This is a genomic window from Flagellimonas yonaguniensis (genome assembly GCF_029193885.1).
Lineage (GTDB): Bacteria > Bacteroidota > Bacteroidia > Flavobacteriales > Flavobacteriaceae > Flagellimonas > Flagellimonas yonaguniensis.
In genome coordinates this window covers 1-115343 of sequence record NZ_JARFVB010000008.1, presented here as the reverse complement: position 1 = coordinate 115343, position 115343 = coordinate 1, and the positions used below count along the sequence as shown (strand labels likewise).

Annotated in this window: 82 protein-coding genes (1 of these 82 running past the window's edge); 45 read left to right on the top strand and 37 right to left on the bottom strand. The window is 42.2% G+C overall.

Annotated elements, in window-relative coordinates:
* The 23 genes from PY092_RS13370 to PY092_RS13260 all read left to right on the top strand — a co-directional run.
* On the top strand, positions 1 to 54 hold the 3' portion of the coding sequence (locus tag PY092_RS13370) for a Crp/Fnr family transcriptional regulator (protein WP_275616303.1). The gene continues 564 nt to the left of window position 1, outside the view; the window shows 54 of its 618 coding nt (coding positions 565-618); the start codon falls outside the window, past its left edge; its stop codon occupies positions 52 to 54.
* 68 nt (positions 55 to 122) lie between these two features.
* The gene (locus tag PY092_RS13365; protein ID WP_275616302.1) at positions 123 to 509 is read left to right on the top strand and encodes a hypothetical protein; all 387 of its coding nucleotides are present in this window, start codon (positions 123 to 125) and stop codon (positions 507 to 509) included.
* A 151-nt stretch (positions 510 to 660) separates the two neighbouring features.
* Positions 661 to 1167 carry a hypothetical protein gene (locus PY092_RS13360; protein WP_275616301.1) on the top strand — a complete coding sequence of 169 codons (507 nt, stop codon included), beginning with the start codon at positions 661 to 663 and terminating at the stop codon, positions 1165 to 1167.
* Positions 1168 to 2047: 880 nt separating this feature from the next.
* On the top strand, positions 2048 to 2974 hold the full coding sequence (locus PY092_RS13355; protein ID WP_275616300.1) for a glutaminase: 927 nt from the start codon (positions 2048 to 2050) through the stop codon (positions 2972 to 2974).
* Positions 2975 to 3129: 155 nt separating this feature from the next.
* Positions 3130 to 3711, top strand: coding sequence for an RNA polymerase sigma factor (locus PY092_RS13350; RefSeq protein WP_275616299.1), 582 nt, complete (start codon positions 3130 to 3132; stop codon positions 3709 to 3711).
* 129 nt (positions 3712 to 3840) lie between these two features.
* On the top strand, positions 3841 to 6420 hold the full coding sequence (locus PY092_RS13345) for a M14 family zinc carboxypeptidase (protein WP_313790224.1): 2580 nt from the start codon (positions 3841 to 3843) through the stop codon (positions 6418 to 6420).
* A gap of 104 nt (positions 6421 to 6524) precedes the next feature.
* Positions 6525 to 7745 (top strand): FecR family protein, encoded by a 1221-nt coding sequence (locus PY092_RS13340; protein WP_275616298.1) that lies wholly within the window; start codon positions 6525 to 6527, stop codon positions 7743 to 7745.
* A gap of 90 nt (positions 7746 to 7835) precedes the next feature.
* Positions 7836 to 11249, top strand: coding sequence for a SusC/RagA family TonB-linked outer membrane protein (locus PY092_RS13335; RefSeq protein ID WP_275616297.1), 3414 nt, complete (start codon positions 7836 to 7838; stop codon positions 11247 to 11249).
* Between the two features lie 5 nt (positions 11250 to 11254).
* Positions 11255 to 12760, top strand: coding sequence for a RagB/SusD family nutrient uptake outer membrane protein (locus PY092_RS13330; RefSeq protein WP_275616296.1), 1506 nt, complete (start codon positions 11255 to 11257; stop codon positions 12758 to 12760).
* A gap of 31 nt (positions 12761 to 12791) precedes the next feature.
* The gene (locus PY092_RS13325; RefSeq protein ID WP_275616295.1) at positions 12792 to 13694 is read left to right on the top strand and encodes a LamG-like jellyroll fold domain-containing protein; all 903 of its coding nucleotides are present in this window, start codon (positions 12792 to 12794) and stop codon (positions 13692 to 13694) included.
* An 86-nt stretch (positions 13695 to 13780) separates the two neighbouring features.
* Positions 13781 to 16633 carry a C10 family peptidase gene (locus PY092_RS13320; RefSeq protein WP_275616294.1) on the top strand — a complete coding sequence of 951 codons (2853 nt, stop codon included), beginning with the start codon at positions 13781 to 13783 and terminating at the stop codon, positions 16631 to 16633.
* 5 nt (positions 16634 to 16638) lie between these two features.
* Positions 16639 to 17349 carry a hypothetical protein gene (locus PY092_RS13315; RefSeq protein ID WP_275616293.1) on the top strand — a complete coding sequence of 237 codons (711 nt, stop codon included), beginning with the start codon at positions 16639 to 16641 and terminating at the stop codon, positions 17347 to 17349.
* A gap of 63 nt (positions 17350 to 17412) precedes the next feature.
* Positions 17413 to 19872, top strand: a complete 2460-nt coding sequence (locus tag PY092_RS13310; protein ID WP_275616292.1) for a C10 family peptidase — start codon at positions 17413 to 17415, stop codon at positions 19870 to 19872.
* Between the two features lie 336 nt (positions 19873 to 20208).
* Positions 20209 to 21660 (top strand): calcineurin-like phosphoesterase family protein, encoded by a 1452-nt coding sequence (locus PY092_RS13305; RefSeq protein WP_275616291.1) that lies wholly within the window; start codon positions 20209 to 20211, stop codon positions 21658 to 21660.
* 146 nt (positions 21661 to 21806) lie between these two features.
* On the top strand, positions 21807 to 22757 hold the full coding sequence (locus PY092_RS13300) for a FecR family protein (protein WP_275616290.1): 951 nt from the start codon (positions 21807 to 21809) through the stop codon (positions 22755 to 22757).
* 131 nt (positions 22758 to 22888) lie between these two features.
* Positions 22889 to 26368 carry a TonB-dependent receptor gene (locus tag PY092_RS13295; protein WP_275616289.1) on the top strand — a complete coding sequence of 1160 codons (3480 nt, stop codon included), beginning with the start codon at positions 22889 to 22891 and terminating at the stop codon, positions 26366 to 26368.
* Positions 26369 to 26381: 13 nt separating this feature from the next.
* The gene (locus PY092_RS13290; RefSeq protein ID WP_275616288.1) at positions 26382 to 28127 is read left to right on the top strand and encodes a RagB/SusD family nutrient uptake outer membrane protein; all 1746 of its coding nucleotides are present in this window, start codon (positions 26382 to 26384) and stop codon (positions 28125 to 28127) included.
* A gap of 147 nt (positions 28128 to 28274) precedes the next feature.
* A complete protein-coding gene (locus PY092_RS13285; RefSeq protein WP_275616287.1) occupies positions 28275 to 28805 on the top strand; it encodes an RNA polymerase sigma-70 factor in 531 nt (176 codons plus the stop codon).
* Between the two features lie 431 nt (positions 28806 to 29236).
* Positions 29237 to 30721 (top strand): xylulokinase, encoded by a 1485-nt coding sequence (locus tag PY092_RS13280; protein WP_275616286.1) that lies wholly within the window; start codon positions 29237 to 29239, stop codon positions 30719 to 30721.
* A gap of 10 nt (positions 30722 to 30731) precedes the next feature.
* Positions 30732 to 32057, top strand: a complete 1326-nt coding sequence (gene xylA / locus PY092_RS13275; RefSeq protein ID WP_275616285.1) for a xylose isomerase — start codon at positions 30732 to 30734, stop codon at positions 32055 to 32057.
* A gap of 25 nt (positions 32058 to 32082) precedes the next feature.
* On the top strand, positions 32083 to 33735 hold the full coding sequence (locus PY092_RS13270; protein WP_275616284.1) for a sodium:solute symporter: 1653 nt from the start codon (positions 32083 to 32085) through the stop codon (positions 33733 to 33735).
* A gap of 248 nt (positions 33736 to 33983) precedes the next feature.
* Complete coding sequence (locus tag PY092_RS13265) at positions 33984 to 35528, top strand: M28 family metallopeptidase (RefSeq protein ID WP_275616283.1); 1545 nt, start codon at positions 33984 to 33986, stop codon at positions 35526 to 35528.
* A gap of 160 nt (positions 35529 to 35688) precedes the next feature.
* Complete coding sequence (locus PY092_RS13260) at positions 35689 to 35826, top strand: adenine nucleotide alpha hydrolase family protein (RefSeq protein ID WP_275616282.1); 138 nt, start codon at positions 35689 to 35691, stop codon at positions 35824 to 35826.
* A gap of 5 nt (positions 35827 to 35831) precedes the next feature.
* Here the strand turns inward: PY092_RS13260 and PY092_RS13255 are convergent, their stop codons facing one another.
* A complete protein-coding gene (locus PY092_RS13255) occupies positions 35832 to 36596 on the bottom strand; it encodes a 3-keto-disaccharide hydrolase (RefSeq protein ID WP_275616281.1) in 765 nt (254 codons plus the stop codon).
* Between the two features lie 161 nt (positions 36597 to 36757).
* Here PY092_RS13255 and trxA point away from each other — a divergent pair, with 161 nt between their 5' ends.
* Positions 36758 to 37057 (top strand): thioredoxin, encoded by a 300-nt coding sequence (trxA, locus tag PY092_RS13250; protein ID WP_275616280.1) that lies wholly within the window; start codon positions 36758 to 36760, stop codon positions 37055 to 37057.
* Between the two features lie 13 nt (positions 37058 to 37070).
* On the opposite strand, the gene PY092_RS13245 is transcribed toward trxA, so the two are convergent.
* Together PY092_RS13245 and PY092_RS13240 are read right to left on the bottom strand one after the other, a co-directional pair.
* The gene (locus tag PY092_RS13245) at positions 37071 to 37934 is read right to left on the bottom strand and encodes a universal stress protein (RefSeq protein ID WP_275616279.1); all 864 of its coding nucleotides are present in this window, start codon (positions 37932 to 37934) and stop codon (positions 37071 to 37073) included.
* A 1-nt stretch (position 37935) separates the two neighbouring features.
* A complete protein-coding gene (locus tag PY092_RS13240) occupies positions 37936 to 38781 on the bottom strand; it encodes a universal stress protein (protein WP_275616278.1) in 846 nt (281 codons plus the stop codon).
* Positions 38782 to 39038: 257 nt separating this feature from the next.
* Here PY092_RS13240 and PY092_RS13235 point away from each other — a divergent pair, with 257 nt between their 5' ends.
* From PY092_RS13235 to PY092_RS13225, 3 genes are read left to right on the top strand one after another with little or no spacing between them, the layout of a single operon-like run.
* Entirely contained in the window at positions 39039 to 40112 is a 1074-nt protein-coding gene (locus PY092_RS13235; RefSeq protein ID WP_275616277.1) for an efflux RND transporter periplasmic adaptor subunit, read from the top strand.
* The gene (locus PY092_RS13230; protein WP_275616276.1) at positions 40112 to 43198 is read left to right on the top strand and encodes an efflux RND transporter permease subunit; all 3087 of its coding nucleotides are present in this window, start codon (positions 40112 to 40114) and stop codon (positions 43196 to 43198) included. Before PY092_RS13235 ends, PY092_RS13230 begins: the two co-directional genes overlap by 1 nt.
* A 1-nt stretch (position 43199) precedes the next feature.
* On the top strand, positions 43200 to 44510 hold the full coding sequence (locus PY092_RS13225; protein WP_275616275.1) for a TolC family protein: 1311 nt from the start codon (positions 43200 to 43202) through the stop codon (positions 44508 to 44510).
* A gap of 48 nt (positions 44511 to 44558) precedes the next feature.
* Here the strand turns inward: PY092_RS13225 and PY092_RS13220 are convergent, their stop codons facing one another.
* From PY092_RS13220 to PY092_RS13185, 8 genes are all read right to left on the bottom strand, one after another.
* Positions 44559 to 46178 carry a sodium:solute symporter gene (locus PY092_RS13220; RefSeq protein WP_275616274.1) on the bottom strand — a complete coding sequence of 540 codons (1620 nt, stop codon included), beginning with the start codon at positions 46176 to 46178 and terminating at the stop codon, positions 44559 to 44561.
* Between the two features lie 9 nt (positions 46179 to 46187).
* A complete protein-coding gene (locus PY092_RS13215; RefSeq protein ID WP_275616327.1) occupies positions 46188 to 47372 on the bottom strand; it encodes an aldose epimerase family protein in 1185 nt (394 codons plus the stop codon).
* A gap of 19 nt (positions 47373 to 47391) precedes the next feature.
* Complete coding sequence (gene araA, locus PY092_RS13210) at positions 47392 to 48897, bottom strand: L-arabinose isomerase (RefSeq protein WP_275616273.1); 1506 nt, start codon at positions 48895 to 48897, stop codon at positions 47392 to 47394.
* Between the two features lie 14 nt (positions 48898 to 48911).
* The gene (locus tag PY092_RS13205; RefSeq protein WP_275616272.1) at positions 48912 to 49613 is read right to left on the bottom strand and encodes an L-ribulose-5-phosphate 4-epimerase; all 702 of its coding nucleotides are present in this window, start codon (positions 49611 to 49613) and stop codon (positions 48912 to 48914) included.
* 3 nt (positions 49614 to 49616) lie between these two features.
* On the bottom strand, positions 49617 to 51293 hold the full coding sequence (locus PY092_RS13200; RefSeq protein ID WP_275616271.1) for a ribulokinase: 1677 nt from the start codon (positions 51291 to 51293) through the stop codon (positions 49617 to 49619).
* Positions 51294 to 51350: 57 nt separating this feature from the next.
* On the bottom strand, positions 51351 to 53360 hold the full coding sequence (locus tag PY092_RS13195) for an alpha-L-arabinofuranosidase C-terminal domain-containing protein (RefSeq protein WP_275616270.1): 2010 nt from the start codon (positions 53358 to 53360) through the stop codon (positions 51351 to 51353).
* A gap of 29 nt (positions 53361 to 53389) precedes the next feature.
* Entirely contained in the window at positions 53390 to 55363 is a 1974-nt protein-coding gene (locus PY092_RS13190) for a glycoside hydrolase family 127 protein (RefSeq protein WP_275616269.1), read from the bottom strand.
* A 114-nt stretch (positions 55364 to 55477) separates the two neighbouring features.
* On the bottom strand, positions 55478 to 57025 hold the full coding sequence (locus PY092_RS13185; protein WP_275616268.1) for an alpha-N-arabinofuranosidase: 1548 nt from the start codon (positions 57023 to 57025) through the stop codon (positions 55478 to 55480).
* A gap of 356 nt (positions 57026 to 57381) precedes the next feature.
* Between PY092_RS13185 and PY092_RS13180 the strand changes: the two genes are divergently transcribed.
* The gene (locus tag PY092_RS13180; RefSeq protein WP_275616267.1) at positions 57382 to 58119 is read left to right on the top strand and encodes an NUDIX hydrolase; all 738 of its coding nucleotides are present in this window, start codon (positions 57382 to 57384) and stop codon (positions 58117 to 58119) included.
* 30 nt (positions 58120 to 58149) lie between these two features.
* Here PY092_RS13180 and PY092_RS13175 read toward each other — a convergent pair whose 3' ends face one another.
* From PY092_RS13175 to PY092_RS13135, 9 genes are all read right to left on the bottom strand, one after another.
* The gene (locus PY092_RS13175) at positions 58150 to 60306 is read right to left on the bottom strand and encodes a family 43 glycosylhydrolase (RefSeq protein ID WP_275616266.1); all 2157 of its coding nucleotides are present in this window, start codon (positions 60304 to 60306) and stop codon (positions 58150 to 58152) included.
* Between the two features lie 15 nt (positions 60307 to 60321).
* Complete coding sequence (locus PY092_RS13170) at positions 60322 to 63024, bottom strand: DUF5695 domain-containing protein (RefSeq protein ID WP_275616265.1); 2703 nt, start codon at positions 63022 to 63024, stop codon at positions 60322 to 60324.
* Between the two features lie 69 nt (positions 63025 to 63093).
* Complete coding sequence (locus PY092_RS13165) at positions 63094 to 64791, bottom strand: DUF885 family protein (protein ID WP_275616264.1); 1698 nt, start codon at positions 64789 to 64791, stop codon at positions 63094 to 63096.
* 70 nt (positions 64792 to 64861) lie between these two features.
* Positions 64862 to 67909, bottom strand: a complete 3048-nt coding sequence (locus PY092_RS13160; RefSeq protein WP_275616263.1) for a beta-L-arabinofuranosidase domain-containing protein — start codon at positions 67907 to 67909, stop codon at positions 64862 to 64864.
* A gap of 29 nt (positions 67910 to 67938) precedes the next feature.
* Positions 67939 to 70212: a S9 family peptidase gene (locus PY092_RS13155; protein ID WP_275616262.1), complete on the bottom strand. Its 2274-nt coding sequence runs from the start codon at positions 70210 to 70212 to the stop codon at positions 67939 to 67941.
* 168 nt (positions 70213 to 70380) lie between these two features.
* A complete protein-coding gene (locus tag PY092_RS13150; protein WP_275616261.1) occupies positions 70381 to 71625 on the bottom strand; it encodes an NAD(P)/FAD-dependent oxidoreductase in 1245 nt (414 codons plus the stop codon).
* A 14-nt stretch (positions 71626 to 71639) separates the two neighbouring features.
* Entirely contained in the window at positions 71640 to 72647 is a 1008-nt protein-coding gene (locus PY092_RS13145) for a 4-hydroxyproline epimerase (RefSeq protein WP_275616260.1), read from the bottom strand.
* A 46-nt stretch (positions 72648 to 72693) separates the two neighbouring features.
* Complete coding sequence (locus PY092_RS13140; protein WP_275616259.1) at positions 72694 to 74217, bottom strand: aldehyde dehydrogenase (NADP(+)); 1524 nt, start codon at positions 74215 to 74217, stop codon at positions 72694 to 72696.
* Positions 74214 to 75137 carry a dihydrodipicolinate synthase family protein gene (locus tag PY092_RS13135; protein WP_275616258.1) on the bottom strand — a complete coding sequence of 308 codons (924 nt, stop codon included), beginning with the start codon at positions 75135 to 75137 and terminating at the stop codon, positions 74214 to 74216. The genes PY092_RS13140 and PY092_RS13135 overlap by 4 nt, the downstream gene beginning before the upstream one ends.
* A gap of 132 nt (positions 75138 to 75269) precedes the next feature.
* Between PY092_RS13135 and PY092_RS13130 the strand changes: the two genes are divergently transcribed.
* On the top strand, positions 75270 to 76112 hold the full coding sequence (locus tag PY092_RS13130; RefSeq protein ID WP_275616257.1) for an AraC family transcriptional regulator: 843 nt from the start codon (positions 75270 to 75272) through the stop codon (positions 76110 to 76112).
* Positions 76113 to 76214: 102 nt separating this feature from the next.
* On the opposite strand, the gene PY092_RS13125 is transcribed toward PY092_RS13130, so the two are convergent.
* The gene (locus tag PY092_RS13125) at positions 76215 to 77813 is read right to left on the bottom strand and encodes a RagB/SusD family nutrient uptake outer membrane protein (protein ID WP_275616256.1); all 1599 of its coding nucleotides are present in this window, start codon (positions 77811 to 77813) and stop codon (positions 76215 to 76217) included.
* A gap of 10 nt (positions 77814 to 77823) precedes the next feature.
* Complete coding sequence (locus PY092_RS13120) at positions 77824 to 80757, bottom strand: SusC/RagA family TonB-linked outer membrane protein (protein WP_275616255.1); 2934 nt, start codon at positions 80755 to 80757, stop codon at positions 77824 to 77826.
* 425 nt (positions 80758 to 81182) lie between these two features.
* On the opposite strand from PY092_RS13120, the gene PY092_RS13115 reads away from it, so the two are divergent.
* Positions 81183 to 82553: an exonuclease domain-containing protein gene (locus PY092_RS13115; protein ID WP_275616254.1), complete on the top strand. Its 1371-nt coding sequence runs from the start codon at positions 81183 to 81185 to the stop codon at positions 82551 to 82553.
* A gap of 59 nt (positions 82554 to 82612) precedes the next feature.
* On the opposite strand, the gene aceA is transcribed toward PY092_RS13115, so the two are convergent.
* Together aceA and aceB are read right to left on the bottom strand one after the other, a co-directional pair.
* Entirely contained in the window at positions 82613 to 83893 is a 1281-nt protein-coding gene (gene aceA, locus PY092_RS13110) for an isocitrate lyase (RefSeq protein WP_289623250.1), read from the bottom strand.
* An 82-nt stretch (positions 83894 to 83975) separates the two neighbouring features.
* Positions 83976 to 85574: a malate synthase A gene (gene aceB / locus PY092_RS13105; RefSeq protein WP_275616253.1), complete on the bottom strand. Its 1599-nt coding sequence runs from the start codon at positions 85572 to 85574 to the stop codon at positions 83976 to 83978.
* A gap of 127 nt (positions 85575 to 85701) precedes the next feature.
* Here aceB and PY092_RS13100 point away from each other — a divergent pair, with 127 nt between their 5' ends.
* Positions 85702 to 87177, top strand: a complete 1476-nt coding sequence (locus tag PY092_RS13100; RefSeq protein WP_275616252.1) for a helix-turn-helix domain-containing protein — start codon at positions 85702 to 85704, stop codon at positions 87175 to 87177.
* Here the strand turns inward: PY092_RS13100 and PY092_RS13095 are convergent.
* Together PY092_RS13095 and PY092_RS13090 are read right to left on the bottom strand one after the other, a co-directional pair.
* Positions 87174 to 87950, bottom strand: a complete 777-nt coding sequence (locus PY092_RS13095) for an aldose epimerase family protein (RefSeq protein WP_275616251.1) — start codon at positions 87948 to 87950, stop codon at positions 87174 to 87176. The two genes, PY092_RS13100 and PY092_RS13095, sit on opposite strands and share 4 nt — an antisense overlap.
* A gap of 23 nt (positions 87951 to 87973) precedes the next feature.
* Positions 87974 to 89215 carry an ABC transporter permease gene (locus tag PY092_RS13090; RefSeq protein ID WP_275616250.1) on the bottom strand — a complete coding sequence of 414 codons (1242 nt, stop codon included), beginning with the start codon at positions 89213 to 89215 and terminating at the stop codon, positions 87974 to 87976.
* Between the two features lie 3 nt (positions 89216 to 89218).
* Between PY092_RS13090 and PY092_RS13085 the strand changes: the two genes are divergently transcribed.
* Positions 89219 to 90442, top strand: coding sequence for an exo-beta-N-acetylmuramidase NamZ family protein (locus PY092_RS13085; protein ID WP_275616249.1), 1224 nt, complete (start codon positions 89219 to 89221; stop codon positions 90440 to 90442).
* Here PY092_RS13085 and PY092_RS13080 read toward each other — a convergent pair.
* Both PY092_RS13080 and PY092_RS13075 read right to left on the bottom strand, forming a co-directional pair.
* Entirely contained in the window at positions 90439 to 91269 is an 831-nt protein-coding gene (locus PY092_RS13080; RefSeq protein ID WP_275616248.1) for a sterol desaturase family protein, read from the bottom strand. The genes PY092_RS13085 and PY092_RS13080 overlap by 4 nt on opposite strands.
* 21 nt (positions 91270 to 91290) lie before the next feature.
* Entirely contained in the window at positions 91291 to 91785 is a 495-nt protein-coding gene (locus tag PY092_RS13075) for a YkgJ family cysteine cluster protein (RefSeq protein WP_275616247.1), read from the bottom strand.
* Positions 91786 to 92002: 217 nt separating this feature from the next.
* On the opposite strand from PY092_RS13075, the gene PY092_RS13070 reads away from it, so the two are divergent.
* Positions 92003 to 92713 (top strand): class I SAM-dependent methyltransferase, encoded by a 711-nt coding sequence (locus tag PY092_RS13070; RefSeq protein WP_275616246.1) that lies wholly within the window; start codon positions 92003 to 92005, stop codon positions 92711 to 92713.
* A 41-nt stretch (positions 92714 to 92754) separates the two neighbouring features.
* Positions 92755 to 93549 (top strand): hypothetical protein, encoded by a 795-nt coding sequence (locus PY092_RS13065; RefSeq protein WP_275616245.1) that lies wholly within the window; start codon positions 92755 to 92757, stop codon positions 93547 to 93549.
* A 10-nt stretch (positions 93550 to 93559) separates the two neighbouring features.
* Here PY092_RS13065 and PY092_RS13060 read toward each other — a convergent pair whose 3' ends face one another.
* Genes PY092_RS13060 through PY092_RS13050 form a run of 3 tightly spaced genes read right to left on the bottom strand, consistent with a single transcriptional unit; the run spans position 93560 to position 97325 of the window.
* On the bottom strand, positions 93560 to 94192 hold the full coding sequence (locus PY092_RS13060) for a 7-carboxy-7-deazaguanine synthase QueE (protein WP_275616244.1): 633 nt from the start codon (positions 94190 to 94192) through the stop codon (positions 93560 to 93562).
* A gap of 47 nt (positions 94193 to 94239) precedes the next feature.
* Complete coding sequence (locus PY092_RS13055) at positions 94240 to 96825, bottom strand: T9SS type B sorting domain-containing protein (RefSeq protein WP_275616243.1); 2586 nt, start codon at positions 96823 to 96825, stop codon at positions 94240 to 94242.
* Between the two features lie 47 nt (positions 96826 to 96872).
* Positions 96873 to 97325, bottom strand: coding sequence for a Rid family detoxifying hydrolase (locus tag PY092_RS13050; RefSeq protein ID WP_275616242.1), 453 nt, complete (start codon positions 97323 to 97325; stop codon positions 96873 to 96875).
* Between the two features lie 56 nt (positions 97326 to 97381).
* On the opposite strand from PY092_RS13050, the gene PY092_RS13045 reads away from it, so the two are divergent.
* Positions 97382 to 98893, top strand: coding sequence for a helicase HerA-like domain-containing protein (locus tag PY092_RS13045; RefSeq protein ID WP_275616241.1), 1512 nt, complete (start codon positions 97382 to 97384; stop codon positions 98891 to 98893).
* A gap of 7 nt (positions 98894 to 98900) precedes the next feature.
* Entirely contained in the window at positions 98901 to 99449 is a 549-nt protein-coding gene (locus PY092_RS13040) for a hypothetical protein (protein WP_275616240.1), read from the top strand.
* A gap of 11 nt (positions 99450 to 99460) precedes the next feature.
* Here PY092_RS13040 and PY092_RS13035 read toward each other — a convergent pair whose 3' ends face one another.
* On the bottom strand, positions 99461 to 99883 hold the full coding sequence (locus PY092_RS13035) for a winged helix-turn-helix transcriptional regulator (RefSeq protein WP_275616239.1): 423 nt from the start codon (positions 99881 to 99883) through the stop codon (positions 99461 to 99463).
* 97 nt (positions 99884 to 99980) lie between these two features.
* On the opposite strand from PY092_RS13035, the gene PY092_RS13030 reads away from it, so the two are divergent.
* Positions 99981 to 100820, top strand: a complete 840-nt coding sequence (locus PY092_RS13030; RefSeq protein WP_275616238.1) for an alpha/beta hydrolase — start codon at positions 99981 to 99983, stop codon at positions 100818 to 100820.
* Positions 100821 to 100853: 33 nt separating this feature from the next.
* The gene (locus PY092_RS13025) at positions 100854 to 101276 is read left to right on the top strand and encodes a VOC family protein (RefSeq protein WP_275616237.1); all 423 of its coding nucleotides are present in this window, start codon (positions 100854 to 100856) and stop codon (positions 101274 to 101276) included.
* 1 nt (position 101277) lies between these two features.
* On the opposite strand, the gene PY092_RS13020 is transcribed toward PY092_RS13025, so the two are convergent.
* Positions 101278 to 101904: a DUF2306 domain-containing protein gene (locus PY092_RS13020; RefSeq protein ID WP_275616236.1), complete on the bottom strand. Its 627-nt coding sequence runs from the start codon at positions 101902 to 101904 to the stop codon at positions 101278 to 101280.
* Positions 101905 to 102024: 120 nt separating this feature from the next.
* On the opposite strand from PY092_RS13020, the gene PY092_RS13015 reads away from it, so the two are divergent.
* Positions 102025 to 102180, top strand: coding sequence for a hypothetical protein (locus PY092_RS13015; protein ID WP_275616235.1), 156 nt, complete (start codon positions 102025 to 102027; stop codon positions 102178 to 102180).
* A gap of 4 nt (positions 102181 to 102184) precedes the next feature.
* On the opposite strand, the gene folD is transcribed toward PY092_RS13015, so the two are convergent.
* The 3 genes from folD to PY092_RS13000 form a co-directional block, all read right to left on the bottom strand.
* Positions 102185 to 103063, bottom strand: a complete 879-nt coding sequence (gene folD, locus PY092_RS13010) for a bifunctional methylenetetrahydrofolate dehydrogenase/methenyltetrahydrofolate cyclohydrolase FolD (RefSeq protein WP_275616234.1) — start codon at positions 103061 to 103063, stop codon at positions 102185 to 102187.
* 31 nt (positions 103064 to 103094) lie between these two features.
* The gene (gene ffh, locus PY092_RS13005; RefSeq protein WP_275616233.1) at positions 103095 to 104423 is read right to left on the bottom strand and encodes a signal recognition particle protein; all 1329 of its coding nucleotides are present in this window, start codon (positions 104421 to 104423) and stop codon (positions 103095 to 103097) included.
* Positions 104424 to 104528: 105 nt separating this feature from the next.
* Positions 104529 to 106289, bottom strand: a complete 1761-nt coding sequence (locus tag PY092_RS13000) for a hypothetical protein (protein ID WP_275616232.1) — start codon at positions 106287 to 106289, stop codon at positions 104529 to 104531.
* 112 nt (positions 106290 to 106401) lie between these two features.
* On the opposite strand from PY092_RS13000, the gene PY092_RS12995 reads away from it, so the two are divergent.
* The 4 genes from PY092_RS12995 (at position 106402) to PY092_RS12980 (ending at position 110896) form a co-directional block, all read left to right on the top strand.
* Positions 106402 to 106902 carry an RNA polymerase sigma factor gene (locus PY092_RS12995; RefSeq protein ID WP_275616231.1) on the top strand — a complete coding sequence of 167 codons (501 nt, stop codon included), beginning with the start codon at positions 106402 to 106404 and terminating at the stop codon, positions 106900 to 106902.
* Between the two features lie 74 nt (positions 106903 to 106976).
* The gene (locus PY092_RS12990) at positions 106977 to 107891 is read left to right on the top strand and encodes a FecR family protein (protein WP_275616230.1); all 915 of its coding nucleotides are present in this window, start codon (positions 106977 to 106979) and stop codon (positions 107889 to 107891) included.
* Positions 107869 to 110436: a TonB-dependent receptor gene (locus PY092_RS12985; protein WP_275616229.1), complete on the top strand. Its 2568-nt coding sequence runs from the start codon at positions 107869 to 107871 to the stop codon at positions 110434 to 110436. The genes PY092_RS12990 and PY092_RS12985 overlap by 23 nt, the downstream gene beginning before the upstream one ends.
* Positions 110437 to 110527: 91 nt before the next feature.
* The gene (locus PY092_RS12980; protein WP_275616228.1) at positions 110528 to 110896 is read left to right on the top strand and encodes an endonuclease domain-containing protein; all 369 of its coding nucleotides are present in this window, start codon (positions 110528 to 110530) and stop codon (positions 110894 to 110896) included.
* Between the two features lie 59 nt (positions 110897 to 110955).
* Here the strand turns inward: PY092_RS12980 and argS are convergent, their stop codons facing one another.
* Complete coding sequence (gene argS, locus PY092_RS12975) at positions 110956 to 112734, bottom strand: arginine--tRNA ligase (protein ID WP_275616227.1); 1779 nt, start codon at positions 112732 to 112734, stop codon at positions 110956 to 110958.
* 93 nt (positions 112735 to 112827) lie between these two features.
* Here argS and PY092_RS12970 point away from each other — a divergent pair, with 93 nt between their 5' ends.
* Positions 112828 to 113253 (top strand): hypothetical protein, encoded by a 426-nt coding sequence (locus PY092_RS12970; protein ID WP_275616226.1) that lies wholly within the window; start codon positions 112828 to 112830, stop codon positions 113251 to 113253.
* Positions 113254 to 113680: 427 nt separating this feature from the next.
* On the top strand, positions 113681 to 115195 hold the full coding sequence (locus PY092_RS12965) for a carboxypeptidase-like regulatory domain-containing protein (RefSeq protein WP_275616225.1): 1515 nt from the start codon (positions 113681 to 113683) through the stop codon (positions 115193 to 115195).
* Positions 115196 to 115343: the final 148 nt, after the last annotated feature.

The window sequence follows — 115343 nt, the reverse complement described above, 5'->3', positions numbered from 1 at the left end:
AGTCGCATAAGGGCAAAAAAGTCGATTCAACGAACAACTCGTACTATTTATTGACCTACATCAATGTCATACTTTAACAAAAGAATCAATTTTGAACAATTAAAACCAAAAACTTGATTGAGATGAGAAGAAATACTTTTTTGACCATATCGGCCGTAATAGCAATGGTAATCGGCCTAATAGCTTTATGCTTCCCAACCATATTATTAAAGAGCAAGGGTATTGTAAACAATCCGCAGGCTAATGTTTGGATGAGTGAAGTCGGTATTTTACTGATAGCAATAGGTACAATGGTATACTTTATAAGAAATGAGTCCTATTCAAGGGTAATCAAGGCAGTTATTATAGGAATCATCATGATTCAACTAGGACTTCTGATTATTGAAGTATATGCCTACTATATGGGAATTATTACAGAAATAATGGGAATAATCCCAAATTCCATAATACATATTGTGCTTATCATCGGATTGTTCCATTACTTGGTCAAAGGAAACAGAGAGATATAATACTTCGCTTTTCATATAATGGGATACCAATTCATAATAAGTTACCCATTCGGTGAGCATAAAGTTGTAAAACATTAAAAAGAATTCAACTAAATGTCTGTTCAAATATCATTGCAAAAATCTAACCTGGATTAAACTAATTATTCTAATTATGAAAAAATATTTTATACTATTACTTGTTATTGGCTCTTTCACATTTGTTAATGCCCAAAACTCAGATCACAAGCTAACGGATGACTTTATTAACTTTTTTGTTGGTAATTGGTATGGAGAAGGGGAATTCAGTAGTGGCAAGAAAATTTCTGCAAACTTGACATTTAAAATGACTCTTAACAACAATTGGTTAAGTTATGAACATACCGATTTACCTCCAAATAAATACAAAGCTTTGTCCTATTGGGGAATAGATAGAAGTACCGGGGAATTTGTTGCATACTCTGTAAACAATCTTCAAGGGCACAAAAGATTCTCAAGCAATGGATGGGTCGATGGAAAACTAATTTTATCCGCTGATAGATATTTTCCAGGACAAGGATTAGTATTTGAACATTTCATTTACGAGAAAAAATCAGAAAAAAGCTTCAAAATGACCTATGAAATGAGCAAAGATGGTATGGATTGGAAAATGATTGATTATTTAGTTTTCAATAAACAATAGTCACCTTTAAAATTAATCTTTATTAGTTTCCAATGATTACAAACAATGGTTTTTTTAAACAGCAATCTTAAAATGACTTGTTAATATTTAATTATTCTTCTTAACCAAGATGAATTAAAAACAGACAAAAATACTATTGATTCTGATTAAACTAAATATATAATAAACATTTTACAACAATAGCTATAAGTAATTGCTTGTTCTCGCCTACTTCTGAAAATCCTCGCGGATTTTCAGCCTGCCTGCCGGCAGGCAGGTTCGGTTTGTACTTGCAAAGTTGAGTGCTAAACCACGCAACTACGAGCCGATACCGTTATGAATAGCTGGAAAACCCATATCTATTAGGGTTTTGAGCGATAGGTTATAGTAGTGCCTCCGCCTCCACCATACACCCTCGTAAATACTGGATTTACGAGGGTTTTTTAATTATAGTGGGCTTTTTGGTTGACGATTTTTTAAATTTCACTGCTTGGACTCTCATCCGTATTAACCTCTTTGCTAGAATTTGCCTATATCCATTTAATGTGCCACGTACATTAATTTACTCCTGGGAATTTGCATCTTGAGCTCATAAATAGGTAAACTCTTATATTTTAAATAGATGACCAATCCAAAAGGATCATGTATATCAAGGAATTTGTTCCATTAGTCAAACTATTTGCTTTTCAGCACATTAAAGGTTTTGAATATGCAATGGCAAGTAACATGGAAAAATATAATAGCTTGGGCAAGCGCCTGAAATATTCAAGTGGGGGCAATACGATTATAGTATAACAAGTATCAGCTAAATTTAACATAGATGACATAGTACATTCCATGGAATTTGTCTCTAAGTTAAATCAAAACAGATTCTATTTCGAAAACTTAAACCCCAATGCTCATGTCAAAAAAACAAGTTGATTTCGAAAGTGTCTTAAAACATATTTACATTGAGCTGAACAAGGAAGTCGATCGGGGGCAAGTAGCTTCATACATTCCAGAGTTGGAAAATGTAAATCCTAAACACTTTGGCATTCATTTAAGGCCAATTGATGATTCTTCCATAGGTATCGGTGATTTTTGCACCCCCTTTTCCATTCAAAGTATTTGCAAAGTGCTCAGTTTAGCCCACGCATTGCAACTATTGGGCGCCGATCTATGGAAAAGGGTCGGTGTTGACCCAACCCACGAACCTTTTAATTTTTTATCCTTGACAGAAAAAGGGAATGGCATACCCAACAACCCCTTTATCAATGCAGGTGCATTGGTTATCTGTGATATGTTATATTCCCAATTGGAAAATCCCGAAAAAGACTTTTTGGATTTTGTCAGAAACTTGAGCAATGACAATTCCATTGATTATGACAAAAAGGTATATGAGTCGGAAAAAACAAACGGTCATAGAAACCATGCAACTGCCAGTTTGCTGAAATCACTCAATAATCTACACAACGATGTAGAGCAAGTTTTGGATTTTTATTACTTACAATGTTCATTGAGAATGAGCTGCGAACAGTTGTCCAAATCATTTTATTTCTTGATGAACGGAGGAAAGAACATTGTTGGCAAAGAGTTTTTGAGTCCTTCCCAAACCAAACGTTTGAACGCCATTATGCTGACCTGTGGTTTTTATAATGATGTGGGCGGCTTTGCCTTTAATGTGGGCTTACCTGCTAAAAGTGGTGTGGGAGGTGGCATTATAGCGATTCATCCCAAAAAATACTGTATTGCCACATGGTCACCCGGGTTAAACCAAAAAGGAAATTCCCTTCTGGGCATAAAAGCACTGGAAATGTTCACTACGGAAACAGAGCTTTCCATCTTTTAATTCATTTCAGAAGAAACATTTACCAAAAACACAATGGTAATTTTACATTTTGTTTAAAAACAGTTAAGGTTATTATGCTTATTCTTTAAAAACAGTTAAGTTCGTTGTGCTGAATCAAAAAACACCTCTCCGGAAGTTTTGGAAGAAAAGATGGCATGGCAAAGTTGACCCCCAGAGAATTACGCCCTACCGAAAACACCGAGCAAGAAAATTTATGGAAACTTTTTCTGGAGGGGGACATGAACGCTTTCCGCTCCCTATACAGTACCCATTATAAAATGCTGTACAATTTTGGGAAAAAATACCTCCCCCCTACCGAAGTCGAGGATTGCATCCACGATACCTTTTTGAACATACTCCATTATAAGAACAGCATTGGGGAGGTAAAAAAAGTCAAGACCTACTTGTTTAAAAGTTTTAGGAACCAGCTTTTAAAAACCAAGAAAAGTAAACAGGTCGAATTCCATCTCACCAAAGAAATAAACATCGATAATGATGACCCCATTGAAAACGAGACCATACTGAAAGAAGTCAAAAAACTGATCGAACAACTGAGTCCAAGGGAAAAGGAAATCGTATACCTGAAATATTTCCAGAACTTCAATAACCATGAAATATCCGATCTCTTGAACATCAAATACCAAACCGTGCGAAATATTTTGGCCGGTGCCATCAAAAAACTCAGAACACTGGGCAAAGATTACATTCACTTACTATTCTTGCTGATCAAGGATTAGAACAATTCATTTTTTCCATAGTTTGTCCAGTATATTGATATTTAGTGTAAAAATTTAACATTAATAACGTGGTACATTTTGGAAAACACATCTCATAAAAAGTAATTGTAATAAACACTTCACTTTTTGATGATGAAAAAAACCAACTACCACTCGGCCATTATCATGGCCTTTTTACTTTTTCAAAACTTCTTTGTTTTTTCCCAAAACACCTTTTTTGAGAAATACCAACCGTTTAAATCAAATATTCCTTCTCCTGAAGAGTTCTTGGGATACCCTATTGGGGATTCCCATACCCGACATGATCAAGTAGTGGCCTATTTGACCAAACTTGCCGAACTTTCGGACAGGGCCACAATGACCGAATATGGAAAAACCAATGAAAATAGGAAACTATTTATTTTGACCATAACAAGTCCAGAAAACCATCGCAACTTATCCGAAATCAAGAAAAAACATTTACAGGTTGTTGATCACAACACGGACATCACCAATTACAATGACCTCCCCATATTTATAAACTTGGCCTATAATGTGCACGGAAATGAACCCTCTGGAACAGAGGCCGCATTGCTCACGGCCTACACACTAATAGCCTCCAATAATCCCGAGGTTGTCGATTACATGAATAACGCTGTTATTTTTTTAGACCCCACCATTAATCCGGATGGAAGGGATAGGCACACCAATTGGGTCAATACATTTAAAGGAAACCCATTGGTGGCAGACAAGTTCGATATAGAGCACAACGAGGGATGGCCACAAGGAAGGACCAACCATTACTGGTTCGATCTCAACAGGGACTTGCTTTTGGCGGTACAACCCGAAAGCAATGCCCGTTTGGAATGGTTTCATGAATGGTACCCAAATGTAGTGACCGATTTTCATGAAATGGGCACCAATTCCACTTTCTTTTTTGAGCCCAAGCCCCCTTCAGCTTCTCTGGAACCGGTTACACCCGATGAGAACTACTCCGTTTTGACCAAGACCTTCGCCAAACAATTTGTCGCTGATCTGGACAGTATTGGCTCCTTATATTTTACCAAAGAAAAATATGATGCCACCTATCCGGGGTATGGATCCACTTATGGAGACCTTCAGGGCTCTTTGGCCATTTTATTTGAACAGGCCAGTTCCCGTGGTCATCTTCAAGAAACGCCTACGGGCAATCTTTCGTTTCCTTTTACCATCAAAAACCAATATGTAACAAGTATGGCCACCATAAAAGCTGCCTTGAACAACAAAGAGCTGCTCTATGACTATCAAAACAGATTCTTCAGGACATCTATTGACAAAGCTAGAAAAAGCAGTATAAAAGGCTATGTCTTTGGAGATCATCATGACAAAAACAGAACAAAAGCTTTTTTGGATCTATTGTTAAAGCATAAGGTAAGAGTTTTTACAACCGGCAATGATGTTGAAACCGAAAAAGGGGTTTTCAAAAAAGAAACTTCTTACATAGTTCCTTCCGAACAACCACAATATCTAATGGTGCAGACCCTTTTTGAAACACACAAAAAGTATAGGGACAGTGTCTTTTACGATGCCTCCTCATGGTCATTGGTCAACTTCTACAACATGAAATATAGTCCATTGTCCAAACTTCCAAAGTTAGAGCAACGAATTACCAAGGAAAACAACAGGATAAAACTATCCCCTTTAAAACAGAGCTCTTATGGATATCTCATCCCATGGGACGATTATTATTCCCCTGCAGCGTTGTATCAACTCCAAAAAAAGGGAGTGGTCGTGAAAACAGCACAAAAACCATTTAGCATTATGATCGATGGAGAGAAAAAATCATTTAGCAGAGGTACTTTACTCATCCCACAAAACATACAGGAGCTGGAACCCAATGTTCTTTTTGAAACCATAACCCAAATATGCACACAAACCCAAGTACAGGCATATCAGGTGGAAACTGGGTATAGCACATCGGGAATAGATCTTGGGAGCTCAAATTTTGTCACTCTCAAAAAACCAAAGGCAATGATGTTGGTAAAGGGAGGGGTTTCGGTGTATGAAGCTGGCGAGGTATGGCATTTATTGGAACAACGCATGCAAATGCCCATTAGTAAAGTACCCGAAGATATTTTTTACAGAACAGATTTGAGCAAGTACAATACCATTGTTCTTGTTTCGGGAAGGTACAACAACTTGAACGAACAAAACCACAACAAATTAAAATCGTGGGTGGCCCAAGGCAATACGTTGATTACCCTTAGAACGGCAAGTTCCTGGGCCATCAGAACAAAGCTGGTCAATGAAAATTTTGTTTCCATAGATCAACCTAAGGACGAAAAAACCATAGAAAGATTGAACTATGGCGAGGCTAGGGAACATCTAGGAAAAGAATACATAGGGGGTGCCATTTTTGAAGTGGATTTGGATATCACACACCCTTTGGGGTACGGTTACCACAACAGATCATTGCCAGTTTACAAAAACAACCGTATTTGGATTGCCCCAAGCAAAAATAGATTTTCCACAGTGGCACAATACACCCAAAATCCACATATTGATGGGTATATACAGGAACACTACATAGAAGATTATATGAAAAAATCGGCTTCTTTGCTTGTTGATAGGATTGAAAAAGGAAGAGTCATCATGTTTGCCGACAATCCTAATTTTAGAGGAGCATGGTATGGCACCAATAAATTATTTCTCAATGCTATTTTCTTTGGTTCAATAATCAATGTTCCTTAATGAATCATATTGAAATATTGTAAAAATATCGTGTTTTAAGAAATTTTAACATTTTTTCCATAGTACAAAACACAAAATACTACTCTTAAACAAAAAAGCATCCAATGCAGCATTCCAATATTACCATTGACAATCTTTTGAACAACGACAGCTTCATTGCTTGGGTCGTTTCCGATAGGGAACAACATTCAGACTATTGGAATGGAATTAAGGAAGAGCTTCCAAAAGACGTTGCCGAAATACTTGACAAAGCAGCAAGTATAATTGAGAAAATCAAGATACTATATGTCGATTCAGACGAAAACCACATAACATCGGATTTTATACAACAGCAGTACATTAAGTTGCTCGAAGCACGCAATACCAAAACCATTTCCCCGGAAACCAAAGTCTTCAAAATCCGGACAGTCTTGAAATATGCTGCCATATTGGTTCTATTACTGTCCATTTCTGGCATTTATTATTACTCCGAAAAAATGGATGGTGCCTTCGAAAACCATTTGATTTCCACGACATATAACAGTAAGGACATTCTTATAGAAACACCCGACCATAAATTCTTTGTGATTGATGACAGTACAAAGAACAACTGGTTGACCGACAATGGAATTTTTGTAAGTGTAACCAATGAACAAATAAAATTTGTGGCCAGTGATGATGCAAAAGGAAGTTCCGATGAACCCTTTAAAGTTTACACCCCAAATGACAAACGTTATCATGTGATCCTTACGGATGGAACAAACATTGAGCTCAATGGAAACAGTATATTGACATTTGGCTTATCCGAAGAATCCAACAAAAGAAATGTTGCACTTATTGGAGAGGCATTTTTTGATGTGGCCCGAAACGAGCATGCTCCGTTCACGGTGCAATCATCCGACTTGAGTGTTAAAGTGTTGGGGACCGAGTTCAATATATCCAACTATCCCGAAAATGGATATACCAGTACAACCCTGATCGAAGGTTCGGTGGAAGTCAGCAATGCTTCAAACAAAAGTGTGGTCATCAAACCCGGCAATCAGGCGCGGTCGTACAAGGGCAGTGAAAACATTGAAGTTAAAAACGTTGATGTTCAAGAAGTAGTGGCCTGGACTTCCGGAAGAATGATCTTCAACGATGAAAAATTTGTGGATCTTATCCCAAAACTCAACCGTTGGTACGGGATAAACTTTATCCTTTCTGATGAAGAACTGAGCAATGTCCGTTTTACCGGGACCCTGAAAAAAGAGAACGACCTCACTCATTTTTTACAGATGCTCAAATACACCGAGGGAATCAACTATGAAATTTCAAACAACGAAGTAAAACTATTTATTAACCAATAATTTCAAAAACACAATGCGACCATCAATAAACTAACTACAGGTATACTCGAATAATTCAACCTAACTTTTTTTAAGTAAAACTAACTCAACATGTACAAATACTTTTTAAAGAAGTTCCCAAAAGGAACTCTCTGCACGGTATTAATGCTCTTTTTTTACCTAATGCCCACCAATATGGCCACGGCCGGCATTATATTACAAGAAGAAACTTTGAGCATTGATCAAAAAATCTCCATAGAGGATCTTTTCACTTTAATTTCCAATAAAACATCGTACGATTTCTTTTTTAACAGCGGTCTGCAAGATCTGGGAACCGTCATAGACCTAAAAGTTGAAAACGCTACGGTCAAGGAAGTCCTCAACAAAGCACTGAACGGGCTTCCGTTGGAATATTCCATTAAAGGAAACGACATCCTGATTAGAAAAAAAGCTATAGGAACAAATGCACAGGGCAAGAAAAATGTATCGGGAAAAGTCAATGATGAAAACGACAATCCCTTGCCCTATGTAAGTGTCATCATTAAAGGGACCGACACAGGAACGGTAACGGATTTTGATGGAAAGTTCAACATCAATGTAGCATCCTCGGACGTTCTTGAGTTCTCCTATATGGGGTATGAGGATAAAATCGTGAATGTGGGTGACCGCACCTATTTTGATGTAAATCTGGTTCCACAGTTCAACGTACTGGATGAAGTAATCGTAGCGGGTGTAGCAACCGGTACCGAGCGAAAAAAGATGTCGGTAAGTGTCGCAAAATTGAATACCGATGAGATAAGCAAAGTTCCGCAAGCATCCATATCATCCTCCCTACAGGCCAAAGTTGCCGGGGTAAGCGTTACCTCTTTCAGTGGTTCGCCCGGGTCCAGCCCAAATATTGTACTTAGGGGATCCACAAATCTAACAGGCAACAATGGTCCTATGATCCTAGTGGACGGAATTATTCTTCAAGGTTCGTTGGCTGATATCAATGTGGACGATATAGAATCCATGGAAGTTGTAAAAGGTGCCGCTGCATCATCCCTGTACGGATCAAGGGCCGCAAATGGGGTCATCGTGATCACCTCGAAGCGGGGCAAGAAAATTGCGGATGGCAAAACTTCCATTACCGTAAGGAGTGAAACTGGTTTTCAACGCGTGGCCAATTATTTGGATCTATCCAATTCCCACCACTATATGCTTTCCCCGGATTGGCTCTCCTCAGAAACTTTCACTAAATACTACTTTGTGGACTATCCCAGTGATTATGTTTCCGGATGGGACCCACGTATACAGGGCAACCGCGTGGAAAAGGAAGACCACTACCAAGATATGCCCTACAGGGTCAACAATGACCTACAAGAACAAATGTTCAACGATGGACAATATTCCACCAATTATATAGGGATTGGGCATAGAGTAAACAATACAAATCTATACCTGTCCTATGAAAACAACCAAAACCAAGGTATCGTAATAGAGACCGGGGGATACAAAAGGAACAGTGTTCGGGCAAATATCGACCACGCCATATCGGACAACATCAAACTATCCGCCAGCAACAACTTTATCCGAACCTCAAATGACTTTTTAGGTGGAGGTACAGCTGCTTTTTTTGAAGTATTGATGAGCGATCCGGATGTAAATTTGCTCAGCAACAATGTGGACGGCCAGAAATACAACTTCTATCCCAACCATTGGAACACCCAGTTTGCAAACCCTTTGTACGACTTATGGAAAAAAGAGAGCAAATCCAGAAAAACAAGGTTTTTGGGTTCCTATGAAATCGATTGGAAATTTTCCGATTGGTTGAGCTTTAAAGGGGCATACGCCATAGAATCACAAGATTACAGAAGTACGGACTATGTTCCCAAAGGTACGATCGTTGACCTTTCCCCAAACCTGATAGACCCCAACGATCCCACAAGTATAGATTACGGTAACCCCATTGAACCACAATATTCCGATGGAGGACTTACAAAATATACCTCAAACATTTTTAACCAAACCGTAAGGGCGACCATCAACTTTAAAAAAACATGGGGAGAACTGGACTTCAATGGCAAATTGAGTTATTTGTACGAGAAAAACCACTTTGAGAGTATTTCCACGGAGGGTTCCGAATTTACCTTACCGGACCTACCTTCCTTAAACTATTTTACACGTGACAACATTTATGCCGATGATTCCAATACCGATATCAAAGCGGAAAACTATTTTGCCATAGCATCCTTTGTATATAAGGATAGATATATTGTTGATGGACTATATAGAAGGGATGGTTCCTCGCTTTTCGGTTCCAATGAAAGATGGCAAAACTATTATCGTGTTTCGGGAGCATACCGTCTTACAAAGGATATAACCCTGCCGGGCATACAGGAATTTAAGTTAAGGGCCGCGTACGGTACCTCTGGACTACGTCCATCCTTTTCAGCCCAATATGAAACATTCAATGCGAACGATGGTACCTTTACCAAAAGTACTTTGGGAAATGCCAATTTGAAACCTTCCCGATCCAATGAGCTTGAACTGGGGATCGAAACTTCATTCTTGAACCGGTTCAGATTTGAGGCCACCTACTCCAATACCAAAGTGACAGATCAGTACTTACAGTCCCCATTACCATCACATGCAGGAGGTTTTCCCTATCAATGGGTAAATGCGGGTGAGTTGGAGACCAACACTTTTGAAGCCACCCTTAATTCCACCATCTTTTCCACAGATGATTTTTCTTGGGATGTCAATCTTGTTTTTGACAGGACGCGTCAAAAAATCACCAAACTCGACATTCCAGAATATAGGACCGGCCCAAGAAATGCTTTTAAGATTCGTGAAGGAGAAACATACGGAAGTATGTATGGAGTAGATTTTGTCAGAAGTTTAGAGCAGATGCAAATCCAACTGCCTGAAGGGGATGAAATCAGTGAATATAGCATCAATCGAGATGGTCTGGTCGTGAAAACCGCCGATATTGGCACCTCCGAGGAGAAGCCTTATGTCATCCTGGATGAGACAGGTGCGGAAAAAGAATTGAAGATCGGGGATATCAACCCTGATTTCAGATTGGGACTCAACACCAACCTACGATACAAAGGATGGTCGCTCTATATGCTCTGGCAATGGAAACAGGGAGGCGATCTTTATAACGGGACCGCCCAGTATTTGGTAAGGGATAATCGACACGCCATGATCGATCAATTGCACACTATGCCCGAAAACAAGAAAACGGTGGATTACTATCAAGCTTTGTATGATGCACAGGCACTCAACGGTTTTTGGGTGGAAGATGCCTCATTCGTGAAACTAAAGGAAGCCGCCATCTATTTCCAAATCAATAAAGAAGATCTGGGCAAAGCGGGGAATCTGTTCGATTATGTCAAAATAGGAGCCTTGGGAAGAAACCTTCTCACCTTTACCAAATATTCCGGCTATGATCCAGAAGCGGGATATGACGGCTTTCTCTTCGACAATTTCGGGTATCCAAATTTTAGAAACTATACGCTTTCCGTTGAATTCAAACTATAAGAACCATGAAAAATTCAATACAAAAAAATATACGCTTTCTTATGTTTTTCATGCTACTTACAGCATGTGAAGATTTGGAAGTGGAGAACATCAACAATCCCGACAGGGAATCCGTTCTCACAGAGACCGATGGGGTCCGTGGACTTACCGCAGGCCTGTTCAACACTTGGTTTACCCAAGAACAACATAATTTTGGCTCCCCTGGTCCCGCCATGTGGGTAATGGCCGATTGGGGCACGGTGACTTTTGCCAATTATGGAACACTGGATATGAGCCAAGAACCAAGGGAGTTTTTGGACAACAGTACCTCTTATGCCTATCATCCTTTCATTCGAAACTATTGGCAGTACATGTACAGTGTGCTAACCACTGCCAATGATGTTGCCCTTGCCATAGAAAATGGGCTCGAAATCGGGGACAGAGGTAGCGAAACCATGATGGTAAAAGGAATGGCCCATTTTATGCAAGGGCTTGGGAACGGTTATATTGGGCTAGTGTTCGATAAAGGCTACCCTTCAGATGAATATACAGATTACGAAAACCTACAGGCTTCGGGCTTTATGACATCCATTGATATGGCTGTTGCACAATTAGAGAAAGCCATTACCATTTTTGATAATAACAGCTTCACACTTCCTGACGATTGGATCAATGGAAATTCCTTCTCCAACGAAGATATGTCCAGATTGGCACACTCTTTTATTGCTCGATTATTGGTTTATGCCCCTCGAAATGAGGAACAGAGCAATTCAGTAAGTTGGGAGAAGGTTTTATACCATACGGAAAGAGGCATTCTAGAGGATTTTACCGTTGAAGGGGACGGAAATGGAGGCGACAGAAAATGGATGTCGTGGTACAAGTACTACATGGCCCGTCCAAATTGGGGCAAGGTAGATATGAGGATTGTACACATGATGGACGAGACCATTCCTGCGAATTGGCCCGAAGACGGGGATGTGAGCGATCTTCCCCATGAGGGAAAAATCATTTCCAATGATGCCAGGGTGCTCACGGATTTTGAATACAGCACATCCAACAATAGACCGGAAAGAGGAAAATACAGATGGTCCACATACCGCTATTCTCGTTTGGACGACTACATCAATGCCAATTTCTTTGCCCCTGTTGTAATGATGCGAAAGGCAGAAATCGACCTTTTCAAAGCAGAAGCCTTGCTCCGATTGGGTCGTTTACAGGAAGCCTCCAATACCATCAATGCAGGGACAAGGACCCAAAGAGGGGGACTACCCGCCATTCAACCGAATGAAACAGAAATCAGGGAAAGTATCACTTATGAAAGAGCAATAGAACTACCCTTGACCGGTATGGGAATTCAATACTTTGACATGCGTCGAAATGGACAACTGCAGGATGGTTCCCTGTTACATTTTCCCATGCCCGCCCAACAACTGGAAATCATTCAAGAACCACTATATACGTTTGGAGGAATCAATCCCCAATATGGAACAGCTAATGACGATGTTGCCATAAATGGATGGTACAGACCATAAAAAACTAAAATAATCCAATAAAAAAACCAAAATGAAGACTCTTAAATACATATTGTCAATAACTATAGTGGCCATAATGGCTCAAATGAATGTTTCATGCTCAGAGGACGATGAACCCGTATATCCCGGAACAATTGTTCAGATAGATACAGTTTTTGTAAAAGGCGTGAACATCACCTACCCTACATTTACTGGTTCCAATACCCGAGATGACAGATTTTATGCTTTCAGCGGGAGTAGTTCGGATGATCTAAGTTCCTTATCCGGTGAAGAATGGACCTATGAAACTTGGATCAAGGTAGACCCTGATGCTACCATAGGCGATAAAGATGCCAATGCCGGCAAGGACACCAATGGTGCCTGTATCATGGAACGCGGTCGAAATTTTGAACTCTACCTCATTGATGATGACAACGCCGACTTTGCCATAAAATACAATCGCCTGAACAGTGATAACGAAGCAGTGGGCACCATGCAATCCGACCTTTCAAGTATCAATTTAAAATTTGATGAGTGGGCACACGTGGCCATTAGCCGATCTGCTGAAGACAACACTGCCAAGTTCTATATAAATGGAGTGTTGGTCGATTCAAGTACGGACGATCTATGGATTCAACCTGTGAACGATACTTGGTTGGACTTCAACTATATGTACAGAGGAGGTGAAATGAACTATTTTAAAGGTTCTTTTGATAATATAAGGGTTTCCTACTCGGATAGGTACCCCAACGCCTTTACCCCAGACCAGTTTGAGCGTTTTTCGGTGGACAGTAATACCCTATTACAGATGGACCTTGACAATAACCTTACTCCTTTTGATCCAGTCAATGACTTTGACAAGGTCGATATAAAAGGTGTGTATTCCTATTACATTCAGGTAGTCAATACCGTTACTTGGACCAGTGAAGATTCCGTGCTTCCCACCGGTGATTAGAAATTATTCAGTTGTTCTCAATATTAGCTTGCTGTTTCGGGCAGCTTTCCTTTAAAGTTGCCCGATTCAAGCTAAAAAAACGATTCATGAAAAACAAAAGCAATTTTTTTTCCCTTGCATTGCTGTTTCTCTTTACGGCGACTTCACTTTTTTCCCAAACGGAAAGCAATGCACAAAAAACTGCATTGGCTTTTTTTTCAAGGTTGAGCGGAACCGAGCAGCACATTAAAAATTATTACATCCTAAATGAGAATGAAAGAACACAGACCTTTATTTTCAACTTTAAAGATGCAGGGTTTGTTTTCGTGGAATCATCCAAAAATCAAAATCGTATTACCGCTTTTTCTGAAAAAGGCGAATATCTATTAAAGGACAAAGTTCCAATTCCATGGACAATAAGCGGTACTGTTGGAAAAACCTCAATACAGTCGCAAAAAAACAGCCCTCTTTCTTCCAAAACAGGACTCACAAACAAAGACATGTCACCATTCCTTACCGATGTATGGGGCGGGGTCAATTGCGTCGATGATATGGGAAACACGGTGTACCCCTCCAATTATTATACACCGGACCATGCTTCTCCCGGATGTGTGGCCATATCCATGGGACAAATACTCCACCATTACGAATGGCCTAAAACGGGAGTCGGAAACAATACCTATTCCGACAACTACAATGGAGAACTGAGAAGACATTCAGCTTTTTTTGATGGAACCACGTATGATTGGGACAACATGCTGGATGAATACATGGGCAAACCATCAACGGATATAGAGCAAAAAGCTGTGGGAACCTTAATGTATCATACCGGGGTCGCCCTTCAGATGGACTACGAACCATCGGGCTCCACCTCGAATATTACGAACACCCCTTTTGTTTACAACAATTTCTTTCGATTTTCCGGAAATTACCAAGATGTGGACTGGCCCGAATTCTGGACACTTTTATATGAAAACATTCAGTTGGGCAGACCGGTTCCAGTGGCCGTTGATGCCAGTCGCACAGGTGACGGCCATGTTTTTGTGGTCAATGGATATCAGGAAGTGGATGGAGTACCGTTTTACCACCTGAATTGGGGATGGTACAACGATAACAATATTAATGGATGGTACAACATTCAAGGATGGACCTCAGAATCACCTGGCTACAACACCATCACAGGTGCCGTCTTTGATTTACTTCCCAATCCCGAGATAACCCAAGTGGAGGAAACTGGGGGTGGAAATGAATTGACCATAAATTGGGAGGTAAGCCCAAGGCTTCAATGGGACGCCTTTACCTTGGAACAAAAGGTAGACAATGGTGCATGGGAAGAGATCGCCACAGATATCGGCACTACATCTTTCTCCATTACCAACCTCTTGGGCAAGGTTTATCAATTCAGGGTAAAAGCAAGAGTGAACGGACAATATTATGATGATTCTTGGTCAGAAATCATGGTGCATTCCATAGATGAAAATTATAATGGATATGTTTCTTTTGGAGGGGACCAGTATGCCTATGCGAGGCAAACACCCGAAAACAACCTCGACTTTTCAAACGATTATACGTTTGAAGCCTGGATAAGGTTAAAGGAAAACAACGTAGAGGGCAATGTCATCTTGGACCAAGAAGATGTATTTTCACTTGATGTAGTAGATGTATCAGCCTTGGATTATGCCGTAAGGTTCAAATCCTATTCCGGCAGCAATGAACTTTCCTCCTCCACACAAGGCGTTACCATTCCTTTTGATGCATGGGCACACATAGCAGTGTCCAATTCCGGTAACGTTACCCGGTTGTTCGTCAATGGAGTTTTGGCCGATGCACATCAAGGAGGAGATTTTGAGCTCAATGTATCCAACAACGCCCTTAACATAGCCGAAAAATATCATGGCGGTTATTCCTCATGGCTAATTGGGGATATGGACCAACTCCGTATTTCGACAACAGGAAGATATCAGAATGGTTTTATCCCGAATATGTATACTCCTCTAGGAGTGGATGATCAGACTTTGGCATACTTCCCCTTTCAAGATGTCCACAAAGTACGCTTAAAGGATGAGGCCCATACCCTGAGTGTTATCGTTAAAAATGAACCAGGGCAAGCAGAATGGAATTTTGAAACTTTTGCCACTCCTCCAGGGGACATGGATGGTGATGGTGTTCCCGATGACCTTGACCAATGTCCTGACACTCCAGAGGGAAGCACTGTGGATATCAATGGCTGTGATCTCTTTCACTTGCCAGCCAATAATTTCAGCATTAGGACAACAGGAGCATCCTGCGTAGGATCGGCCAATGGCTCCATCAGCATTTCGGCATTGGAAGTTCTTGATTACGAAGTCTCCTTGACAGGGAATGGAATGAACGAAACAGATGTTTTTTCCAATGAAATTTCTTTTGGGGATTTGACTTCAGGAGACTATCAAATATGTATTAGCCCAATAGAGTTTCCTTCCTATGCCCAATGTTTTGATATTACAATTTCTGAACCTGAGCCACTGAATGTACAGGCAAAAACAGGATTGCAGCAAAAGGAAGTGAATTTGGCCCTGTCCGGTGGAAACATCTATTACATCCAATTGAATGGTACTTTGTACACAACAAGCCGTAGTTCCATCAATTTACCTTTGACAAAAGGGGCAAACGCATTAAAAGTTTCCACAGATAAAAACTGCCAAGGGGAATATTCCGAAGTTATCAATATCGGAGGAGATATTCTTGTCTATCCCAATCCTGTTGTGGACGGTATGATTCATTTAGTAATGGACGATCTTTTAATTGAACAACTGGAGATCAGTATACTCTCTTACTCGGGAAGCCAAGTATTGTATAAAAGTGCCAAGCCGGTAAATGGCCAAGTAGATATCGATGTAAACGTTTTGGCCAAAGGAACCTATATCCTTTACATCAAGGCAAAAAATAAGTCTTACAGCCATAAGTTCATTAAAAACTGATTACAATGCTCAAACACCAAACATTACTAATTGGCCTTTTTATCTTATTGGTTTCCTGTAGCGGTGGGGAGGGAGAAAGTGAGGTTCCTGATCCAGTCATAGAAAACCCTGAAGCTGCTACCTTGGTATTTCCGTACGAGAATGAAGTCTGCCTTGAGGGCAACATCCTTTCTGAATCGGAAAGTGAGGTCACATTTGAATGGAATTCTTCTGCCCATACGGACAGCTATACCGTCCACATTGAAAATTTGATGGCCGGACAAACACAAACATTGAACACCAATGGTGTTTCCATTACTGCAAAACTCCAAAGGAACACCCCCTATTCCTGGCAGGTAGAGTCAAAAGCCGAAGGGGTATCCGAAACAGCCTTGAGTCCCATTTGGAAATTTTATAATGCAGGGGAAGGAACAGAAACGTATGCTCCTTTTCCGGCCGAGGCCGTCAATCCCAAAACCGGGGCCAATATAAACACTTCATCCAACTTGTTGACACTGTCTTGGAATGGAAATGACCCAGATGATGATCTGATGGAGTTTGATGTTTATTTTGATACCGTGACCCCTCCTTCCCATCTTGAAAATACCGTTACCGAGAGTTCACTGAATGTTTCCATTTCTCCTGGCAATGGCACAGTTTACTATTGGAAAATTGTAAGCCGCGATACCGAAAACAATACTTCCCATTCCGAAATCTTCCAATTTAAAGTGAACTAAAACCCAAAAGAATGTGCCATGGTACTCCTGAATACAAGTTAAATAACCAATCCCTTACATAGTATGAAAGCTAAACTATTTTTTCTTGCCCTTACCTTTATTGTTCCCTTATGTGCACGGTCACAGATCAGCGAAAATGAACTGTTTGAATACACCAATGGCTTCATTGAAATCCAACAATTGAACAAAAAAGCGAATCTACAACCGAAAGAAATACGGGAACTCCGTGGTAACAACAATGCCCTTCTTGCTTATGTCGTAAACTTGAAACCCAAAGGATTCATTGTTTTTGCCCCTTCCAAAAATCTCTATCCCATCATTTCTTTTTCAGATGAGTCCAATTTTCACTTTCAAGATTCACCTGATAACACACTACTCAGTTTAATAAAAGGGGACATGGAAAAAAGTATGATGTCCATGAAACAAAAATCAAATAAGGAACTTAGTGAAGAAAAGCTCAAAAACCGGCTGGCTTGGGAACGATTAACAACAAAAAAAGACGCAAACAAATCCCTAAACACCTATAGTGTTACCACTTCGAGCCTTGTTCAACATGGAAAAATCCTATCCAGCGTTTGGGGAGGTGTCAATTGTTACGATCAGGACAGTTTGTCTGTTTATGTTGGCAATTACTATACACCCAACCACTACTCCCCCGGTTGTGTGGCCACTTCCCTCAGCATGATCCTCCACTATTACGAATGGCCAGAGACAGGAGTGGGTTCCCACACCAACTATGATGATCAAGGAAGTTCCCAAACCAGTTGGACAGCAAATTTTGGCAATGCCCAATATGATTATGCAAACATGTTGGACGAATACATGTACCAATCCTCTTCCCTGACCCAGCAAAAGGCAATGGGGTATATCTCGTTCCATGCCGCCACCGCGTTGGACATGGATTATGAAGCGAGTGGATCCACAAGCCATATCGACCGGATTCCGGATGCAGCTGATTCCTATTTTAGGTTTTCCGGGCATTATCAAACCCCCAGTTGGACTAGTTTCTGGGACAGATTGAGGGAAAACATCGAAAACGAACATCCCGTGCCTTTGGCCATATATGCCACCAACGGAGCTGGGCATGCGCCGGTATGTGATGGATACAGATATAATGAAGGAGATCCTGAAAGCGAATATTATTACCATTTGAACATGGGCTGGTGGGGCACCAACAATGCTTGGTACAGGCTACAGAATTCCTTCAATGCAGGAGGCTACACCAGCGTTACGGGAGCTGTCTTTGATCTTCTTCCAGACCCAGTGTTCACAGAGACGACGTCATCAGGCCAAAAAACCTTTACCCTGAACTGGAAAACCAGTGATCAATTAAATTGGGATGCTTTTGAGCTTCAAGAAAGTGTGAACGGAGGAAGCTTTACCACATTGAACGACAATATCAATTCCACCTCATATACCAGGACCGTAAGTTCTGGTGGGACATACACATACAGGGTAAGGGCAAAATCCGATGGAAATTATTATTTGAACAGTTATTCCGTAACCAAAGATGTCAAGATCCCTTATGATATCACTTTTCTCGATTTTGATGGAAATGATTCCTTTTTCGTCTATGACAACTCCAACAACGACTTTGATATTTCCAGCACTTATACCATTGAAACTTGGATAAAAATAGATAGCAAGACCAGTAATACATATCCTGTGATCATGGATAGAAAAACGGTCTTCTCCCTCTTCTTAATAGATGACACCAATGGGGATTATGCCATTAAATTTGCAGCAAGGGATACTTCGGGCAATATCATTGCCAGTGTACAGTCCGATGCCTCTTCTGTCAACCTCTCTTTTGATGAATGGGTCCATGTAGCCGTTACCAGAAATAACAACACGACCAAACTGTACTTGAACGGGCAGCTGACCGATACCTCGAACGATTCGGACTTTGCACTGACCGCATCAACAAACGCCTTGAACATTGGAGCCCGATATTGGAATGGCTACGAACGGTATATTGATGGGAAAATAGACAAAATAAGGATTTCCGATATTGAACTTTTCAACACCAATTTCACACCGGACATTTTAGAAACCTATGTGGCTGATGCAAACACCAGAATATTGCTTGCCATGGATGAAGGTACTGGGACTGACTTAACAGATGATGCAGGGAACTTCAATACCGTAACATTGCGAAGCTCCCCCAACCAACCCAACTGGATGTTCGAGGATTTTAACCAAATTGCCAGTAAAGGGGCACTAACCATTGATAGCGCCTCTCTATTGGAACTGCCTGACAATGAAGACGTCCCAATATCCATGATGCAATACCCGAACCCTACTCGAAACAAAATCACTTATGAGATAAATTCCGATATTGAACAGGAAAGTGAAATCGTAATTTACAATAATTCCGGAAGTATCGTGAAGCGTCAAAAGTCCAGTCTTATCTCTGGTCGTAATTCTTTGGGCATTGATGTTTCATCATTGAGCGCAGGAATTTATTATACTAGAATACAGACTATCGATACAACATACAAATCGACTTTTATCAAAAAATAACATGTTCTTTATGTATTGAAAAGTCATTTTTAGGATTGAAGTTCCAGTGCTCTCTACGCAGAAATGGTATTATTAAAAAAAGCTGTAAATATTGATTTGCAGCTTTTTTAACCTCTTTTAGTTAAATCAAATAGTTTTAAATCGGGCAAGCTTAACTCTTTGAGTTCTGTTCAATGTAAAGCTACTTTGGAAAGTAAATCCTTCCAAACATTTTTCCATTCGTCTTCAGAAAAATTTTGACACAATGTTTCACAGAAACATGACAAATAATCAAAAATCGACTACGTGTTAACCTCTTTTTTTTTGACAACCATTAAACAAACCTTTTAGCATCGAATGGAAAACAGAAGAACATTTGTTAAAAAGATAGGATGGACTACCGGAGCCTTATCGCTTCTTGGTGTATCCCCCGTACTAAGTTTGACGAACATAAATGGGCGGAAAAAACCCATTAGAATCAAGGGAAGAGTGACGGAAAAGAATAAAGGCATAACCAAAATAGTTGTATCAGACGGCAATACCACTGCTATTACGGACAAAAATGGACACTTCGACTTTTGGAGTACCTCCGATCAGCCTTTTGTTTTTATGAGCATACCCTCAGGTTACAGAATGGACCAATTGCCCAATGGTTCCGTATCCTTCTTTTACCCCATCGATCCACACAAAGAAAAAAATGAAGTTTTGTTTCGATTAAGACCCGTGGAGGTCAGTGATAATGATCATAACCTTTTACTGTTGGCAGACCCACAAATCCAAAATGAATACGAAGCGGGACAATTATTGGAAACATCCACACCGGATATAATCAAGACCATAAAAGAACTAAACGACCCTAACACCTTTGGTGTAGGGTGCGGAGACTTGATCTTTGATCAGTTGGACCTTTTCAAAGACTATAACCAAGCCATCAAGGAAACAGATATACCTTTTTTCCAGGTAGTGGGCAACCACGATATGGACTTGGGCACTCGCAGCGACGAATTTTCCACAACAACCTTCAACCGACTGTTCGGCCCCACCTATTACTCCTTCAATCGTGGTGAAATTCACTATGTGGTTCTTGATGATGTATTCTTTACCGGTGTGGGCAAAGAATACATTGGCTATATCACGGAAAATCAACTGTCATGGCTTGAACAAGACCTGAGCTATATTGAAAAAGGGCAAACCGTGGTGGTGTGCACACATATCCCCGTAGCCTCCGGGGTAAAGAACAAAGAACACCTTTATGAACTTTTAGCACCATACAACGTCCATATCCTTTCGGGACACACTCACCAAAACACCAATTACCCAGATCGCAATCGCTTTGAACATGTGCATGGAGCTGTCTGTGGTGCTTGGTGGAGTGGCCCCATCTGTAGTGATGGCACACCAAATGGTTATGGGGTTTACCAAATGCGTGGAAGTGAGGTTAGATGGCAGTACAAGTCCATAGGCCAATCAATGGAACATCAATTCCGATTCTACAACAGGGGGATGGATCCCGAATTCCCCAACTCTTGTTCACTCAATGTCTGGAACTGGAATCCTGATTGGAAAATCTGTTGGTACGAAAATGGCGAACGCAAGTCCCATATCCATAAAGTACGTGCTACGGACCCCATGAGCAACGATCTTCATTTGGGAAAACTCCTACCCGAACGGCGGCCATGGGTAGAACCTTCCTCCAATGACCACATGTTCTTTTTTGAACCGAGTAACAACCTAAAACACATTACAGTGGAAGTAACCGATAACTTTGGCAACATATATGTTCAAACTGTAAACCTTGATGTTACCTAAGGTGGCTTTCCATTATTTTGTTAGCTCATTGTTAAGCCGGTGACGGTTGTATAAAATAAACGTTAACAATGATACAGAACGGCCTTCCCCATTACGTGGCAAGGCCGTTTTTTTTGACTTCATTTCAAAGACCGAAAACAAAAACCATGATCGATCGGGAACGATTCCACGAACTAGTTGACAAATATCTTGACAAAAACCTGACAACAAAGGAAGAAGAAGAACTCGAGGAGTATTATAGCGTCTACGGGAAGCAGATTTTTCATTCAAATTTGGAACAGGAAACAAAAAAACAATTATATCAAAACATATCGTCCCAGGCCATGAGCCATCAAAAGGCAACTGTTCAAAAAAGAAGAAGGCATTTGGCATTTAAGGTCGCTGCCGTAATTTCCATATTGATGATCCTTGGTATTTCTTCTTTGTTTTGGTTACCTACCAAACAAGCGGAACTGATAACAATGACATCCCGGTTAGGGGAAAGAAGACAAATTGTATTGCCCGACAGTTCCTTGGTCACCCTCAATGCCGGTAGTAGTATTACATATCCGGAATTCTTTACCGGTAGTACAAGAAAAGTTGAAATGACCGGCGAAGTCTTTTTTGAAGTCACCCATAATCCCGATCGACCATTTTGGGTTACCACTTCTGGCTTGGATACCCGAGTATTGGGAACATCTTTCAACATAAAGGCATACGGTGATACACCCGATATAAAAATAAGCTTGGCCACCGGCTCCATTCAAATCAGCAAACAAGACCTCAACATGGCGACGCTGAAACCGGATGAGCAAATGTTATACGATAAATCATCCGGGCATTACAAAATAATAGCTGAAAGTACGGACAAAGATATTTCATGGTTGGACAACATTATTGAATTGGACGATCATTCCATAGAAGAAACAAGACGTATTGTTGAACGATGGTTCAATGTAAAACTTAACATTTCAAACGGAAAGAAGACCGAACAGACCATTACCGGTAAGTTCATCGACCCCACTTTGGAAGAGACCATCGAAAGTCTGGAACTGCTCACCGGATCAAAAATCACTTATGAAAACCAAGTTGAACCCTTAAAAACCCATAGTCCATGACATAAGAATATCCATCACAAAAAAGCCTCTTCTGCGCCAACAGAAAAGGCTCGTTAAAAACTACATATTCACCAAATACATAGTATGAAATAATGAAACCAAAATTACTATTTTTTTTCAACGGAAACGTTATGAAAACGGTTATGATGTTGTGGGCATTCAATTTTTTTGCCCTTCCCGTACAGGCCAAACCGGAAAATTATCCGAACATCAGTCTTCAACAAGATCATATTGGTCTTGTGGCAATATTTGACCGTATTGAACAACAGGCCAGTGTCAGCTTTATCTATAACAGTGAGGTAAAAAATATTGAACATAGGATAAACGTAAACTATCAAAACAGACCTTTAACATCTGTCATGGACCATCTGGCCCAGCGTTATGGCCTTGGGTACAAAATCCAAAACAGCAACATTACAGTTTATATTGACCGGAGAACCCCCATACCTGCACAACGAACCATCAGGGGTTCTGTTAAAGATGATGCCGGTCAACCATTAATGGGCGCCAATGTAAGGGTCTTGGGTTCCGATAAAGGTATGATCACCGATTTTGATGGAAATTTCCAGATTCAGACCTTTACCGGCGACATACTTGAATTTTCGTACATCGGAATGGAAACCCAGACATATACAGTTCAAAACGGTATAGATAACATATCCATACAATTGAAAGCCAACAACCAGCAATTGGATGAAGTCGTGGTTATAGGGTATGGTGAAAAAACATTGGAATCCTTAAGTGCCGCCGTGAGCAAAGTAGATGTAGGTGCATTGGCAGAACGTCCTTTGAGCAATGCAGCTGTTGCGCTTCAAGGTTTAACCCCAGGATTGACCATTACCCGTTCCAATGGCCGTCCAACCGACACCCCCAATATCAATATTCGTGGTTTTACATCAATCAATGGTGGCGAGCCATTGATCATCATCGATGGTGTGGAAGGCGATATAAACGACATCAATCCGAGTGACATAGAGAACATCAGTGTTTTAAAGGACGCGGGTGCCGCAGCTATTTACGGTGCCCGTGCATCCTTTGGTGTTGTTCTGATCACTACAAAACAAGCTCGGAAGGGCGACCTCAAAGTCAATTTGGATATCACCACCGCAGTTAGCCAAGTGACCACAAATACCGATTTTGTCATCGACCCATATGAGGCCATACAAATTGCAGACACTTTTTTCCAGGCCAGTAGCGGTGCTTCATATTCGGGATATACCGAAGCAGATTATACCGCACTGCAAGAAGTATCTGCAAATCCATCCCTGGCCCGTGTGGTTACCGATACAAGAAATGGCAGAGAGCAATATATCCACTACGCCAAAACAAACTGGTGGAATACTTTTTTTAGAGAAAGTAGACCATCACAAATCTATAATGCTTCCATAAGCGGGGGAAGTGAAAAATTGAAAGGCTACTTCTCGTACCGTAACTATCGTGAAGTCGGCATCCTAAAAGTTCAAGAAGACCTTTTCAAAAAAGAGAACTATAGAGCTAAGGTTGAGTTTAAATTGAACGATTGGATCACTGTTTCCGACAACATGCAGTTCAACCGCTTTGATGACCTCCAATATGGGGGCTACAGAGGTGGATGGCACGGCAACTATTGGAACTACTTAGTCTATAACCATGCAATGCCTTGGTACTCCCCCACCAATCCTGATGGCACCTATTTTTACCGTAGCGAATTGAACAATTATGCAGCTGGTGATGGTCTTTATGCCTCGTTGTTACATGGAAAATCCAAACAGGAAACAGAGGATTCCGAATTTTCGAATATTATAACGGCCACCTTGACACCTGTTGATGGGCTTTCCATAAAGGCAAGCTATGCCTACAGAAAAATGAACCAGAACATATACCAAAGATCTACTTTGGTGCCCTGGAGCATTTATGTAGATGATATCCAGACCATGAGTTCGGATAAATTAACGGAGTTCAATACCTCTGCCGATTATGATGCGTTCAATATTTATGCCGATTACAACAGGCGGTTCGGCAAACATCACATTGATGTTATGGCTGGTTTTGGACAAGAATCCATGTACAGTAAAACCATTCAGGCAAGTACACAAGGATTGATTTCCGATGACCTGAACTCCTTGGGCTTGGGCACTACTGCCGACGATGCGACCGGAAGTGCATACGAATGGGCCCTACAAGGGGTCTATTCCAGAATTTCGTATGATTATGACAGCAAATACTTTTTGGAATTGAACGGTAGGTATGATGGTACCTCAAGGTTTCCATTAGATTTCAGGTGGGGCTTCTTTCCATCGGTATCAGCTGCATGGGCCTTGCACAATGAAAACTTCATGGAAAGCCTAAATCCAACATTGAGCCGATTAAAACTAAGGGCTTCGTATGGTTCCCTGGGCAATCAAGAAGATTCCCCCTATGCCTACCAACCCGTGTTGAGTCGATCAGTGAACGAAGCATTTTCGTTGAATGGAAGTCCGTTGGAATCCATATCCTCCCCTGCACTGAACCCTGTCGAGATTACTTGGGAAGAAGTTAGAACCTTGGATTTTGGGGTTGATCTAGGTTTTTTCAAAAATAGATTAACAGCTAATTTTGATTGGTTCAAAAGGGAGACCTTGGGAATGTTGACAGCCGGCCAAGTACTTCCAGCAACTTTGGGGGCTTCGGCTCCAAAAGAAAATGCAGCCGATCTGGAGACCAAAGGTTTTGAACTATCATTGGGGTACAACAATAGTTTCAATGTGGGCGGATCTCCTTTTCAACTCAGTGTAAGTGCGGGTCTTTCCAACTCTGAAACCAAGATCACCAAGTTTGACAACCCCGAAAACCTGTTGAACTCCTTCTATGAAGGAATGGTTATCGGCGACCTATGGGGATATCATGTAGAAGGACTTTTCCAAACAGAAGAGGAAGTAGCCGCTCATGTAGACCAGTCTTATGTAAGCGCGAGAATTTCCAGTAGAGGTGGCCTTCAACCCGGGGATGTTAAATATGCCGACCTTAATGGTGATGGTGTTGTAGATGCAGGTACCAATACGCTAGACGACCCTGGAGACCAAAAAATTGTAGGTAATGTAGCTCCGAAATACCTATACAATTTCAGGGTGTCGACCAGTTGGAAAGGTTTCGACCTTTCTGCCTTTTTCCAAGGTGTGGGCAAACAGGATTGGTACCCAGGGTACAACTCCCAATTGTTCTGGGGACCTTATAGTCGCCCCTATGCTTCCTTTGTGCGCAAGGATCTGGCCAATAATATTTGGTCCGCAGACAATCCAGATGGGTATTATCCAAGAGGTTTCGGGTATATTGCCCTTAGTGGCCGTAACTCTTTGCGCAATACGAACGATCGTTACTTACAGGATATCTCTTACCTGCGCCTAAAGAACCTTACGTTTGGGTATAATCTGCCTCAATCGGTCTTGGACAAAACACCGTTTGGGAAGGTAAGGGTTTACCTCAGCGGAGAGAACATCCTAACCTTCACAAAGTTGACCGACTATATCGATCCTGAGATCGCGAGCAACCAAGTTAACCTGAATTCCCCATCTGGATCTTACACCTATGACTCCAGAGGACAGGAAGCACCAATGTCAAAAACCTACTCATTGGGCGTCTCAATTCAATTTTAAATCTAATATGACGATGAAACGAATATATATTGCATTGATAAGTCTGAGCAGTCTATTTCTTCTGAACTGCAGTGATGACTATTTGGATAAAAATCCCATATCCGACGTTAGCGAGGACAGTTTCTTCCTAACCGCTTCTGATTTGGAACTGTACACCAATAGCTTCTATCTTTTGTTGCCAAACAGTTCTTCCAGAAATGAAATTTTCACAACCGATAGCCAATGTGGCGAAATTGTACACAACACGCTAAGCGACCTTATGACCAGTTCTCGTATCGTCCCCTCAAGTGGAGGCGGATGGGATTGGACCAACCTGCGAAACATCAACTATTTCTTGGAAAACTATGAGAAGTGTGAAGATGAAGCTGCCAAAAACCGTTATGGAGGTGTTGCCCGGTTTTTCAGGGCATACTTTTACTTTGGCATGGTAGTTAATTTTGGTGATGTACCATGGTATGACAAAACCATGGAAGCCGATGATGAAGATCTATATAAAGCCAGAGATGACCGTCAATTGGTAATAGACAACATTTTGGAAGACTTGGATTGGGCCATTGCCAACATGGGCGACGAGCAGTACTTGTATGAAGTAAGTAAATATACTGCACTGGCCCTTAAATCCAGGATTGCGCTTTTCGAGGGTACTTTTGAAAAATACCATGGTATATCCGGTCATGAAAAGTATTTGGAAGCTGCCGTTGATGCCTCACAGGAGCTGATGGACAACAGTCCGTACCTATTGTACGGTACAGGCAACCCCAATACCGATTATGCAGATCTGTTCAGAGCAGAAACGGCAGAAACCTCTGAGGTGATCTTGGCAAGGGAATATACGGAACCATTGACCAATGGGCACCGGGCCAATTACTACACTTTGACCGGGTCGCAGGGAACGCCCGGCATGCCCAAAATGGTTGCAAACTCATATTTAAATGCTGATGGTAGTCGTTTTACCGATCTGGCAGATTACAACACCATTCCCTTCTCCCAGGAAACGGCAAATCGTGATCCCAGACTGTCGCAAACAATTCGTACATCCGGTTACACAAGGGTTGGACAAAGTATTGAGTTGGCACCAGATCTTTCTTTTACCATTACGGGCTATCACCTGACCAAGTTTGTCACTGGCTCAAATTCAGATGGGATCAACCAAAACACCAACGATCTGCCCGTGTTCCGTTTTGCGGAAATTTTGCTGAACTATGCCGAGGCAAAAACAGAATTGGGAACAATTACCCAAGATGACTTGGATAAATCCATTGGCTTGCTACGCAATCGTGTGGGGATGCCCGGTCTTACTTTGGCCAATGCCAATTCCAATCCAGATTCCTATCAAGAAATGTTCTACCCCAATGTAAGCGGAAACAATAAAGGACTATTATTGGAAATAAGAAGGGAACGTAGAGTTGAATTATATATGGAGGGACACCGTTGGAATGATGTACGGCGTTGGAAAGCGGGACAATCCATTACCTTGCCCTTGCGAGGAATCTATCTGCCAGGGCCAGGGGAGTACGATCTGGATGGCAACGGAGCCATCGACACAGTAATATATGAAGGTGAACTTCCTGCAGGTCAGATTGAAGGGGCCAAATACTTTCAATTAGGCACAGATGTTGAGTTGAGTGCCGAGAACTTGATCGACCCACTTCCAGGTTTTAATGATAGAACTTTTAATGAAGAACGGGATTATTTTTTACCCATTCCAATCCAAGAGTTGCAATTAAATCCAAATCTTACACAAAACCCAAATTGGTAACCCAATTTTCAATAGTGCTCCTGGAAAACTTGGTGTTTTCCAGGAGCATTTTTTTAGTAACAAAACCATAATGTTCAACAAGCAATTTGTTGACGTGCACCCAATAAATTTGACAATAAGGCTCTATTCAAATCCTAGGTGCCATAGATGATGGAAAACCCAAAACTCATTTTCAAAGCTCTTCAAAATCGACAGGAAAAAGCACTGGAAAAGATTTTTGCCCTCTATTGGAAGCGTCTATATATATATGCGCACAGCCTAACCGGAGATCATCAAATCGCCCAAGATCTGGTCCAAGAAATATTCATCAGTCTTTGGGAAAAATCGGCCACTACCCAGATTGACCAGATAGAGGCTTATCTGTTCCGTGGCGTAAAATACAGGGCAATCAATTTTCTTAAACAACAACAACGAAAAGTATCTGCAGAGGACACCTTAAAATCCCGACCCGTTTCAGAAGGCGTAAAAGAACACATGGACTATCTCGAATCCGAAGAGCTCTTTTTGAAAACCATGGACAGACTCCCCGATAGATGCCGAAGGGTATTCTATCTAAGTCGTGTACAAGGGTATAACAACAAAGAAATAGCCCAAGAAATGGATATTTCCATCAGAACCGTGGAAACTCATATAAGCAATGCATTAAGGTTGTTCAGGTTCTATTTCAAAACAGTTTGATTATCAAAACGTATAAACTAAAAAACACCTTCATTCAATAGTGGTTACCCATTCGGTAAGCATAGATTTTTGAAAGGCTGTAAAGCCCTTATTTATTAGGGCTTTCAAACCTTCCAGTTCCATTAAAAAAGTCCAAAAATAAATATTTGAGAGCTTTTATATTTTTTCCTAATCGTAGTGCTATTCACTTGCGGCTTTTGCCCCTCAAAAGTATTGCCCTTTTCTAGGTATCATAGTGGCAGGAAGTTCGTTATGTCATATTTAAACTTCTTCCGATGGATTTTTTCAGCCTATTATCAAATGTTTATTAGTGTGTCAAATACATTTAAATACATCCATAGCAGAAAGAAAATCAGAAACACACACCTAAACAATCAATTCCTTGACTATATTTGAATATCTATATTCAAAAAATGCAAAGTCCCTAATTAATGTATTGGATAGGTTTCGATATTGGTAGTTCCTCAATCAAAGCGGCATTGGTCAATGCCAACAATGGTAAGGTTAAAGATATTGTTCAAGAACCCAAAAAAGAAATGCCGATTGACTCCATCAACATAGGATGGGGGGAGCAGAATCCAGAACTATGGTGGAAATATGCCTGCTTGGCCACACAGCAACTCATATCAAAAAACTCCATTGACAAAAGTAACATCAAGGGCATTGGGATTTCCTATCAAATGCATGGTTTGGTCGTTGTGGATAAATCGCTCCAAGTGCTACGGCCCTCCATTATTTGGTGTGATAGCCGCGCTGTGGATATCGGGGAACAAATGTTTCAAAGTTCAGGAGAACAAAAATGTGTCGACCATTTATTGAACTCCCCAGGAAATTTTACCCTTTCAAAACTAAAATGGGTCAAGGACAACGAACCTGAACTTTACAATAAGATTCACAAATTCATGCTACCTGGCGATTTTCTCGCCATGAAACTCACGGGTGCATGCGTAACCACTCCATCTGGTCTTTCCGAAGGAATCATGTGGGACTTTAAAGAAAATCAAGTTGCCAACTGGTTATTGGAAGATGTGGGAATCGATCCTTCTCTCGTTCCAGAAATCCGACCTTCTTTTTCCGAGCAAGGTCGCGTGAACAAACAGGGAGCTGAGGAATCGGGTCTGCCCGAGGGAATCCCGGTAATGTACCGTGCCGGGGATCAACCCAACAATGCATTGGCCCTAAACGTCGTGGAACCCGGTCAGATTGCCGCAACAGGCGGTACTTCTGGTGTGGTGTATGCCATTTCAGGACAAAAAAAGACGCAGGAACATACAAGAATCAACAGTTTTGCCCATGTAAACCACACCGATGACGAGCCCCGGATTGGCAAACTATTATGCATCAACGGGACAGGTATCCAATACAATTGGGTACGCTCAGAAATAAGCAATGGACTCAGCTACGATACCATGAACCAACAGGCGGAATCCATACCGATAGGTTCTGACGGTCTTCATATCCTACCCTTTGGAAATGGTGCAGAACGTATGCTGAACAACATAAACAAAGGGTCTCGCATGTTGAACATCAATTTCAATGTGCACAAGGCACCACATATGTACAGGGCTGCCTTGGAAGGGATTGCCTTTTCATTTGTATACGGGATGGAAATCCTAAAAAATGATGGGGTTGATATCACTTCCATAAAAGCTGGAAACGATAATCTATTCAGGGCTGGAATCTTCTCCAAAACCATCGCAACACTATCCAATAGCCAAATTGATATTGTGGAAACCACAGGTGCCGTAGGTGCTGCCAGGGCAGCAGCATGTGCTTATGGGGATTTCAAAAATATTGGTGAAGCAACAGCTTCCGATAAAATCGAACAAACTTACCAACCCGATGCTTCTTCTGAAGCATACCAAGAGGCGTACCAAGCATGGAAAAATAATCTAAACGAATATATAGACAACTGAATTTAAAATTATGATCACAACAGGAGACAAGGAATATTTTAAGGGCATAGGCAAAATTTCCTTTGAAGGAAAAGAATCGGACAATCCGTTCGCCTTTAAATATTATGATGAAAATAAAGTAGTGGCCGGCAAAACCATGAAAGAACATTTTAAGTTCGCCATAGCGTATTGGCATACGTTCAACGACACGGGTAGCGATCCTTTTGGAGCACCCACCAAGAATTTTCCTTGGTTCGACAACATGGACCCTGTTCAACAAGCCAAGGACAAAATGGATGCCGCTTTCGAATTTATCACAAAAATAGGGGCTCCGTATTTCTGTTTCCATGATGTTGATCTGATCGATGAGGGCAGCACTTTGTCCGAGTCAGAAAAAAGACTGGATATCATTACGGATTACGCCAAGGAAAAAATGGCCGAATCCGGAGTAAAATTATTGTGGGGAACGGCAAATTGCTTTAGCAATCCCAGATATATGAACGGCGCTGCCACCAATCCCGATTTTGATGTCCTAGCCGCTGCAGGCGCCCAAGTGAAAAATGCATTGGATGCCACCATCAAATTGAATGGCGAAAACTATGTTTTCTGGGGAGGTCGTGAAGGATATATGTCTTTGCTGAATACCAATATGGGGCGCGAACTGGACCACATGGCAAGGTTTCTTCACATGGCAAAGGATTATGCACGGGCACAAGGTTTTAAAGGTACATTCTTTATTGAACCAAAACCAATGGAACCCACTAAGCACCAATATGATTTTGACTCGGCCACTGTACTGGGCTTTTTGAACAAATATGGCCTCCAGGATGACTTTAAACTGAATATCGAGGTAAACCATGCCACTCTGGCCCAACATACTTTTGAGCACGAACTTCAGATTGCAGCAGACAACAATATGCTGGGCAGCATCGATGCCAACAGGGGAGATTACCAGAACGGATGGGATACCGATCAGTTCCCAGTGGATGTATACGAACTTACCCAATCCATGTTGATTATTCTTGAAGCCGGCGGCTTCCAAGGTGGAGGAGTGAACTTTGATGCCAAGGTGCGTAGAAATTCAACTGACTTGGAAGATATTTTCCATGCCCACATTGGTGGAATGGATGCCTTTGCACGTGCTTTACTGGCAGCGAACGACATTCTTTCCAAATCCAAATACAAGGAAATGCGCAAAGAACGCTACGCATCATTCGATGGTGGAACAGGAAAAGCATTTGAAGACGGCCAACTCAGCTTGGAAGACCTTTACAAACACGCTTCCGCCAACCAATACATTAAACAGCGTAGTGGTCAGCAAGAACTGTTCGAGAACATCATCAACCAATACATATAAACTGACAACCAATCAAACTTAAATCATGGAATCAGTTTTAGAAAGGCCGGATTGGATTGTCCTGGGCATCTACTTTTTGGCCTTGATCGGTGTGGCCATTTGGGTCGTGTCCCAGAAAAACAAAAACACCGAAGACTATTTTTTGGCCGGTAGGAATGTGGGATGGTTTGTAATCGGAGCCTCCATTTTTGCCTCCAACATCGGTTCTGAACATGTTGTCGGGCTTGCCGGCACCGGGTTCGAATCCGGGACACCCATGGCACATTACGAACTGCATGCTTGGATCGTGTTATTGCTCGGTTGGTTATTCCTACCCTTCTACATCCGAAGCGGTGCTTTTACCATGCCCGAGTTTTTGGAAAAACGATTCGATAGCCGTTCACGGTGGTTCTTGTCCATTTTCTCACTAGTCGCCTATGTGCTGACCAAGGTTTCTGTGACCATTTATGCCGGGGGTATCGTGGTCTCTGAACTCTTGGGTATCCCTTTTTGGTACGGAGCCATTGGTGTAGTGATATTCACGGGAATTTATACCGTCATCGGAGGTATGAAAGCTGTGATCTATACCGAAACCCTTCAAACCGTTATTCTGATTTTGGGTTCCCTGATCATTACCTATTTGGGATTGAATGAAGTAGGTGGCTGGGGGCAACTGCATGAAACGGTAACATCGGTAAGTCCTGACCATTTTAATATGTGGAGACCCATGAGCGACCCGGATTTCCCTTGGACCGGACTATTGTTCGGGGGAACCATTGTAGGTATCTGGTATTGGTGTACGGACCAATATATTGTGCAGCGTACTTTGGCGGCCAACAATATTAAAATCGGTAGACGAGGAGCCATTTTTGGAGCTTATCTAAAATTGATGCCTATTTTGATTTTCTTGATACCCGGTATCATTGCCTTTGCATTGACCATACAAAACCCTGAGGTTTTCAATGTGGACAGAGCTGACAGGGCATTCCCAATGTTGGTAAAAACACTTCTTCCCGTAGGATTGAAAGGTTTAGTCGCAGGTGGTCTTATGGCAGCATTGATGAGTTCGTTGGCATCCGTATTCAATTCGTGTTCCACGATTTTTACCATTGACATCTATAAAAAACTACGCCCAGAGAAATCTGAACGGGAATTATTGACCATAGGTAAGATTGCCACGGGGATTATTGTGGTGCTCGGCATTATCTGGATTCCCATTATGGACAAAATTGGTGGCGGTGTTATGTACCAATATTTGCAAAATGTACAATCATATATTGCCCCTCCAGTGACCACGGTGTTCTTACTGGGGATTATATGGAAAAGGGTAAACTCCAAGGCGGCCATTACAACGCTGTTCGCCGGTCTAGTACTTTTGATACTGCGATTAGGGTCTGAGATTTATTATCAACCGCAAATTGCTGCTGGCACGGAAGTATCCGGTTTTCTGTTCCAGTTTGCTTCGGTAAATTTTGCACACATGGCCATTTTTATGTTCATCTTTTCAGTAGTACTGTGTATTGTGGTCACTTTGGCCACTTCCCCTCCCGATTATGCGACCATCAAAGGCCTGTCCTTTGGCACACTGTCCCCAGAAGATCGTGTGAACTCCAAAGGTAGTTATAGTACCATCGACATCATACTTTCAGTACTCTTGATAGTGATAGTAATCGGTATCCTATCCTACTTTACCGGATAAAAACTCAAAAAAACAACATAAAAAAGCCCCAAACTTCGGGGCTTTTCTTTTTCATCATTTCCAAATCGATTATTGCATTTTCACAACCTATTCGCATTCAAAATTTGATTAATGACAAGAATTATCATTACACCCTATTTTTGAGCTATTTACAGGTAAGTTTTTCATATCTTCAGAAGATATTTATTTCCAACGAATAAATGTGAGCTAATTCAATTTTAACCAATCCAACCTTAAATGACTTCAAAATGAAAATCAAACTTTTACTTGTCTCAATTTTATTGTCAACGGCCATGGGGATATCCCAAGAAAGTATTGACTCCGATGCCATTGAAAAGATTAAAAATGAAGGATTTAACAACTCGCAAATTGAAGCTATTGCTTTTAACCTGATTGATAAATCCGGGCCTCGTCTCAGTAATTCCAAAGGTTACAAAAGGGCTGCAAATTACGCTACAGAGCAATTGGCGGACTGGGGCTTGACCAACACCAATCTCGAGCCATGGGGCGAATTTGGTAAAGGCTGGGAAATTCACAAAAGCTATGTCGCTATGACCAAGCCTTATTACATGCCGTTTATCGCCGTTCCAAAAGCCTGGACAGCCAGTACCAACGGAGAGGTCAGCGGAAAAGTGGTCTTTGTGGATATCAGTTCCGAAGAAGATTTTGCAAAGTACAAAGGCACACTGAAGGATGCCATTGTTGCCGTGAAACCTTCCGGGGATCAAGGCCCGACTTTTGAGCCGGATGCCGTTCGGTTTACCGAAGAGCAGCTCAAAGAAATGGAACAGCCCGAAGAACCTAGAGGAGAAAGAACACCAGAGCAAGAGGAAAGACGAAAAAGATGGATGGCCATGCGGGAACTCAACCAAAAAATAGGGACTTTCTTCAAAGAAGAAGGAGTCGCTGTGATTTTAAAAGGTGCCAGAGGCATAGAGGGAACTTTGTTTACCAGTGGTGGAAGGGGTTATCTAAAAGATGCGCCTGAAAGTGTAAGCGAAATAGAAGTTGCACCCGAACATTTGAACCTACTGGCCCGTTTAAATTCAAATGGTGTCCCTGTTGAAGTGGAAGCAGAAATCAAAACCTCTTTTGATGAATCGGACCTACAAGGTTACAATGTAATCGGGGAAATCCCAGGCTCTGACAAAAAACTGAAGTCTGAGATAGTGATGATGGGCGGCCACTTGGATTCATGGCATGGTGCGACAGGAGCTACGGATAATGCCGCTGGATGTATCGTAATGATGGAAGCCGCAAGAATTCTCAAAGCCACGGGGCTCAACCCGAAACGCACCATAAGGATTGCACTATGGGGCGGTGAGGAACAAGGACTTCACGGGTCAAGAAACTATGTGAAAAACCATTTCGGCGATCGTGAGACGATGGAATTGACCAAGGAACAGGAAAAAGTTTCCGCCTATTACAATATTGACAATGGTACCGGTAGAATCAGAGGAATTTATTTACAGGGCAATGATAAGGTAAAGCCCATTTTTGAAGAATGGTTCAAACCTTTTGATGATATCATTGACAATACCACATTGACTATCCGAAATACAGGCGGCACGGACCATTTAGGGTTTGATGCCATTGGCATACCAGGTTTTCAGTTCATACAAGACCCTATTGAATATAGAACCAGAACGCACCATACCAATATGGATACCTACGAACGTCTTGTGATCGATGACCTTAAACAAATGGCGGTCATCGTGGCTTCCTTTGTGTACAATACCGCTCAACGGGAAGAGAAGCTACCAAGAGAGGCATTGGAGACAAGCTCAAGGTAAGGCCATACATATCAAAATGAAATTCAAGAAACCTGTAATCTATGATTTACAGGTTTTTTGTTGCGCTTTACGTCTACAAAACATAAAAACAACTCCCTGATTTTTGGATGTCCATAAATGGAACTTCAAGCTTTTGAAAGGCAGAAGGGTGGTTCAAAACTTGAAAAAAGCCCTCAAAAAAGAAAAAGCCAATTTATTGATTGTGGGTAGAAATTCCACCTTTTTACGAAACACCAATATCTACGGAGGTACACCTAGAAAAGTGTTGATGAGCGCCCCAAAGTGCCTATTTTGGTAATCTAATCAGAGTTCCCGGATTTTTATATTTCGGAACCAGGTTTCAAAATACCAATATTGCAATGCCACTTTGCCTTCGGTGGTCTTGCCAAATTCTGGATATTTTGAAAAATGTGTACCAGCAATCCCTTCTTTCCATTCGGGTAAGCTAAAATCTTTCTCCGCGGTCAGGACTCCATTGAGGTAAAACTCAATTTTGCCATCCACCTGTTTTATCCTGGTCTTGTTCCACTCGCCCTGTTTTACCTCAACGTTGTTCTGTTGGGGCAAGAACACATAGAGGCAGCCTGGGCGCTTTTCGGGCACATCGTAATCCATGTGATCTGCACCCAATATCTGGTATTCCGGTCCGCTTTGCCATGCTGTGGGCACTTCCGGTAATTCCTGCACATTGATAAAGACTCCACTATTGCCATTTCCGGAAATCTTCCACTCCAGGGTCAACTCGTAATTTTCGTAGGCATTATCGGTCACCAAATCACCCGCTGTCAAAGATTCATCATTGGCGTTGCTATGCAAACTACCATCCACCACTTCCCAAACCGATTCAGCATCTGGGTCATTGTAAAGGTGCCATCCATTCATGGTTTTCCCATCAAAAAGCAACTCCCAGCCTTCTTCCTTTTCCACTTCCAACAATTGGTTGTGCGTTGCGTTTGCAACGGCTGCTTTTTTGGTTCTCCAAGTATCGGAATCGTCTTTCTTCTTATCTGTTTTACAGGATGCCAGTATGAGCAAGACAAGTACGCATCCGGTTATTTTTTTACGCATGTGCAGTATAGTTTGTTTTGTAGTGCAGTGGTTAAAGATAGAAAAAGTATCCGACCTTAACTACTTGGAAATTGGCATGAGCCATTTTTAAACAAGGTGACCTAAGTCACTTTGGAAAAGAACGGGTTTTTATAAATTGCAGATGTTAATTTCAGTGAACGATGAAAGGAAGTTTTGCAAATTTGATCAACAGCGAGCAATTGACGCTTATCGATTTTTCCGCAGAATGGTGCGGACCCTGTAAAATGTTGGCTCCTATTTTAAAACAGGTAAAGGATGAAATGGGCGATTATTTAAAGATTGTGAAAATAGATGTCGACAAAAACCAAAATCTGGCCAATACATACCAAGTCAGAGGTGTGCCCACTATGATTTTCTTTAAAAACGGCGAACAACTTTGGCGAAAATCGGGTGTGCTCCAGAAAGGAGAGCTAGTGCAATTGGCAAAATCATTCTTGTAGGGTTCTGCCGATTTCACTCAAACAAGTGAACTACCAAGAACGGTACTTTAATATTGAAACTCACTTTTTTGATGACAGGTTCACGGGTCAATCTTTCAAAGAAGGAATGATCCTGATTGATCATGATCACCATATCAATATCCCTATCTTCATCCACCAATTTCTGAATGGTGTTGTTGACGGAAATATCTTTTTCCACTTCCACAAACTCGTAGTTAATGGTTTTAAGTCGTCTTTCCAATGTTTCCCTGGAGGCTTTTTGTGCGGCAGTCAGTTCATCTAAACTACCTACGTGGACAATCCATAATTTGGCATTGAAATTTTCGGCAAGGTCCAATAATGGTTTGAGTTCATAGTTCTCAAAAAGGTGTTCATAACCTGTCGCCAATAACATGGAATCCAATTTTCCATCGGCCTGGTAATCATCCGGAACGGCTATGATAGGACAAAAATCTATCTCATTGATGACTTTGTAGGTGTTACTTCCCATAAAGACTTCTTTCAGCCCAGATGCCCCCTTAGTGCCCATTACCACATAATCTATCTCTTCCTTGTAGACGGTTTTACCAAGGGCATTGACCAAAGTCTCCATAATTGATTTAACTTGAAAGGTATGTTCTGGATTTTTGTCAATTTTTCTGATTTTTTCCAGCTCCCCCTTCAATTCCCGTTCGGATTGCTCCTTGATCAAATTATACAAACGGGTATCGTTGGCTCCCGCCATTTTGGTTGATAGACCTGAAGCACCGACTTGATAGGAGTTCAAGATGAAAAAATCGCAGGGTACATTTTTAAAAAGCGTCAAAGCATAAACTATGGCATTCCAAGCATTATCGGAAAAATCCGTAGGCAATATGATCCGTTTCTTTTTCATCATCTCAACGCTTTAAATTCTGCATTACCATGAAGGGTATTTTTATCTTCAGGCCAAGTAAATCCACCGTTGACCTGTAGAGCATATCCTCAAAAAAGGAATGTCTTGAATTGATCATGACCAACATCCCAACTTCCTTTTTATCAATCTGTTCCAAAATTACCTCAGCTTTATTTTTCACTGGGGCCGTTTCAAAATACAAATAAGGTTTGGTCAAGGTTCCTTCAAGGAATAGCTTGTTGTCCTCTTGTCGAGGGCTCAGCTCTTCAAAATCCGTAATATACAGACAATGTATCTTGGACTTGAATTTACCCGCCAAATCGCCCAAAAGCTTAAGTTCCCTACGCTTATAGGGCAGCAAGTAATCCGTTGGGAAAAGAATGGCCTTAGGTTGCCTGTACTCAAAACCTTCGGGAATGGCCAACACTGGGCATTTAACATACTTGAAAACCTCAATGGTGTAGCTGCCAAATGTGGTCTTGTGATTACTGGTCTCTCCTTTGGTACCCATAATCACAAGATCAATGTTCATTTCATCCACAAAGTCATTTACCCCATCCACAAGACTATCAAAACTTACCACGGTCTCAAAATTGTGCAGTGGGTTAGGCGGTTCTCCCAGTACGGAATTGACCAATTCATCCAATTTCTTCTCGGATAGTTTTCTTTTTTCCTCTTTTAGCTTCTCAATATCTTCCTTGGGTGCGGTTTTATATTCTCCATACACTTCCTCCCCATAGGTATGCATCACAAAAAAACAAGCCCGCTCACATTTGAATAATTCTTGAGCATATTGCAGAGCATGAAGGGCATTCTTTGAAAAATCTGTAGGGATCAATACGGTTTTCATGATATTTACGCTTTTATCAAAGATAAATGGTGTAAACCTTGCAAAAAATGACTTAAGTCAATCGATAATTGGTATCAAATTTTAACATACATGAAGACCCATAATACCTTTTACACTCATTTATTTGTCGTTAACCCCTTCCATATCGACGTTCAGGGGATTCCCATGTTAAACACTTTCATTGAATATTGGTCTAGCTCTATCTTTATTACCCTCTGTTTTTATATAAAAACAGCACCACCAACCACAAAACCAAAATGAAAGTAAAACACATTGTCTACGGCCTATTAGTTGTTGGAGTAGGTGTGCTTATTGCCTACAGAATCAAATCCAATGCGGAAATCGGCAAATCCAGTGGTTCTGGCCCCAGAATCGCCACGGTATCCGGTATGGTCCTACAACCCCAAATTTTCAAGGATAACATCTCCATTTCGGGAACATTGGAACCCGATGAGCAAATAGAGATCAGGAGTGAAGTTTCTGGGATAGTGGAAAGCATTAATTTCAAGGAAGGCAGTAAAGTTTCCCAAGGCCAGGTTTTGGTAAAAGTAAACGATATTGAGCTCCAAGCCCAACTTTCAAAAGCACTTACCGCCAAAAAACTGGCCGCTGAAAACGAAAGAAGGGCGAAACTGCTGCTTGAGAAGCAAGCCATCAGTCAGGAAGAATATGACATTGCCAGTGCCGATTATGCCTCTGCCAATGCAGAAGCCGAACTGATCGCCGCGCAATTGTCCAAAACCAATTTAAAAGCGCCTTTTTCGGGGACCATTGGTTTACGTTCCATTTCCAAAGGAACTTATGTTACCCCAGCAACTGTTATTGCAAAACTCGTGAATACCGATGATTTAAAAATCACATTTTCAGTTCCTGAAAAATACGCTTCCCAAGTACATGTAGGAACCCAATTGAATTTTACCACTTCTGATTCCAAAGAGGAATACGAAGCCACCATTTATGCCATTGATCCTGAAATCGAGGTTACCACAAGAACCTTGAGAGTGCGTGCCATAATGGATAATCGTGGCAAAAACCTATACCCAGGAGGATTTGCCAATGTTATTCTCCCCTTGGAAACCGTAAATGATGCGTTGTTGGTTCCGACCGAGTCCTTGATACCTGTCCAAAACGGAAAAAGGGTTTTCATTACCAACAATGGGGTGGCAAAGGAAATTGATGTACAAACAGGTTCCAGAACAGGGAGTTCCGTTAGGGTCATCTCTGGTTTAAAAGCAGGTGATACCATCATTACCTATGGGGTAATGGCCGTTCAAAACGGCAACCCTGTTCAAGTCAAATTAGAACAAACCAGAACCCAGAACGCGGAATAATGAACCTTTCCACCTTAAGTATTAAAAGACCCGTACTTGCGATAGTGATGAACATTGCCATAGTACTTTTTGGTGCTATCGGATATACGTTTTTGGGCATACGGGAGTATCCCTCCATCGATCCTGCACAAGTTTCGGTACGTACCAATTATTCGGGCGCCAATGCGGACATCATTGAATCACAGATCACAGAGCCTCTGGAAAAAGCAATCAATTCCATTGATGGCATTAGAAACATCAGCTCTTCCAGTGTCCAAGGTTCCAGTTCCATAAGTATTGAATTTAACTTGGACAAAGACTTGGAGGAAGCCGCGAACGATGTTAGGGACAAGGTATCCCAAGCGGTGAGAAGCTTGCCCGATGACCTTGATGCCCCTCCAGTGGTCTCCAAATCGGATTCCAATGCCGAACGGATATTGTCCATGACCATTGAAAGTGACAACGAAAATATTTTAGAACTGTCCGACTATGCCGAAAATGTGATTGCCCAACGATTGGAGACCATTCCAGGGGTAAGTAGCATTCAAATTTGGGGACAACGAAGGTATGCCATGCGGTTATGGATAGACCCTGTACGTTTGGCATCCTACGGATTGACCGTGGCCGATGTTAGGAGTGCGCTTTTGGCGCAAAACATTGAATTGCCATCGGGCAAATTAACAGGAGACAATACCGAACTTACGGTAAAAACCATCGGCAACCTGAATACGGAAGAAGAATTCAACAACATCGTGATTATGGCCGATGGCGAAAAACTGGTCCATCTGAGCGATATTGGAAACGCCTCTTTGGAAGCCGAAAACATGGAGACCAAGATGACCAACCTTGGCCAACCCATGGTGGCAACTGCTATCATACCACAACCCGGCACTAATTATTTGGAAATAGCCGACGCTTTTTATAAAGAATACGAGCAACTCAAAAAGGATCTGCCCGAGGGGTACAAACTCAATATTGTAGTGGACGACACCGTATTTGTGCGTAAAGCAATCACGGAGGTGGCTGAAACCTTGCTCATTTCCATTGTGCTTGTAATTTTGGTTATCTATCTATTTTTTAGGAACTGGTCGATGGCCCTTCGTCCATTGATCGACATTCCCGTTTCCCTTATCGCTACTTTCTTCATCATGTGGTTGTTCGGTTTTTCCATTAATGTGCTAACCCTTTTGGCCATTGTACTGGCCACGGGATTGGTTGTGGATGACGGTATTGTGGTCACTGAAAACATCTATAAGAAAGTAGAAGAAGGCATGAGCCCCATCGAGGCAGCCATAAAAGGTTCCAAAGAGATATTCTTTGCTGTTATCTCCATATCGGTCACTTTGGCGGCAGTTTTCCTGCCCATCATTTTTCTGGAAGGATTCGTAGGAAGGCTCTTTAGGGAATTTGGGGTTGTTTTGAGTTCGGCCGTATTGGTTTCCGCCTTTGTATCACTCTCATTGACCCCGATGTTGAATGCGTATTTGATCAAACCGGGAAAACAAAAACAATCCAAGTTTTATCATGTAACGGAAAAGTTCTTCCAAAGAATGAACGAGTCCTATAAAAAATCCTTGGAAGGCTTTATCGCCAAAAAGTGGTTGAGCATTCCTATTTTGTTCGGTTGTATCGGTGTAATCGTACTGTTTTACATATTGCTACAAAAAGAAACCGCACCTTACGATGATAGAAGCTATGTGAGACTGGTGGTCAATGCCCCGGAAGGTTCATCGTACGAATACATGGAGCGCTACATGGAAGAAATCACGGATTTGGTACTCGACTCCATTCCCGAAAGAAAAGTGGGACTGATTATCACTTCACCGGGTTTTGGGGTTTCATCGGTCAACAGTGGTCGAGCAAGTATCCTATTATCCGACCCCAATGAACGGGAACGATCGCAAGCGGAAATAGCCCAGGATTTTGGCAACTGGGCCAAAAGCTATGTAGGAGGAAAAGCCAGTGTTTTCCAACGCCCTACGATTTCGGTAAACAAACGTGGTGGTGCTCCTTTGCAATTCATTATTCAGGCCAAGAATTTTGAAAAACTTGAAGAACGGATACCCGCATTTATGGCAGAGGCCGAAAAAGACCCTACTTTTTCTTTCGTCGATGTCAACCTAAAGTTCAACAAACCCGAAATATATGTTTCCATAGATCGTGAAAAGGCGGAAAGCCTCGGCGTTTCGGTAAGGGATGTGGCCCAAACACTTCAACTATCCCTTAGTGGGCAACGTTTTGGTTATTTTTTAATGAACGGCAAACAATATCAAGTCATAGGCCAGTTTGACAAACAAGATCGTGACGAACCCATGGACCTTACTTCCATTTTTGTGAAAAACAACGAGAATCAACTCATTCAATTGGATAATTTGGTCACTACTGAAGAACACAGTAGCCCCCCACAATTGTTCCACAACAACAGATATATGTCCGCCACGGTATCGGCCAGCTTGGCGCCTGGAAAAAGTATGGGAGATGGCATCAATGCCATGAACACTATCAAAGAAAAAGTGCTTGATGATACTTTTACCACAGATCTCGGTGGCGAATCCAGGGACTTTGTGGAAAGTAGTTCCAACACGGCATTTGCATTCGGTCTTGCCTTTGTATTGATATTCTTGATTTTAGCAGCGCAATTTGAGAGTTTCATTGATCCGTTCATTATTATTTTGACGGTTCCCTTGGCAGTTGCCGGAGCCATGTTCTCACTATGGCTATTTGGGGAGACCTGGAACATTTTCAGTCAGATCGGGACCATTATGTTGATAGGCCTTGTGACCAAGAACGGAATTTTGATTGTCGAGTTCGCGAATCAACTACAGGAAGAGGACGAGAACATAACCAAAATGCAGGCTATCATGAAAGCTTCTGTATCCAGATTACGCCCTATTCTAATGACTAGTCTAACAGTGGCTTTGGGCGCGCTGCCCATCGCTCTGTCATTGGGTGCCGCTTCCACCAGCAGAACAGGCATGGGAGTTGTAATCATAGGAGGAACCATGTTCTCGTTGGTATTGACCCTATATGTAATCCCGGCTCTTTATCTCATGTGGTCCCGAAAAAAAGTCCAAAGACCCGAATTCAAAACCCTTGAGCTATCTTAGTATGGACATAAAAAACAGAATCAGCTTACTATTATTGATTATAGGCGGTTTAGCAGCATGTAATGCCCAAGAGGTGTTGACCGTCGAGGAAGCCGTAAAAATTGCCCTTGAAAATAATTACCAGATAAAAACGGCCAAGAACGAACTGCGAATGGACGAAATGGGTGTTAGCCCTGGACAAGCGGGAATGCTGCCCCAAGTTACCGCGAGTGTGTTGGACAATAACAGTATTCAAAATTTATCGCAAACCCGGGTAGATGGCTCGGAGGTTGAGCGCGACAACGCCAAGAACAGTAGCCTCAACTACGGAGTGGCTTTGGAATGGACCATTTTTGACGGATTGCGCATGTTTGCCGACCACGAACAACTCAAGGAAACCCAAAAATTGGGCGAAGCGGAACTTAGGCAAACCGTCTTGGGTAAAGTAGGCGAAGTAATGACCACTTACTACGATTTGGTTCAACAACAACAGCAACTTTCCGCCCTGGACAGTACATTACTGATTTCCGAACAACGGGTGGAACTGGCCCAAAACCGTTTTACCATAGGTAAAGCCTCCAAATTGGAAGTACTTAACGCTCAGGTTGACCTGAACACTGACAAAACTGAAATGCAACGACAGCAAGAACTGCACAAGAACACGAAAATCTTGCTCAACGAACAATTGGCACGAGACCTGAAAATTGATTTTAAGGTCATCCCTGAAATATTCGTGGACCAAAATTTGAGCTTGGAAAAACTGGAAAATCAAGTAGTCGAGGAAAACCCAGAATTACAAGCTGAAAAAATAAACAAACGTATCAGTGAACTGGAACTTAAACAGATAAAGGCATCACGATATCCTTCGGTTTATGTGACCACGGGATACAATGTCGGTCGGTCCACTTCTGAACTGGGTTTCAGTACCCGCTCCCAATCGAATGGATTCAACTATGGTTTTGGGGCATCTCTCAACCTATTTGATGGTTTCAACCAGAACCGAAACGAGAAAATCGGCAAGATTGCCTTGGAAAATGCAACATTGGCCATTGCCGAGCAAGAACAAACATTGACTTCCTTGGTCAATACCACCTATCAAACCTATTTGACCAATATTAGCCTGATGGAATTGGAAGAGAAAAATGAGCTGATAGCCAAAGAAAACCTGGATATTACTGTGGAAAAATATAGAATTGGAATCATCCCCACAATCGAATTCCGTACCGCGCAGTTGAACTACATCAATGCCAGGGTCCGTAATAGCAACGCAAAATACCAAGCCAAGGTTTCCGAGATTGTCCTAAAGCAGTTGGCGGGGAGTCTTAAAATATAAAAAGGGCACTTTAAAGTGCCCTTTTTCAATACATCTTGATCAATAGTTTTATTTCCCATTGAACCATATCATCACATAGGCCACAATGGCTATGATAATGATGGAAATGGCAATATCTTTCCAATTGTAGCTGTTTTTGTTCACTTTTCTCTCATCATCTGAAATCGTTGCGTAGGTAAGGTTCTTGATCTTTTCATCTGACGGAGGCGCAGTGGCATAACTCACGACCAAAATCAGAATAATGCAAAACAAGAAGAACCAAGATGCAAAGGACAGGAAGTTCATATCCCCCAAAAGGAACCAGATACTGTCCGGATTCAATGAATCTTTCACCAATTCCAGCACAATTCTCAAGGCACCGACTATGAAACCGACAATCATGGTTACAAATGCTCCTTGCGAATTGATTCGCTTATGGAATATACCCAGTAGGAACACAGCCGTGATCGGAGGGGCTATATAGGACTGAACACTTTGTAGGTATTCGTAAAGAACTCCTGAAATATTGGCCATGATCGGAATCCAGATGATACCGATAATCACCACGATCACTGTGGCAATCTGACCGGTTCTTACCAACTTTTTCTCTGGAGCATTGGGTCTTAGTTTTTTGTAGATATCCACCGTAAACAGCGTGGAACAAGAATTGAATACGGAAGCCAAGGAACTCATCAAAGCGGCCAATAGACCTGCGGCTACCAATCCTCTAAGTCCCGATGGCAATAGATTGCTCATCAAAACAGGAAATGCCTCATCTGGGCTGTCCCAATGTAACTCTCCCCTCATTTTTAAGGTAAGTGCAATTACCCCTGGAATTAGGAACAAGAATACGGGGAACAATTTCAACAAAGCCCCAAAAATAGTCCCTCTCCTACCCTCTTTTATGTTTTTGGCGGTCAAGGCACGTTGCACGATATACTGATCTGTACACCAATACCAAATACCGGTTATGGTACTGGCAATCAATAGCGAAGGCCAAGGGAAATTAGGGTCGGAAGCCGACCTCCACATATTGAGATATTCAGGGGTCACGGTCTGTTTCATACTTTCCCAACCACCTACGTGGTCTAAACCGATAAAGGTTAGAGCTGCAGCACCAATTACCAGAATGATTGCCTGCAACGTTTCGGTATAAACCACTGCTCGCATACCTCCCAGCACTGTATATACTCCGGTAAGTACAACGGTTGCTATGGCACCTGTCCAAAAATCAATGCCAAGAAGTGCGGAGACCACCACTCCTCCTGCATAAATGGTCACAGATATTTTTGTAAGTACGTAGGCAACAATGGAGAATACAGAAAGTATCCATCGTGCTCTTGCATCAAATCGTTTTTCCAAAAACTCGGGCATCGTAAAAACCCCAGCTCTGGCATAAAAAGGCAGGAACACCCAACCAAGAATAAGAACTATCCAAGCCTGTATTTCGTAAATTAGCATGGGCAAACGGTCGCCTGCACCCGCTCCTGCTAGTCCCACAACGTGTTCCGAACCAATGTTCGACGCAAAAATTGAGGCCCCGACCACAAACCAACCTACATTTCTACCTGCCAAGAAATAGTCCTCGGTGTTGTTCTTCTTTTTTCGGATTACCCACAGGGCAATTCCCAAAAGAACCAGAAAGTATATGGATATTGTAATCCAATCAAAAGTATCCAATGTCTTCATATCGGCTGTTTATTTGATTGATAGTTTGAACATGGTCCTTGAGGAATACGCTTCTCCTGGGTTTAATCTTACTGAAGGAAAATCAGCTTGGTTTGGACTATCTGGATAGTGTTGTGTTTCCAAGCAGAAACCTGAACGCTTTGCATAAGTACCTCCCGTTTTTGATGGCAGTGTACCATCTAAAAAGTTTCCACTGTAAAACTGAATCCCAGGTTCATCGGTATACACTTCCAAAAACCTTCCTGTTTCCGGATGATGTGCACTAGCTGCCAAACCTAATTCCTCTTTGGTTTCGTTGAGTACCCAGCAGTGATCATATCCTCCGCCAAGGCCCAATTGCTGGTTATCGACCTCTATCTCCTTACCAATTAATTTAGGCTCCTTAAAATCAAAAGGAGTTCCTGTCACTTCCCTGAACTCGCCCGTTGGAATCAAACCTCCATCAACTGGCAGGTATGTATCGGCATTCAAATAAATTTCATGGTCCAAAACAGGTCTGGAAAGTTGCCCTGACAGATTAAAATAACTGTGCTGCGTTAAGTTTACCACGGTAGGTTTATCGGTAACTGCCTCATATTGAACATCTAGGGCATTGTCATCAGTAAGGGTGTAGGTAACTTTTACATCCAATTTCCCAGGGTAACCTTCTTCTCCATCTTCACTGGTATATATCAACTCCAAAACAGTGCCTTCCGCAGTGTTTTTGGCCACACCGTTCCATACTACCTTATCAAAACCTTTTTCTCCGCCATGTAGGTGGTTGTCCCCATCATTGGTCGCCAAAGTATAAGTTTCCCCGTCCAAGGAAAATTGTCCTTTGGCAATACGGTTTCCATATCTGCCAATGAGCGCTCCAAAGTATGGGTTTCCATCCAAGTATTGGTCCAGATCATCAAACCCAAGTACAATATCCTCATAGTTTCCTTGCTTATTTGGAGCTGTCCAACGGGTTATGATGCCCCCATAGGTAATGACATCCACTTCCATTCCCGCTTCATTTTTCAAAGTGAATTTCTTCACTTTTGTTCCATCGGGCATTTCCCCAAATACAGTTTCGCTGATTGGGTTTTGTTCACTTTCAGTTTTTACGGTTTTCATTTCTGACTGACTTTCTTTTTTGTTTTGCTTACAGCCTGTAACAATAAAGACCAAAAGTAAAACAGTGTACAATAAAGGTTTGGCTATCCTCATCATCATAGTTTTTGTTAGTTAATTACATCCCATGTTGAAACAGATGGTAGTATGCTTCGTTTGCATGGAGCTGATCTTTAAATGCTCTCAGTTTCGTGTCCGAATCTATTACTAAAAGTTCTATTCCGAAAATATCGGCGAAGTCTTCCATGTATTCGGTGGTCAATGCCTGTGTATAAACAGTATGGTGGGCTCCACCAGCATGAATCCACGCAGTGGCAGCGACATCCAAGTTTGGTTTTGCATCCCAAAGCACACGTGCCACGGGCAATTTCGGTAAGTCGGCCATGGGTTCCACTGCTTCAACTTCGTTCACGATCAAACGGAACCTGTTGCCCATATCGATCAGGGAAGCATTCAATGCATTACCTGCAGGGGAATCAAAAACCAACCGAACAGGGTCTTCTTTGCCGCCAATACCCAATGGATGTACTTCGCATGATGGTTTAGCATTTGCTATGGAAGGACAAATCTCCAACATGTGGGATCCCAAAACATAATCTTTTTGAGGTGTGAAGTGATAGGTATAATCTTCCATAAAAGACGTTCCTCCTTCCAAACCTTTGGCCATCACTTTCATGGTTCTGGTCAGCGCAGCGGTTTTCCAATCACCTTCGCCTCCAAAACCATAGCCATCGGCCATCAGGCGTTGCACTGCCAGACCGGGCAATTGTTTCAATGCCCCCAAGTTTTCAAAAGTATCCGTGAATGCTTTGAATCCACCTTCATCCAAAAACGTTCTGAGTCCCAATTCTATTCTAGCGGAATCTATCAAGGATTGGCGCTGTGCACCATTTTTCCGAAGGGATTCTGATAAATTGTAACTCGCTTCGTATTCCTCAATCAGTTGATCAACGGCTTTTTGTTCCAATCCATCAATAATGTTGGTTATGTCCGATGAATCGTAACCGTTTACGGCTACCCCAAAACGCATTTGCGCCGCAACTTTATCCCCTTCGGTAACGGCAACCTCGCGCATGTTGTCCCCGATACGGGCAACTTTCATGTGTCTTAATTCATCAGCGCCCAAAGCTGTTCTTGCCCAAACGGACAATTTATTCTGAACTCTTTCTTCTTTCCAATGACCTACGACTACTTTGCGGTTTTTACGCATTCTGGACATCATAAAACCAAACTCACGGTCTCCGTGTGCCGATTGGTTCAGGTTCATAAAATCCATATCAATGCTATCCCAAGGAATCTCTGCGTTGAACTGTGTGTGCAGATGGCACAATGGTTTGCTTAAAATCTTGAGGCCTGCAATCCACATTTTTGCTGGAGAGAACGTGTGCATCCATGTGACTATCCCGATACAAGATGGTTCGTTGCTGGCTTCGCGACAAACCGCTGTTATTTCTTGTGGTGTGGTTACAATGGGTTTAAAAACCAAGGTAACCGGTAATTTCCCAGCTGCATTCAATCCATCAACGATATCTTTTGAATTGCTGGCCACTTGTTTCAAAGTCTCTGGTCCGTACAAATGTTGACTACCTGTTACAAACCAGATTTCTTTTTCGGATATTCTCATTTACTGTAGTTTATTTATTGACCGTAATAGGCATTTTTACCATGCTTACGCTCGTAATGTTTTTTTATTAATGAATCTTTCAATCTAGGTGCCTGTGGATTGATTTGCAAAGTCAAGTAGGCCATTTGGGCCACTGTTTCCAATACTTTGGTGTTGTAAACTGCTTTAGCTGCACTTTTACCCCAAGCAAACGGGCCATGGTTACCAATCAGTACCATTTCGACTTCGTTGTAGTCCAAATTTCGTTCCTTGAAGCAATCCAAAATTTGAATCCCTGTATTGTGCTCATAATTTCCTTCGATAAGTTCGTCTGCCATAGGTGGTGCACAAGGAATATCTTGCGTTAGGTGATCCGCATGTGTGGTTCCAAAAATAGGGATGTCCATTTGGGCCTGTGCCCACGAAACGGAATACATGGCGTGTGTATGCGCCACTCCTCCAATATTTTCCCAGTTTTTGTACAGATAACTGTGTGTTTTGGTGTCGGATGACGGTCTCATGCTGCCTTCGACCACCTTGTTATCGTAATCCATGATGACGATATCCTCAGGTTTGAGTGTTTCATAGGGTACTCCACTGGGTTTAATACCAAAAACCGCATTGTCCCTATCCACAGCACTCACATTACCGAAGGTATAGATGACCAGACCCAAGGTATTGAGTTCCATGTTTGCTTCGTAGCATTCTTCTTTGAGCGATTTATATTTTGAGCTCATCTTTTATATGTTTTTGTTCGTCTGTTGTTCGACAAAGCTTCCAAGCTGTTTATACTCTTCCAAAAGTTGGGCATACACTTCCACTTGGGAGGATTGCGGGAAATATTCAGCTTCAAAATCACTTCCCATTACTTTACTGGCCTCGATTACATTTTCGTAGATTCCCGAAGCAACGGCCGCATATATTGCAGCTCCCAGAGCAGGGGCCTGGTCTGATTCTGCCACTTTGATAGGCATGTTCAGTACATTGGCCAATGTCTGCATGATGAAAGGCGATTTACGGGCCACGCCACCAATACCGATTACGGTCTCGATTTTTACGCCTTCTTCTTCAAAACGGTCCACGATCATTTTGGCGCCAAAACAAATGGCATTTACCAAGGATTTAAAAATATGGGGGGCCTTGGTACCCAGTGAGATACCGGAAATGGCACTTTTCAATTCTTGATTGGCATCCGGGGTTCTTCTTCCATTTACCCAATCCAATGCGACTGGTATTGATTCGGACAAGGGAATCGCTTCGGCCTGTTCGGCCAGGGAGCGAATAAACTTTGATTCCACCTCAGCTTTAAGCTCGGCCTTTTGTTCCTCAGATAAAACTTTGGAGTTTAAAACCAGGTTGTCCAATGGCCATTGCAATACACTTTTGAACCATGCCAATACATCTCCAAAAGCGGATTGGCCTGCTTCCAAACCGACCATACTGGGGATTACGGAACCATCAACTTGCCCACATATCCCTTTAACCGTTTTATTACCTACCGCTTCGTTGGAAGATACCATAATGTCACAAGTGGAGGTTCCCATTACCCGAACCAATGCATGGTGATCCACTTTGGCACCAACAGCACCTGCATGGGCATCAAAAGTGCCCACAGCAATTACCGTATCCGTGGTAAGGCCTAATTTGCCCGCCCACTCTTTATTTAAATGACCGGCAATCTCGTTGGAAGTATATGTCTCTTCATACAAATCATCTCGAAGTGATGCCAAGTAAGGGTCTAATTTGGATAAAAATTCCTTGTCAGGTAGTCCGCCCCAGCTATCATGCCACATGGCTTTATGACCTGCGGCACATCGACTTCTTTTAAATGCTTTTAAATCTTTCTCGTCCGCCAACAGATACGTAATGAAATCGCAATGTTCCATCCAGGTATGGGTGGCATCGATTACATTCTTGTCTTCTCTGGCCACATGTAGAATTTTGGCCCAGAACCATTCGGAAGAATAGATCCCTCCTTCATATTTGGTATAATCCTCTCCGCCCCAGCTTCTCGACAACTCATTGATCTCGTTCGCCTCTTTTACAGCGGTATGGTCTTTCCAAAGCACCATCATGGCATTCGGATTTTCTTCAAAACTTTCTACGCAGGCCAATGCTGTTCCATCTTGTGTCACTGGCATGGGGGAAGATCCCGTAGTGTCTATACAAATACCCTTCACTGTTTCTGGAGACACTCCACTTTGTTTCATCACAGAAGATATGGTATGCTCCAATCCTTCTATATGATCCAAGGGATGTTGACGAAACTGGTTGATTGCTGGATCACAAAATTTTTGTGCTTTCCATCTGGGGTACCAGAATACTTCGGAGGCTAATTCCGCCCCGTTTTGAGAATCGATCATTACCGCTCTTACCGAGTCGGAACCATAATCGAGTCCTATTACATATTTTTTCATTGCTCCTTTTCTATCTTCAATTCATTTTCTATTTCGTGCGCGAAACAATATGGTTTCCTATAGCTTTACTTTGTAAACACAAAATGCTTGAGCTGGAATGGCAATTTCCAAAGTATTGCCCTCTACAGATGCCGTACTTTCTTTTGGACTGATTTTCAAGGGGTTTTCAAATGAATTTTCCGCTTCCAAATCGTCCATTGCCATGGTCAACACTTCAACAACTTCTTGAGTAGTACCACCTTCCATTGCAATGGAAAGGTTTTGTCCCGCTTCTGATGTATTGACCACCTTAATGATCAATTTATTGGTATCCGCATCCTTTACTGCTGTGGCATAAAGTCCACCTGCTCCAATGATTATTTCTCCATTCTCCGTAATCTTCAAAAGGTCGGTTCCCGGATTGGTGGAATACATTTTTTGCACCTGATAGTTGGGTGTCCCGAATGATTCCAGATTATTGAACCAAATCATGTCCGGGGTCCATTGCCAACCATCAGTATGGGCCATCAAAGGCGCATAGGATGTTAAATGAACTACTTCGGCATTTCTCTCTAAACCGGTCATGAATGCCGCCTCGGAAAGTGCCGCATTCCAGTTGTTTTTATTCTCTGGGCTCGCTATGGCCACGGTCTGGGCCGCATACTCGCCAGCAAACACTTTAGGTCCGTTTCTATCGTAGCTGTCATAACGGTCTGCATTCTCACGAAACCATTTTGGTGGTTTGTAGTAATGTTCGTCTACGATTTCGGCATTCATTTGCTTCAACTGTTCCCAGCCGTATTCAAAATAATCGCCTTCTGGGAAAGGGCCACTACCTGAAACAATGATGATTTCTGGATATTTGGATTTGATAGCTTCCTCAAACACCTTATACCTTTCGATGTAAGCAGGGCCCCACTGCTCGTTTCCAATTCCAATGTATTTCATATTGAAGGGTTCCGGGTGGCCCATATCAGCGCGTACCTGACCCCAAGCAGTGTTCGTGTCTCCGTTGGCAAATTGAATCAAATCCAATGCATCTTGTACATAAGGGTCCAACTCGTCCATGGGCACCAATTCCCCCGTATTAAACTGGCAAGCAATACCACACCCCAAAATGGGAAGGGGCTCTGCTCCCATATCTTCAGAAAGCTGGAAGTATTCAAAGAACCCAAGACCAAAACTTTGGTAATAATCCGGTGTGGGTCGGTGGGAGAATTCCGTGTTCCAACGGTTTACCAATATTTCCCTGTTTTCAATGTCACCAACAGTTTTTTTCCATTGATATCTTCTTGCCAAGGTTCTGCCTTCCACAATGCATCCGCCTGGGAAACGAAGGAATCCCGGTTTCAAATCGTCCAACAGTTGAACCAAATCTTTACGAAGTCCTTTTTTTCGGCCTTTCCAAGTATCTTGCGGGAAAAGGGAGATCATATCCAGATCGATCTCTCCTTCTCCTTCGAAAGTGATCTTGACTTTGGCTTTCATTTCTGATTTGCTGGTGGTAAAAGTGGACTCGTAGGTTTTCCAAAAATCAGCATCGGGACCAATAGAGGTCTCCCCCAACACATTATCAAGGGAATCAATCACTTGAAGCTTGATTTTTTGAATATCGCCTGAGCGTTTAGCGGCTTTTATCGAGAAATCATATTGGGCGCCTTCTTTGACTCCCATTCCTCGAAAACCTTCGTTGATCAAGACATACCCTTCATCGTTTTTTACCTCTACGCGGGCAAAATTATGGTTGGCCCCTTCTTCGGAATATTTGACCACGGATAGGATTCCTGAATCATCATTATAGGAATGTCTGTCACTATTGGGCTCAATCCAGCCCGTTTTGGGCAAAGTAAACTCAAAAGAGCGGTTCTTGATCATTTCGGCATACAAACCGCCATCTGCGGCAAAGTTGATGTCCTCAAAAAAAATTCCATACATAGTAGGCTGAATTTTTATGCCTGTATCTTCCAAGCTCACCACCAACTCCCGATTCGTTTTAGCTACGTTATCATCAGCTTTGGTTTCCCCTTGATTTTTACAGCTATAAAAACCTGAGACCAAAACCAGTACTAAAAACAGTATTCTAGTCATTTCCTTTTGTGTTGTTAGGGTGGTACATTCTATTTTTCTTGTACTGGCAACCAAACCTTCATTTTTCCAATACCCCTATTGGACCATGTATAATATGGTATTGCAGTCAATTTTTCGTTTGATATCGTATTGACCCCTTCCAATAATTCGGCCTGCATCTCCACCTTGAATTCTTCATTTGCCGTTAGTTGGATAGCATCAAAAGTGCCTTTGTTGTCAATTTCCTCTACCGCATACACTATGGGCCCGTACCCGAGGGACATTTTATCCTTATCCTCCTCTACTTTTGGATTCGCAATCACTTTTCTGACAGACATTGGAAACTCCAGTTTTACCTCATCACCTGGTTCCCATGTTCTGGTCACTGTGAAGTAGCCATTATTGGCAACCACATCAAGTTCCTCTCCATTTAGGCTAAGCTTATTGCTTGTTTCATCTTTGGATGCATACTGATACAAATCCCCTGGCAAAACGACATTCCTAGACCATCCTGGTATTCTGAATTTGATGGTGAACTCTCCCTTCTGTTTTGGATTTACTGTGAATTTTACCTTCCCGTCCCATGGGTAAGATGTGTTTTGAGTGACCAAAACATCTTGATCTTTCAATTCCACATTTGCCTCATTGCTTGCATAAAGATTTGCATAGAGCGTGTTTCCCGTTTTGGAATAAATCAAACCGGGCATAGCGGGAATAAAACGAATCACATTGGTAGGGCAGCAAGAGCAATCAAACCAATCTTTTCGGGTACATGCCCCTTGATTGAATTTATACACCCCATCCGATTCCAATGCATTGGGATAAAAGAATTGTTGACCATCCAAGGACAATCCAGAAATCAACCCATTGTAGAGAGTTCTTTCGATGACATCAAAGTATTTCACATCTCCCGTAAGGTTGTGCAACCTATGGTTCCAATATACGTTGCCAATGGATGCACATGTTTCATTATAGGCAGTTAAGTTGGGTAACTCATAGTTTTCCCCGAATGCTTCTCCATCGTGTTTGGCACCTATGCCACCTGTCACGTACATTTTTTTATTTACCATATTGTCCCATAGGGTATTCACGGCATCAAGGTAAGCGGTATCTTTTTGAATGGCAGCAATATCCGTCATGGCGGCATACATGTAAACTGCCCTTACAGCGTGCCCAACGACCTCATCCTGTGCCACAACGGGCAAATGATCTTGGGAATAAGCCCCGAACAATTCATGGTTTTCAGGATTTCCCCTGTTGTCCAAAAAGTATTTGGAGAGTTTTAGATAGTCCTCTTTTCCTGTAATCTGATACAATTTGATGAGTCCAGTCTCTATGATCTGGTGTCCAGGAACAGCATTGATTTTACCTTCGCCATCGCCGAAGGTCTCTACCATTAAGTCGGCATTTTGGATGGCAATGTCCAAAAAGTTTCTTTTTCCCGTTGCTTTGTAGTGCACGGCCGCAGCTTCGTACAAATGCCCTGCGTTATAGAGTTCGTGACTCATAAAAAGACCATCCCAACGCTTTCCTTCCTTTACCTCCACCCATGAGGCTGGGGGTTTTGCCGGATTTATGGTTCTCCAAGTGGTCAAATAACCATCTGACTCTTGCCCCACTTTAATAATGGACACCAAGGAATCCACCAAGGTTTCCAATTTAGGGTTTGGGGCACTGATCAAGGAATTGGAAGCCCCCTCAATGATTTTATAGACATCGGTATCATCAAAAGGCATTTCCCCTTTTACCTCGCCTTCCATTTCCCCACCAGCAATCAAGAAATTATCAAAACGGCCTTCTTCCTCGCATTTGGCCAAAGCATATTCAATGGTTTTTTCTTGAACCCGCTGTATTATTGGTAACCAAAATTCATCTTTGAGTTTTACGTTCTGAATGTTCACAGGCTCAATCACATAGCCTGTTTGGTTTTCCCCATTCACTTCCTCTCCGTTTTTTTCTTCCTTCTTGCAATGGATGAAAACTCCCAAGGAAATCAACAATACTATGTATTTAAACGGTTTCATCTAGTTTGGTTTAGTTGGATTTATATAGTGTGGTTCGCCTATCCTTTAGATTTCCCTCTTGGTAAAAACAAGAATTGAAGAGAGAATAAGGCATTTACTTTTTTCTAGTTTGATTTATTTTCCGGTAAGTACCATGACAGAAAATGGCGGAACTTCCACTTCGAGTATACCTTTTCGGAACTTTACCTTCTTTAGCTCTTTTGGTGTAATTTTTTCGGGTTCGTCAAAGGTGTTGTGATTCTGTAAATCATCGGAGGACAAAATGGTTCCTGAAAAATCCTTGATATCCATATTACCAAGGTTCAGCTTTACCGTATGCGATTTATGAGCATCGATATTCACCAATGAAACATTGACTTCGCCAGCTTCTGTTTTGGATGCCGATATGGAAACAGCAGGCAATTCCTCGCCTTCAAATTCATATAATGGCGATTCGAACTCCACCGACAGCAACTTTGCATCCTGGTGCACATTGTACATTTTCATCACATGATAAGTAGGTGTCAACAACATTTTCTCATCTTCCGTTAAAACAACAGCTTGCAGTACATTTACGGTTTGAGCTAGATTGGCCATCTTTACCCTTCTTGCGTGATTGTTGAATATATTCAAACTGGTGCCGGCAATCATCGCATCCCGCATAGTATTCTGTTGGTACAGAAACCCGGGATTGGTATCTTCCATAACATCGTACCATCCCCCCCATTCATCAACTACTAGGGCAATGGTATTGTCGGGGTCGTATTTATCCATGATAGCGGAATGTTTGGTAACCAAGGTGTCCATTTTCAAGGCTGTTTTCATAGTGGAAAAGTACTCTTCCTCGCTATAATCGATGGATGAACCTTTTTCGTTCCATTCCACAAACGAATAGGAGTGCAAAGCTACCCCTTCGATTAGGTGTTTTGGGATATCCCTCATCAAAACTTCGGTCCAGTGGTAGTCGTCCACATTGGCACCAGATGCTATTCGGAAAATACCATCGCTATTGGTCCAATCTGTCATAAATGTTGCGTATTGACGATAAATATTGGCATAGTGTTCAGCGGTCATATTTCCACCGCAGCCCCACATTTCGTTTCCAACGCCCCAATATTTCACAGTCCAAGGTTCCTCCCTACCGTTTTCCTTACGCCATTCGGCCATGGGACTTCCTCCTTGATGAAGTACATACTCCACATATTCAGTAAACTCCTTTACGGTACTACTCCCCACATTCGCTGCCAAATAAGGTTCGGCATTCAGGGTTTCACAAAGGTTAAGAAAGTCATGGGTTCCAAAACTATTGTCTTCGGTCACCCCACCCCACCATCGGTTTATCATGGTCGGTCTTTCGCTTTTTGGCCCTACACCATCTTTCCAGTGGTAAGTATCGGCAAAACAACCTCCCGGCCATCTTAGATTTGGAATTTTAAGCTCTTTCAGGGCTTCAATAATATCATTTCTTACCCCGGCCGTATTGGGAACCATACTTTCCTCTCCAACGTAGAGTCCACCATAGATACATCTTCCCAAGTGTTCGGAAAAATGTCCGTAAATGTGTTTACTGATTAAAGGGGCTTCCGCATCTTCGTTTACAGTTACTTGAACCGGTTCTTGCGCAGAAATCGCGACTGAACACAAAAAGACCAATACGACCGTTGAATAGTTAAAAATTTTCATGTGCATTTGGTTAAAAAAGACCACGACCAAAATCGTGGTCTTTAAAAATTACTAAACTTAAACTAACTCAAATATTATCAGCAACATAGTGTTTCAAAATATTAAAGTGTTGTTTTTACATTTATAAATGTAGCAAAAGTTTCTCCTTTTAAGCAAATTAAAATACTAATTTTATGTGTTATTTTTACACTAAAAACAAAAAATAACATTAATAGACTAATTTTCAATATATTAAGTTCAATTTAAAAAAATAGAAGTTTGACCTTGTTCACGCTCGGATGCTTTGCGCTTCGTTTTTTGAAGTTTTTGACCATAGATACTTGTTTAAAAAGTATAGTTTTAAGATTTTAGCCATTATGGAGAAAGCCAAAAATGTAGAGTTGACCACTGAAATTGACAGACAACTCAATTTTTATCAGAAAGAAGACCAAGTTCTGTTGGCAGTGGATTGCATTATTTTTGGTTTTGACAAGACCAATTTGAAAATTTTGCTCATTAAGCGAAATTTTGAGCCCGAAAAAGGGAAGTGGTCCTTGATTGGTGGTTTTTTGAAGAAAAATGAAAATCTAGATCAAGCGGCAACACGGGTATTGAACACTTTGACGGGATTGAGTGATATTTATATGGAACAGGTCTATACCTACAGTAAAGTGGACAGGGATCCTGGTCAGCGCACTATTTCCGTGGCGTATTTTGCCCTGATTGATGTAGATTCACATCAGTTTGATGGCATCCAAATTGATTCAGCTCGATGGTTTGACTTGGACGAAGCCCCAAATTTGATTTTTGACCATGAGGAAATGATTCGAAAAGCCATTGCCAGACTACAACGACGTGCCATGACCATGCCCATTGGCTTTGAGCTTCTTCCCGAAAAGTTTACCATGCGACAACTTCAAAACCTATATGAATCCATACTGGACAAAAAGTTGGACAAACGTAACTTTATCAATAAAATCAATTCTTTGGATGTTCTGGTAAAGTTGGACGAAAAGGATATGACAGTATCAAGAAAGGGAGCTTATCTTTATGTCTTTGATAAGGAAAAGTATGAGAAAAAAGTAGCTGAGGACGGTTTTAGTTTTAAACTCTGATATTTAAAGAATCATAGTTTCCCAATCGACTCAATTGTCCCGAACAGGACTTGTTTCCATCATTGATTTTTGGATATCCGCCACATTCAAAGCGTAATCGTACATCTGCAATGATGCCAAATATCCCGAATAATGCTCTCCCACATCCGAAGCCCCAATGCGTAATTTGGCATTTTGTATTTGCGAGGCCAATACCATTATCTGGGAATTGTCCAGTTTCCCATTGACATACATTTTTTCAACTACGCCATCAAAAGTGAGCACGATATAATTCCATTCGTTGGCTGGGGGGAGGTTATTGTACTTCATGTCAAAATGACCATCCAAATGCGCAACGGCCCCATAATTGCCACTGTTATAATGCAATGCATTATAGGAATTTGCCAAATTGAACTTAAACCGGTCGCACCACGACAATAGACACTCGCTTTCTTTTGATATTTCTGGGTTTTTGACCCAAGTGGCCACCGTAAACGCCCCGTTCCATTCCATGCTTTTTGGAACCGTTTCGTTGAGAACCAGCGCCCCTTTTTTAAAATTAAATGCCGTAACACCATCTTCTTGATATATGGACACTTCACCTTTTTTCTCAAAACTTCCGCCAATTGTTCCTTTATTGATCAAACTGTCAAAGCTCCTTTTCATAAGAATATCTTTGGCATCGATACTCACTAATTTTTGACGGGAACTTTTTGCCCCAGGGCCTTCAATTGATGGCTTACCATTGATTTCCAAAGGAATATCAAATAAGGATTCAAATACTTTAATGTTCCAAACTGCCGCCAACAAACCTGTTTTTTCGACATCCAAAACCGTGAGTTTGATATAGCGGACCCGTATATTTGCATCATCTATCATTGGACTCCCTGCAATCCTATTTTTAGAACGGTCCGCAAAAACCTTCCAATTCTTCCCATCCAAGGAATATTCCAATTTGTATTGGTAATAGTATCCGGCAAACTCAAATTGGGTCATTATCCTTTTTACATGGGTCTGCTTTCCCAAATCGATGGTCAGGTCTTGTGGGAAAGAATTATCACCTGCTTTCCACATGGTCGCATTGTAACCATCGGTGGCAAATGATGGTTGGTAGGCATAATCGTATTCAAGTGACTCCAATTGATAAAATGAGGAGGCCCTCGCCTTGGCATTCAATGCTATATTGGGCGGGACATTCGATTTTATTGACTTCTCTGGCCCCTTACTTCCAGGTATCACTTTTTGTATGGTGGAATCATTTTCAAAAATGAGTTCATCAACACTTACTTGGCGGGACAATCCACCTCTTGTCATTGGATAATCGTGTTTATGGTAAACAATGTAGTAACTCCCATCCTCCACCAGAACAGAATGGTGCCCCGGGCCGTGTACCGTCCCTATACCATTGGAACTGAGTATGGGATTGTTTGCACCCGGTGTAAACGGCCCATAGGGGCTATCGGAATATGAATATCTTACATTGTAGGTTTCATCATGACAAGAGCCTCCTGAGTACATCAAAATGTATTTGTCCCCTTTCTTCATCATGTAGGCAGCTTCAAAAGGTTCAGGGGTCTGATCCAAGGGTATGTTCTTCGGGTTTTTGATTTTTGACATGTTCATACTGTCCAACTCCCCCACGGCATAGCCTCCGTTATAATGTACCCACGTGCCCCAATAAGCATAGATTTTATCATCATCATCGGTAAAAAACTGTGCATCCAATGATGGAAACCCTTCTTTGGGATAATTATGGGCAATTACTGGAGTATCGTCTTCGTTCAATTTTTCCCATGGTCCCACTGGGGAACTGGATACATATCCATAAATATTGCAACCTGTCTGGCAATTACCAAAATACAGGTAATATCTGCCATCGCTCCCTTCAATGATGTCCGGGGCCCAAAAATTTCTAAGGTTGACGGATTTCAATGAGGGAACTTCCATGGTATGGTTGTACCAATGCTCAAAATCTTTGCTATACCATACTGTGGGCACTCCTGAGGCCAACATTTCATTGTCCGTGGTAGCGTAGATATAGTATGTATCTCCAAACTTTTTGATTGTGGGGTCAGCAAAATAACCGGGCAGAATGGGATCCACCTTCCCAACGGGCAATTGGCCTTTCTTTCTTTGGCCAGAGACATAGCCCAAGACCATAACAAAAAACAATATGTGCAATACCCGATTCTTCACACTTGGCAACAAAACACCCTTTTGGGCTTATAGTTTAACTTCTGTTTCTTTCTTCCCCAATTCAATTTGATACGCTCCTCTGAGCTTTTTATACGGCAGCTCAATATCCATGCCCTCCACACGCAAATAGGCATAAGGAGTATGTGCGTTTTTGCCATCCAAGGTCAGGGTTACTTCCCCAGTTTCGTTGTTATAGCCCACTTTTTTAAACGAACCTGCATCCAAGGTAAGCCAAAGCTTCTTGGGAGCTATGAATACTCTGGACCTTGAGGCCGTGGTTAGTTCCAATTCCACAATAGCTCCTTTTTGGGATAGATTTCCCCCAAAGGCCAACCATCCCATATCCTCATCTTTGGTAAGGTAGGATGATGTGTTTACGGCATATCCATAAAACCCAGACCCATAGTCACCGGAAATACCGTCGATTTTTAAAGTCGAGGGATACGAATGGAATGCGGCCGGCCCGAATCCGTCTTGGGTAATATTCGAAATCCCTCCCAACAAACCTCCGTAACCTACTTTCAACAGATACAGATCTTCCGGTTTTTTTCGAAAATGGCTCAAAACGGGAATGGCGTTCAATGAGGAACCATAATGATGGATTTGTCGTTCCACACGTGAAGTTTCCCCAGCCTTTCCACCGTACAAAAAGTCCCAATATCTTCTGGCATTGCCATTGTAGCCCCAATGAGGCATTGTGGGCATGTAGGCCAAAATGGCACTAAGTGTCACATAGGCTTTTCTATCATACCCAAAATAACTGGACCACATATACACTTCTTCTTGTCCAGTGGAATCCCATGGCATTTCACTGCCAAACGGATAATCCAATGCCCGCCAATGATCGGCACGCTTTTTCATTCGTTCTTCCAAATCCGAGGCCATTTCCGTTAATCCTTCATGTTTCAGGTCTTCTAAAATAAATAGGAACACGGAGCCCTCCATTTGTCCGAACTGGGCATAATACGGTGCTTGCTCCACCATGGCTACACTTGTATGATAGGCATTTTGCAAATACCAATCCCAAGACCTGTTATCCACCAAACCTTTGTAGTAACGGGACAAACGGTACATGACCCAATATGCCGCCGCCACATGGGGATAGTTATAGGACCTTCCAGGGTCGTTCGCATGCTTATGGTCCCATGCCGCCCAAGTATCGTAATTGATTTTATCACTGTATGTGCCTTTGGGCAAAGAGTCGGGTTCGTAATAAAACAAACTCTTTTTGACCCCATACTTATTAGGACCTTCATTATATTGGATTCCCCCCCACAGTGTTTCATCCACAAAACCTTGCAACTTCTGGATTTCTTCCTTGTCGGGTTGAACCAATTGCTTCATAACGGCTGCCAGCCAACTACCTGCTCCACCTTCATCGCTCAATCCACTGATCCACACCCTACCATCTTGAACCACCTTTTCCTTTTTCTCATAATCATAGCTTATCGCTGATGGATTTCGTCCGAATGGGTCATTGGCGTCATCGAACCATTGTTCCGTAGTCAGAAAATGTCCAAAATCCTCAATAACCTCGGTCTCTGGTTTAATGATTTTATAGTTGATGGTCTGTTCTGTATCATCAGTATAGGTAATGGTAAGTCTGGCCCTGCCCCATTTTTTTCCATGGACATTGTATTTTTTCTTTCCTAAGGGAGTAGTGCCTTTTTCCTTGATTTCCAATGCTCCGATGGGTTCAACCGTTATGGAAGCAACTCCTTGGTTGTAATCGATGAACAATTGACCTTCAACATCTTGTGGCAGGACATAACCTGGAACGCCGACCGCAACGGGATGTTCTTCCTTGACAAGTGTCTCCTGTATATTCTTGATTCCTTCGGTAAGCACAAATTTCAAGGCAAAGTTTTTGGTTTCATTTGGTTGAAGAACAAGCGAAGTTGGTTCGTTCCATTGTTCTACTCCTTTCCATTCTTTTTCGGCATAGGCCTTACTGTATGCCATCCACTCATGGAACCCTTCAAAGACGATACTTTTCGGAGTAGGGTCATCCAATAATGGTCTATACGCCTCAAATGGCATATTATCTTTGGGCAGCACCAATAGGGCCGGACCCCTCCCACTCAACCTTTTTACCTCAAGGTAACCTGCATCTTTGCCGATATAGGGATCAAAAAAGACATTCTGGGCATGGGTTTCCACCAAGGACTTGCCTTCAAGAATGTTATTAAACACCATTGGAACTCCCAATGCTCCTATTTCCAATGGCTTGTCTTGTTTATTGGTAATTTCAAAACGCATGACCAGTTGGTCGTTGTCCAGTTCGTAAAATCTTTTTACGGAAACAGGTATATCCCCAGCCAGGGTATTGGCCAAGTCGGCAGCTGCCAAAACATTTCCGCCAATCTCCAATGGTTCCACTTTCGCTCTACTGGTGGCCGTGGAATACTCTTTCCAAATCCCGCTGGCATCTTTTATACGTAGGTTGATATCACCCAAATGATACAGGCTGTCCTTATCCCTTATTTCGAGACGATCGCCTGGGGTAAAATCAAAGTAGGGGTCGCTATTGGGGCTCAATGCCGCAACGGTTTGTGATGCCCTTACCAATTTCAACTTAAAGTCGGGGGTATCGAATTTTTGATAAACATCGGCAACACCCAAAGTCGATTCTCTTTTTTCCACCCTGCTCCAATAAGTGTCCTGCGCCATTATGCTTGAAACGGTGACCATACAAAATGCGGAAGCCAGCCAATACTTTAAATGTTTCATCTTGGTGTTCGTTTGGTTTTTGGATGAGTGACATCACTCTTATCCAATTTTAAAATAATAGGTACGCGCTTATTTGAACGCTGTGGAAAATTTCCACTTGGTCCTATAGTTCTTGTTCAAAGGAAGATCTTGCAATAAAGCGCGCAACAGCTCTACCGGCATTCTCCCTTCTTTCATTACCCGGTCATGGAACTGTTTTTCCGTCCACCCTTTATCCAGCATTTCATTTCGGAGGGCATAGAACTGTAGGCCTCCCATCATGTAGGCCAACTGGTACAATGGTGGGTAGTTGGTTGTAAAGGAACGTCTTACTTCTGCCTCTGCATTGGCATATTCGTGACCTACCTCATCAACTAAAAGGTCTATACATTCCTGAGGGGTCATTTCCCCTAAATGGAACTTCAGCGAGAAGATGATTCGTGCACATCTATGTATCCTCCAAAACAGCATGCCTAATTTTTGTTCAGGTGTTTGGGGAAAACCCTTGTTCCAAAGAATAATTTCCCAATACAACGCCCATCCTTCTGTCCAAAAAGGATTATAAAATGGTCTCCTATAGCTTTTATGACGACTGGTCATAAAATATTGAAGGTTGTGCCCGGGAAGCAACTCATGCTGTACCGTTGGAAAAGAAAAGTTGGGGTTATTGCCACGCATGCTCATCAATTTATCATTGTGGTCCATATCCAAGGTCGGGTAGGAAATGATAATGTCCCTTCCTCCCAGAAAGAACGGGTTTACTTTCTGCCGTTCAGGGCTCATCATTTCCATTCCCCAAGTCTCCTTGGCCAAATCGGGTAAGGTGATCAAATCCCGTTTTTCGACAAAATCAACGGACTGTGAGTAAAGGTCCATAATAGCCTGAGGCTGTTCCCCTGCTGGAACATAAGTGTTCTTCACATGTTCCAAGGCTTTTTTCCAATCATCGCCATATCCCAATTCACGGGATGCCTTTATCATTTCGTTCTTGCACCATTCAAATTGCTCCTCTGCGGTTTTTATAAGTTCCGAAGGGGTGTAGGGGATAAAGGCCATGGCCAGACTTTCGTTTAGCGCATCTTTACCAATGGGCTTACCAATGATTCCACTTCCATCGTCCTTGACGCTGTTCTCTGAATAGTTGTTTTTTAAAAAGTCCGCATAAACGGTCAATTTTTCATTCAGTCGTTCATAGGGTTTTTCCACCCACCATGTAAAATCGGGGTCGTAACCATAATAGAAGTTGTATGCTTCTTCCAGTCCCTTTTGAAGCGATTTCACGACTTTGGATGCTTTATCCGCCGTTTGCCAATCCTTAAATGGTTTGGCTTTCCATGACTCCATTTCAGAATCAATGGTTTGTGTGGCATCCTGGAATATTTGTGCCAATTCTTTTGATTCGGGCTTTTTGCCTCTTCGACGGTCTTTAATGAATTGGAAGATATCCTTGATAAAATGGCTTACTTCGGCGACTTCGCCAAACGCTTCGTAATCTTGATCTAAAAAATACTTACCCTTGGTTACCAAGTTCTTCAAAAGTACATAGTCCACCTTTCCCTGCTGGCTCAATGAGCCAAAATCCAAAGCGGACATCTTCGTGTCCCAGTCATCATAAAATCTGGAAAATCGCTGATAATACTCTTCGGATTCTTCCACGTTGTAGGTCCGGTTCAATGCCCAGTTGTCCGCCTCAAATTCAGTAACAAGATCAGCCAACTTACTGTTCTGTGCTGTTGCATAGGAGCCGAACAAGGCCATCAATATGATTCCAGTTTTTTTTAAATGCATTTTGTACATATTTAATTTTTCGTTTTCTACCTAAAGGTAGTGATTGCTTCGTTGCATTACTGCAATGCAGCTATTCCAGTGTTACATCCAGATAAACCGAGTGACGCGCATAGGTTTCATAGAACGGTTTAAAAACCACACCATCAATGGTAAATTCCAATGTTTTTGGGTCTCCTTTTATGGTCTTTCCTATATCCTTGGCATCCAATGTCACTTTTCGCCAATCGTTCCGTGGTTCGGGTTCTTGTGCCACCAACAGTACAGGCCCATAAAAAAGGCTTGCGATGTTTTGTTGGTCCATTACCGGGTCCAAATGGAATTGAAATGGCATTTGAACATCAATAACATCACCTTCTTTCCATTTACGGCTCAGGGTCACATAAGAGCCTGGCTTCGCCTTTACCTTATCTCCTTTACCATTCACTTTCACATAAAAGCCTTTGGTCGCCCACTGGGGAACACGTAGGTTCAAATCAAATTTTCCTTTGCCTTTTATGATCAGTTGGGTGTTATCCTCTTTTGGAAAAGCTGTCTTTTGCTCTACGGTAATATCTTTCTCGGTCCACTCCAGAGTTGAGGGTACAAATAGGTTTACATATAGCTTGCTATTGTCCTTATCTTTAAAATAAATGGAGTTTTGAAGTTTAGTGCTACTTTCCAAGGCTGTACCATTACAACAAGTGAACCCTGTCATATCGGCATTTCCAAATCTTTTGACGGAACCTGGCCTCAATGGCACATGATAGGTGTTTGCAGGACTGTCCTCAGCTACCGATGCAAGGATATGGTTATACAGGCCACGCTCATAATAATCCATCAACTCCGTTCGCTGGTCAAAAAGAAAGAGATTTTTAGTCAGCTTCAGCATGTTGTAGGTAGCACAGGTTTCATTTTGTCCTCCTGCTGAAAAACCATTTTCATACAAGGTAGCAGGTTGCCCAATAAAACATTCTGCATTTGTGGGATTTCTTGCTCCAGCCACGCCCCCAATGCTATACATATAGTCATTTTTCGCTTTGTACCAGAAATTATCCGCTACCCGGTAATATTCAGGGGATTCTGAATCACGATAGATTTCAAGTGCCCCCATAATCTGTGGTATGTGCTGGTTGGCATGCAATCCACGGAAGGAATCAACATTCTTGGCCAATCCATGGGAGTGTTCCGCATCTCCAAAAAACATTTTAATGTTATCGAAAAGTTGTGCCACTTTAAGGTATCTCGGTTCATCCGTAATCCTATCCAATCGGGCCATGGCCTCGTTCATCCCACCGAATTCCCCGGCAATATAGCTGTTCCACATACGTATCAATGTATCGGTGGGCAACAGGCTCAATCGGGCATATACCCAATCCCCCATTCCCTTGGCCACTTCCAAAGCTTTCTTGTTCCCACTGACCTCGTAGATATCCATTAAACCTGCCAATATTTTGTGCAGGGTGTAATATGGCGCCCAAACTTGGGTTGGTTGTGTACCATAAGTTGCTCCCTTTTCCAGCATGATGAACTGATCAGGTGGGTAGGCACTTATAAACCCTTCTCCCCAGTTCCAGTAATCTGTTCGAATGCCATTTTCGCTCAAATCCGAGTCATAGGTGGCTTTTCCTGAACCATGTGGCACCTTAGTGGGGTCTGATTCGTGCGCTCCACCAACTTTAACGGGCTTACCTGACATTTGGGACAGTTCATATAATACTTCTACCATATAATCCATTTTATTGGCAAAATTGGCCTGCAATTCCTTGTCATATCCGGTACTGGCATAGGCTTGGGCTATGGCCGTTAAATAATGGCCTGTGGCATGCCCCCTCAATTTGGTTTCCTGACTGTCCCAAACACCCAATGGTTTGGCTCCTTCGGGCTGTTCTTGTCCAAATGCATTACGGAACATGTATAAAAAGGAGTCCGGGTTCGTCACTTCCAATGTGTTGATGAACTTATCCCTGTTTTCTATGAACTTTGTTTGTTGACCATAGGTATCTGAATCCAATCTTACTTGATCTAACCCAAACACTTTCAGTTCCATGTCAGGCGTTTTCAAATCCTTTTTTGTCTTTACAGTAATTTTTGCTTTGGGCTTAAAATCGGTACCTGCCACCCTACCTATAACTACATAACTTCCAGTTTTGGTCACCTCGGCATTATCGGTCGGAGAGGGCCATAAGACCCTAACCATTGGACCTTCGATTCCATCGCGATATGTTCCTTTGACATGGCGTGGCAATCTCGGCAAGAAGCCTACTTCTGTTTCCACCTCAACATCGGACACTCCTGTCAAGTATTCATTGTACAATTGAGGAACCTCTGAAGAAAATTTTGGCAGGTTGTCTTCAGGTTTTTCCCTTCTTACCACTGCATCCCCACCTCTAAGAGCAATATATCGAATCCTCGTAATCTGCTTTTCACTTAGAGGAATCCTATACAACCTAAAATCATGGATCTTTGCTTTGAGATAAGGATTTCCAGATACAATCGACTTTCCTAAATAGAGTAAATTCTCATGGGTAAACAAATCCTCCAATTCCATCTCTACATTTTCTACCTTCCCGGTTTGTTTTCCATTGACAAAAACACTTATGGATTTTGATGGAATGTCAAAGACCAAGGCCAGATGAACCCATTGGTCCATTTCAATTTCCACATCTGGAGAAAGCACTTCATATCCTGAATCTCCATCCAATATGACCTGAGCTTGAAATCCTTCTTTTTTCTTGGTACCGAAGGGAGCAACAAAAAAATGTGTCCTATCATCTTTTCCAAAGTCAAAAAGTAGCTGGCCGGACTCCATCGACTGAAAGTTGACCCACGTTGCAATACTTATGGATTCTTCACTTTGCACAGATTCCCCGGGAATGGAGATATAGGATTTGCCGTCGCCTGGCAGCGAAAGTACTTTTTTAAACTGCTCGTCATCTTTGAAATCAATTTCCCCATAAGCTCTTGCGTGCAAATTATTTCTAGACCAATCTTTGGCATCTCCATCAAAAATATATCTGGCGATCATTCCGGTCTCCCCGATTCCATCCAGAATTTGGTTGCCGCTCTGTGCGCGCATCAAACTCATTGGGGCGGTCAATACAAACAATACCGTACCAACAAAAAACTTACTTAACTTCATAATAACTCTTTTTCTCCTATGATTTTAACCTATGGTTTACTGTTGTTTTTATAGTTGTAGATTTCCTCCCAAGAGGGCGGGTCCACATTCATCAAATGTTTTACAAAAAAGTCCTTGCGTTTTCTTTCACCAAAATCCCCTCCAGAGGAATGCCCCATACCAGGTATAGTGACCAGCTCAAAATCTTTATTGGCTTTGATCAGTGCATTGGCAAATTGCATGGTACTGGCGGGGTCCACGTTATCGTCCACTTCTCCCAAGATCAACATTAAATCGCCACCCATTTGGCCGGCGTTTTCCACATTGGAACAAGCCTCGTAATGTGGCCCTATGGGATAGCCCATAAATTGTTCGTTCCACCAAATCTTATCCATTCTATTGTCGTGGCATCCACAGGAGGATACGGCCACATCATAAAAGTCGGAATTGAAGACCAATGCCGCAGCTGCATTTTGTCCACCTGCCGAAGTCCCAAAAATGCCAACGTTTTCAGCATCCATATACGGGTATTTTTTGGCAGCTTCGCTTATCCAGATTTTTCTATCGGGAAAACCACCATCTTTAAGGTTTTTCCAGCACACATCGTGAAAAGCCTTTGAGCGATTGGAAGTCCCCATACCGTCTATCTGTACCACAATGAACCCCAGTTCCGCCAAAGAGGACATGGACCAGTAGTACGACCTAAAATCCTTGGGGACAAAAGAACTGTGGGGCCCTGCATAAATATATTCAATTACAGGGTATGTTTTATTGGGATCAAAAGACGTGGGCCTTATAATGATTCCCCATATATCGGTAACGCCGTCTCTACCTTTGGCCATAAAAACCTCAGGAGCTATCCATCCCTCTTCCAGCAATGCGGAATGGTCAGCCTTTTGCAATTGCATTAGAGTCTTGGCATTTTTTGATGATTTTAAAAGCGACACAGGCGGGGCATCCACCTTGGAGTACTGATCTACATAATATTCATAGTCTTTCGAGAAAGTAACCTGATGGTTCCCGTTTTCTTTGGTAAATCGGGTTAGGTTCCTGCCATCAAAACCTATTTTAAGGTAATGAAGGAAGTATGGGTCCTGCCCTTTGTCCATTCCACTGGCCGTAAAGTACACTTCTCTGTTTTCCTCATCCACATGAATGACATTTCGGACTACCCAGTCTCCTTTGGTAAGCTGTCTTTTCACTTTTCCAGTTTCCCCATCATACAAATAGATATGGTTCCATCCATCCCTTTCCGATGTCCATATAATTTCCTTACCATCATCAATATCGTACCTGTACTTTTTGCTGCTATAGTCGATGAAGGTTTTGCCAACCTCATTTACCAGTATTTTTACCGCTCCAGTAATTGCATCAACCGCTATTACTTTGTAGGCCTGATGACCTCGTTGATTATATTCAAAAGTAAAGGCACTGCTATCCTCCCTCCATTCTATGTTATTGAGTCCGAATTGATGGCTAAACTCCTTGGTAGGAACTTGGATATGTTTCTTTTCGCCGACCAAAAACAATTGTGGGCTCTTGAATGGGAGTTCATCCCCGGGCTTTAAATAATCCCTTGATTGTAATTTAGGCTGAAACTGTTCCTCCGGACTGGATTCCACAAAATATATTTTACGTTCATCTCCTGGACGCACCTTGTATGCCATGATTTTTTTTCCATCGGGCGACCATTTTATATAAGTGGAATAGAAGAAGCCCGGAGCACCATCATAGCTCAACCGGGTTTCTTCGTCCGTCGAGGTGTTTTTGATATAAAGGTTGTGATTCTTGATAAACGCCAACATAGTGGAATCGGGAGACATGACAGGCGGATTATTGGTCTCATCGAACCTTCTGCCCCAATACCCCCAATCTCTTTTACCGTCGCTGGCATTTGCCCCCACAATCGCTAATCTCTGGTTTTTCGGACGGTAGGAAACTTTCTTTTCTTCAAAAATGAATTGCAGTTCCTCCATATCGGCATCAAATTCCAGTTCGCTAATGTCTATATGGTCTGCTTCTATATCTTTCTCAAATTTTTCGGATAGCAATTTGGCCAATACGGTATGGTCAAAACATTTTTCATGGGTTTTTTCCGAGGGATTTACCCATAGATATTCTTTTCCTTCTGGAGTATTGTTGACATACCACAGGAGGTTATTTTCCTGCCAATGAAAATTTTTGGGCGAGTTTGTGACCTTATCCCGAAACAAAGAATCCAGCGAAATCGCCTTTTTATATTCCGCTAAGGTTCCTTGGGCAAATGATGTACCGAATTTTATAAGTATAAAAAATACACTTATTTTTTTGACAAAAGATTCCATAGTTTAAATAAGTCTAAAACTAGAGATAATCTCTGGTTGTGCACCGATTCAAATTACCTGATACTAATACTATATTACCCTTAACACCTTCACTACTGTCCAAAAAAGCGATTAATTAACTAAGAAAAACTAAAATGCAAAAGAAAACCGTATGAGAAGAAAAAGGTATCAGCGAAACCTTTCCGGTAAGAGCTGGGCAATGTCCATCAAAGTTTTTGAGCCATTCACTTTTTGCGACACCAGCTTTCCTGTTATTGGGCCCAAGCTCCACCCCATCATGGCATGACCGGCTGCTATGGTCAGGTTGTTATATTTGGTGGTTTTGCCAATAAACGGCAATCCATCCGGTGAGACCGGCCTGAGTCCGGAGGTGGCGCAATCTTGTTCTTCAGGAAGTATGGCAAAATCCCTGTAGTGTGCCTTAACGGCATCGGCCAAAGCCGTCACTCGTTCTTTTTTGATGGTATCATTATTGCCGGAAAACTCCATCGTACCTGCAAATCGGGTAAAGCCATCCATTGGAGTAATCGCCATTCTGGCATCCACCAAAATAGTGGGCAAGGTTATTCCGGTTGGCCTCTTAACATCCATACTGTAGCCTTTCCCTCCTTGGATGGGAATTTTAAGCCCCAATGTTGCCGCCAGTTTTGATGTCCAGCTTCCACTGGCCAAAACAAACTCATCAGCCTCATAACTGCCATCCTGAGTCCTCAAAGAGACTATTTGTTTGCCGCTTATCGTAAAGTCTTCAACTTTCTGCTCCAACTTAAAACCCACTCCATGTTCCTGTAGCCAACACTTCAGTTCCTCCATAAAATGATTGGGCGTCATGTGGGCATCACACTCGTAATGAACAGCCCCCCTTACTTGGTCGGATAGTACAGGTTGTACTTTTCGTAAATCTTCTTTCGACAGTATGGAAACCTCTAGATCTTCCTTTATGGCTTTTTCTGCCACTTTATGTTCCTCCTTTTCAGATTTCTCGCTACAATACGCCATCAAAACCCCTTTTCTTTCGTAATGAAAGTCGAAATCATGAGAAGCCAATAATTCTTCATACAACGCCCTACTTTTCAGATTGAGCTCTTTGAGCACAGGCAATGCTCTTTGAACATTGGAAGCTGTCGCGGACTTTTTAAACAAAAGTGCCCATTTGAAGAAATCCATATCCCATCTGGGCTTCATATAAAAAGGGCTGGAACTATTGAGCATCCACTTAAGACCTTGGGTAATTATCCCCGGAGCGGCCAAGGGAACAAAATGACTTGGTGTAATATATCCTGCATTGATAAAAGATGTTCCACTATCTATGTTTGTTTGATCCAAAACAGTGACTTCCCATCCATCCTTCACTAAATAATATGCACTACAAAGCCCGGAGATTCCTCCCCCTACAACAATTACTTTCTTCATTCTAAAAAGTTGATTTACAGTACCTGGAACCCATGGGCGTATGGGTCATCGTCATCTATAATGATATTGTTATAGCCTGTTACTTGTGCCCATCCCTGTATACTGGGCACAATGGCCTTTTTGCCCGCCAAGGTGGTCTCCTGTTCTATCCTTCCGATGAACTTGCTTCCTATGAAGCTTTCATGAATATAATTTTCGTTCGCACCCAATTTCCCTTTGGCATATAGTTGTGCCATACGAGCAGAGGTCCCCGTACCACAGGGAGAGCGATCTATGGCCTTGTCCCCATAAAAAACGGCATTTCTTCCCGAAGATGTCGGATCCAAAGGGTCTCCGGTCCAAAGCATGTGGCTCACATCCCTAATGGTACTGTCTTCTGGATGTACAAACATGTCAGGGTACTTTTCATTGATACGCTTTCGCACCACTTGGGAATAATGTATGATCTGCCCCGCCGTAAAATTATGCACACCCTCAAAGTTTTCCTGGGGATCCACAATTGCGTAGTAATTACCACCGTAGGATACATCAAAGGTTATCTGACCCAGTTCCGGGCACTCTACGGTCAAATTTTCGGCTGCCAAATACGATTTTACATTGACCAATTTTACCCAATCCACTTTTTTGTCCGTTTGGCGGTATTCTATCTCTACCAAGCCTGCGGGAGCTTCCATTTTTATTTTTCCCGGTACTTTGGGAACAATCAGCCCCTCCTCTATTGCTACGGTTATGGTCCCGATGGTTCCGTGCCCGCACATGGGCAGACAGCCTGAAGTTTCTATGAAGAGTATCGCAAAATCATTTTCAGGATTGTGGGGCGGAAGCAAAATGCTCCCGCTCATCATATCGTGCCCCCGTGGCTCGAACATCAATCCCTTTCTAATCCAGTCAAAATCCTTGAGAAAATGCTGTCTTTTCTCACTCATGTTCGCCCCGATCAAGTTGGGACCGCCACCTGCCACTACGCGTACAGGGTTGCCACAGGTATGTGCATCAACACAAAAAAAAGTTTTTCTTGCCACTAGCGCTCTTTAAAAAACCATCTTATTTTTAAATCATTGTTCGTTCCTATCCCTTAAGGTGTTCTGGCAAAAGGGACTGCGGAAAGGATTGGTAGCTAACGGGTCTGACCCACCTTTTAATGGCATGCACACCAACTGCGGTAAACCTGGAGTCCGTAGATGCCGGGTAGGGTCCTCCATGCTGCATGGACGGACATACTTCCACACCTGTGGGAACGCCATTATAAATTATTCTACCAACTCTATTCTGCAAAGTATCCACCAACTCCATCAAATTGATGGCATCATTCTCTTCCGCAATGAGGGTACCTGTCAACTGCCCTTCCAAACCTTCAATGATCTGAAGGAGTTCTGCATCATCCTTGCATTGTACCACTAACGAAAACGGGCCAAAAACTTCTTGGTGCAATTTTGAATTGGCCAAAAACTCGCTCCCTGAAACCGTTGCAACAACTGAAGCTGCATAATTGGACTCCAAATTCCCATCCAACTTACCCACAACTTCCACTCCTGATTGGGAGGTTACATCGGTTTCTTTTTTGTCATAGCCGCTCTTGATATTGGGGTGCAGCATGCACTGCGAATCTAATGCTATGGTCTCTTTCGCCAGTTCACTTATGAAATCTTGGGTATTTTCATTCTTTACTGTCAACAAAAGACCTGGGTTAGTACAAAATTGTCCCGTTCCCAAAGTAATGGAACCCGCATAGGTCTTTGCAATTTCTTTTCCTCTTTTGGATATGGCATCCGGAGTAATGATCACAGGGTTGACACTTCCCATTTCCGCAAATACCGGGATGGGCTCTTCTCTTTTTGAGGCAATGTCGAACAGTGCCCTTCCTCCAGTGATGCTCCCGGTAAACCCAACTGCTTTCACTTTGGGGTGACTTACCAAATCCATTCCTGCCTGTATTCCCCCATTGATGCTGGAAAACACTCCTTTGGGCATATTTGTTTTTTCAGCGGCCTTAACAATTGCCGATGCCACCAATTCGGATGTACCTGCATGCATGGGGTGGGACTTCACAATCACAGGGCAGCCTGAAGCCAAAGCACTAGCGGTATCTCCTCCAGCCGTGGAATAGGCCAATGGAAAATTACTCGCTCCAAAAACGGCTACTGGCCCCAATGGAATCATAGTTTTTCTCAAATCATCCTTGGGTAACGGTTTTCTATCCGGCTGGGCCGCATCAAAGGTGTTCTCCCTCCAATCCTCAGTTTCCACCAGTTGCGCAAAGGAGCGCAATTGGTTCATGGTACGCCCACGCTCACCAATGGCTCTTCCTTCGGGTAGCCCGGACTCCGTGGTATAGGTATCTATCAATTCTTGGTCCAATGCCTGAATCTCATCTGCAATGGCATTTAGAAAAGCCGCCCTTTGTTTACCCGACACTTTACGATAAACCTTAAAGGCATCCCAGGCCGATGAGACAGCTTCTTCAATTTCCTCTTTTGTAACTTCAACAAAAGTTGTTGGGTTTTCAATGTTCAATTTGGGATTCACTGTTTTGAACTCAATGCTTCCCTTTGCGCTAAAATCCCCTGCGATACAGTTTTTACCTGTAATCATACTACACTTTTTAGGTTTTTATAATCTGGGAGCTCTGGTCTGTTTTTCATAGCTTCTTCAATAACCTTGAGCACTCGCTCCCTTTCTTTTCCTTGTAAGGGCAATCTTGGAGCCCTAACATTCTCTGTTCCTATTCCCGTGGCCACTTCGGCCAATTTGATGTTCTGTACCAATTGTGGACTTATATCCAGCTCAAGCAAAGGCATGAACCATTTATATATTGCCAATGCCTCTTCTATTTTTCCCGCCTTGACCAGTTCGTAGATGGCCACAGTTTCTGCTGGGTATGCGCATACCAGACCTGCGACCCAACCGTCCGCTCCGATCACTAAGCTTTCAAGACCTAAAGTATCCACTCCCGTGAACACTTTGAACCTATCTCCGAAACGGTTCTTCAAACGGATTACATTGGTAATATCCCTTGTAGATTCCTTTATGGCTTGGATGTTACTGCATTCCGATAGTTCTTCCATCATATCCAAAGTTACCTCAATTTTATAATCCACTGGATTATTGTATATCATAATGGGCAGCGATGTATTGTTTGCAATTGCCTTAAAGTACACAACGGTTTCATGGTCGGTCGCTTTGTAGCGCATTGGAGGCAATACCATTAGTCCCTTTGCCCCTACTTTTTCAGCGTGCTGGGCCACTTCTATGGCTTCTTTGGTACTTTGCTCCGCAATGTTGATGATAACAGGAACTTGACCTTCGACTATTGTCAATGAGGTTTTTATCAAGGTTTCTTTTTCCTGTTTGGTAAGTGTACTGGCCTCACCCAAGGTTCCCCCAAGGATAATTCCCTGTACACCGGCATCCAATTGTGCCTTGATATTTGTTTCAAACATGGCAAGGTCCAATTCGTCCTCGCTTGTGAATTTTGTGGTTACAGCGGGCATAACCCCTTCCCAATGTATCATAATGCTATATATTTTAAATACAAAAATAGACCACACGATTTCAAGGATAAGCTTCATTATTAACGAATACTTGTACTATATTACCCCAAATATTGATTCAGGTGCTTTTTATGATGATATTCGTATAAAAAAATGAAAGTACTACCGTTCAAAATACCGAAACCTGAAGATGAGGCCTTGGTCTACCAAGTGGACAATGAGCGTGTTTTTTATGATCAACTGCACCAACATGCGGAAATCCAGATCAGTTATATCGCAAAAGGCTCCGGTTCCCTAATCGTAGGCGATTCCATTAGTGATTTTAAAGAAGGGGATATCTTGGTCATAGGAGGATATGTACCGCATGCTTTTAAGAGCGATGCTTCTTTTACCCCAAAATCACTGATGCACACCCTTTTTTTTGACATTAACTCATTTGGCAAGGAATTCTTCGGCATTTCCGACCTTTCCAACACAAAAGATTTCTTTAAAAAATCCGAACTTGGGATGCGGGTCGTTTCCAATACCGAAGTCATCATTGAAGAGTTCAATAAATTAAAAACACAGAACAGTATTGAGCAGATAGCAACTCTTTTGATCATTATAAGCCACATTACACAATCTGAAACCACTCCTTTATCCTCATTTGTATACCGCAAATCCTTTTCGGACGATGAGGGTAAACGGATGAACGATGTCTTTAAATATGCCATGGATCGGTATCATGAACCCATTAGCTTGGATGAAATAGCCAACGTGGCCAATATGAGCAAAAATGCTTTTTGCCGTTATTTTAAGAAACGGACAAACAAGACTTTCTTCCAGTTTCTCATAGAAATACGGATTGAAAACGCATGCAAGCTTATTTTGAACAATCCAGAACTGGCCATTTCCATGATTTCCGATCAATGCGGCTTTAACAATATTGCCAACTTCAACAGGAAATTCAAGGCATTGAAGGGATGCTCTCCAACACAGTTCAAATCACAGTTCTAAGACATCCACATCCATAAAAAAGCGGATGGGAAAACCCATCCGCTTATGCACTAAACAACAAACTCAAACAATTACAATAATTTGATTTACTATCTGTTCAATCTAATAACCAGGGTTTTGGCTTAGGTTGGTATTGGTATTGAGTTCCTCCAAACCTATGGGGAACAGTGTTGTATACTCCCCTTTTGGAGCATGGTTGTACCAGCTTTTGGTCTGGTACACGCCAAATCGGATCATATCAGATCTTCTTCTTGCCTCTGCTGCAAACTCCCATCCCAATTCATCCAAAAAGCGTCCATAAGCTACCGCAGATTGGTCTCCTGGATCATCAATGGTTCCGTCTTCTGCCAATGTTCCGTATTCCACCGTTGTATCGCCTTCAAGTTCGGCACCCGTAACAGTTGCTTCTGCTGGGTCTTCGAAGGAACGCATACGGACCTGTGTCACTATGGTTGCCGCATCATCACTATTATTGGTCCTTAGAAGTGCTTCGGCTTTCATCATTAACACATCTGTATATCTCAGGAACGGAAAGTCAACACTTAGTCCTCCTGTGGCACCTGATTCTATTTCATACTTACCACATCTAAAGCCATCTGTGAAATCACAATCGTAAATACTGGGCATTTCTTTTCTCAAGGTCATTACCACACTGCCATCGGAAGCGTTCAATTGATCTCCCATCAGCCAGGTATCGGACAAACGCTTATCATTGGGATCATAACTATCTATAAATTGCGGATTACAGCTAGATCCTCCCCAAGGTTGTGCCTGCATGTCAAAAACCAATCGATGATCTGGCAAAAGCATTTTCATATGGGCATTCCAATCCCCAGCAAATATTTGGTCGTAAGGGATCGCGAACACCATTTCAGGGTTTCCTTCGTTCTCCGTACTGAAGATGTCCGAATAATTTGAGGACAATTCAAATGCCCCGCTAGCTATGATCTCATCACATGCTTCGATAACCTTGTCCCATTGGGCGGTTCCTGTATATATTTCGGCATTTAAGTACACCCGAGCCAAAACATGATTGGCGGCCCACTTGGTCATACGACCATAGGTTGATTGATCTACAACCTCGGTAAGGTTGGGCATAACCTCTGTCAGCTCAGAAACGATAAAATTGTACACTTCGGCACGTGAACTCTGGACCGGAAGCTCATCACTATAGCTTGCTATAATGGGTACGTTGCCATGGGTATCCACCAACATGGAATAGTATAATGCCCTTAAGGCCCTCATTTCCGCGATGATAGCCGATGCCTGCTCTGCACTTACCGGTAATTCCCCCGACTCAACTTGTAGAATTACCCTATTGGCACTATTGATCCCATTGAAACAGGTAATCCATGTATTTCTTGGTTGCCACTGGGTTTCTGTCCATTCATGAAAGTGCATTCTTTTGTATGTACCTCCATCATCCCAACCGTTAGGCCTTGTAGGAGTCACGAACATATCGCCGGGTTCTTCCTGCACATCAAAATATCCTTGCCACCCCATTACAAATCGCATTGGTGTGTAAGCCGATGCCATAACGGAAATGATATCCGATTCCGAGGGCGTAAAGGAGGATTCGGTCACTTCAGAGAACACTTCTTCCTCCAAATCCGTACAAGCTACTGGCAAGAGCAATATACTCGCTACGAACGTTAAAAATTTTAGTCTAAGTGAAATCACTTTGTTCAATATATTTTTCATAATATTTTTTTTAGAATGTAAAGTTGATACCTAGTGTAAATGTCCTAGTAGAAGGATACTTATCCCTTTCGTCATTACCTGGGGACAAACCATTTCTGTTCACTTCTGGATCGATACCCTTATATCCTGTTATGGTAGCCAAGTTCAAGCCTGATGCATAAATGCGGAAACTCTGGGCAAACTTGATGGCATCCTTGGGCAATGTATACCCCAAGGTAACATTGTCTATCTTTAGGAAATCCCCGTCTTCCACATAATGGCTCACAAATCGTTGCACATCCTGCAACACCGCTTTACCGTAAACCATATCGTAAGCGGAATCCAGGGTATTATAACTGATTGTTGGGTTTTCGTAGAACATTCTCGAGAAGTTCAATATCTGATAATCCAAAGCTCCTCTCAAGTTGACCATTAAATCCCAGTTCTTGTACCTTACTGTATTGTTCCAGCTATAATAGGCCTTTGGCAATCCGTTGCCCAATACCTGTCTATCGTCGTTTGTGGCCTCCGTGGCAGGAACACGTGAGCCATCCGGTCTTTCTATTATCCAAATCCCATCTTCCGTGATATCCACGCTCTTTAAGCCATAAAAATTACCGATGGGCTGCCCTTCCTGCACACGATGGGTACTGATCTGTATAGGTTCACCTGTATAGCCTTCATCAAAAAAGTCGTTGGTCAATTGGAACTCATCATTGGAAAGTGATACGATTTCGTTGGTATTGGTAGAATAAGTAAGGTTTGCCGTCCAATCAAAATCATCCGTTTGAAAAGGAGTGATGTTCAACAAGAATTCAAGACCTGTATTCTTTATTTGGGCAACGTTGGCCGTGATTGTACCAAAAAAGTAGGGAGGAGTGGGCACACTGTAATTGAACAATGCATCCTTTGTTGTTCTGTTGTAATAATCCACCGAACCATTGATGCGCCCATCCAGCACCCCAAAATCCAATCCCAGGTTAAATTCTTCTTTTTTCTCCCAGCGTAGGTTGGGATTTGCATTACGGGAAGGTATCAACTGTCTCACCCATTGACCATTGTTCAAAAAGTAGCTACCATACGTCAATCCACTCAAAGACTGATAGTTGGACCCCGCATTGATCCCAGTGACCCCGAATCCTGTTCTGAATTTAAGATTGGAAAGCCAATCCCAGTTATCCGCGAAAGATTCTTGGTCTACACGCCAACCCAAAGAAACACCGGGGAAATTACCCCATTTGTTGTCTTCCCCAAATCTAGAAGAACCTTCACGGCGCATACTTGCCATCAAAAGGTAACGATCATCATAGTTGTAGGTTACCCTAGTGAAAAATGCAATCAACTTATCGGAATTTTTATAACTGCCCATTCCCGCTTCACCTAATTGAAGCCCTTGGCCACTGCCTATATTGTTATAGGTAAATCCGTCTGTGGGAAAACGACGGTTGGTCGCCCAAAAACCTTCATTGGTATTGTCCTCGTAGTTATATCCCACCAAACCGGTTACCTTGTGTTTTCCAAAGCTATTGTCATAATCCACCGTAAACTGGCCGTAATTGCCTACGTAATCATCCGTTCCTCTTGAAGCAAAGCCTTCTTGACCATTTTTAGTGGTGGAAACGTGGTTCTTTGTTTGGTAAAACCCTCTGATGTTTGAATTTCCCTTACGCGTATACAGTCCTTTGACCGTAACATGATCCCCAAAGTCATAACTCAAAGAAAAATCGAACCTTGTATTTCTGTACCTGTTTTCACCAATGGTTTCCTCAATATAGGCCAATGGGTTGTCATAGAAGTACACATCCCTCTCATACCAGCTTCCATCTTCGTTGTACACAGGCTCGGTTGGGTTACGTATTATGGCCTGCCTATATATGTATGGGTTAAAACTAACACCATCGCCAAGAGCATTGTAGGTTTGTTCGCTCAAGATCACACCTACATTTGCTTTCAATCGGTTGTCGAACATGGCATGGTTCACACTTACCCGGGCGGTATGTCTTTTATTGTCAGATTTCAGAAAAATCCCTTCTATATCCCTATAATTCAGGGATGCTGTCATGTTCGAAGTAGAGTTACCTCCTCTAAAAATGAGGTTGTGCACCTGGCTATATGCATCACGGGTAATTTGATCTACCCAATCCGTGTTGGCACCATAATCTTGTAGGTTGGCCCCATTAAAGGTATAACCCTCATCAAATTTCTGTCTTAACTCATCGGCATTCAGAAAGTTCATTCGATCAGCAATCGTGGAAAGCGATGCGTACCCATTGTATTCAATGGTCGATTTCATATCATTTGTACCTTTCTTTGTCGTAATAATGATAACACCGTTAGTCCCACGGGTACCATATATGGCAGTTGCCGAACCATCTTTCAGCACATCAATGGATTCGATATCTTCCGGTGCCACGGTATTCAAACTACCGGGAACACCATCGACCAAAACCAAGGGATTGGTGCCTCCCAGTATAGAAGATGTACCCCTCAAGTTAATCTGAGTTCCCTCCGTGGGGTCGCCCGAAGGTGCAGAAACGGACAGACCGGCAACCTTACCTTGAATAAGCTGCGCAGCATCCTTTACGTTACCTTGCACAAAGTCTTCGGATTTTACGGTTGCTACGGAGCTGGTCACGTCCGCACGTTTTTGGGTTCCGTATCCTATGACAACCACTTCGGACAACTGTTGCAAATCTTCTTTCAACACTACATCAATCGTAGTATTCCCCTGAACCGGTACCTCTTGGGCCAAAAAGCCCAAATAGGAAAATACGAGTACCGCATCGGATTGTGAAGTGCTGATTTCGTAATTACCATCAAAGTCGGTTGCAGTACCGTTAGTGGTGTTTTTTTCCAGTACAGCCGCACCGGCAATGGGAATACCCTGCTCGTCCGTTACGCTACCTGAAATTGTTTGTTGGGAAAACCCAGCTTGTCCAACCAAAAGGCAGAATATGGAAAACAAGAGCTGTTTTTTTCCCAGACATTTTTTGAATAAAAAGCTAGCCAATTTCATAATACATCTTTAATTTGTTTAGTTAATTGCTTACATAAAACTTATACTCCATAGGTCTTAAAATTGATTTAAAAATTAAGAAGCGTTAATTTTACACTTGTAAATGTAAAACTATGTATTTGAAGAAATTGGGAAATATTACCCGCTTTTGATACTATGTTAACCAATCAACAGTGATTTTACCTTTATAACGGATTTAATCCTATCAATTTTGAAACAACAAGTATAATTTCAACACTTATAGTTATTAAATAGTTATTTCTCAATCCGGTAAAAAGAGTTGGTTTTTTGACCTAAAAAGACAGCTCCAAAAGTTTGTGGGTTTTAGATAAGATTCCATAAAACATTAACTTTAATGTTTCAAGTAAAATTGATTGTATACAGTTATAGACATAGAGACCACTGGAAACGGAATCAAAGGCAACAAGATTACCGAGATTTCTATTTTCAAATATGATGGCGCACAGATTGTGGACGAGTTTACCACCTTGGTCAACCCAGAAAGCCCTATACCTTATTTTATAACCGGACTTACGGGAATCGATGATCAAATGGTGCAAAATGCACCAACTTTCCAAGAGATTGCCCAAAACATCCTGAACATTACCGAGGGCTGTATTTTTGTGGCCCACTCCGTCAATTTTGATTATGGTGTGATCAAAGAGGAGTTTCGACAGATCGGTATGGATTTTACCCGTAAAAAACTCTGTACGGTTCGCCTATCCCGAAAGTTGATTCCCGGCCTCCGTTCCTATAGTTTGGGAAAATTGTGTTCCGCAGTGGAAATACCCTTGGTGGATCGCCACCGTGCCCGCGGAGATGCCCATGCTACAGTTCTCCTATTTGAAAAGCTTTTGGGAAAACCTGAATCGGAACAAGTATTCAAAAAGTTTTTGAATGCCCGAAGCCAAGAAGCCACCCTCCCACCCCATTTGCCCAAATCTGTCTTCGATAAGATTCCACAAAAACCGGGCATCTATTATTTTATGAATCAAAAAGGGGAAATCATTTATGTGGGAAAGGCCATCAACCTGAAAAAAAGGGTATTGGGACATTTTTACGATAAGAGCCGCAAGGAGATTCAAATGTGCGGGGAGACGACAAATATTGACTTTAAGCTAGCAGGCAGCGAATTGGTCGCCCTGTTGATGGAATCCGCAGAAATAAAAAGGCTGTTCCCTCCATACAACCGCGCCCAAAAAAGAACAGGCAGACAATATGCCATTTTTGCCTACGAGGACCGAAATGGAATTATGCACTTGGCCTACAATAGCATTAAAGGTGCTCCAAGTCCGTTGAAAGTGTTCCATAATCAAACCGAATGCCGTGCGTATTTGGAAGAGGTTTGCAAAAATTTTTCACTTTGTCCCAAATATTGTCATCTCCAGCAGACCAATGCCGCTTGCTCCCATCATGTAATCAATACCTGCGAAGGAATTTGTAGAGGCCAGGAAGAGGTGGACGATTACAACCACAAAGTCGAGGAAGCAATCGCTCACATGAAAATGTTGTCCTCCAAAGTTAGGATCATCAAGGAGAAAGGTAGGGATGACCGTGAAAATGCCGTTGTACTGATTGAAGATGGTATTTATAAAGGCTTTGGATTCATCAATACCGATATGGAAATATCCACCCTTGAAGATATTGAGGCGTTCATTACCCGACATAAACACACCGTGGAAACAGAAAGCATTCTAAATCAATATTTTTTAAAACATAGTGGAACCTCCATATTGATTTCCTAAAAAAATGCCCCCAAAAGGGGGCACTTCATAGAAATATAACTACAGGTTAAAAAATTCCACTATTTAAATTGCTCAGTTTCGGTACTGCCCTTCATGGCCATGGTGCTTGCCTTTCCCGACGTGACCACGTTCTGGACCATATCAAAGTAGGAGGTTCCCACAAAACCTTGGTGTTTTACAGCTTTGAAGCCATCCTTTTGCAAAGCAAATTCACGCTCCTGTAATTCAGAATATCCGGCCATACCACGTTGCTTGTACGACTTTGAAAGTTCGAACATACTTGTGTTCAAGGCATGGAACCCGGCTAGGGTAATGAATTGGAACTTGTACCCCATGGCAGCCAACTCTTCCCTAAAACCTTCCATTTCCTTTACACTTAATTTGGCCGCCCAATTGAATGAAGGCGAACAATTATAGGCCAACATTTTATTTGGGTATTTGCTATGTATTCCTTCAGCAAATTTTCTGGCCTGTTCCAAATCTGGATTGGAGGTCTCCAACCAAATCAAGTCTGCAAAGGGTGCATAGCTCAATCCTCTGTCAATCCCTTGGTCCAGTCCATTGTTCACATAAAAGAACCCTTCAGGGGAGCGTTCGCCCGTTAAAAACTTATGGTCACGCGGGTCAATATCACTCGTCAGAAGATTTGCTGCATCGGCATCGGTCCGTGCTATAATGACCGTTGGCACGCCCATTACATCTGCCGCCAACCTGGCCGCGATCAATTTATTGATGGCTTCCTGTGTTGGCACCAAGACTTTCCCACCCAAGTGGCCACATTTCTTTGCCGAGCTCAACTGATCTTCAAAGTGCACTCCAGATGCACCATTCTCTATCATGGACTTCATCAGTTCATAAGCATTAAGGTTACCACCGAAACCAGCTTCGGCATCGGCAACAATAGGCACCAAATAATCCTTTTTTTCAGTTGCTCCATTCACGGTCTGAATCTGATCCGCACGCAAAAGAGCATTGTTGATCCGTTTTACTACCATGGGAACACTATTGACAGGATAGAGTGACTGGTCCGGATACATTTCCCCAGAAAGGTTTGCATCCGCAGCTACTTGCCATCCACTTAAATAAATGGCATCCAACCCAGCTTCCACTTCTTGGATAGCCTGATTACCCGTCAAGGCCCCCAAACCGGCTACAAAATCCTGGGCATTCAATTTGCTCCATAGCTTTTCGGCTCCCATTCTGGCAATGGAATGATCTATCTCATAAGATCCACGAAGTTTAATGACTTCCTCTGCGGTATATGGACGTTCTACACCTTTCCATCTTGGATTTACGGTCCAATCCGTTACCAATGCTTGAATTTTCTCCTTTTTTTCCATAATTTTATAATTCGAAATTTGACTTGAATCCCATGTAATGTTCGCGCATTCTTGGGATTTTTTTATTGATATTGTTTTAAGATTAAATCTCTTGGTATGCCTTTGTCGTCAGAAACTCTTCAAACTCATTGGTCCTTACCAACTTGTCAAAAAGAATGGTAGCTTCATCAAATTTGGTATTGTGCATATTTCCCTCACCTACCAAGTGCCGTATTTTTGTGGTCTCCTCATCCAACAAGGATTGATATAGTTCTTCGGTCAACCTTCTCCCATCATCCAGCATCACATTGAACTTTAACCATTGCCAAATCTGGGTTCTGGAGATTTCTGCGGTAGCTGCATCTTCCATCAAATTATTTATGGCCACACATCCATTGCCCCTCAACCATGATTCCAAATACATGATTCCTACAGAGATATTTTTTCGTATGCCCTTTTCGGTCACTGTTCCAGTTGGAACGACCAGTAGATCAGCTGCTGTAATTACATCGTTTTCCCTAAGTTTTTCCAATTGATTGGGCCCTGGCATATACTCGTCAAAAATATCCTTGGCTATTTTAACCAGGCCCGGATGGGCGACCCATGTGCCATCATGACCATTTTTGACTTCCCTTTCTTTATCCAGCTTAACCTTTTCCAAAGCTTTTTCGTTGGCGATCGGGTCGTTGTTTATCGGAATTTGAGCGGCCATTCCACCCATTGCATGAATTCCTCTTTTGTGGCATCGTTGGATGACCAATCTGGAATATGCATCCATAAAAGGTACCGTCATGGTTACTTGATCCCTATCAGGTAAAATATACTCGGAATGGTTTTTAAATTTTTTGATATACGAAAAAATGTAATCCCACCTACCACAGTTCAAACCAACAATATGGTTCTTTAGTTCGTAAATAATTTCATCCAATTGAAAGCTAGCTGTTATCGTCTCGATCAATACGGTGGCCTTGTAGGTTCCCACCGGAATTCCCAAATATTCCTCAGCAAAAGTCATTACCTCGTTCCACCACCTAGCTTCCAAATAATGCTCCAGTTTTGGGAGATAAAAGTATGGTGCCGACTTTCTACGACGCAGCGTAGCTGTGTTGTGAAAAACATAAAGGCCAAAATCAACCAAACTCCCGGAAGCCTCTTCCCCATTGATCAAAATATGTCGTTCATTTAAATGTAGTCCCCTAGGTCGTACCAGCAATACGGCGACCTGATCGTTCAATTTATAATCTTTGCCTTTTTTGGAATCAAAATAGGTGATCGTCCTTTTATTGGCATCGATCAGATTTATTTGCCCTTGCATACAATTGTACCACGAAGGTGCATTGCTATCCTCAAAATCGGCCATGAATGTCTTGGCACCGGAATTCAAAGCATTGATCACCATTTTACGATCTACAGGTCCAGTGATCTCGACCCTTCTATCCTGCAAGTCCTCGGGAATATTCTTTACTTTCCAATTGGCGGATCTGGTCTGCTCTGTTTCTGATGGAAAACTTGGAAAATTGCCCAAATCAAATTGTACTTGTCTTTTAGTTCTCTCTTCCAGCAACTGTAATCTTGATCTATTGAACTTTTGGTGCAATGCAATCAAAAACTCCAAAGCTTGGTCCGTCAACAGTTCCGGATAATAATTCTTTACCTCTTTTGCAAACTGCAATTTTGTACTGGTCATTAGTGCTTCTTCCATAATACATTTCAATTTGTTCAACAAGATTAACGCAAACGTTTGAAAAAATCAAGCGAACGTTCGCTTTTTTTAATTAATTCGCTATTTTTATTAAATTCGCAAAAAAGCCTATATTTGATCGAGAAAAATGGAAGAAGAGTACATCAAATTAATATTCGGGCTGAAGCTTAAACAGATAAGAACCAAAAGAAAACTTTCGCTATTTGGTTTATCAAAGCTATCTGGACTTTCAAAATCATACTTAAATGAGATTGAAAAAGGGAAAAAATATCCAAAAACGGACAAAATCGCCCTTCTAGCAGATAAATTGGAAGTCCCATACGATAGTCTGGTATCCCTCAAATTGGACAAGAACCTCGCTCCAGTTGGCGAACTCTTAAAATCCAAGGTATTGAAAGAGTTGCCCTTGGAACTATTTGGCATCAAGGAAAGTGACCTCATCGATATTGTTTCGAACGCCCCGACCAAAGTCAATGCTTTCATAAGTACCATCATCGAAATTGCCAAGCATTACAATTTTGGAAAGGAGAATTTTTATTTGGCCTCTCTCAGGTCCTTCCAAGAGGCAAGCAACAATTACTTTCCGGAATTGGAGGAAGCAGTACAGAATTTTTCCAAGGCATATCAGGTAAATCTTAAAAAATCGCCCAAATCCATCGAGCTGGAGGAAATACTGGTAGAAGAATACGGTTACACCATAAATAATGAGGAGCTTGCCAAATACAAAGAGTTGGATAAACTCCGTTCCATTTTCATTCCAAAAACAAAAACGCTCTTGGTGGCCGACCATATCGATGAGGCCCAACGTGCATTTATCTATGCCAAGGAAATAGGCTATAATTATTTGAACATCGAAGAGCGATTGTACACCTTTACTTGGATCAAATTCAACAATTTTGACCAGGTACTGAACAATTTTTATGCTTCTTACTTTGCAGGGGCTTTGGTAATTCCAAGGGAACTGATCAAAAAGAATATGGATTCGTTTTTATCCAAACCCAAGTTCGACAAGACATTCTTGGCAGGCATCAAGAACAACTATAATGCCTCTCCAGAGTCTTTGTACCAACGTTTGACCAATATTCTCCCTAACGATTATCAGTTGGAAAATCTATTCTTCCTGCGTTTGAGCCACAGAGGAGGCAGTAACCATTTTGAAATAACCAAAGAGTTGCACCTAACCCATCAACATTCTCCGCACGGAAACGAGACCAACGAAAAATATTGCCGCCGATGGGTGTCCATACGGGTATTGCAGGACATTGCCAAAAGTTCCAAGGAACACCTGATGGATGTACAGATTTCGCACTACCCCAGCGATGGACTTTCGTATTTGATTTTTTCCAGTGCTACCGTAGACCCTTTTAAAAAAGACATGTACCGCAGTGTAAGCCTAGGACTGTTGATCAACAACGAGCTCAAAAAAAAGGTGAGATTCTTGGACGACCCCGCCCTAAAAACATATAATGTGGGGGTAACCTGTGAACGCTGTGACATTCCCGATTGCCCAGTAAGACAATCCTCTCCCACTGTTCTTCTAAGACAACAGCAAGATTTAAAAACAGATACTGTTGTAGACGAACTACAGAAAAAGTTCAGTTAGTTACCTGGCTTAAGAAGTACTTTGAATACAGCTTCCTGTCCCAATTGCTGAAACCCTTGGTAAAGATTGACTTGCTCAACTGCATAGGGATAGAACGTAATCGGTTCAATACATATCATGTTCCTAACTTCCGTCCAGCACATAAAACTTCCAAAACCTTCGGTTTCAATGGTAATTTCTTTCTCATCTTTTAGTGTGATTGAAGTACAATCCGCCACTTGTAGCGCTCGGCTCCCTACGGCCAACACCTCATCCAACGAGATTTCCTTGTCCTTTGCTGAAATTACTGGTAATTGTGTGTGCAATTTAAATGCGGGATGATACCCCAACATAAAGGGCATTCCTTCTTCTCCTGAAACTTTAAAACGAATTTCAAAGCTATCGTCTGTCAGTAAAAAGGATTTCTCAAACCTGAAATCATAGGGCCACGACAAGGCTTCTTCCGTTGATTTTTCAGGAAATTTTGAATTGTAAACCTCAGTTCCCGATTGATATTCCTTGGCAAAAACAGCAGAAGTATCTGTTTGATGTTCCACTGTGTAATCCATTTGGCGCAAATGCCCATGTTGATCCTGAACCGCCTCGCCTTTTGGCGTTTTTACCCGAAAACCAGCCTCATTGACCGGCCCGATGACCGGAAACATTTCGGTATCCGCACTACCCCATCCCGGACTTCCCTTTTGGTGTATAAACTCGTGCCCAAGGACCGTATAGCTTACCAACTCCCCTTTATCAATCCGAACAATGCTATCATTTTTTTTAAGCTGAACCATACTTTTCTAAATTTTTATTTTGATCATTCAAACTGGATGGCTTTTACCGGTGTAATCTTTGTGATGATATATGATGGGACCAAAAGCATCAATAAACAAAGAACCATCACTCCTATATTCAACAGTAAGATGGTGGGCACATCCATGTGCACTGGAATATAATCGATGTAATATTCCTCGGGATTGGGGAACTTGAACATTCTGTATTTACCCTGAAGAAATATGATTCCAAGACCGATCACGTTGCCCCAAAAAAGCCCGATAGCGATCAAATAGGCAGCATTGTACAAAAATACTTTTCGAATGCTCCAATTGGCAGACCCCAATGCTTTTAAAATCCCGATCATTTGGGTGCGTTCCAAGATAAGTACCAGCAAAGCCGTGATCATATTTATGCCGCCAACAATGATCATAATACCAATGATAAGGGCAATGTTAAAATCAAAAAGTCCTATCCATTCAAAAATGCGGAAGTATTTGCTTTTGATATTTTGCGTATCAAGACTAGAGATGGTTTTGCCATAGATTTCGTTGCTCTTTTCATCAAGTTGGTCAAAATCATCCAGAAACACCTCAAAGTTTCCAACTTCATTTTCCTCCCATCGGTTCATTAATTGGATATGACGGATATCCACGAACACATAGGTTTCATCAAACTCCTCAAAACCACTATCGTAAATACCGACTATTTCAAACTTACGATTGTTCGGTGGTTTGGACGCATCATCATCCCGAAGAAAAAAGGAAAAGAAGCTATCACCAACTTTCAACTGCAATCTATTGGCCATCAAACTGGAAATAAGCACCTCTTCATTAAGTTCGCCCCTATAATCGGGAATTCTTCCGTCGACCAAATATTCCTCAAAAGTGCTCCAATCGTAATCGGTGCCCACTCCCTTGGCCAACATCCCCTCGAACGTATCGGCTGTTCGGATAATTCCACCTTTGGTGGCCACCGCTTGCACATGCTTTACTCCTTCGACATCTTGGAATTCGGGATAAAAATCCTGATCAATGGAAATCGGCATCAGGGAAACCTCGGAGTTATTGTTGTCGAAACTGGAAATCTGGATATGACCGTTAAAGGCTGCCACCTTTTCGCGTATCTTGTTTTTAAGACCTACACCTGTGGCTATTGCAATGAGCATCATTACCACACCGATGGCAATCGCTGCGATGGCAATTTTTATTATCGGGGCGGAAATACTAATTTTATGTTCCTTCCCTGTAACAAGGCGTTTGGCAATAAATAATTCTAAATTCAACGAATGCCCATTTTATCTAGATTCAAAAGTACAGTTTTATTGTTGTTTTTGATGTTTTCCGCATGCAAGGGACAACAAAAAGAAACCATTTCTGCTTCACAAACAAATAGCGAAGCGTCTGCTCCCATAAAAGTGGCGGCTAACCGAACCGGAGTTTACCTGCCTCTTCTAGAAGAAAAAAAGGTAGGTATAGTGGCGAACCCAACAAGTGTTATTTTTAAAGAGAATGGAAACACCCACTTAGTGGATTCTTTACTGTCCTTAGGGGTTGATATCAAACAGGTTTTTGCCCCCGAACACGGATTTCGAGGTACGGCAGATGCCGGAGAACATGTAAAGGATGGTGTGGATACCCAAACGGGATTGCCCATTATTTCGCTTTACGGCAAAAACAGAAAACCATCAAAAGAACAGTTGAGCGAGTTGGATGTTGTTGTTTTTGACATTCAGGATGTAGGGGTGCGGTTTTATACGTTTATTGCGTCCCTACAATTGGTAATGGAAGCTTGTGCTGCAAATGACGTTCCCATCATTGTTTTGGATAGACCGAATCCCAACGGACATTATGTGGATGGCCCCAGCATGATGAAAGAACATACCAGCTATCTGGGAATGAACACGGTTCCTTTGGTATACGGGATGACGATGGGCGAATATGCTCAAATGTTAAATGGCGAAGGCTGGCTGGAAAATGGCAGCAAAGCAGATTTGACCGTTATTGAATTGGAGAACTACACACATGAATCCGAATACCACTTACCCATTCGTCCTTCGCCCAATTTACCCAATGACACCTCGATTACCTTGTATCCGAGTTTGGGGTTGTTTGAAGGTACCAATGTAAATGCGGGACGTGGTACGGAATTCCAGTTTCAACGATATGGGGCTTCGTTTATGGATACTACGGCCTATGATTTCAGCTACGTGCCCGAGCCCAACTTCGGTTCCAAATACCCGAAAGAAGAAGACAAAACCTGTTATGGTCGTGATCTCTCGGAAACCCCAAGAATGGACGAGGTTACCATGCAATGGATCATCGATGCTTACAATAACACCTTGGACAAGTCCAAATTCTTTTTAACGAGCGGATTTACCAAACATGCGGGCACTCCCTTACTCCAAAAACAGATTGAACAAGGATTGTCCAACGAAGAAATCAAGGCCACTTGGCAAGATGACTTGAAGAGCTTTAAGAAAATAAGGGCAAAGTATTTAATCTATGATTAATTCTCCGTCGTAGGCCTCCGATATTTATGGAAAGGTTGTTTAAGTAGCCCTTTGATGCTACTGTTCTCCTTTTCATCAGGAAAAGTATCAACTCCATATACAATGTCTTTAGGATCCATTGTCATATAAGTGCCGAACAATCGATCCCAAATAGAAAAAATATTTCCATAGTTGGAATCGGTATAGGGTAATTGATAATGATGGTGCACTTTGTGCATATCGGGACTTACAATGAACCAACTGATGGCATTGTCCACTTTTTTGGGCAAACGAATATTGGCATGGTTGAATTGTGAGAATACCACAGATAGACTTTGATATAGCATAATGATACCGATGGGCGCCCCAACAATGACAACTCCCGCCAAAGTGAACGCATATCTGATCAAACTTTCCAATGGGTGATGGCGATTGGCCGTAGTCGTGTCCACATTATGATCGGAATGGTGGACCAGATGAACCATCCATAACGGTTTTACCTTGTGTTCCACCCAATGTGCCGCGTAGGCACCAACCAAATCCAAGAGCATTACCCCAAGAAGCACATAAAGCCACAAAGGCATTTCGGGCAACCAGTTAATAATCCCAAATTGATTCTCGACCGCCCAATCTGAAGACTTAAGCAGCAAAAAAGCCAATGGGAAATTAACAATGATGGTAGTCAATGTTAAAAAGAAATTGGGAATCGAATGCCTCCACTTTTTGTAGGACACATTGAAGAGGGGCACAATTCCCTCCAACACCCAGAAAAAAGTGATTCCTCCCACCAAAATCAGGCTGCGGTGCCACGAGGGAATGGTCTCAAAATATGAAATCAGTTGTTCCATTCCCTCAAATATAGCAAATCATTAAAACTTGATGGTTTTTTTCATTTCTTCCACAATATTGAAGGCCGCAGGACATATCGCCACGTTTTTCATGGTAAGGTTGGCAATCTGCTGGAACTTCTTTCTATCCGTATGCGGAAACTCACGGCAAGCCTTGGGACGAACATCATAAATGGAGCAGTAATTATCAGCTCCCAAAAAGGCACAAGGAACGCTCTGCAACACATAATCGTTCTCCTCATCAACCTTTAAAAACCCATCAATAAATTGTGAGGGCTTCATCCTAAAATGTTTGGCAATCCGCTCAATATCGGCATTGGTGAACAACGGTCCCGTTGTTTTGCAACAATTGGCGCAAGTAAGGCAATCGGTTCGTTCAAATTCGGCCTCGTGCAACTCCTGCATGGTATAATCAAGGTCCTTTGGCGGACGCTTTTTCAGCTTGGCGAAGAACTTTTTGTTCTCGGAATGTTTCTCCCTGGCCTTTTGTGGTAGATCCTTGAGTATTTCATCCATAACAAACTTTTTTATAAGAAGGTGCATCCTTTAAATGTCATGCTGAACTTGTTTCAGTATCCATCATCAATAAAACGGATGCTTTTTGATGAGACCTTGGGACAAGCTCAGGGTAACGTACATTTTTCATGCGAAGTACGAACTCAAGAACAAACTTATCCATTTTAAACCTTTCCGAACAATTAAAGTCCCACCTTTGCAGAAACAAACCGAAACTATGGCAGATGTTTTTGGAATGGCCCTGAAAGATTATCAAAACGGCCTATACACAGAAGACATAAAAACCTATTCATCTTTAGATGAAGAAGATGTGATTCCTGTTCCGTATTTGTTTCGAACGTTTGATGAAATGCCCAAAATTGAGCAGAAAGCCTTGCAATTGGCACGCGGCAAAGTATTGGATATAGGTGCTGGAGCAGGAAGCCATGCCCTTTATCTTCAAAATAAAGGATTGGATGTAACAGCTTTGGACAATTCTGAAGACGCCATTGCCGTGTGCAAGAAAAGAGGTATGGAATCCACCGTATTGAGCAATATCCTTGATTACTCAGAAGAAAAATATGACACCCTGTTATTACTGATGAATGGTGTCGGATTAGCCGGCAAACTGAAAAATTTAAGTGAGTTTTTACAGCATTTGGCTTCATTATTGCAGTCCAATGGTCAGGTTTTATTGGATTCCAGCGATATTGTTTACATGTTCGAGCAAGACGATGATGGCGGCTATTGGATTCCTGATGACGGAGCCTATTATGGCGAAGTAACCTTTGAAATGGAATATAAAGGCCACAAAAGCAAACCTTTTGATTGGATTTACTTAGATATCAATACGTTACGAAATGCTTGTGAATCCAATGGTTTTAATTGCGAACTGGTAATTTCTGGTGAGCATTACGACTATTTAGCCAAGCTCACGTTAAAAAAATAATAGATTCCGATGTGGAACGTTTAAAAAGATATTAATCTGTTATGAAAAAAATTGCGCTCTTTGCCCTATATAGTTTTGGATTGATGCTAAGTTGTTCCAAGGATGCGGACATCTCTTCTCCGGGCTCCAACTCAAATCTAAAAGCCGGAAACCTATTATCTACGGGAGCATCTGCCAGAGACATATTGTCCAACGATACGTATGACAAACTTTTGATCGAAATCGATTATGTCACAGGTTTTGCCCCTACCGCTGGGGCCATAGCCAATTTTGAAGAATTTTTGTTGGCTCGCACCCATAAAGAAACCATTGAATTCAATTACACGGCACTTTCCTCTCCGAACGAAGAGACTTTGACCCTTGATGAAGTGGTCGATCTAGAAAGCGAGAATAGGGACGAATACAATGATGGCAGTACCCTTGCTATCCACATTTATTTTGCCGATGCTCCTTCGGACAGTGATGTAGAAGGTGAAAACCTTGTGACATTAGGGGCTGTTTATCGCAATACTTCCATGATCATTTATGAACGTACCATAAAAGAGTTGACCGAAAATAGCTCCATTAGCACTGAAGAAGTGGAAACGGCTACAATTCTTCATGAATTTGGGCATTTGTTTGGATTGGTAAATCTATCAACAGAATCAGTGAACGACCATGAGGATCCAGAAGCAGATAATCACTGTAACGCTGATCAATGTTTAATGCGTGCCGAATTGGAGTTTGGAGCCTCTCTTTTAAAGCAGATGGAGAAAAACACCTCCAAAGGTCTTGCTTCCGTTCCAGACTTTGATAGTGATTGCCTATTGGATCTTCAGAAATATGGGGGGCGTTAATCCTTGGAATTTAAGGGATATTCAAATATTTATGTGTTTGTAGGGAAACCTTCCATTTAGGATGTTTCATCACATAATCCACGATTTGTGGCATCATTTTGTCGCGCATACTCCATTCGGGCTGTAAATAAAGAATACAATCATCATTCACTTTGGCTGCTTGTTCCTCAGCAAAAATAAAGTCGTGCTTGTTATATACGATTACCTTGAGTTCGTGGGCTTTTTCATAAATATCGTCCACGGGAAGCTTGTTCTTTTTGGGCGATAGACATATCCAATCCCAGACTCCTGTCAACGGATAAGCCCCAGAAGTTTCAATATGGATGGTCATATCCTTGGCCTTGAGACCTTCAGTGAGTGGTCCCATATCCCAAGTAAGTGGTTCCCCTCCGGTAATCACAATGGTATCGGAGTATTTTTCGGCATTGGCGATAATACTATCAATGGATGTGGGCGGATGCGTTTCGGCATTCCAACTTTCCTTTACATCGCACCAATGACAGCCTACATCACATCCACCGACCCTTATAAAATAAGCGGCCGTACCTTTGTGATAGCCTTCCCCTTGAATGGTATAAAATTCTTCCATCAAGGGCAGCATCAAGCCCTTTTCCACCAAATCCATCACGTTTTCTTCTACCATGGTGCAAAGATAGTGCGAAGAAATTGCATTACCGTGCAACTTCTCGATTATTGCTTGAGGGTAAAGTGTCCCTTTTTCTGATGAACCTTTCCATTGATATCCACCAGCTCCAAAACATACCAATAATCGGTGGGTGGCAATACCTTGCCATTGAGTACCCCGTTCCACCCCTCTTTCATGGGGTCCCTTTGGGCAAGTAACCTTCCATAACGATCAAAAATGTAAAAAACACCCTGTACGTAAAACTCTTCTGTTACCCCTAAAACTTTGACCTCATCGTTGATACCGTCGCTATTCGGAGTGAAGAATTTGGAGACACCAATGACACCCACACTGATTCTATCCAGTCCACAACCATTCCTATCCATGGCATATAACGTATGTAGACCTGGAGCCACATTTGTAAAAACTGCTTCTTCCTGCATATTCAAGGAGTCGTCCAAAGAAAAAACGTAGTTGCCAAGACCTAATTCCCCATTTTGATGAATGACCGTAATTGTTCCCCTTTCCCCATCATCCTCCACTTGTACAAACTGCGGCAGCAGCTCGGGAGGTCCCGATTCGTTTACCTGAAATGATCGAGCCTCTGAGACACAACCGTACTCAGAAGTGGCCACTACACTGTACAATCCTTGTTTCGAAATTCTGATGGCCGCATCAGTTCCAATTACCTGGCCATTTTCATCATACCATTCATATTGATGGTTCCCATTTGCAGTGGACGGGCGCACTAAAACGCTTTGCCCTGTACAATACATATAGTCTTCCCCTATATTAAAAGAAGGAATAGGGTACACATTGAACAACACGTACGAACCCACCCCATAGCAGGTTCCCGAAGCTTGGTCTTCCACCCTTACAAACAGGGTTTCAGCATAAGGTGTTGTGTTGGTATAACCGCTTGTTTCAGTAATCGCATTGCGATTCAGGTAAGCATCATCTTCATTTTGATAAAAGGACACGGACAAATTTTGATTGTTGGGAAACTCCAAAAGGACGGCATTCGTTGCTTCTCCCAAATCAAATGCAGCTATTCCATCTGCAGTTCCCTCATCACAGGTTTGTTGCTCATATTGGTAATTGGATGGCAGCGAAGTAGTACTGACATCCAGAAACAACTTGCCAACAGAATAACAATAAACCCCTGACCCTTCGGCCCTAAAATAAAGCTCACTTGCGACACTATTATTGAAAAGTGTATCAGGCAGTGGGTTCACATTGTTTTCCGCATCACTTTCGGACAAATAAAAAGTAATGTCCAAATTCACATAATCCGACCTGATTAGATACAAATATTGTGTCAAATCAAAATCCATAAAACCATCAAGTGTACCATCGGAATCACAATTGGTAATCGTGAAACCCTCATTGATGACCGGTTTCAGCTTTACCTCTGCCTCCACGGCGATTCTTTCCCCCGTTAAGCAACCATTATTGGAGGCCATGGCATAAAATGTAGTATTTGACACCAGCCAAGGCGTTTGGAATGTATTCCCCGAACCAATTGGGCTTCCTCCTGTTTCCGAATCGAACCAAATAACATCCCCTATGGTTGAATTTGCCTGTAAAGTCACGGTTCCTGGACCACAAACAGTCCCTGATGCGACATCTGATATTTTAGGCGTAGTGATTTTGGTGCTGGCAGAAAGAGTCAGCGTAGGATCTCCGGGCATTCCGCCATATTCAACAATGTAACCTTGAGGCTCATAGATTCCATCACCACCAACAATGGGCAAATCGTTCCATGATCCAGTTATCCCCAAACTTGGAGCAGTAATATGAGCGTAATCCTCATCATTCAAATCATTGGGTTCGTTGGTGTTCCAAAAAGCAAAATTTGGCGTACTTCCGTTACCGACACCATTCCAAAAAACCGTACCCGCTTCAGGACCTGTCACCCACTTCCATTGTCCTTCATTTGCTTCATCCGTACCACCGATCCAACCTGTTCCGGCAGCCTGTTCTCCTGTGAGTTGGGCTTCGGCTTCAGAGGTTATGGTGGCCAAATAGCCTTGGAGCCCAAAAAAGGTTCTGCTCTCGGCAGCGACTACTGCATCATCCCATCGGATGCCCAAATCGGGAATATATTCATAATAATGCCCTGTTTCAGGCAAATAATTGGCGCTACCTATCGTGAATGAAAAGTATTTTTCTTCCGTTGGCGATGCTGATGTGCTCTCGAACACCACATCGTTCACAGCAGCGATCAAATCCGAATAGGCTACTGCACCTCCAGAAGGTCCTTTGATAGTTAATTTCCCCTCTTGATCATTCCAGCTTGTGGTAACATTGGGATGACCGTTATCCAAACGCAAAATATCCGACCCTCGCTGATAGCCCGTGGAAATTTGGATGTAAAAAGCTTCGATTTCCATATCGTCAGGATCTATGATGTCAAATGAAGTGGCAATGGCAATTGAAGTTTGCGGACAATAGATCTGATTTCCGACTGCTGACACTTCAGGAGCTATATTGACCTGTGAACGAACCATGAGTGGAATGAACAAAAAGAAGCACACCAAAAAGATGAGCAACCTTCTTTTTTCAACGGTAAACCACCGTAAAAAACATCCTCTTAGCATTCCCATAAACCCTTGATCATTGAAGATGGCAAAACAAGAAAATGCCTCCAATTATTTAAGTCCATTGTTCCATATCTTCGACAAGTCAATACAATGCCCTATTTTACAGCGATAACGTCAATCTCTATATTACCATTGGCAGGAACTCCCTTGGCTGCAAAAGTGGTTCGGGCAGGTTTCTTGGTAAAATATTGGGTGTAAACCTCATTGAATGCGGCGAAATCCTCAATATTGGCCAAGATCACGGTGCATTTCACCACATTGTCCAAGGTCATTCCATGTTGCTCAAGAACATCCTCAATATTTTCAATGGCTTGTTCAGTTTCCTTTTGAATACCTCCATCAACCACGGTACGGGTGGTATGGTCCATACCCATTTGCCCGGCCAAAAAATACATATTGCCCACTTGTACGGCATCACTATAAGGAGCACTTTGCTTTTTGGGCTCGTGCGATTTATGGAAAATAACATCCGTACTTTCCTGAGCATAAGATGTGGTCATTGCCCCAATCATCATAATAAAGAACAACGCATAACGAAAAGGTTTCATAATCCGGTTTTTAGTTTTGCCTAAAATTACCCTATTTTTATCGCAAATTGAACAAGATGGGCAACAAAGAAAAATTCTTTGATCATATAGAGCAAGGCTACACGATGAAAGGCGATTATATTACCGTGGGTGCTGGAATGCTGGACGGCGAAACCATGACCAACGCCTACATAAAGGTTCCCTTGAAAACTATGAACCGCCATGGGCTCATTGCTGGTGCCACGGGTACAGGCAAGACCAAAACCCTTCAGGTATTGGCCGAAAACTTATCCGATAAAGGAATTCCCGTATTGCTCATGGACCTTAAAGGAGATCTGAGCGGGATTGCCCAACCCAGTCCCGGACACCCAAAAATTGATGAACGTCAAGAAAAAATAGGGCTTCCATTTGAAGCCAAAGGATTTCCAGTGGAAATTATGTCCTTATCAGAACAGAACGGTGTTCGTTTACGGGCAACTGTCTCCGAGTTTGGTCCTGTTTTGTTATCCAGAATTCTGGACCTGAGTGTTACCCAAGAAGGTATCGTAGCGGTAGTTTTTAAATATTGCGACGACAATAAGTTGCCATTGCTGGATCTGAATGATTTTAAAAAGGTGCTGCAATATGCCACTGGTGAAGGAAAAGAAGAGTTCCAAAAAGCATACGGACGTATTTCCACAAGTTCCACTGGAACCATCTTGAGAAAAATAATCGAATTGGAACAACAAGGGGCCGACCTCTTCTTTGGGGAAAAATCCTTTGATGTGGACGATTTGGTTCGGATTGATGAAAACGGACGTGGGTATGTGAACATTATCCGCTTGACGGACATCCAAGACCGTCCAAAACTGTTCTCAACATTTATGTTGAGTTTATTGGCGGAGATTTATTCCACTTTCCCCGAACAAGGTGATAGCGAACGCCCGGAATTGGTATTGTTCATTGATGAAGCACACCTGATTTTCGACAATGCCAGCAAGGCACTTTTAGATCAAATTGAAAGTATTGTAAAACTGATACGCTCCAAAGGTATTGGGCTTTATTTTGTGACCCAGAACCCGACCGATGTACCCGATGATGTACTGGCTCAATTGGGGTTGAAAATTCAACATGCACTCCGTGCCTTTACCGCCAAGGACAGGAAAGCCATAAAATTAACGGCACAGAACTACCCCATTTCCGACTATTACGATACAGCAGAGGTGTTGACTTCGTTGGGAACAGGAGAAGCATTGGTATCTGCATTGGATGAGAAAGGACGTCCGACCCCACTGGCCGCTACCATGATGAGAGCCCCCATGAGCCGCATGGATATTTTGAGCGATTCCGAGATCAAGGAAGTATTGGACAATTCCAAATTGATCAAAAAATACAATGAGGAAATAGACCGCGAAAGCGCCTACGAAATCCTAACGGAAAAAATAGAAAAGGCCGAAAAAGAAGCCGAGAAAGAAAAAGAAGAAAAGAAATCAACAAGCCGACGGTCATCGAGCCGAAGGAGTACCCGAATGAACCCCGTGGTCAAGGTTTTAACCAGTGCCACATTCATAAGGGGTGTATTGGGCGTATTAAAAAAAGTGATTCGATAATTTTTATATGAAAAAGACAAACAGCGTTATTATCCTGGTTTTAGGGATGGTATTGATTCATTCTTGCCAAAGAGACAATACATTTTTGATTACCGAAACCAGTGTTGGGCCATTGACCCAAACCACTAAGGTCAGTGAACTGGAATCCACCTTTGCAAACGATTCGGTCGTAGGGGATGAAGCTCAAATCAATTTAGGGATTTCCCCGAAAAAAATCGAGGTTTATGAAAAAGGGGGCAAACACCTTCTATCACTTAAAGCAAACTCGGACAGTATCCCAACCATAGAGAACATAATGGTTATGGATCCTCGTTATGTTTCTGAAAAAGGTGTTGGATTACAAAGTACGTTCAAGGACATCCAGAGCAAATATGATATAAAAAAGATTGTGACCACATTGAACAGCATTGTGATATTTCCCAAGCAAAGCAATCTTTATTTTACGATTGATAAGGAAGAACTCCCAGAAAATTTACGGTTTTCAACTTCAGATATCGAAGCTGTTCAAATTCCTGATGATGCCAAAATCAAATATTTGATGCTGGGCTGGGAATAATCCCTTTGGAATTACAGCAAACCGTATTTTTCACGATTGGCCAGCACTTTGGGACTGTTGTCGTGCATCCATTCAGCTAAGTCGAGCAGTTTTTCCACGTAGGACTGTCCAAAATCCGTAAGGCTATACTCTACCCGAATGGGTACTTCGGGATAGGCTTTTCGTTCGATGTACCCATCAGCTTCAAGTACTTTCAAGCGCTGACTCAGCACTTTATTGGATATTCCATAAACGTATTTCTTGAGCTTATTGAACCTCAGTACGGGAAAGTAGCCCAGCCAAAGAACAATCAAAGTACTCCACTGATCGGAGGCCACGGACATTACATCTCGAACTGGACACAGCTCGGGCGGATTCTTGAAATCTATGTGCCCAAACATTTTTTCCAATTTTTTTACCGTTCTAACTTTCTGATTTTCAGTAACAGTTTCCATTTATATACTTGGTTTTCAATTTGTCACCTCTTTTCTTTTCTAAAATGAATATGTACTTTTAGTATCAAAATAAGAGTAAGTTACAAAAAGTAACCTCATGAAAAAATTACTCAACAAAATAATTCCATTGGCCTATGGGCAGTACTTCAATGCTTACAGCCTCATTGCCCCTAAAAAAGTGGCGAATGATGCCTTTCATGTATTCTGTACAGTGCGAAAAGGGAGAATCAAACCTGAACAAGCTGCCTATTTGGATGATTTTAAGCTTGCCACGGAAGAAGTTGCAGGACATATAATACAATCGTACCACTGGCCGGGCAACAAAGAAACGGTATTGCTTGTCCATGGTTGGGAAAGCAACACCTTTAGGTGGCGCAATCTTATCAAAAAACTTCGGGATGCCGATTTCAACATTATCGCTTTCGATGCTCCTTCGCATGGCTATTCTTCAGGAAAGCACTTGTATGTCCCTTTATATGAGGAGGCAGTGAACCATATGGTAAAAAAGTACAATCCCAAACACCTTATCGGGCATTCGGTCGGTGGAATGACCATCCTCTACAACCAATACAAAAATCCGAATGACACAGTTGATAAAATGGTGACCATTGGTTCCCCATCCGAATTTTATGAGATCATGGAGCACTTTCAAGATTTATTGAAGTTCAATAATCGGGTCATGAAGCATTTGGATGCGTATGTGCATGACCGGTTTGGATTCAAAATCGATGAATTCTCAACCTCCAAGTTTGCCCAATCCATCAGTAAAAAAGGGTTGTTGTTCCATGATAAGCATGATAAAATCACACCGTACCATGCTTCTGTAGCGGTCAATAAAAACTGGAAAGACAGCGAACTTATAAGCACCGAAGGGCTTGGACACTCCATGCACCAAGATGATGTAAACGATCAAATCGTATCATTTTTGGAAGCTTGATAAAGTTGTCCTACTTTTCAGGAAAAATAGACCATGCAAAAAATACCCCCCTTCCATGTTGCCGTTCCCGTACACAATTTAGATGAATGCCGTGCCTTTTATCGGGATGTGCTCGGTTGTAAAGAAGGAAGGAGTGCCGAACAATGGGTTGACTTCGACTTTTTTGGACATCAATTCGTGATTCACTACAAGCCAAAATCCGAAGAGGAAACCCATACCAATCCAGTTGATGGAAAAAATGTACCGGTCCCCCATTATGGTGTGGTTCTGCCATGGGAAACCTTTCAAACATTTTCCAAAGAACTGATTGAAAAGGGAATTGATTTTGTCATCGAGCCTTATATCCGTTTCAAGGGAGAGCCTGGGGAACAAGCCACGATGTTCTTTCTGGACCCAGCGGGAAATGCATTGGAATTCAAGGCTTTCAAGGATATGGGACAGCTGTTCGCCAAATAAATCAAACTAGATTGATGCCTTTTTTCTTTACCCAGATTTGGGCAAAAACCATATTGGGCACCCAGCATAGCCAAGCAACTATCTTGTAGGCCAACAAAAACTCGCCGAACACAATGGTCAGGAAGGGCAGCCAAATCCGCAAGGTCACTGCCGCAAAACAAGCAGCATAACTATAAATCATCATGCCCTGATGGAGTGAAAGGTCTTTATTTTTTACGGCAATATATGCCCTTGTGGTCGTGAAAAGCCAAATTACCCCAAGACTTATGAACCCCAAAGAGGAAATCAAGCCTCCTGTGGCAAAAAATCCTAGATACACACCACACAATCCACTTATCAAAGCGGACACTACGTATACCTTCCCAAGGTTTCTATGCAATTTCAGACGCTTGGTTCTCAATTTTTTCACAAACTGCGACCAACCGACCAACAAGGCCAAGCCTCCAAAACTGATATGGCCGTAAAAGGCCGTTTTCCAAAGTACGCTCGCCAATAGTTCATTGGGCTTATTCATCAAAAGTCCAAAATCGTCCGAAGCAAACAAATAAACCAAAGGATATAGACCTATACCAATGGCCAGAAAGACGAAAACCACCCAAGCTACTTTGTTTCTTGTCGTTTGAGCCATAATGCTGGATTTAGCAGGAAGTAAGTTATCGATATTTTGATGACAAAAACAAGAAAATCAGCTGTAATTCGTTATAAGTGTACAAATTAGGCCCCCAAGCCTTACCCAAATCCTACTGTTATGAAGACAATTTTACTTCTGGTCACCCTTATTTTTTCCGCTATGGCCGTATCCAGTTGCACCAATGATGAAAGTGAAACCGAGTTTGAATACATCAATCCGGATGAGGAGCAACAGACTGCCTTAAAAACCGAAGTAAAACAAGAAAGCAAGTAAGGTTTTATGCGTTATGACGCTCTCGTGCCAACAAGGTGTTCTTGAGCAACATGGCAATGGTCATCGGCCCAACTCCACCGGGGACAGGGGTAATGTACGATGCTTTTTTGCTTACATTCTCAAAATCCACATCTCCCGTGATGTAATATCCTTTTTCTTTGGTTTCATCAGGTACGCGGGTAATCCCCACATCAATAATGACCACCCCGTCCTTGACCATATCCGCCTTTAAAAACTTTGGAACTCCCAAAGCAGAAATCACAATATCCGCTTGAAGTGTCAAATCTTTTAAGTTTTTGGTTCTACTGTGCGCCAAGGTCACGGTCGAGTTTCCAGGGCTCCCCTTTTGACTCATTAAAATACTTATGGGCCTTCCCACGATATGGCTTCTTCCGATCACTACGGTATGCTTTCCTTCGGTTTCCACCTTGTATCTCTTCAGTAATTCCATAATACCGAATGGAGTGGCTGAAATGAAGGTTTCCATATCCAAGGCCATTTTCCCAAAATTGGTCGGATGGAATCCGTCCACATCCTTATCGGGGTCTACGGCCATGAGCACTTTTTCCTCATCAATATGTTTGGGCAAAGGAAGTTGAACAATGTAGCCGTCAATGGCCGGGTCGTTGTTCAATTGGTGTACTTGCTTTAGCAAATCTTCTTCTGTGGTCTCTTCGGGAAGATGAATCAATGTGGATTCAAATCCTATTTTTTTACAAGAACGCACTTTGCTGCCCACATAGGTTAGACTAGCGCCATCGTTACCTACCAAAACGGCTGCCAAACGGGGGACTTTTTCGCCCCGCTCTTTCATTTGGGCCACCTCAACGGTGATTTCTTCTTTAATCTGGTTCGACACTTTTTTTCCGTCAAGGATTTCCATGGGTTGTGTTGGTTTTAACTTCTAACTAAGGTTATCTCATGTTCTGCATCATCTGCATCATCTTCTTGCCTCCACCACCTTGCATCATCTTCATCATTTTGCTCATTTGATTGAATTGCTTGAGCAACTGGTTCACTTCTTGGATGGAAGTTCCGCTACCTGCGGCAATTCGTTTTTTGCGGCTTGCGTTTAACATAGCTGGTGTAGATCGTTCTTCGGGCGTCATGGAATGGATGATTGCCTCAATGTGTTTAAAGGCATCATCATCAATATCCAATCCTTTCAAGGCTTTTCCCGCACCAGGAATCATTCCCATGAGGTCCTTCATGTTCCCCATTTTCTTGATTTGCTGAATCTGGCTCAAGAAATCATCAAACCCAAACTTATTTTTGGCGATTTTCTTTTGAATCTTACGTGCCTGTTCTTCATCGAACTGTTCTTGGGCACGTTCCACCAAGGACACCACATCCCCCATTCCGAGGATACGATCGGCCATACGGGATGGGTGGAAGACATCAATGGCTTCCATTTTTTCCCCGGTACCGATGAACTTGATGGGCTTATCCACCACGGATTTAATGGAAATGGCGGCACCACCCCGGGTATCACCGTCGAGCTTGGTCAAAATAACCCCGTCAAAATTCAGGACATCGTTGAAGGCTTTAGCGGTATTCACGGCATCCTGACCTGTCATGGAATCCACAACAAATAGGGTCTCCTGTGGCGCTATGGCTTTATGGATGTTGGAAATTTCCGTCATCATCTGCTCGTCCACGGCCAAACGACCTGCGGTATCGATGATCACTACGTTGCACCCTGCACTTTTTGCATGGGCAACACCTGCCTTGGCAATGGCCACAGGGTCGTTGTTATCGCGATCGGAATATACTTCCACGCCTATTTGGTCCCCTACTACGTGCAACTGATCTATCGCCGCCGGGCGGTACACATCACAAGCCACCAAAAGTGGTTTCTTTGATTTTTTGTTTTTGAGATAATTCGCAAGTTTACCGGAAAAGGTAGTTTTACCAGAACCTTGCAAACCGGACATCAAAATTACCGACGGATTACCAGTCAGGTCAATTCCCTCGGTATCCCCACCCATAAGTTGGGTAAGTTCATCCTTTACCAACTTGATCATGAGTTGACCTGGCTGGAGGGTGGTCAACACGTTTTGGCCCAGTGCTTTTTCCTTTACCGTATTGGTAAATTCCTTGGCTATTTTAAAGTTAACATCGGCATCCAACAAAGCTCTTCGAACTTCCTTAAGGGTCTCTGCTACATTGATTTCCGTAATCTGCCCATGTCCTTTGAGGACGTGGAATGCCTTATCTAATTTTTCACTTAAATTATCGAACATGTGTTCTTTGTTTTAAAGGAGGGACAAATTTAAGAATAATATAAAAGAAAAAGGACGGCTTTGGGGAGGGCCGTCCTTCTTTTGAAAAAAGATTGGGGAAAATCTTTACGGTTTCTCGAATACCAGGGTATTCGTGGAGTCGTCATCGCTATCATTTGAAAGTTCAATTCGGGTGGAAGTGATGGAAACCACCTTCCAATCCTCGGTCAGTTCGGCAAGGTCATCATCGGTATCAAAATTGATGTAGAACTTCAAGCCTTCCTCGGAATCCCTTAGCACTCTCCAAAGACCATTGGCAATGGGGTCTGCATTCACTGATACTTCCACTTGATTCATGGTTCCAAAATCGAAATTCATTCCAGTGTAAGAAGTGGTCAAATCCGTTTCTCCCTCTTTGTACAAGGCAACGTTCCAAACTCCGCCCATGGCAATGTTCCTGATTTCTGCGACATCACCATCTCCAGCACTGTCATCACAGACACGCAAAAGAATCATTTCATGGTCGGTCTCATCGATTTCGAACCTCAAACGGGTTTCCAACATTTCCCTTATGGGCCATTCAAAACTAACCCCGGGTTCGTTACCGATCGTAATCATAAGGGAAAGTTGATATTGGCTGTTGAGACCGGTTTCCCAATTACCTTCCATAATGTTCGTTCCATTGCTCAAGGTTACGGTACCGCCAGCTGCAAATTGGAATTTATACCCTAATAGCCTATCAATTTCATCACCTTGATTCTTCACTTTCTTGATGACCCATTCACACTCATTAAGGATGGACAAAAATGTGTCATTATCAAACCCTGAACCTATATCGCAACGCTCCTTGAGTATGATTTTGTTGCCATTGTCTTTGTAGAACTTGATCAAATCATCATCCAGTTCATAGACATACCAATCCAAAGAGAAATCTGCGGAATTTTCTACATTAAGGCTCAAAAGGACTCCGTTATCGGTCATACTTGTATTCCATGTACCATTCATGGATGCTCCTGAATAATTGGAAACGACCACTGTTCCGTCTTCGGCAAATGTCATCAATTGTTCAAAATATTGGTCGGTATTGTCCACCTCTTCGCGGATTACCTGCCTAACCTCCAAAGGGCATTCCAATAACAGGTCATCGAGTTCCTCCAAAGTGAAGTCATCATCATTGTAATCGTTATCATCATCCTCATCACATTCGTTTTTTGCCATTTCCAAAGTGGCAGCAAGTTCTGCATTGTCCTGGACCGTTACTTGAGTACCATCAAACTTTTTTAGACTGATAGGAAACTGGATGCTTATGAGGTCATTATCTTCAAGTTCACCAAAAAACCTTCTCATCCCTTGATCATTCTCTACCACAACTTGACCGGATTGTTGGTTATCCACACCAAAAGTGAAAAGCGTTATGGGGTAAACAAAATCAATGCACTCAATATCGTCATCATCTCCACCTTCAAGACATTCGCGGGCCAATACCGCAAGCTCGTCTTTATTTTCGATGGCTATCTCATTAAAATCGGAAAGTGTGATTGTAATCGGGAAAATGATATCGAGGGTATCATCATCGTCATCAAATTCATCAAAAATTTCTTCAATAAGTTCTAAATCATTTTCGGAGTCAATATTGATCTCCACTCCATTTACATTGACAGTATAAGGGAATTGCACTGCAAAACAACTGGCACCATCCACGATATTGTCATAAGAACCATCGTGAGAGGACGTTTTTTCTATTAAAACAGCTGTTATGGAATTGGCTGTTATGGTTTGTTCCTCGCTGCCTCCTCCGATTTCTTCGTATTCTTCTTGACAGGAGGACAGACTGAGGGCAAATACAACAAGTGCTGCACGCAACATGTTGTTAATCAACTTTTTCATAACGTTTGAATTTTGGGGTTATAATTCAATCTTAAAACAACACTCAAAAAAAAAACCCTACTTTTTCTAATTTTTTTTCAAATATATTTGAATCGACAAAACAAATTCTTTCATGAGCAACGTATGTGAAGACCATGTTTTCAGCAAAGTTTTCAAGACCCATTCCAAAACGGTCTTCAATTACATTTTCTACAAATTCGGAAATGAGGAAAAAGCTCATGATGCCGTGCAGGAAGCATTTGTGAAGCTCTGGCAGAACTGTGCGACAGTAAGCCCTGAAAAAGCTAAATCCTACGTTTATACGGTGGCCAACAACCTATACTTAAATGTAATAAAGGCCGAAAAAGTCAGGCTAAAACATGCTGACCGCCATGTAATGGACCGAACCAACGAGTCCCCTGAGTTTTTAATGGAGGAAAAAGAGTACAAGGAAAAACTGGACAATGCCCTGAACGCCCTTCCCGAAAACCAAAGGACCACTTTTTTGCTCAATAGAATCGATGGTAAAAAGTATGCGGAGATTGCCGAAATGGAAGGGGTAAGCGTAAAAGCGATAGAAAAGAGAATGCATTTGGCACTCAAGAGTTTGCGGGAGCGTATTGATGGAATATAGAATTAAAAATTTATTTTGATTTTACGGTAGGGTAAATCGATAAGCAATTGTTAGTATAATATAAAGCAGAACCCATGCAAGAAAATCATTTGGCAAAATGGCTGAGCGGAGAGCTTTCCGATGAGGAGCTTCGAGAGTTTGAAAATTCCGAAGCGTTTCCCTCATACCAAAAGCTCAAGGAGATTTCAAGCAAGTTAATGGCTCCCGATTTTGATACGGAAAAAGCCTTGAAACGCTTGAAAGATGAGCATATTGCCAATGCACCAAAAGTGATTTCCTTGAACCCGTTCAAGAAATTCCTTAGGGTCGCTGCCGTTATCGCCGTACTTCTTACAGGGACTTATTTTTATGTTAGCACTTTGAATGATAAAGTTGCAACAGAATTTGCCGAACGTTCCGAAGTGGTTCTCCCAGATGATTCCGAAATCTTCTTGAATGCCGATTCACAAATAGCTTACAGCAAAAAGAACTGGGACCACAAAAGAAACGTTGATTTAAAAGGTGAGGCTTTCTTTAAGGTCGCCAAAGGAAAAAAATTCACGGTCTCCACAGACCACGGAACGGTTGCCGTCTTGGGAACACAATTCAATGTGGAAAACAGAAAAGGTTTTTTTGAAGTGACCTGCTATGAAGGTTTGGTAAGCGTTACCCATAATAACGAGGAAATAAAACTGCCCGCAGGGAATTCTTTTTTGGTCATCAATGGTAAAATTGTCAGTGCTAGAAAACCAAATGGCACCTTGCCATCTTGGATGAACAACGAAAGTAGTTTTGAAAGCATTCCTTTAAAGTATGTTTTATCCGAACTGGAAAGACAGTTCAACATTAAAGTGTCAACAAAAAATATTGATACAAACCTCTTATTTACAGGGTCTTTTAACAACACAGACCTGAATATGTCGTTAAAAAGTATAAGTACCCCCTCCAAAACACGTTTTACAATAGACGGAGACAACGTACTTTTTTATGCTGGGAACACACAACAATAAACATTTAGGCCTTGTCCTCGGTTTTATGTTTTTTCTGCTATGCAGTGTCAATGCACAGGAAAAGCAACAGTCTTCCATTGACCTTGTTTCCTACTTAAAATCATTGGAGACCCATTACGACATCAAGTTTTCATATATCGATGAGGATTTGGATGGACTTACGATTGTTGTTCCCGAAAACCTCAATTCCATAGAAGAAATTCTACGCTATATCAAGGATACGTTTCGTATTGAAATAGAAAAACTCAATGAACGCTACTACACCCTTTCCAAAAACAATCGAGTGAACATCTGCGGAATAGTATTGGACAATTTTGCGGACAACACTGTAATGGGGGCCACAGTGGAGGTTTTGGGTACCGATACCGCAAAGATCACAGACAAGAACGGTGCATTCTCCCTGGAAAACATTCCCCGTGACGCATCCTTACAGATTAGATATTTGGGTTTTGTCACCAAATATGTGAAAGTTGAAAGCTTATTGCAGCAAAATGGATGCCCCAAAATACTACTGGCCACTTATTATGAGCAGTTGGATGAAGTATTCGTATACAAATACCTTACCTCAGGGATTATCAAGGAAACAGATGCAAGCATCACATTGAACACCGCCGAGTTCGGAATTCTTCCAGGATTGATTGAACCCGACATTCTGCAAACGGTCCAGGCCTTACCAGGCATCAAAAGTATTGACGAAACCGTATCGGACATCAATGTCCGTGGGGGGACCAACGACCAGAACCTCATGCTGTGGAATGGCATTAAAATGTATCAATCTGGTCATTTTTTTGGGCTGATCTCCGCTTTCAACCCTTATCAAACCGATAAAGTAACCGTTTACAAAAACGGGACTCCAGCAAATTTCGGGGATGGTGTGAGCAGTGTCATACAAATGGAAACGGGCAATACCATTACCGAGTCTTTTAAAGGCGGTGGAGGTTTCAATCTGATCAGTGGAGACCTTTATGCCGAAGTACCCGTAACCAACAACCTTGGGATTCAATTTTCGGCAAGACGCTCTGCTACCGATTTTTTGAGAACACCCACCTACAAACAATTCATCAACAGGGCATTCCAGGATAGTGAGATTACACTTCAGAACAACAATACGGTTGACGATGAATTCATCAGGGATGAAGACTTTTTCTTTTATGACTTTTCCGGAAAAATCCTTTACGACCTCAACGATGGCCATAAAATACGACTGAGTGCGATCCACATCAAAAACAATCTAAAATTTGAAGAGACCAATGTCTCCGCAAATGAAACCAACGTCAGTTTATTGAAACAGGACAATATTTCCGTCGGAGGTCAATTACAGAGCAATTGGACGGATAGGTTTTCCACGTATCTCAACGTGTATTACTCCAGATACAATTTGGATGCGCAAAACATTTTCGCCAATCAGGTGCAGCAGTTGTTCCAGAACAATCAAGTAACGGAAAATGCACTCAAATTCGACACAAATTATATCCTAACGGATGAATTCAGTTGGAACAATGGGTATCAATATATTGAAACAGGAATTGCCAATGCCACTGTAATCAACGAACCCGATTTCAACAGTGAGATCAAAGGCGTTATCCGAACCCATGCACCTTATTCCCAAATCAATTACAATTCGCCCGGGAACAAATTCATCGGAAAAATCGGTGCACGTTTCAACTTTGTGGAAAATCTGGACACCTTCAAGAAATTGTTGATCGAACCCAGGGTCAACCTTAACTTTAAATTGGCCAATTATCTAAGAGCCGAAGTCTTGGGCGAATTCAAAAGCCAGACTACCAACCAAATCATAGATTTGGAGCAAAACTTTTTGGGCATAGAAAAACGCAGATGGATTCTTTCCAACGACAATACGCTCCCAGTGACCAAGAGCAAACAAGGCTCGGTTGGCATCAATTACGAGAAAAATAATTTTTACGTGGGTGTCGAGGGGTTCTATAAAAATGTGGACGGCATAAGCACAAGCACCCAAGGATTCCAAAACCCACATCAGTTTTCAGGCGAAATAGGCAGTTACGATGTTCAAGGGATTGAATTGCTCATCAATAAAAAAGGAGACAATTACAGCACTTGGCTGAGCTATGCGTACAATAAAAATGAGTTTACATTTGATTCGATTGTTCCACAATCCTTCCCCAACAATCTGGACATCAGGCACACGGTTACCTTTGCCAGTACATATACCTACAAAGACCTGAAATTGAGTATTGGTTTAAACTACAGGACCGGCAAGCCATTTACAGAGCCTGTTGAGGGAGACGAAGGGTTGGACCAAGGTTATTATCCACCCAGAATCAATTATCAATCCCCGAACAGTAGTAGATTGCCCGAATATTTCAGGGCTGATGCCTCTGCTATTTACAATTTTCAATTGAGCAGACGTATTAGGGCAAATGCTGGACTTTCCATTCTTAATTTCACAAACAGAAAAAACACCCTCAACAAATATTACCGTGTCAACGAGGATGATGAAATTGAAACCGTTGAAAACATCTCACTCGGTATTACCCCGAATGTGAGTTTTAGAGTGAGTTTTTAAATTTTGTAGATTTATTGAATCAATCTCCCCGATTCAGCTAGTCTGAATCACCCCTCTTTTTCCAAGAGGGGAGCTTTTTAATTAGAGATTGATGAAGAAAAGAATCCACAACCGCAAAGAATTAGAAAATTTCAGAAAAAAGTTACGAAAGAACCTAACTCCAGCTGAAGCCTTTTTATGGAGACACCTAAAAGCTAAAAAACTAAAGGGTAGACGTTTCAACCGTCAGCATAGCATCAAAAACTACATTGTGGATTTCTACTGTGCTTCAGAAAAATTAGTGATAGAATTAGACGGAGCCGTACACAATACAGCCAAAGCCCGAGAATACGATGCAAAACGCACCAAAGTCATAAACGAACTAGGTTATACCGTAATACGGTTTGAGAATAAAATGGTATTTGAAAACTTGGAAACCGTATTATCGGAAATTACTGAACATTTTAAACATACCCCATAGGCTTCTCCCTTTTTAAAAGGGAGATGTATTTTGACCAAAGGTCAGAATACAGAGGGTTTTTACATCCTTTCCGGAACATCAATACCCAACAAACGGAACGCTGCCTGAATCACCTCGCCCACTTTTTGGGACAACTGTACCCTAAAGTTTTTCTTTTGCTCATCAGTTTCACCCAAAATAGACACTTGTTGATAGAAAGAATTGAACTCCTTTACCAAATCGTAGGTATAATTCGCAATCAGTGCCGGGCTAAAGTTTTCTGCGGCCAACTGAATCGTTTCTGGAAACAATTGAATCTGCTTCAACAACTCTTTCTCCTTTTCGTGCAAGTCCAGAGAGGTCTCGACTGCGCTCGACCTGACATTGTCAGCCTTCCTTAAAATGGATTGTATCCTAGCGTACGTATATTGAATAAAAGGCCCCGTGTTTCCTTGGAAATCCACAGACTCTTCAGGGTTAAATAGAATACGCTTCTTCGGGTCCACTTTTAAAATGTAATATTTAAGGGCACCCAAACCTATGGTTCGGTACAATTTCTTTTTCTCCTCTTCGGAATAACCGTCCAACTTGCCCAATTCTTGGGAAATGGATTCAGCAGTATCCTCCATATTTTTAATGAGGTCATCAGCATCCACTACGGTACCTTCCCTACTCTTCATTTTACCACTGGGCAGATCTACCATTCCATAACTCAAATGGTACAACTGCTCCGCCCAAGAATAGCCTAACTTTTTCAGGATAAGGAACAATACCTTAAAGTGATAATCCTGCTCGTTGCCCACCGTATAGACCATTCCATTAATATCGGGATAATCGGTTACCCGTTGAATGGCCGTTCCGATATCCTGTGTCATGTACACTGCTGTTCCATCGGAGCGCAATACGATTTTTTCATCCAATCCATCCTCGGTTAGGTCTATCCAAACACTACCATCTTCTTTTTTAAAGAAAACACCACGTTCCAATCCATCCTTTACCACATCACGGCCCAACAAATAGGTATCACTTTCATAGTATAGGGTATCAAAATCAACACCCAAATTCTTATAGGTGGTATCAAAACCATAGTACACCCAACCGTTCATTTTTTTCCAAAGCGACACAACTTCATCATCACCAGCTTCCCATTTACGAAGCATTCCTTGGGCCTCCAATAAAATTGGCGCCTCTTTTTCCGCTCTTTCTTTAGGTGTGCCTGCCTCGACCAATTCGGCAATCTGCTCTTTGTATGCTTTATCAAAAGCCACATAATATTTACCCACCAAGTGGTCTCCCTTCAAACCAGAAGATTCCGGGGTTTCGCCTTTACCGAACTTCTGCCAGGCCAACATACTTTTGCAGATATGGATTCCCCGATCATTAATGATCTGGGTTTTGTACACCTTTTTCCCCGAAGCCTTCAAAATCTCCGCCACGGAATACCCCAAAAGATTGTTTCGGATATGCCCCAAGTGCAAGGGTTTGTTGGTATTGGGCGATGAATATTCCACCATTACCGCATCATCCGACTGGGATTTTACATAACCGAAATCCGTATCATCTAAAATGCTGTTGAAGAAATCAAGGTAGTAGCTATCGGCAATAACAATGTTCAAAAAGCCTTGCACTACATTGCATTTGGATACATCTTCCACATGTTCCACCAGATATTCCCCGATTTTGGTCCCAATCTGAACCGGGTTCCCTTTGATTTGGCGCAACATAGGGAAAACCACTACGGTAATATCACCCTCAAAATCCTTTCGGGTAGGTTGAAATTCCACCGTGGGCAGGTCAACTTCGTACAGTTGTTTTACCGCCTCGATCACTTTTTGGGTCAAATCGTTCTGCAAACTCATCTAAAAGGCTTTTCAGGGCGCAAAACTACGCAATTTTTGGGCTTATCCCTCACCTTGTCCAAATGGTCCACCGTAATTTGATTAATTTTAAATATGCTATTGAACGTCTCCTACTCCGATAAGGACATATCAAAAAAAATTGACGATGCCTTGGGCAAACCCTTTCCTATCAAAGAGCGTTTTGCCATGGATGGAATCGGTTCCCCAAAACTGCATATTACTGAGGCCAGTCTGGATATTTACAACCTCCTGGTCCTGGACAACAACCTGAACACCTGCAATATTGAAATCCGTCCCAATGGCATTATCGTGAGATTCCGTTCCCGTTTGGAGACCTATGGGCTCATCATCCCCTACTACAAATTGAATGTGTACAAGGGAGACATTGGCATTTACTCCATTTATATGGACCATTACTTTATAAAAGTACGCTCGGACACCAAGGCGATTCAACGATTCTTCCGTAAATTGATGGACCACCGTGCAGACAACCTGCCCACCAATCTGGAAGATTTATGAATTTGTTTGATTCATGCCCGACAAGGAATCCGCTTATGGATAAAGAAGGTAAAAAGCCATTTCGAAATGAGACACAATGCGTCGATTGGAAAATCTTTTTTGCAGGCACAAGAGCACTGTCATTCTGAAGAAGCGTAGTGACTGAAGAATCTCTTTTTTCAAGCTCAATCAAGTACAAGTTTCATGCTCAAGAGCGAAAGATTATTCGCTCCGCTCAGAATGACAAAAAAAGAGTATTCAGGATTATTTGTGGAATTCGTGTCAAATTCTTTTGTTCTAACTCCCACGCTGTTAAAATACTATTAAGCCCCATCGGGGATTGCGTATTTCTTTGCACTTTGTCACAAAATTACCCCAAGTTCGTCTAAACAGCAGACAACCTTTACTCCCCCAAAGGCGTCTTATTAATGAAACCATAGATGTGATTATGTCCGTAAAACAGACTTTATTTCTTGCTTATTTTTCGCTTTTGATGGCGTTTCCGATGGCCGCCCAGACCATTAATTCGCGTTTGGTGGATGCAAAAACCCAAAAAGGAATTCCCTACGCCACTATTCAATATGGGGAACATAAAGGTGTGATTTCCAATGAAGAAGGACGCTTCAGCTTTGTACTGGAAGAAGGCACTGCGCTACCCGATTCCATCTACGTTACTTCCATGGGCTATGGGAAGAAAGGCTTCACTTTGGAGCAGATGCAGGACAGTTTGGTTGCTTTGAATGCCAAGGCCATTGAATTGAGTGGGGTTTATGTGTTCGACAAGGAACTCGAGGTGGATGACATCATCGATAAAATGATAGAACATATACCTCAGAATGTGAATAAGGGCCCCATAAAACAACGCTTTTTCCTTCGAAAATCAGAACTGGCCAATATACACAAAGTGGATTTTGGGTTTGAAAAATCATCCATCAAAGAATTGAACAAAGAGTTGATGGACAGCATTGCCCGATCTATCCCTAAAAATGCATCACACTATACCGAAAGTTTTGGCGACTTCTATAAAAACAACACCGATTACAAGCTCAACATTATAAAAGCGGCCGACCTGTACGATAAACGGGACGTGGGTTCCTTTGAAGAATTGGCGGAACACATGGAGGATATTTTCACTCAGAATGTTAAACCAGGTTCTTATCTAAAGATAAAATCAGGGATTTTCAGTGAAAAAATACAAGTGGATTCCATTCTGGACACCATGGACGATGAACGGATGGAGCAAGCCAAAAAATTAAAGGCACAGGTAAAAAAAGACAGCATTTCAGGCTTGACGGATAGCCAACGCTGGCAGTTTAAGGAAATGCTGAGCCAATTGTATTATAAGGAGGATACAAAACTGGACTTTGTAGATAAAACACGCCGTTACGAATTTCAACTGGCCGGCTATGCCGATATTGGCGATGCAGGAGTGTATGTAGTGGACTTTTGGCCCAAGCGCAGCAGTGCCGATTTTAAGGGTCGTCTCTACATCAACATTGAGGACTTTGCCGTGATGCGGCTGGATTTTACCAATACCCAACGTCTGCGCAACTTTAGATTGTTGGGCATTACCTATCGCGAAACGGTGTACAAAGGCACCATGCGGTTTGCCAAACTGCCCAATGGCAAATACGATCTCCAGTTCATGGAATTGGCCGATGGCAAATTCTTTGGGGTGGACAGACCCTTAAAAGTGGTGGAAAAGAACAAACACGTTAAAGGTCGTCGCAAACAGAACGAATTGAAGCTGAATATTGACTTTCAGATGAACATGACCAATAAATGGGAATTGGTGGTGTTCAACCAAGACAATATTGCCGAAAACGAGTTCAAGTCGTTTGAAGAAGATAAAACGGTACAGGCCACCTATATGCCACGCTATGATCCCGAATTTTGGAAAGGCTATACCATAATGGAGCCCAACCAGGCCATTCGTGGGTTTACAGCCGAAGAGGAAGATTAGTTATGAGTTTTGAGTTAAGAGTGTAGATACCCCGATCTTTAGGACAGTTTCTCTACAAAACTAATATAATTCAAGCCGCTCTCTTAAATAGATCGATAGGTCTTTCATAGTCGATGGACTGGTGTCTTCTTTCATGGTTGTAATAATC

Coding starts and splice junctions, on each gene's coding strand:
- PY092_RS13365 (WP_275616302.1), top strand. CDS start 123: ATGAGAAGAAATACTTTTTTGACCATATCGGCCGTAATAGCAATGGTA.
- PY092_RS13360 (WP_275616301.1), top strand. CDS start 661: ATGAAAAAATATTTTATACTATTACTTGTTATTGGCTCTTTCACATTT.
- PY092_RS13355 (WP_275616300.1), top strand. CDS start 2,048: ATGTCAAAAAAACAAGTTGATTTCGAAAGTGTCTTAAAACATATTTAC.
- PY092_RS13350 (WP_275616299.1), top strand. CDS start 3,130: ATGGCAAAGTTGACCCCCAGAGAATTACGCCCTACCGAAAACACCGAG.
- PY092_RS13345 (WP_313790224.1), top strand. CDS start 3,841: ATGATGAAAAAAACCAACTACCACTCGGCCATTATCATGGCCTTTTTA.
- PY092_RS13340 (WP_275616298.1), top strand. CDS start 6,525: ATGCAGCATTCCAATATTACCATTGACAATCTTTTGAACAACGACAGC.
- PY092_RS13335 (WP_275616297.1), top strand. CDS start 7,836: ATGTACAAATACTTTTTAAAGAAGTTCCCAAAAGGAACTCTCTGCACG.
- PY092_RS13330 (WP_275616296.1), top strand. CDS start 11,255: ATGAAAAATTCAATACAAAAAAATATACGCTTTCTTATGTTTTTCATG.
- PY092_RS13325 (WP_275616295.1), top strand. CDS start 12,792: ATGAAGACTCTTAAATACATATTGTCAATAACTATAGTGGCCATAATG.
- PY092_RS13320 (WP_275616294.1), top strand. CDS start 13,781: ATGAAAAACAAAAGCAATTTTTTTTCCCTTGCATTGCTGTTTCTCTTT.
- PY092_RS13315 (WP_275616293.1), top strand. CDS start 16,639: ATGCTCAAACACCAAACATTACTAATTGGCCTTTTTATCTTATTGGTT.
- PY092_RS13310 (WP_275616292.1), top strand. CDS start 17,413: ATGAAAGCTAAACTATTTTTTCTTGCCCTTACCTTTATTGTTCCCTTA.
- PY092_RS13305 (WP_275616291.1), top strand. CDS start 20,209: ATGGAAAACAGAAGAACATTTGTTAAAAAGATAGGATGGACTACCGGA.
- PY092_RS13300 (WP_275616290.1), top strand. CDS start 21,807: ATGATCGATCGGGAACGATTCCACGAACTAGTTGACAAATATCTTGAC.
- PY092_RS13295 (WP_275616289.1), top strand. CDS start 22,889: ATGAAAACGGTTATGATGTTGTGGGCATTCAATTTTTTTGCCCTTCCC.
- PY092_RS13290 (WP_275616288.1), top strand. CDS start 26,382: ATGAAACGAATATATATTGCATTGATAAGTCTGAGCAGTCTATTTCTT.
- PY092_RS13285 (WP_275616287.1), top strand. CDS start 28,275: ATGATGGAAAACCCAAAACTCATTTTCAAAGCTCTTCAAAATCGACAG.
- PY092_RS13280 (WP_275616286.1), top strand. CDS start 29,237: ATGTATTGGATAGGTTTCGATATTGGTAGTTCCTCAATCAAAGCGGCA.
- xylA (WP_275616285.1), top strand. CDS start 30,732: ATGATCACAACAGGAGACAAGGAATATTTTAAGGGCATAGGCAAAATT.
- PY092_RS13270 (WP_275616284.1), top strand. CDS start 32,083: ATGGAATCAGTTTTAGAAAGGCCGGATTGGATTGTCCTGGGCATCTAC.
- PY092_RS13265 (WP_275616283.1), top strand. CDS start 33,984: ATGAAAATCAAACTTTTACTTGTCTCAATTTTATTGTCAACGGCCATG.
- PY092_RS13255 (WP_275616281.1), bottom strand. CDS start 36,596: ATGCGTAAAAAAATAACCGGATGCGTACTTGTCTTGCTCATACTGGCA.
- trxA (WP_275616280.1), top strand. CDS start 36,758: ATGAAAGGAAGTTTTGCAAATTTGATCAACAGCGAGCAATTGACGCTT.
- PY092_RS13245 (WP_275616279.1), bottom strand. CDS start 37,934: ATGATGAAAAAGAAACGGATCATATTGCCTACGGATTTTTCCGATAAT.
- PY092_RS13240 (WP_275616278.1), bottom strand. CDS start 38,781: ATGAAAACCGTATTGATCCCTACAGATTTTTCAAAGAATGCCCTTCAT.
- PY092_RS13235 (WP_275616277.1), top strand. CDS start 39,039: ATGAAAGTAAAACACATTGTCTACGGCCTATTAGTTGTTGGAGTAGGT.
- PY092_RS13230 (WP_275616276.1), top strand. CDS start 40,112: ATGAACCTTTCCACCTTAAGTATTAAAAGACCCGTACTTGCGATAGTG.
- PY092_RS13225 (WP_275616275.1), top strand. CDS start 43,200: ATGGACATAAAAAACAGAATCAGCTTACTATTATTGATTATAGGCGGT.
- PY092_RS13220 (WP_275616274.1), bottom strand. CDS start 46,178: ATGAAGACATTGGATACTTTTGATTGGATTACAATATCCATATACTTT.
- PY092_RS13215 (WP_275616327.1), bottom strand. CDS start 47,372: ATGATGAGGATAGCCAAACCTTTATTGTACACTGTTTTACTTTTGGTC.
- araA (WP_275616273.1), bottom strand. CDS start 48,897: ATGAGAATATCCGAAAAAGAAATCTGGTTTGTAACAGGTAGTCAACAT.
- PY092_RS13205 (WP_275616272.1), bottom strand. CDS start 49,613: ATGAGCTCAAAATATAAATCGCTCAAAGAAGAATGCTACGAAGCAAAC.
- PY092_RS13200 (WP_275616271.1), bottom strand. CDS start 51,293: ATGAAAAAATATGTAATAGGACTCGATTATGGTTCCGACTCGGTAAGA.
- PY092_RS13195 (WP_275616270.1), bottom strand. CDS start 53,360: ATGACTAGAATACTGTTTTTAGTACTGGTTTTGGTCTCAGGTTTTTAT.
- PY092_RS13190 (WP_275616269.1), bottom strand. CDS start 55,363: ATGAAACCGTTTAAATACATAGTATTGTTGATTTCCTTGGGAGTTTTC.
- PY092_RS13185 (WP_275616268.1), bottom strand. CDS start 57,025: ATGAAAATTTTTAACTATTCAACGGTCGTATTGGTCTTTTTGTGTTCA.
- PY092_RS13180 (WP_275616267.1), top strand. CDS start 57,382: ATGGAGAAAGCCAAAAATGTAGAGTTGACCACTGAAATTGACAGACAA.
- PY092_RS13170 (WP_275616265.1), bottom strand. CDS start 63,024: ATGAAACATTTAAAGTATTGGCTGGCTTCCGCATTTTGTATGGTCACC.
- PY092_RS13165 (WP_275616264.1), bottom strand. CDS start 64,791: ATGCATTTAAAAAAAACTGGAATCATATTGATGGCCTTGTTCGGCTCC.
- PY092_RS13160 (WP_275616263.1), bottom strand. CDS start 67,909: ATGAAGTTAAGTAAGTTTTTTGTTGGTACGGTATTGTTTGTATTGACC.
- PY092_RS13155 (WP_275616262.1), bottom strand. CDS start 70,212: ATGGAATCTTTTGTCAAAAAAATAAGTGTATTTTTTATACTTATAAAA.
- PY092_RS13150 (WP_275616261.1), bottom strand. CDS start 71,625: ATGAAGAAAGTAATTGTTGTAGGGGGAGGAATCTCCGGGCTTTGTAGT.
- PY092_RS13140 (WP_275616259.1), bottom strand. CDS start 74,217: ATGATTACAGGTAAAAACTGTATCGCAGGGGATTTTAGCGCAAAGGGA.
- PY092_RS13135 (WP_275616258.1), bottom strand. CDS start 75,137: ATGATACATTGGGAAGGGGTTATGCCCGCTGTAACCACAAAATTCACA.
- PY092_RS13130 (WP_275616257.1), top strand. CDS start 75,270: ATGAAAGTACTACCGTTCAAAATACCGAAACCTGAAGATGAGGCCTTG.
- PY092_RS13125 (WP_275616256.1), bottom strand. CDS start 77,813: ATGAAAAATATATTGAACAAAGTGATTTCACTTAGACTAAAATTTTTA.
- aceA (WP_289623250.1), bottom strand. CDS start 83,893: ATGGAAAAAAAGGAGAAAATTCAAGCATTGGTAACGGATTGGACCGTA.
- aceB (WP_275616253.1), bottom strand. CDS start 85,574: ATGGAAGAAGCACTAATGACCAGTACAAAATTGCAGTTTGCAAAAGAG.
- PY092_RS13100 (WP_275616252.1), top strand. CDS start 85,702: ATGGAAGAAGAGTACATCAAATTAATATTCGGGCTGAAGCTTAAACAG.
- PY092_RS13095 (WP_275616251.1), bottom strand. CDS start 87,950: ATGGTTCAGCTTAAAAAAAATGATAGCATTGTTCGGATTGATAAAGGG.
- PY092_RS13085 (WP_275616249.1), top strand. CDS start 89,219: ATGCCCATTTTATCTAGATTCAAAAGTACAGTTTTATTGTTGTTTTTG.
- PY092_RS13080 (WP_275616248.1), bottom strand. CDS start 91,269: ATGGAACAACTGATTTCATATTTTGAGACCATTCCCTCGTGGCACCGC.
- PY092_RS13075 (WP_275616247.1), bottom strand. CDS start 91,785: ATGGATGAAATACTCAAGGATCTACCACAAAAGGCCAGGGAGAAACAT.
- PY092_RS13070 (WP_275616246.1), top strand. CDS start 92,003: ATGGCAGATGTTTTTGGAATGGCCCTGAAAGATTATCAAAACGGCCTA.
- PY092_RS13065 (WP_275616245.1), top strand. CDS start 92,755: ATGAAAAAAATTGCGCTCTTTGCCCTATATAGTTTTGGATTGATGCTA.
- PY092_RS13060 (WP_275616244.1), bottom strand. CDS start 94,192: ATGGTAGAAGAAAACGTGATGGATTTGGTGGAAAAGGGCTTGATGCTG.
- PY092_RS13050 (WP_275616242.1), bottom strand. CDS start 97,325: ATGAAACCTTTTCGTTATGCGTTGTTCTTTATTATGATGATTGGGGCA.
- PY092_RS13045 (WP_275616241.1), top strand. CDS start 97,382: ATGGGCAACAAAGAAAAATTCTTTGATCATATAGAGCAAGGCTACACG.
- PY092_RS13040 (WP_275616240.1), top strand. CDS start 98,901: ATGAAAAAGACAAACAGCGTTATTATCCTGGTTTTAGGGATGGTATTG.
- PY092_RS13035 (WP_275616239.1), bottom strand. CDS start 99,883: ATGGAAACTGTTACTGAAAATCAGAAAGTTAGAACGGTAAAAAAATTG.
- PY092_RS13030 (WP_275616238.1), top strand. CDS start 99,981: ATGAAAAAATTACTCAACAAAATAATTCCATTGGCCTATGGGCAGTAC.
- PY092_RS13025 (WP_275616237.1), top strand. CDS start 100,854: ATGCAAAAAATACCCCCCTTCCATGTTGCCGTTCCCGTACACAATTTA.
- PY092_RS13020 (WP_275616236.1), bottom strand. CDS start 101,904: ATGGCTCAAACGACAAGAAACAAAGTAGCTTGGGTGGTTTTCGTCTTT.
- PY092_RS13015 (WP_275616235.1), top strand. CDS start 102,025: ATGAAGACAATTTTACTTCTGGTCACCCTTATTTTTTCCGCTATGGCC.
- folD (WP_275616234.1), bottom strand. CDS start 103,063: ATGGAAATCCTTGACGGAAAAAAAGTGTCGAACCAGATTAAAGAAGAA.
- ffh (WP_275616233.1), bottom strand. CDS start 104,423: ATGTTCGATAATTTAAGTGAAAAATTAGATAAGGCATTCCACGTCCTC.
- PY092_RS13000 (WP_275616232.1), bottom strand. CDS start 106,289: ATGAAAAAGTTGATTAACAACATGTTGCGTGCAGCACTTGTTGTATTT.
- PY092_RS12995 (WP_275616231.1), top strand. CDS start 106,402: ATGAGCAACGTATGTGAAGACCATGTTTTCAGCAAAGTTTTCAAGACC.
- PY092_RS12990 (WP_275616230.1), top strand. CDS start 106,977: ATGCAAGAAAATCATTTGGCAAAATGGCTGAGCGGAGAGCTTTCCGAT.
- PY092_RS12985 (WP_275616229.1), top strand. CDS start 107,869: ATGCTGGGAACACACAACAATAAACATTTAGGCCTTGTCCTCGGTTTT.
- PY092_RS12980 (WP_275616228.1), top strand. CDS start 110,528: ATGAAGAAAAGAATCCACAACCGCAAAGAATTAGAAAATTTCAGAAAA.
- argS (WP_275616227.1), bottom strand. CDS start 112,734: ATGAGTTTGCAGAACGATTTGACCCAAAAAGTGATCGAGGCGGTAAAA.
- PY092_RS12970 (WP_275616226.1), top strand. CDS start 112,828: ATGCTATTGAACGTCTCCTACTCCGATAAGGACATATCAAAAAAAATT.
- PY092_RS12965 (WP_275616225.1), top strand. CDS start 113,681: ATGTCCGTAAAACAGACTTTATTTCTTGCTTATTTTTCGCTTTTGATG.